General features: G+C 60.2%; 109 protein-coding genes, 1 tRNA gene and 1 pseudogene (2 of these 111 only partly in view). 71 read left to right on the top strand and 40 right to left on the bottom strand.

Going from position 1 to position 112,425, the window contains the following annotated elements; genetic code table 11:
* From D460_RS0112710 to D460_RS34520, 10 genes are all read left to right on the top strand, one after another.
* On the top strand, positions 1–416 hold the final stretch of the coding sequence (locus tag D460_RS0112710; protein WP_018898931.1) for an AAA family ATPase. Its footprint begins 880 nt before the window's first position; only the last 416 of its 1,296 coding nucleotides appear in the window; its start codon lies beyond the left edge, outside the window; its stop codon occupies positions 414–416.
* The gene (locus D460_RS32995; RefSeq protein ID WP_018898930.1) at positions 413–1,081 is read left to right on the top strand and encodes an HNH endonuclease; all 669 of its coding nucleotides are present in this window, start codon (positions 413–415) and stop codon (positions 1,079–1,081) included. The genes D460_RS0112710 and D460_RS32995 overlap by 4 nt, the downstream gene beginning before the upstream one ends.
* 157 nt (positions 1,082–1,238) lie before the next feature.
* Positions 1,239–1,847, top strand: a complete 609-nt coding sequence (locus D460_RS0112700; protein ID WP_018898929.1) for an NUMOD3 domain-containing DNA-binding protein — start codon at positions 1,239–1,241, stop codon at positions 1,845–1,847.
* A 20-nt stretch (positions 1,848–1,867) separates the two neighbouring features.
* Positions 1,868–2,323, top strand: coding sequence for a hypothetical protein (locus tag D460_RS0112695; RefSeq protein ID WP_018898928.1), 456 nt, complete (start codon positions 1,868–1,870; stop codon positions 2,321–2,323).
* 2 nt (positions 2,324–2,325) lie between these two features.
* Complete coding sequence (locus D460_RS35925) at positions 2,326–2,502, top strand: hypothetical protein (protein ID WP_018898927.1); 177 nt, start codon at positions 2,326–2,328, stop codon at positions 2,500–2,502.
* A complete protein-coding gene (locus D460_RS0112685; protein WP_018898926.1) occupies positions 2,499–2,894 on the top strand; it encodes a hypothetical protein in 396 nt (131 codons plus the stop codon). Before D460_RS35925 ends, D460_RS0112685 begins: the two co-directional genes overlap by 4 nt.
* On the top strand, positions 2,891–3,259 hold the full coding sequence (locus D460_RS0112680) for a hypothetical protein (protein ID WP_018898925.1): 369 nt from the start codon (positions 2,891–2,893) through the stop codon (positions 3,257–3,259). Before D460_RS0112685 ends, D460_RS0112680 begins: the two co-directional genes overlap by 4 nt.
* 147 nt (positions 3,260–3,406) lie before the next feature.
* Positions 3,407–3,622: a hypothetical protein gene (locus tag D460_RS0112675; RefSeq protein ID WP_018898924.1), complete on the top strand. Its 216-nt coding sequence runs from the start codon at positions 3,407–3,409 to the stop codon at positions 3,620–3,622.
* A 393-nt stretch (positions 3,623–4,015) separates the two neighbouring features.
* Positions 4,016–4,303 (top strand): hypothetical protein, encoded by a 288-nt coding sequence (locus tag D460_RS0112665; RefSeq protein WP_018898922.1) that lies wholly within the window; start codon positions 4,016–4,018, stop codon positions 4,301–4,303.
* A gap of 1 nt (position 4,304) precedes the next feature.
* A complete protein-coding gene (locus D460_RS34520) occupies positions 4,305–6,431 on the top strand; it encodes a GDSL-type esterase/lipase family protein (protein ID WP_245267737.1) in 2,127 nt (708 codons plus the stop codon).
* A gap of 143 nt (positions 6,432–6,574) precedes the next feature.
* On the opposite strand, the gene D460_RS0112655 is transcribed toward D460_RS34520, so the two are convergent.
* Together D460_RS0112655 and D460_RS0112650 are read right to left on the bottom strand one after the other, a co-directional pair.
* Positions 6,575–7,027, bottom strand: coding sequence for a hypothetical protein (locus D460_RS0112655; protein WP_245267744.1), 453 nt, complete (start codon positions 7,025–7,027; stop codon positions 6,575–6,577).
* A 371-nt stretch (positions 7,028–7,398) separates the two neighbouring features.
* The gene (locus D460_RS0112650; RefSeq protein WP_018898919.1) at positions 7,399–7,692 is read right to left on the bottom strand and encodes a hypothetical protein; all 294 of its coding nucleotides are present in this window, start codon (positions 7,690–7,692) and stop codon (positions 7,399–7,401) included.
* Positions 7,693–7,946: 254 nt separating this feature from the next.
* On the opposite strand from D460_RS0112650, the gene D460_RS0112645 reads away from it, so the two are divergent.
* Positions 7,947–8,570: a recombinase family protein gene (locus tag D460_RS0112645; RefSeq protein WP_018898918.1), complete on the top strand. Its 624-nt coding sequence runs from the start codon at positions 7,947–7,949 to the stop codon at positions 8,568–8,570.
* A gap of 83 nt (positions 8,571–8,653) precedes the next feature.
* On the opposite strand, the gene D460_RS0112640 is transcribed toward D460_RS0112645, so the two are convergent.
* On the bottom strand, positions 8,654–9,439 hold the full coding sequence (locus tag D460_RS0112640; protein WP_018898917.1) for a hypothetical protein: 786 nt from the start codon (positions 9,437–9,439) through the stop codon (positions 8,654–8,656).
* A gap of 254 nt (positions 9,440–9,693) precedes the next feature.
* Between D460_RS0112640 and D460_RS0112635 the strand changes: the two genes are divergently transcribed.
* Together D460_RS0112635 and D460_RS35920 are read left to right on the top strand one after the other, a co-directional pair.
* A complete protein-coding gene (locus D460_RS0112635) occupies positions 9,694–10,062 on the top strand; it encodes a hypothetical protein (protein ID WP_018898916.1) in 369 nt (122 codons plus the stop codon).
* A gap of 1,181 nt (positions 10,063–11,243) precedes the next feature.
* Positions 11,244–11,429 carry a hypothetical protein gene (locus D460_RS35920; RefSeq protein WP_155947733.1) on the top strand — a complete coding sequence of 62 codons (186 nt, stop codon included), beginning with the start codon at positions 11,244–11,246 and terminating at the stop codon, positions 11,427–11,429.
* A gap of 269 nt (positions 11,430–11,698) precedes the next feature.
* On the opposite strand, the gene D460_RS0112625 is transcribed toward D460_RS35920, so the two are convergent.
* From D460_RS0112625 to D460_RS34515, 3 genes are all read right to left on the bottom strand, one after another.
* On the bottom strand, positions 11,699–12,349 hold the full coding sequence (locus D460_RS0112625; protein ID WP_018898913.1) for a hypothetical protein: 651 nt from the start codon (positions 12,347–12,349) through the stop codon (positions 11,699–11,701).
* A gap of 58 nt (positions 12,350–12,407) precedes the next feature.
* Positions 12,408–13,253, bottom strand: a complete 846-nt coding sequence (locus D460_RS0112620) for a hypothetical protein (protein ID WP_018898912.1) — start codon at positions 13,251–13,253, stop codon at positions 12,408–12,410.
* A 213-nt stretch (positions 13,254–13,466) separates the two neighbouring features.
* Entirely contained in the window at positions 13,467–14,135 is a 669-nt protein-coding gene (locus tag D460_RS34515) for an HNH endonuclease (protein WP_196809335.1), read from the bottom strand.
* A 242-nt stretch (positions 14,136–14,377) separates the two neighbouring features.
* Here D460_RS34515 and D460_RS0112610 point away from each other — a divergent pair, with 242 nt between their 5' ends.
* Entirely contained in the window at positions 14,378–14,578 is a 201-nt protein-coding gene (locus tag D460_RS0112610) for a hypothetical protein (protein ID WP_018898910.1), read from the top strand.
* A gap of 112 nt (positions 14,579–14,690) precedes the next feature.
* On the opposite strand, the gene D460_RS34510 is transcribed toward D460_RS0112610, so the two are convergent.
* On the bottom strand, positions 14,691–15,080 hold the full coding sequence (locus D460_RS34510) for a hypothetical protein (RefSeq protein ID WP_018898909.1): 390 nt from the start codon (positions 15,078–15,080) through the stop codon (positions 14,691–14,693).
* Complete coding sequence (locus D460_RS0112600; protein ID WP_155947732.1) at positions 15,070–15,468, bottom strand: hypothetical protein; 399 nt, start codon at positions 15,466–15,468, stop codon at positions 15,070–15,072. Before D460_RS0112600 ends, D460_RS34510 begins: the two co-directional genes overlap by 11 nt.
* Before the next feature lie 111 nt (positions 15,469–15,579).
* Between D460_RS0112600 and D460_RS0112595 the strand changes: the two genes are divergently transcribed.
* On the top strand, positions 15,580–16,017 hold the full coding sequence (locus D460_RS0112595) for a hypothetical protein (RefSeq protein ID WP_018898907.1): 438 nt from the start codon (positions 15,580–15,582) through the stop codon (positions 16,015–16,017).
* A gap of 51 nt (positions 16,018–16,068) precedes the next feature.
* On the opposite strand, the gene D460_RS0112590 is transcribed toward D460_RS0112595, so the two are convergent.
* Positions 16,069–16,380 (bottom strand): hypothetical protein, encoded by a 312-nt coding sequence (locus tag D460_RS0112590; protein WP_018898906.1) that lies wholly within the window; start codon positions 16,378–16,380, stop codon positions 16,069–16,071.
* Between the two features lie 132 nt (positions 16,381–16,512).
* Here D460_RS0112590 and D460_RS0112585 point away from each other — a divergent pair, with 132 nt between their 5' ends.
* From D460_RS0112585 to D460_RS34485, 16 genes are all read left to right on the top strand, one after another.
* Positions 16,513–17,919: a hypothetical protein gene (locus D460_RS0112585; RefSeq protein WP_018898905.1), complete on the top strand. Its 1,407-nt coding sequence runs from the start codon at positions 16,513–16,515 to the stop codon at positions 17,917–17,919.
* A 73-nt stretch (positions 17,920–17,992) separates the two neighbouring features.
* Positions 17,993–18,142 carry a hypothetical protein gene (locus D460_RS36405; RefSeq protein ID WP_196809334.1) on the top strand — a complete coding sequence of 50 codons (150 nt, stop codon included), beginning with the start codon at positions 17,993–17,995 and terminating at the stop codon, positions 18,140–18,142.
* Entirely contained in the window at positions 18,102–20,327 is a 2,226-nt protein-coding gene (locus tag D460_RS32970; protein ID WP_018898904.1) for a hypothetical protein, read from the top strand. The genes D460_RS36405 and D460_RS32970 overlap by 41 nt, the downstream gene beginning before the upstream one ends.
* 9 nt (positions 20,328–20,336) lie before the next feature.
* The gene (locus D460_RS0112575) at positions 20,337–20,579 is read left to right on the top strand and encodes a hypothetical protein (protein ID WP_018898903.1); all 243 of its coding nucleotides are present in this window, start codon (positions 20,337–20,339) and stop codon (positions 20,577–20,579) included.
* A 55-nt stretch (positions 20,580–20,634) separates the two neighbouring features.
* Positions 20,635–21,630, top strand: a complete 996-nt coding sequence (locus tag D460_RS0112570) for a hypothetical protein (RefSeq protein WP_018898902.1) — start codon at positions 20,635–20,637, stop codon at positions 21,628–21,630.
* Between the two features lie 16 nt (positions 21,631–21,646).
* On the top strand, positions 21,647–22,579 hold the full coding sequence (locus D460_RS0112565) for a DUF5309 domain-containing protein (protein WP_018898901.1): 933 nt from the start codon (positions 21,647–21,649) through the stop codon (positions 22,577–22,579).
* Positions 22,580–22,653: 74 nt separating this feature from the next.
* Positions 22,654–23,016 (top strand): hypothetical protein, encoded by a 363-nt coding sequence (locus tag D460_RS34505; RefSeq protein WP_018898900.1) that lies wholly within the window; start codon positions 22,654–22,656, stop codon positions 23,014–23,016.
* Positions 23,016–23,594: a hypothetical protein gene (locus D460_RS34500; RefSeq protein ID WP_018898899.1), complete on the top strand. Its 579-nt coding sequence runs from the start codon at positions 23,016–23,018 to the stop codon at positions 23,592–23,594. The genes D460_RS34505 and D460_RS34500 overlap by 1 nt, the downstream gene beginning before the upstream one ends.
* Positions 23,588–25,111 (top strand): hypothetical protein, encoded by a 1,524-nt coding sequence (locus tag D460_RS0112550; protein ID WP_018898898.1) that lies wholly within the window; start codon positions 23,588–23,590, stop codon positions 25,109–25,111. The genes D460_RS34500 and D460_RS0112550 overlap by 7 nt, the downstream gene beginning before the upstream one ends.
* Before the next feature lie 24 nt (positions 25,112–25,135).
* Positions 25,136–26,464 (top strand): hypothetical protein, encoded by a 1,329-nt coding sequence (locus D460_RS32955; RefSeq protein ID WP_018898897.1) that lies wholly within the window; start codon positions 25,136–25,138, stop codon positions 26,462–26,464.
* On the top strand, positions 26,464–26,856 hold the full coding sequence (locus D460_RS0112540) for a hypothetical protein (RefSeq protein WP_037111247.1): 393 nt from the start codon (positions 26,464–26,466) through the stop codon (positions 26,854–26,856). The genes D460_RS32955 and D460_RS0112540 overlap by 1 nt, the downstream gene beginning before the upstream one ends.
* Before the next feature lie 2 nt (positions 26,857–26,858).
* On the top strand, positions 26,859–28,172 hold the full coding sequence (locus D460_RS0112535) for a tail fiber domain-containing protein (protein WP_018898895.1): 1,314 nt from the start codon (positions 26,859–26,861) through the stop codon (positions 28,170–28,172).
* Positions 28,172–29,851: a hypothetical protein gene (locus D460_RS34495; RefSeq protein ID WP_018898894.1), complete on the top strand. Its 1,680-nt coding sequence runs from the start codon at positions 28,172–28,174 to the stop codon at positions 29,849–29,851. Before D460_RS0112535 ends, D460_RS34495 begins: the two co-directional genes overlap by 1 nt.
* A gap of 63 nt (positions 29,852–29,914) precedes the next feature.
* The gene (locus D460_RS34490; protein WP_018898893.1) at positions 29,915–30,757 is read left to right on the top strand and encodes a hypothetical protein; all 843 of its coding nucleotides are present in this window, start codon (positions 29,915–29,917) and stop codon (positions 30,755–30,757) included.
* The gene (locus tag D460_RS32940) at positions 30,757–32,913 is read left to right on the top strand and encodes a hypothetical protein (protein WP_018898892.1); all 2,157 of its coding nucleotides are present in this window, start codon (positions 30,757–30,759) and stop codon (positions 32,911–32,913) included. Before D460_RS34490 ends, D460_RS32940 begins: the two co-directional genes overlap by 1 nt.
* 62 nt (positions 32,914–32,975) lie before the next feature.
* Positions 32,976–34,112: a phage tail protein gene (locus D460_RS34485; RefSeq protein ID WP_245267736.1), complete on the top strand. Its 1,137-nt coding sequence runs from the start codon at positions 32,976–32,978 to the stop codon at positions 34,110–34,112.
* Between the two features lie 4 nt (positions 34,113–34,116).
* Here the strand turns inward: D460_RS34485 and D460_RS34480 are convergent, their stop codons facing one another.
* Complete coding sequence (locus D460_RS34480) at positions 34,117–35,814, bottom strand: recombinase family protein (protein ID WP_018898890.1); 1,698 nt, start codon at positions 35,812–35,814, stop codon at positions 34,117–34,119.
* Positions 35,815–36,213: 399 nt separating this feature from the next.
* Here D460_RS34480 and D460_RS0112505 point away from each other — a divergent pair, with 399 nt between their 5' ends.
* Genes D460_RS0112505 through D460_RS0112495 form a run of 3 tightly spaced genes read left to right on the top strand, consistent with a single transcriptional unit; the run spans position 36,214 to position 37,525 of the window.
* Complete coding sequence (locus D460_RS0112505) at positions 36,214–36,783, top strand: head-tail connector protein (protein WP_018898889.1); 570 nt, start codon at positions 36,214–36,216, stop codon at positions 36,781–36,783.
* On the top strand, positions 36,783–37,118 hold the full coding sequence (locus D460_RS0112500; RefSeq protein ID WP_018898888.1) for a phage head closure protein: 336 nt from the start codon (positions 36,783–36,785) through the stop codon (positions 37,116–37,118). Before D460_RS0112505 ends, D460_RS0112500 begins: the two co-directional genes overlap by 1 nt.
* Positions 37,115–37,525: a DUF3168 domain-containing protein gene (locus tag D460_RS0112495; protein ID WP_018898887.1), complete on the top strand. Its 411-nt coding sequence runs from the start codon at positions 37,115–37,117 to the stop codon at positions 37,523–37,525. The genes D460_RS0112500 and D460_RS0112495 overlap by 4 nt, the downstream gene beginning before the upstream one ends.
* Positions 37,526–37,545: 20 nt before the next feature.
* Here the strand turns inward: D460_RS0112495 and D460_RS0112490 are convergent, their stop codons facing one another.
* On the bottom strand, positions 37,546–38,760 hold the full coding sequence (locus D460_RS0112490; protein ID WP_018898886.1) for an MFS transporter: 1,215 nt from the start codon (positions 38,758–38,760) through the stop codon (positions 37,546–37,548).
* A gap of 128 nt (positions 38,761–38,888) precedes the next feature.
* On the opposite strand from D460_RS0112490, the gene D460_RS0112485 reads away from it, so the two are divergent.
* The 21 genes from D460_RS0112485 to D460_RS0112385 all read left to right on the top strand — a co-directional run bounded on the left by D460_RS0112485 (position 38,889) and on the right by D460_RS0112385 (position 60,773).
* Positions 38,889–39,296, top strand: a complete 408-nt coding sequence (locus D460_RS0112485; protein ID WP_018898885.1) for a phage major tail protein, TP901-1 family — start codon at positions 38,889–38,891, stop codon at positions 39,294–39,296.
* On the top strand, positions 39,296–39,649 hold the full coding sequence (locus D460_RS0112480; RefSeq protein ID WP_018898884.1) for a gene transfer agent family protein: 354 nt from the start codon (positions 39,296–39,298) through the stop codon (positions 39,647–39,649). The genes D460_RS0112485 and D460_RS0112480 overlap by 1 nt, the downstream gene beginning before the upstream one ends.
* 11 nt (positions 39,650–39,660) lie before the next feature.
* Positions 39,661–39,906, top strand: a complete 246-nt coding sequence (locus D460_RS35045; protein WP_081619900.1) for a rcc01693 family protein — start codon at positions 39,661–39,663, stop codon at positions 39,904–39,906.
* A gap of 19 nt (positions 39,907–39,925) precedes the next feature.
* On the top strand, positions 39,926–40,441 hold the full coding sequence (locus D460_RS0112470) for a phage tail tape measure protein (RefSeq protein ID WP_196809337.1): 516 nt from the start codon (positions 39,926–39,928) through the stop codon (positions 40,439–40,441).
* Between the two features lie 7 nt (positions 40,442–40,448).
* The gene (locus D460_RS0112465; protein ID WP_018898881.1) at positions 40,449–41,087 is read left to right on the top strand and encodes a DUF2460 domain-containing protein; all 639 of its coding nucleotides are present in this window, start codon (positions 40,449–40,451) and stop codon (positions 41,085–41,087) included.
* Positions 41,084–41,974, top strand: coding sequence for a DUF2163 domain-containing protein (locus D460_RS0112460; RefSeq protein ID WP_018898880.1), 891 nt, complete (start codon positions 41,084–41,086; stop codon positions 41,972–41,974). The genes D460_RS0112465 and D460_RS0112460 overlap by 4 nt, the downstream gene beginning before the upstream one ends.
* The gene (locus D460_RS0112455) at positions 41,971–42,405 is read left to right on the top strand and encodes an NlpC/P60 family protein (RefSeq protein ID WP_018898879.1); all 435 of its coding nucleotides are present in this window, start codon (positions 41,971–41,973) and stop codon (positions 42,403–42,405) included. Before D460_RS0112460 ends, D460_RS0112455 begins: the two co-directional genes overlap by 4 nt.
* Positions 42,406–46,251, top strand: a complete 3,846-nt coding sequence (locus D460_RS0112450) for a glycoside hydrolase/phage tail family protein (protein WP_018898878.1) — start codon at positions 42,406–42,408, stop codon at positions 46,249–46,251.
* 24 nt (positions 46,252–46,275) lie between these two features.
* Positions 46,276–46,485, top strand: coding sequence for a hypothetical protein (locus D460_RS0112445; RefSeq protein ID WP_018898877.1), 210 nt, complete (start codon positions 46,276–46,278; stop codon positions 46,483–46,485).
* Positions 46,486–46,681: 196 nt separating this feature from the next.
* Positions 46,682–46,930: a hypothetical protein gene (locus D460_RS0112440; RefSeq protein WP_018898876.1), complete on the top strand. Its 249-nt coding sequence runs from the start codon at positions 46,682–46,684 to the stop codon at positions 46,928–46,930.
* A gap of 53 nt (positions 46,931–46,983) precedes the next feature.
* Positions 46,984–47,655, top strand: coding sequence for a response regulator transcription factor (locus D460_RS0112435; RefSeq protein ID WP_018898875.1), 672 nt, complete (start codon positions 46,984–46,986; stop codon positions 47,653–47,655).
* A complete protein-coding gene (locus tag D460_RS0112430; RefSeq protein ID WP_018898874.1) occupies positions 47,645–49,048 on the top strand; it encodes a HAMP domain-containing sensor histidine kinase in 1,404 nt (467 codons plus the stop codon). Before D460_RS0112435 ends, D460_RS0112430 begins: the two co-directional genes overlap by 11 nt.
* A gap of 110 nt (positions 49,049–49,158) precedes the next feature.
* Positions 49,159–49,587, top strand: a complete 429-nt coding sequence (locus D460_RS0112425) for a membrane protein (RefSeq protein ID WP_026283072.1) — start codon at positions 49,159–49,161, stop codon at positions 49,585–49,587.
* Between the two features lie 112 nt (positions 49,588–49,699).
* A complete protein-coding gene (gene ccmI / locus D460_RS0112420) occupies positions 49,700–50,866 on the top strand; it encodes a c-type cytochrome biogenesis protein CcmI (RefSeq protein ID WP_018898872.1) in 1,167 nt (388 codons plus the stop codon).
* Positions 50,863–51,315 (top strand): cytochrome c maturation protein CcmE, encoded by a 453-nt coding sequence (gene ccmE, locus D460_RS0112415; RefSeq protein ID WP_018898871.1) that lies wholly within the window; start codon positions 50,863–50,865, stop codon positions 51,313–51,315. The genes ccmI and ccmE overlap by 4 nt, the downstream gene beginning before the upstream one ends.
* Complete coding sequence (locus D460_RS0112410; RefSeq protein ID WP_018898870.1) at positions 51,312–53,300, top strand: heme lyase CcmF/NrfE family subunit; 1,989 nt, start codon at positions 51,312–51,314, stop codon at positions 53,298–53,300. The genes ccmE and D460_RS0112410 overlap by 4 nt, the downstream gene beginning before the upstream one ends.
* The gene (locus tag D460_RS0112405; RefSeq protein ID WP_018898869.1) at positions 53,297–53,752 is read left to right on the top strand and encodes a cytochrome c-type biogenesis protein; all 456 of its coding nucleotides are present in this window, start codon (positions 53,297–53,299) and stop codon (positions 53,750–53,752) included. Before D460_RS0112410 ends, D460_RS0112405 begins: the two co-directional genes overlap by 4 nt.
* A gap of 148 nt (positions 53,753–53,900) precedes the next feature.
* Positions 53,901–55,466: a Do family serine endopeptidase gene (locus D460_RS0112400; protein ID WP_018898868.1), complete on the top strand. Its 1,566-nt coding sequence runs from the start codon at positions 53,901–53,903 to the stop codon at positions 55,464–55,466.
* A gap of 149 nt (positions 55,467–55,615) precedes the next feature.
* On the top strand, positions 55,616–56,293 hold the full coding sequence (locus D460_RS0112395) for a response regulator transcription factor (protein ID WP_156144896.1): 678 nt from the start codon (positions 55,616–55,618) through the stop codon (positions 56,291–56,293).
* Positions 56,290–57,693, top strand: a complete 1,404-nt coding sequence (locus D460_RS0112390) for an ATP-binding protein (RefSeq protein ID WP_018898866.1) — start codon at positions 56,290–56,292, stop codon at positions 57,691–57,693. The genes D460_RS0112395 and D460_RS0112390 overlap by 4 nt, the downstream gene beginning before the upstream one ends.
* A 122-nt stretch (positions 57,694–57,815) precedes the next feature.
* Entirely contained in the window at positions 57,816–60,773 is a 2,958-nt protein-coding gene (locus D460_RS0112385) for a bifunctional [glutamine synthetase] adenylyltransferase/[glutamine synthetase]-adenylyl-L-tyrosine phosphorylase (RefSeq protein ID WP_018898865.1), read from the top strand.
* Here D460_RS0112385 and D460_RS0112380 read toward each other — a convergent pair.
* The 3 genes from D460_RS0112380 to D460_RS37065 all read right to left on the bottom strand — a co-directional run bounded on the left by D460_RS0112380 (position 60,770) and on the right by D460_RS37065 (position 67,188).
* Positions 60,770–63,091: a PAS domain-containing sensor histidine kinase gene (locus D460_RS0112380; protein ID WP_018898864.1), complete on the bottom strand. Its 2,322-nt coding sequence runs from the start codon at positions 63,089–63,091 to the stop codon at positions 60,770–60,772. The genes D460_RS0112385 and D460_RS0112380 overlap by 4 nt on opposite strands.
* Before the next feature lie 180 nt (positions 63,092–63,271).
* Entirely contained in the window at positions 63,272–65,920 is a 2,649-nt protein-coding gene (pepN, locus tag D460_RS0112375; protein WP_018898863.1) for an aminopeptidase N, read from the bottom strand.
* A 164-nt stretch (positions 65,921–66,084) separates the two neighbouring features.
* Positions 66,085–67,188: a methyl-accepting chemotaxis protein gene (locus tag D460_RS37065; protein ID WP_018898862.1), complete on the bottom strand. Its 1,104-nt coding sequence runs from the start codon at positions 67,186–67,188 to the stop codon at positions 66,085–66,087.
* Positions 67,189–67,497: 309 nt separating this feature from the next.
* Between D460_RS37065 and D460_RS0112365 the strand changes: the two genes are divergently transcribed.
* Both D460_RS0112365 and D460_RS0112360 read left to right on the top strand, forming a co-directional pair.
* Entirely contained in the window at positions 67,498–68,430 is a 933-nt protein-coding gene (locus D460_RS0112365) for a DMT family transporter (protein ID WP_018898861.1), read from the top strand.
* A gap of 292 nt (positions 68,431–68,722) precedes the next feature.
* Positions 68,723–69,517 (top strand): hypothetical protein, encoded by a 795-nt coding sequence (locus tag D460_RS0112360; RefSeq protein ID WP_018898860.1) that lies wholly within the window; start codon positions 68,723–68,725, stop codon positions 69,515–69,517.
* Positions 69,518–69,704: 187 nt separating this feature from the next.
* Here the strand turns inward: D460_RS0112360 and D460_RS0112350 are convergent, their stop codons facing one another.
* From D460_RS0112350 to D460_RS0112325, 6 genes are all read right to left on the bottom strand, one after another.
* Complete coding sequence (locus D460_RS0112350; RefSeq protein WP_026283070.1) at positions 69,705–69,896, bottom strand: hypothetical protein; 192 nt, start codon at positions 69,894–69,896, stop codon at positions 69,705–69,707.
* A 138-nt stretch (positions 69,897–70,034) separates the two neighbouring features.
* A complete protein-coding gene (locus D460_RS0112345) occupies positions 70,035–70,916 on the bottom strand; it encodes a uracil-DNA glycosylase (RefSeq protein WP_018898857.1) in 882 nt (293 codons plus the stop codon).
* 59 nt (positions 70,917–70,975) lie between these two features.
* Positions 70,976–72,268 carry an Hsp70 family protein gene (locus D460_RS0112340; RefSeq protein WP_026283069.1) on the bottom strand — a complete coding sequence of 431 codons (1,293 nt, stop codon included), beginning with the start codon at positions 72,266–72,268 and terminating at the stop codon, positions 70,976–70,978.
* 165 nt (positions 72,269–72,433) lie between these two features.
* Positions 72,434–75,550, bottom strand: a complete 3,117-nt coding sequence (locus D460_RS0112335) for an efflux RND transporter permease subunit (protein ID WP_018898855.1) — start codon at positions 75,548–75,550, stop codon at positions 72,434–72,436.
* Positions 75,547–76,815: an efflux RND transporter periplasmic adaptor subunit gene (locus D460_RS0112330; RefSeq protein WP_018898854.1), complete on the bottom strand. Its 1,269-nt coding sequence runs from the start codon at positions 76,813–76,815 to the stop codon at positions 75,547–75,549. Before D460_RS0112330 ends, D460_RS0112335 begins: the two co-directional genes overlap by 4 nt.
* 210 nt (positions 76,816–77,025) lie before the next feature.
* Positions 77,026–77,814 (bottom strand): SDR family oxidoreductase, encoded by a 789-nt coding sequence (locus D460_RS0112325; protein WP_018898853.1) that lies wholly within the window; start codon positions 77,812–77,814, stop codon positions 77,026–77,028.
* A 255-nt stretch (positions 77,815–78,069) separates the two neighbouring features.
* Here D460_RS0112325 and D460_RS0112320 point away from each other — a divergent pair, with 255 nt between their 5' ends.
* From D460_RS0112320 to D460_RS0112310, 3 genes are all read left to right on the top strand, one after another.
* The gene (locus D460_RS0112320) at positions 78,070–79,734 is read left to right on the top strand and encodes an electron transfer flavoprotein-ubiquinone oxidoreductase (protein ID WP_018898852.1); all 1,665 of its coding nucleotides are present in this window, start codon (positions 78,070–78,072) and stop codon (positions 79,732–79,734) included.
* 10 nt (positions 79,735–79,744) lie between these two features.
* On the top strand, positions 79,745–80,290 hold the full coding sequence (locus tag D460_RS0112315) for a GNAT family N-acetyltransferase (protein WP_155947731.1): 546 nt from the start codon (positions 79,745–79,747) through the stop codon (positions 80,288–80,290).
* A 93-nt stretch (positions 80,291–80,383) separates the two neighbouring features.
* Complete coding sequence (locus D460_RS0112310) at positions 80,384–81,004, top strand: L,D-transpeptidase (protein WP_018898850.1); 621 nt, start codon at positions 80,384–80,386, stop codon at positions 81,002–81,004.
* Between the two features lie 41 nt (positions 81,005–81,045).
* On the opposite strand, the gene mgtE is transcribed toward D460_RS0112310, so the two are convergent.
* Both mgtE and D460_RS0112300 read right to left on the bottom strand, forming a co-directional pair.
* Positions 81,046–82,422, bottom strand: coding sequence for a magnesium transporter (gene mgtE / locus D460_RS0112305; protein ID WP_018898849.1), 1,377 nt, complete (start codon positions 82,420–82,422; stop codon positions 81,046–81,048).
* Between the two features lie 320 nt (positions 82,423–82,742).
* Entirely contained in the window at positions 82,743–83,756 is a 1,014-nt protein-coding gene (locus D460_RS0112300) for a zinc-binding alcohol dehydrogenase family protein (protein ID WP_018898848.1), read from the bottom strand.
* 103 nt (positions 83,757–83,859) lie between these two features.
* Between D460_RS0112300 and D460_RS0112295 the strand changes: the two genes are divergently transcribed.
* Positions 83,860–84,267 carry a helix-turn-helix domain-containing protein gene (locus tag D460_RS0112295; protein ID WP_018898847.1) on the top strand — a complete coding sequence of 136 codons (408 nt, stop codon included), beginning with the start codon at positions 83,860–83,862 and terminating at the stop codon, positions 84,265–84,267.
* Here D460_RS0112295 and D460_RS0112290 read toward each other — a convergent pair.
* Positions 84,238–85,455, bottom strand: coding sequence for an MFS transporter (locus D460_RS0112290; RefSeq protein WP_018898846.1), 1,218 nt, complete (start codon positions 85,453–85,455; stop codon positions 84,238–84,240). The two genes, D460_RS0112295 and D460_RS0112290, sit on opposite strands and share 30 nt — an antisense overlap.
* 298 nt (positions 85,456–85,753) lie before the next feature.
* On the opposite strand from D460_RS0112290, the gene D460_RS0112285 reads away from it, so the two are divergent.
* On the top strand, positions 85,754–86,698 hold the full coding sequence (locus tag D460_RS0112285; protein ID WP_026283068.1) for a diacylglycerol kinase family protein: 945 nt from the start codon (positions 85,754–85,756) through the stop codon (positions 86,696–86,698).
* Here the strand turns inward: D460_RS0112285 and D460_RS0112280 are convergent.
* Complete coding sequence (locus D460_RS0112280) at positions 86,695–88,047, bottom strand: glutamine synthetase family protein (protein ID WP_037111277.1); 1,353 nt, start codon at positions 88,045–88,047, stop codon at positions 86,695–86,697. The two genes, D460_RS0112285 and D460_RS0112280, sit on opposite strands and share 4 nt — an antisense overlap.
* Positions 88,048–88,130: 83 nt before the next feature.
* Here D460_RS0112280 and D460_RS0112275 point away from each other — a divergent pair, with 83 nt between their 5' ends.
* Entirely contained in the window at positions 88,131–89,498 is a 1,368-nt protein-coding gene (locus D460_RS0112275; RefSeq protein WP_018898843.1) for an aspartate aminotransferase family protein, read from the top strand.
* Positions 89,499–89,505: 7 nt separating this feature from the next.
* Here the strand turns inward: D460_RS0112275 and D460_RS0112270 are convergent, their stop codons facing one another.
* The gene (locus tag D460_RS0112270; RefSeq protein WP_018898842.1) at positions 89,506–91,002 is read right to left on the bottom strand and encodes a glycosyltransferase family 39 protein; all 1,497 of its coding nucleotides are present in this window, start codon (positions 91,000–91,002) and stop codon (positions 89,506–89,508) included.
* Positions 90,995–92,011 (bottom strand): glycosyltransferase family 2 protein, encoded by a 1,017-nt coding sequence (locus tag D460_RS0112265; protein WP_018898841.1) that lies wholly within the window; start codon positions 92,009–92,011, stop codon positions 90,995–90,997. Before D460_RS0112265 ends, D460_RS0112270 begins: the two co-directional genes overlap by 8 nt.
* Before the next feature lie 69 nt (positions 92,012–92,080).
* Here D460_RS0112265 and D460_RS0112260 point away from each other — a divergent pair, with 69 nt between their 5' ends.
* Positions 92,081–93,043, top strand: a complete 963-nt coding sequence (locus D460_RS0112260) for a lysylphosphatidylglycerol synthase domain-containing protein (protein ID WP_018898840.1) — start codon at positions 92,081–92,083, stop codon at positions 93,041–93,043.
* 15 nt (positions 93,044–93,058) lie between these two features.
* On the opposite strand, the gene amn is transcribed toward D460_RS0112260, so the two are convergent.
* From amn to D460_RS0112245, 3 genes are all read right to left on the bottom strand, one after another.
* On the bottom strand, positions 93,059–94,561 hold the full coding sequence (gene amn, locus D460_RS0112255) for an AMP nucleosidase (RefSeq protein ID WP_018898839.1): 1,503 nt from the start codon (positions 94,559–94,561) through the stop codon (positions 93,059–93,061).
* Between the two features lie 119 nt (positions 94,562–94,680).
* Positions 94,681–94,890, bottom strand: a complete 210-nt coding sequence (locus D460_RS0112250) for a hypothetical protein (RefSeq protein WP_245267735.1) — start codon at positions 94,888–94,890, stop codon at positions 94,681–94,683.
* A gap of 170 nt (positions 94,891–95,060) precedes the next feature.
* Complete coding sequence (locus D460_RS0112245; RefSeq protein WP_018898837.1) at positions 95,061–95,399, bottom strand: DUF2147 domain-containing protein; 339 nt, start codon at positions 95,397–95,399, stop codon at positions 95,061–95,063.
* Positions 95,400–95,835: 436 nt separating this feature from the next.
* Here D460_RS0112245 and D460_RS0112240 point away from each other — a divergent pair, with 436 nt between their 5' ends.
* Positions 95,836–96,102 carry a sel1 repeat family protein gene (locus D460_RS0112240; RefSeq protein WP_018898836.1) on the top strand — a complete coding sequence of 89 codons (267 nt, stop codon included), beginning with the start codon at positions 95,836–95,838 and terminating at the stop codon, positions 96,100–96,102.
* A 131-nt stretch (positions 96,103–96,233) separates the two neighbouring features.
* On the opposite strand, the gene D460_RS0112235 is transcribed toward D460_RS0112240, so the two are convergent.
* From D460_RS0112235 to D460_RS0112225, 3 genes are all read right to left on the bottom strand, one after another.
* On the bottom strand, positions 96,234–97,346 hold the full coding sequence (locus tag D460_RS0112235) for a pyridoxal phosphate-dependent aminotransferase (protein WP_018898835.1): 1,113 nt from the start codon (positions 97,344–97,346) through the stop codon (positions 96,234–96,236).
* Between the two features lie 90 nt (positions 97,347–97,436).
* Positions 97,437–97,832 (bottom strand): hypothetical protein, encoded by a 396-nt coding sequence (locus tag D460_RS0112230; protein ID WP_018898834.1) that lies wholly within the window; start codon positions 97,830–97,832, stop codon positions 97,437–97,439.
* Positions 97,833–97,941: 109 nt separating this feature from the next.
* Positions 97,942–98,343 (bottom strand): DUF2177 family protein, encoded by a 402-nt coding sequence (locus D460_RS0112225; RefSeq protein WP_018898833.1) that lies wholly within the window; start codon positions 98,341–98,343, stop codon positions 97,942–97,944.
* Positions 98,344–98,524: 181 nt separating this feature from the next.
* On the opposite strand from D460_RS0112225, the gene D460_RS0112220 reads away from it, so the two are divergent.
* Entirely contained in the window at positions 98,525–98,968 is a 444-nt protein-coding gene (locus D460_RS0112220) for a host attachment family protein (protein ID WP_018898832.1), read from the top strand.
* 59 nt (positions 98,969–99,027) lie between these two features.
* Here the strand turns inward: D460_RS0112220 and D460_RS0112215 are convergent, their stop codons facing one another.
* Positions 99,028–99,360 (bottom strand): hypothetical protein, encoded by a 333-nt coding sequence (locus tag D460_RS0112215; RefSeq protein ID WP_026283067.1) that lies wholly within the window; start codon positions 99,358–99,360, stop codon positions 99,028–99,030.
* A 347-nt stretch (positions 99,361–99,707) separates the two neighbouring features.
* Here D460_RS0112215 and D460_RS0112210 point away from each other — a divergent pair, with 347 nt between their 5' ends.
* A complete protein-coding gene (locus D460_RS0112210; RefSeq protein ID WP_018898830.1) occupies positions 99,708–100,139 on the top strand; it encodes a glyoxalase superfamily protein in 432 nt (143 codons plus the stop codon).
* A gap of 66 nt (positions 100,140–100,205) precedes the next feature.
* Here D460_RS0112210 and iolB read toward each other — a convergent pair whose 3' ends face one another.
* The 5 genes from iolB to D460_RS0112185 all read right to left on the bottom strand — a co-directional run bounded on the left by iolB (position 100,206) and on the right by D460_RS0112185 (position 107,137).
* Positions 100,206–101,003 carry a 5-deoxy-glucuronate isomerase gene (iolB, locus tag D460_RS0112205; protein ID WP_018898829.1) on the bottom strand — a complete coding sequence of 266 codons (798 nt, stop codon included), beginning with the start codon at positions 101,001–101,003 and terminating at the stop codon, positions 100,206–100,208.
* A 192-nt stretch (positions 101,004–101,195) separates the two neighbouring features.
* Positions 101,196–102,116 carry a myo-inosose-2 dehydratase gene (iolE, locus tag D460_RS0112200; RefSeq protein WP_018898828.1) on the bottom strand — a complete coding sequence of 307 codons (921 nt, stop codon included), beginning with the start codon at positions 102,114–102,116 and terminating at the stop codon, positions 101,196–101,198.
* Positions 102,117–102,291: 175 nt separating this feature from the next.
* A complete protein-coding gene (gene iolD / locus D460_RS0112195) occupies positions 102,292–104,142 on the bottom strand; it encodes a 3D-(3,5/4)-trihydroxycyclohexane-1,2-dione acylhydrolase (decyclizing) (protein WP_026283066.1) in 1,851 nt (616 codons plus the stop codon).
* Positions 104,143–104,228: 86 nt separating this feature from the next.
* A complete protein-coding gene (gene iolC, locus D460_RS0112190; RefSeq protein WP_026283065.1) occupies positions 104,229–106,166 on the bottom strand; it encodes a 5-dehydro-2-deoxygluconokinase in 1,938 nt (645 codons plus the stop codon).
* 95 nt (positions 106,167–106,261) lie between these two features.
* A complete protein-coding gene (locus D460_RS0112185; RefSeq protein WP_018898825.1) occupies positions 106,262–107,137 on the bottom strand; it encodes a MurR/RpiR family transcriptional regulator in 876 nt (291 codons plus the stop codon).
* A gap of 219 nt (positions 107,138–107,356) precedes the next feature.
* On the opposite strand from D460_RS0112185, the pseudogene D460_RS0112180 reads away from it, so the two are divergent.
* From D460_RS0112180 to D460_RS0112165, 4 genes and pseudogenes are all read left to right on the top strand, one after another.
* Positions 107,357–107,548, top strand: a pseudogene (locus tag D460_RS0112180) (gfo/Idh/MocA family oxidoreductase); the annotation flags it as partial.
* A gap of 78 nt (positions 107,549–107,626) precedes the next feature.
* Complete coding sequence (locus D460_RS0112175) at positions 107,627–108,844, top strand: FAD-dependent oxidoreductase (protein WP_026283064.1); 1,218 nt, start codon at positions 107,627–107,629, stop codon at positions 108,842–108,844.
* A gap of 81 nt (positions 108,845–108,925) precedes the next feature.
* Positions 108,926–109,015, top strand: a tRNA-Ser gene (locus D460_RS0112170).
* Between the two features lie 628 nt (positions 109,016–109,643).
* The gene (locus tag D460_RS0112165; protein WP_026283063.1) at positions 109,644–110,684 is read left to right on the top strand and encodes a porin; all 1,041 of its coding nucleotides are present in this window, start codon (positions 109,644–109,646) and stop codon (positions 110,682–110,684) included.
* Between the two features lie 106 nt (positions 110,685–110,790).
* On the opposite strand, the gene D460_RS0112160 is transcribed toward D460_RS0112165, so the two are convergent.
* Together D460_RS0112160 and D460_RS0112155 are read right to left on the bottom strand one after the other, a co-directional pair.
* Positions 110,791–111,684 (bottom strand): alpha/beta hydrolase, encoded by an 894-nt coding sequence (locus tag D460_RS0112160; protein ID WP_018898821.1) that lies wholly within the window; start codon positions 111,682–111,684, stop codon positions 110,791–110,793.
* A gap of 63 nt (positions 111,685–111,747) precedes the next feature.
* Positions 111,748–112,425 carry the 3' end of a lytic transglycosylase domain-containing protein gene (locus D460_RS0112155; protein ID WP_018898820.1) on the bottom strand. It continues 1,398 nt past the right edge of the window, so only the last 678 of its 2,076 coding nucleotides appear in the window; its start codon lies beyond the right edge, outside the window — the gene reads right to left on this strand; the stop codon is at positions 111,748–111,750.

Raw genomic sequence — 112,425 nt, 5'->3', positions numbered from 1 at the left:
GGCGTCTGTTGAAGGCATTTCCTGGCGGTCAGTTCATTGTTGCAACCCACAGCCCTTTCATGGTGTCCTCCGTAAAGGACTCACATGTGTTTGTCCTGCGCTATCAACAAACCGGTGGAGACGGTGCGCAGGTTCTGTCGCCCGACGTGGGGCTAGCAGCAGGACGTACAGTGGTGGGCGAGCACCTAGCCCGCACAAACAAAGCCGCAAGCGCATCTGATGTTTTTCGTGAGGTGTTGGGCGTTCCTGTCACCATGCCTGAATGGGTAGAGATTGAGCTGAAAGAGATTATCGAACGTTATCGGGGGGTGAAGATCACTTCGGAAACCTTGGACTCCGTTCGTAGTGACCTAGCCGCCCTCGGTTATGGCGAATACTTTACAGACGCTGTTAGAATGCTCGCGACGAAACCATGATAAAGATTCAGAAGGGCGATGAGCCACAGGTCATCACAGATAACATAGCCGAATGGGAGGGTATCCTTCGCGGCCACGAAGCGGCAGGAACAAATCCGTCCGATACACAACTGAACCGTTACCGCCATGACGATATCAAAGCGGCCTTGCTTGCTGAAACCCATAGAAAGTGTGCCTACTGTGAGAGTAGGTTCGGCCACGTCTACTATGGCGATATCGAACATGTAACTCCCAAGAAACTTGGCATCGAGCATCGGTTCCGATGGGAGAATCTCACGATCGCATGCAGGATTTGCAACACTAACAAGGGCATCAAAGAAAACCTCGTTGACCCGTATATACACGATCCTGAAGATCTTTTTTATATCCAGGGTCCGACAATCCTGCCGCTACCGGACAGCTCAATAGCTCGTTTCACCGAGATGACTATAGATTTGAACCGCTCGGAACTACTTGAACGGCGCAACGAGAAACTGCGTAAGCTGCATGACCTCCTAACCCTCGCCAATGAAGCCAGTGATCCAGATCTAAAGGAGGCATTGTACGAGCAGTTAAAATCGAGGGAGACGGCAGACGAAATGGAGTACGCGGCGATCGCACGAGCGTATGTCAGTAGCCTTGTCGCGCAAGGATTGATACCAGCTGCTAGCGCGCCAGCAGCATAAATAGAATGCCGAAAGGCAGACCATCAAACTCCGACCCGGATTAGCAGCCCAACTGTTGGTCCGGGTTTTTAGTCTTTGGACGCGTCGATTAGCGTCCGAGCATAAATAGAATTGTGAATGCAGCCGTTGGGATTTGGTGCTGCCACAGGAGTTTATGATGACAATGCATTTCAATCCGCGAGATGTCCTCGCTTCTATTCAATCCGATTTCCAAGGCACGAAGATCAGCAAACCGCTGATGACTATTCTTTGCCGCATGTACGAGAGTTCGCAACGCCGCCAAGTCGCTGCGGGCAATCGCTTCGAGCTGACGTTCGATGAGTACCTCGCACTGATCACTAAGGCTCGCCGCCAACGCATGGAAAGCGAGCTAAAGGCCGGAACATTCAAGCGCTTCATGGAGAGCACGACCGGATACGTTCTGACCTGGAAAGATCGCCCGTCGAAGGCCGGCGGGGTCCTCAATGGTGAGACAGCGGTGTTTGTGAACCGCGAACAGAGCCGCCGTAATCAACACTTCAAAAAGGGTGACCGCCACACGCAAGCGTCAAAGGACGCGATTGCCCTAGCCCGCACCGGCACCAAACATTCCGAAGAAACGAAAGAGCGTATCAAGCAGGCCAACACTGGCCAGACACGATCTGATGAGACCAAAGCCAAAATAAGCGCTGCTCGAAAGGGCAGGGTGATGAGCGCCGAGACCAAAGCAAAAATGGCCGAGAAGCGAGCCGCATATTGGGCGGCTAAGCGCGCCGCAACAATCTAATCAAGAAGGAGAAAACTCCTATGCAAGACCTAGACACAAACCTATTCGAGACAACGCCCGCAGCGACGATCCGCGCAACCAGCGATGCAGTTGCCACTTCAACCCTGATCGATCGTCCATCAAAGACGACCCGCGCCAACGTCCAGTACGTCAGGCTTTCCGATGCCGAGCATAGCTATCTGCGCAGCGCCATCGACATTCTCGACAAGGCCCGCACGAATAAGGACGATCCGACCATCTATGTCGGCCTGAACCTGATCCTGGATAGGAACAGCGGCGTTTGGGGTTCGCAGCTGCGCAAGTTCTCCACGCTGCGTGAAGTGCTTGAGGGCGTTATCGGCAAACTTGCCAAGCCCCACAAATATGTCCGTGGCCGTGCTGGTGAAGACCTCAGCGTGAAGCAACTGACGGCAATCAATCAGATCCTCGCGGCTGTCGGTTGCGACGAGATCGCTATTCCGGCGAAGGAGGCTTGATAATGTCGGTGACCAACTCTCTTTTCATCTTCGCGATGACTGCCGGTATCGCAGGCTTGTTCCGTTTGTTCGGTTTCTCCGATCTTTTCGTGACTGCCTTCATGATCTTTGGCGTCGGCGCTCACCTCTGCGATTACATTCGCTCGTTCTCGAAGAAGCGCGATGGAGGTGAGGCATGATCAACATACTCACCGTGATCCAGTCCGATTTGCCTTTGGGCATGAAACTTCAATTCGTTGCGAAAAGTCTGACCGTCTGGCCTTACTGGACTTTGAAAGTAAGGCTTGGCAGCGTGATCACTGAAATCCGCTGGACCTTGAAGCAGCGTTGTTTCCAGGTGCAACGTCTTTGGAAACTCACCCGCGACAACATGACCTCGGAAGAGATGGCCGCCGACGATGCAATATGGGCCGATTGGTTTCAGGACCGCAGCTGGGAGGCAATGAAGGCTTCCCAGGAAGAACGACCGGCCATGAAAGCGCGCATCGACTTCATGGCAAAGCAGCGGATCATCGGCATGAGTTTCCCGGTTGCCGAGAAGGCCTTTGCGAAAGCGGGAGGTGCGGCATGAGCGTCACCTTCGTTCACGACTTCGGTTCGACCACCTTTCACGGTGAGATGCAGGCTTTCGTAGAGGATGAGACGACGCGATGGCTCCCACAAGAGACCGGCAAGTTCTCCGCGTTCATCAACGCTTGGGCATTGGCCGATTGGGAGCATGGTTTCGAGGATGATGCGGCCCCGCAGAAAAGCCTCAACGATACGATCCTAGACCTTCTAATCGCGAAGCACGGCCCCCACTTTGCAGGGTATCGGATCGACACGAACGGTTCCGGTGTCGTCAAATTTGAAATCTTAATGAGCGACAACGACAAGGCCGCGATGCTCCTCAAACTCGCTTACGGAGGTGCCGCGCGAGCCAACCTTCAGTCGTAACGGACGGCGTCCTGGCAGCAAAAAGTGGGCGGGTTCGTTGGCGAGGCAAGTGTCCGATTAATGTTGCTTTACAAAACGACACACGTTTGGGCAAATGGCGCGGGGGGAGGTCTCCCGCGACCGCAACAACGACGGATGAGAGCCCATATGACCCTTCGACAGAAGCAAGCTGTTTTCAACGCCCTCAAACATCTTCGCGAGAACGGTCATACGAACGCTTGGATTGAAGCACGGTTCGCCGAATATTCAGCTGAACTTGCAGCGCATGAGCTGCTTGGGCGAGAACCGGATTTCATCCCTTACCACAACGACAACGGCGAGTTGGTCCTCAACGGACACGGCGACCTAGAAACCGACATTTAGTCTCGCACTGCGCATGTGCCACGCGTAGGCTTGCCAAAATACCATCAGAGGTTAATCTGCTTTAAGGATTCGATTCAGACGGTTGAGCGGGGAGCGCAATCATGGAGCATCAGAAGAGCGAATACTTTTTTGCGGACGAGCCAGTCGAGTTTTTGCTGCTAGCAACCGCATTGGCGGCCGTCACTATCCTCGGAAGCGCAGCGCTTTTAATAACTTCATTCCTTTAACAAGATCGTCCGATGACGGGTTTTGGGGTTCGGCATCGGACGATCTCGTTGTCAGTCACGAGCTGACAGTCGACCTATGAGCGCATATTTGAGCATTAGCAACAGCAAACCACTCGGTATGGGCGATATCCACTAAATACGGGACAATCCACAAAGGAGTGCCCGTATGGCCGTCACAAACACATTCTCCGCAACAGCTACAAATTCCGCATGGACGCAGATCGTTGATGGCACGACCATCGCAAGCTGCGGCATTCAACTCGATCCCAACAGCACCAGCGTATTCCTGGCCGTAGCGCAGGCGCTTCCCACAGCTGGATCAGACGATTTCTTGCATTTCGACCGCGCCCGCGATGTCTCGATCAGTTTTACCCTGAACGCGACGGACAAGATTTACGCACGTGCGCCGTCATCGACCTCGGTCAAGGTTCGCGGATATCAGGTGACACGATAATATGGGTTTCGGCTTTTCATTCTCGCTGAGCCCCCAAGGTACGACAACCCCAGCGGCTCCACCGACAGCGGCCCCCACTGTGACGACTGCGCCAGCTATCAGCGGCACACCACAGAGCGGCAGCACGCTCACAACGACATTCGGCGTTTGGACACAGAGCCCAAGCGGATATGTGTTCCAATGGAAGGCGGCGGGAACGAACATTTCCGGCGCAACTTCTCGCACTTACGATCTCACCGACGCAGAGGTCGGCAAGACCATCACTGTCACGGTCACGGCCTCCAACAGTTTCGGTTCTGCAAGTAGCACATCAGTTGCAACGGCAGCGGTCACGGCTAAGCCGGTCACGGAGAAGCCCGCGAACACGGCTGTCCCGACGATCAGCGGCAATACGCTTGTCGGTTCCACGTTGATGACCTCAACCGGCACATGGGCATATAGCCCGTCGAGCTACGCGTATCAGTGGTTTAAGAACGGCACGGCGCTATCCGGCGCAACAGCCAACGTCTTCGCTCTGCTTGCGGAGGACTACGGTTCGACCTTCTATGCAAGAGTGACCGCGACAAACGTTGTGGGATCGAGCGACGCCTTCACTCCGAGTGTAGGACCGGTTTCCCAGAATGTTCCAGCGAACACGGTAGCTCCATCGATCTCCGGTCTAGCACAGGTCACGAAGACGTTGACGGGCTCGGCTGGTACATGGACGAACAGCCCAAGCCTTACCTACCAATGGCTCCGTGATGGGGTTGTTATTAGCGGCGCAACAGACACGACTTACGTGCTGGACAACGCGGATAAGGGCAAACTGGTATCCTTCCGTGTCACCGCAACCAACCTCGGCGGTTCGACATTGGCGACCTCAAGCGAAGTCGGCCCAATCGCACAGCCCGCTCAGTTCATCAAAATCGTTTCAGAAGGTGATTCTCTCACAGCAGGTGCTTTGACATCTAATGAATCGAAAGCATATCCGCCCGTTGCAGTCGCGACACTGGCAGCTGGTCCAACCTACAGCTTGAGTAACATCGCTACGGGCGGTTACACTGGTCAGAACGTAGCTGATGAATTTGATGATCGCGGTGGTGCTGCATTCGATGAGACGAAGGACATGAATGTGTTCAGTGTCATGCTCGGCGCAAATGATCGCTCACAGGGATACAATGACCGTCAGGCTTATGTGAACCTGCGTCGTGTACTCGTCGCGGCAAAACGCCGTGGCTATCAACGCCGTATCGTTGGCTCGATGATCGCCAGCAATGAAGGCGATGCACCTTATCAGAGTTGGAATGTCGCTGATGTTCAGTTCAACACGTGGGTTCGCGCATACGCGCTTTCCGACTTGGATTGCGATGGCCTCTTCGACTTCGGCGCTGATCCTCGTTTCGACACTGCTGCCGATGCCAACAATACGACGTGGTATGCGAGTGACCGAAATCACCTGACCGACGCAGGCTACGCGGCACTAGCCGGAATTTACCGCCTAACTCTACAAGCGGCAATCAACGCTCCAGGTGTTCGACAGGCTCTACCGCCGACATGGTTCGCGCCGGATATGAGTAAAAGCATGGCGTTGAAGAACTCGGATCGCACCGTGTACTGGCCGGATAATGGTTTCACCAACGCTTGCGTTCGCGGTGCAATTGGCAAGTCCTCTGGCAAGTGGTATTTCGAGACAGTCCACAACAGCGTGGGCAACGACAAATTCACCGGCATCGGCTTGATGAACATCGACTACGCCACACACTTGGAAGCCGACTGGATCGATCCGGGTCAGGACGAGAACGCGATTGGCTACCAGAGCAATGAGGGAACTATCCGCTACATGGGTACGGATATCGCCTATATGGGGCAGATCGAGAACGGCGATATAGTTGGGATTGCTTTCGACGCGGATACTCGCCGCATGTGGGTACGCAGAAACAGCGGGCTATGGAATGGTGGAGCTGCTGAGGGTAGCGAGCCGTTCGATCCCGCAACTGGTGTCGGTGGCATTGATATCTCGATGCTCGGCACGGACATGCTTTATCCCGTTGGTTTTGCATTCCTCACTGGCTGCGAGATCACGTCACGATTTGCACCGGGACAAACAACGTTGCCAATCCCATCGGGCTTCACTGTCATCGGCGGATAAATATCGACACGATGGGTCGGCTTACAGCTGTCCAAAGTGGATACGTACAGGAGTGAGATGGTCCACGGAAGTCTTCCAAACTTTTAATCCGCGCACCAAACAGAAACAGGAGCCCGCTGTTAACCCCGGCGGGCTTTTCCGTGTCAGACGTAGAAGGCTTCCACTTGCGAGCCCTCTGGTAAGTCAGCGGGATCATGGGCAACAATCATCATGATCCCAAAGGACTCGCGGAAGACCGCGAAATGCATACTCACTGTCCCAACATCCTCCGCCCATCTGCTTGAGTAGCGGAACTGTTTGCTGACTTCCTTTTTGCCCTGCGTGAGTGTGACGCCATTGCCGAATGCGGGGAGAAGGCCATCGGGAATATCCCCGGTCAGCGCATCGATGTTGCTGTAGTGGTTCAACAGGACCGCGCCACCCTTCGGCACGATCCTCGTTGTAGCTTCGTAATGCAGTGAGAGCCCAAGTTTCACGCCGAACGTATCGAGCGCATTTGTGCAGATTGGACCCGACAAGTTGATAAAGTTCCACGTCGGTAACATATTGGCCTTATTGCCAAGCCGTTGTAGAGCAGCAACCTGATCCACGTGCATTTCATCAGCTAAGCCGGGATTATGCCTGAACGCTGCATCCGCTCGCTTCTTTATTTCACGCCGGTCAAACCGAACGTCTTCGGACTGATAAACCCGCGAAAGAAACCCGACGACATTCTCGGCGCTACGTGAGGCACCATTGCAGGACTTGCACGACGAGAACTCTAGCCCTCGTGGCCGGTCTCTCTGGTAAAACATCACTCGTGGAGGAAAATGCTCGCAAGTCTCGGCTAATGTCGCACCTCCACAATATATGCAGAAGGGTTGTGCCTTTAACATGCGCTGCGTTCTAGTAAGCGGATAAGCCGTTGCTGTGTTCAATAATGACTCCGTGAAGTTGAACTCGTCGGAATCAGATTTTACTACTATGTCTATCCGTGAACAACGCGAGAGGGTTTGCTCTCCACCAGTAATAAGCGAACCTGGTTATGCGGCATTAGCTCGATCTGCTTTTGCGATACGAGCCAGAACAAGGCGTTGACTATCTGCTCTTGAGAGAAGCCCATTTCGACAACCAGTGTCGGCCCAATCTCCAATAAGTTGATGGGCTGATCACCGGCTTTGTCCCGCAACAGCTCGCATATCGTGGTGTTCAAGTCAGGTGCTTTTACCATTCCGAGAGGATAGAACGAAAACAGAACATCGGCAAGGATTGAATCGATCACGGAAGGTCGTGAAGTTCTTATCAGTACGATATCAGCGACTGCGCACGGCTTAAACTCTCTACGGACAACACTATGATAGCTCAACACATCAACCGGCCAGCGCCCAGACGTGGCCCGATATTTCCGCACCTTTTCGGTCAGGAATCGTCACGCGCGTTACTGCCAAGCCATTGAAAGGGCAACCGAAAAGATCGCTCGCCCTTTGCTTTTTTCGGCAACAGACAAAGAACGCACATTCATTGTCAGAGGTTGTTATGCAGTACGTTGCTTACTACCGAGTTTCCACCCAGATGCAGGGTAAGTCCGGCCTGGGGCTTGAGGCACAGCGCCGCGCAGTTCTCGAATATACGCGTTGCGATCCGATTGCGGAGTTTACAGAGGTCGAGAGCGGCAAGAAGGATGATCGTCCGCAGCTGGCGGCAGCGTTGGACCTAGCCAAAGATAACAAGGCGGTGCTGGTCATCGCCAAGTTGGACCGGCTGTCTCGCGATGTCCACTTTATATCCGGTCTGCTCAAGGCGGGAGTTCCGATCAAAGCGGCTGATATCCCGAACGCTGATAACTTCCAGTTCCACATAATGGCAGCTGTGGCCGAGAAGGAGAGGGAGATGATCTCCGACCGAACGAAGGTAGCGATAGCTGCAAAGCGGGCGAGGGGACAGGAGTGGGGCAAGAACGCTGCAAGGGTAGCAGAGGCAGATGCCTTTGCTGGATCGCTTCAAAGAGTCCTTAGGACGCTCATGGACAGCGGCATCGACACACCAGCAGCAATTGCGCGTGAACTGAACGATCGCGGCGTACGGACGCCGAGAGGGTCCGCATGGGGTACAGGCCAGGTAGTCCGACTGCTTCATCGGCTACGGGAAAACGCCGGATAGGCCCCCCTCAGGTTTCTCACAAAAACCTCTATACTTGCTCATCCAATTGATATGGTTTTAGAGAATTTCAGTTCTCCACCACACTAGTCTAATGCGCTTGGGTAAGGTCGCCTTGCAGCCCACAACACCGCCAACGATCCGATGACTGTCGTTCCTAGAAAAAGAAAATTCACAAACAGTCTGACGTCTGGCAGTTTTAAGAAGTCGGGTTGGACATCGTAGCCAAGATAGCGAAGCGTCTCCAGAACCATGCCAATGGATCCCGCAACTACGATAAGCAGCAAAGGAGCACTCGCTTTGAGATAGACTGGAACTCGTTTGCCGGACATTTTCGAAGATAAAACAATATTTTTACGCTTTGGGCTTTTTGGCGAGCCCTTGATGGCGCCCGCAAATTCCAGTTGCCCTTTGGTACCAGTGTGTATGACTGATATCCGCGCGCCCTCGTTGGCATTCATGTATCCAAACTCAAGCTGAGCCAGTCGCCTGTTTTCCGTAACCAGTACCGAAAATGTGCTGTCGTCCCGCATGACTTTCTCGACAGTACAGTCCAATATCACGCAATCTGCCGGAACCTCAAAATGCAACGGATTGCCCTGTGAAATACTCGTCCGATCCAAGTGCTCCGAGCCACCGTTCCAAACAACGACCTCCGAAGAAGTAACTCTAGGCACCTCGCTTCCCTGATACAAAACCGTCAACGCGTCACCGAATGCGGCGGTTTGGGAGCCCACCAGTTCAACCTCTTGCAGGTTGTAGTTCAGCAGATATTTTGGCTTCTTAAAAAATAGCTGATATGAGCCGGTCACGAATGAAATAATTGTCAGTATAGCAAGGAATACTGGGTTTGTTATCAATTCGGAAAACATTTGCGCACCATCACCAATTTTAATTCATGACTACCTTAGGAAAGATGGCCGCTCCAGTAGATTTTGATGCGCTACTCGCAAAGTCACAACTTATCGGATGTTAGCTGAAGACCTACTGCTCTCAACCGGAGAATTGGCAGAAAGATCTTTGTGCGGCTTATCTCCGGTTGCCCTGAATAATCGATGGCTATTGATAGGGAAGCACGGCAGCAATGGAGCTGCTGGTGCGAAGGACTTATACAATGGCTAACCCGATGGAACTGCTCAAGGCTGCTGCAACGACTGGTGTTGTTGGTGGTCAGACCCCGCTGGAAATCTTCTACGGCAAACTTGCTGCGCAGATCGAAAACGCAAAGCAGGTCAAGGCGGGCAAGGAACTCAACACACGGTCGCTGTGGTTCCGCAAAGACGCGCAGGGTTATGTTGTCCGTATCGGTCGCAATGCTTTCGAGATCGCTGGTTCGAAACTCTTCCGTGCCCCTGACCTGGATGGCGTGATCAAGGTTCTCGACGCTGCAAAGGAAGTCATCGACGGCGACAAGGCGTTGCAGGAAAAAATTGCCAAGCACTCGGCTGAACGGTCGGCCCGGCTGAAGGCTGGCCGTGCGAAGAAGGCCAAATAACGCGACATCAGTTAGCGCTAGCTGATGGAAGCCCCGGTCGAAAGGCTGGGGCTTTGTCATGCTCTGCGTATGCGCTCGCTGGGTCCTCAGGAGGGTCATACGCTGCGTTGCTCGGCAATTATGTGCACTGATGCATGGCAGGTCTCTCGCGCAAGGACGATAGCTCTACTGGTCCAGTTGGCGTTCCCATCTAGCTGGGAAACACCTATTGAAATTCTAATATGTGTGTGAATAATCACCTCCGCTGACTGATCGCCAACGCTTTAGAGGTCGAACCTAAAGCGTCTTTCTGGAGGCCGATTGGTCAGCGCCTTCTCTACGGTTTGCACGCAACCGTACGCAGTATTATGTTGAAATTCTTGAGCGTGAGGCTGATAATCGTCTGGCTGGCTGGGCGGTGTGCCTTGGTTTGCACATCGATTGTGAGGCGCGTACAGCATCGTTCAGCCGGCATCATCGCGCTCAAGGGCTGTCTTCCTAAAATTCAATCCAGCGGGAGTAAGACGGCAGCGGGGCCGTAGTGTGCTCCCTGGCTCGACGTCGATTAAACCAGCGTCTCTCGCAATGATTACAGTCTTGAGGCCGACCAAACGTGGGAGCGGCTCGAAAGTCGCAGTATTGAGCGCCTTCAATAAAAGTCTCAGGCGAAGGATCAAAAATCTGCTCCTGTAAATTGCAGGATATCTCTAAACTTTGCGATCTTAATTATGTTCCGCTCATGCTGGGCCCCTTCGAGAGCCAAAAGGCAGCGGTGTTGGCCGGGGAGCAATACTGTCGCGACCTTGGGTGGATCGACTACGATGACCCGTTGCCTGCTGCGCAAAAATAATTAGTGCGCATGTCATTTTGAGTAGCGCGGGTTAAATTCGGGCGTAAGATAGCTGCTGTCGACCTCAGTACGAATGGTGGAGGCCGCTTGGGAGTTACTACTTGCTCTTGCCGAACCAAAGCAGGAGAATCGTCGATGTTGATGACCGCGACCTTATCCGACGAGCAGATTGATCAGGTGACCAGCGCAGTGCGCCAATGGTGCCGTCTCAATCATTGTACTCCCGACAGCCATGAAGGCCGTCGCGCGATCACAATCAGCGTTGATCTAATCCAGACCAAGCCACATGAACCGCTCCTTGACCAGCTGGTCAGGGCGCTAGGACCGTTTCAAAACAGCCCGGAGACATTTGGTGGGAACGAGACAATCAGTCACTCAGGAACAGCGTCGTCAGCTGCAGGCTGAAACCAATAATGTCGCTCGCGCCATCATCGATGAGCAGCGTGCAGCTCGTGAGGCCAAGACTGCTCGATTGCGTGAAGCGCGAGAACGAATGGAAGCCGAGAAGGGCATCCAGACCAAAAGTTCAAAACACTGAGCGTATCGCACATAGATGCATTGCAATTCTTATATGTGTGATGAATAATGCACGCGCTGGCTGAGTGATACGTCTTGGACCCAAACCCAAAGTGCGTGCACATCACGTCATTCAGCCAGCGCCATCGTCTGAGTAATCATCCCCAAAAATTCGCAATACGAATGGCTGCTAGTCGCCCACATATGAGCGCGTGGCTGACCTAGTTGAATTGCCCATTTCGGGAACCCCCAAGGATACCGGGTCAGCTAGTCATTTCAGCGGACCATTTGTTATGTCAGTCCCAATTTTCGTGCTCGATCTTTGAAAGCGTTGAATCGCTCAACTTGGTCTTCGGGTGTTGCCTGCGGGTCGTCGCGATGCAGCAGTTCGGTCAGATATTGCCGCTGTATCGCGTTGACAGTCGAAAACCTGTTGGGTTCATAATCTTCGGCTTTAACGAGACGATACACCGGGGTGCTCTCGAGCGCTCGATAGACATCGTAGTAGCTGTCGCCGGGATCACCATCCGAAGCGTTGACAAACATGTGCGCGTATTGTTCGCGGCCAGTTGGGGCGATGCCGTCGCCACCGATTTCTGCTTCCCACTGACTCGCCAGATACAATGCACGATCGATATACGCGCGTCGTATCTCGGTCTCTTTCTTGTTCTCGGTGCCCACTTTTATTCGTCCCGCGTTCAGAGCAAGCCGCACTTCACGAAGCAAGGTTTCGGTTTCATCAACCAGTCTATTCGAGAGCGCGTCCAGGACGGAGCGCGGTTCAATCCAATCTCGATCAGCTAAGGCCTTCTCATAGGCGTAGAAATCACGTCCGAGGTATTCTTGCATTTCGGAGGCTGTCAACTTGTGAGAATGGTCTTGCTCTAGCGCCTTGATGTCGGCCTCCGCAGACATGCGCATCCAGTCGGTTAACTCTTCCAATTCAACCCTCCAAAACGAAAAAGTGGGGGCTGTTAAACCCCCACTCTTGTTAAGTTCGTCAGATTCTCGCTGGAGCAGATTCAGTCCGAGAGAAGTTCGCCTTTGTCAGCGGCTTCGTGACAATCTGCGTGAACTGCAGGCTGTCCTCATGTTCTTTGAATCCGTCGTAGATGAGACCAGCGGTTTCAGCGTCTTCGGCAACTCCAAAGAAGATGCCAAACTTGCCGTTGCCGAGGCTACGGATCGTACCGAGGCCGTATCCGTTTTCATCAACAGGGAACAAGGCTTCATCAGCCGTGAACGTTGCAACCGGCTTCACCCGATCAGCTTCGCGAGGCACTTGAACCGCAAAGGTCTTCGTGGTCTTGCGAGGCTTACCATTGGCTACCCGATCCAAAGCCTTGGCTGCTTCAACACCTCTGACAATCTTGTCTTTGCCGACTTTCGTCGTTGCACTTTCAAGGACAGTCATGATGGCATCGAAGTCCGTCTCTTCCTTTGCCGCGTTGATCAGCCAGCGTAGAGCGTTCGGGAAGTTCTTGGCCGCGTATACACTAGGCATCCACTTTCCGTTCTCCTCTGTACCGACCAGCAGCCTTGACAGAAACAACGCCGGGTTTGCTTCACCATTCTTGACCTTTGTGGGGTCGAAGTTCTTCGGCATCGTGATGCGTCGAACTCCTGCAAGAATAGACAGCTCAGCCAGGCGCTTCTTGTCCTGCATAACTTGCTTGATGAACACTACGATCCCTACCAGCAACTGCTTGGTAGACATCTCGGTGCCAGCAATGTGGCTATGCAGCAGAGCCGTCTCGGTCGCCAGGATGCGAGCACCCATAGCCACGTCGTCGGCCTTGTCAGCCCATTCAGCGATTGTCAAAGAACCCTTGATCTTCTCTTCCATGCACTTCACTCCTTCTACTCAAGCCCCCTGGGGGGCTTTGGTTTGGCGCCGTTGTTGGCAGCGATCAGCCAGCTGACTTTCGTCAGCAAAAGTATTCAGAGAACAGTACGTGTCTCGAAGACGGACGACTTCTTACACGTGACGGTGGAACTGTCCAGTAATGAAACGTCTCAATCTCGGAAGGACTTCTTCTATAGTAATCAACGGGTTAAGCTAAGCAGCAATCTTTGAGCAATATTGCTTTCGAATGACGGGCTCATGCTCCACATTTTCGAGAAGCAGCCGAGAGCCCTCGATTTCCTCACGACGCTCATAGCAAGCAGCTAAGTGATCGGCGTCCGTGTTACCGTTGAACGCTGGATAAACGGTTGCCCAACTTGCTCGTAGGTGCCAGTGGTTCTTGAAGAACTTCTCGTAGGGAAGGAATTCCTGACAAAACAGTTCAATCCAAATCGCGCGTTCCTCGATGAACATGGCGACTTTCCACCTGAAATCGTAAGCCACTTTGTCGTGCCATTGGCCATCTACAACAGATCTGTCGTGGCCCGCTTCCATGACGAACGAGTTCTTTCGCACCAGCTGCCGAAATTCTTCTACCGGCATACTCATTCGACTGCTGTTGCAAAGCATACAGGCGGCGACGATGTTTTCGGGATCGTCCGAGCCGCCGTCGCTACGGGCTACAATATGTTCAGCCGTGCAAAGGAAACTCTGCAATAGTTTTGCCGGGTTATCGAAAGTGGTTTCGAGTCTATCGTCATCCAGTCGATCTAAAGCGTCTTCGCGCGGTTCGATTGCGGCTTCCCACATAGGGTTGCCGCAATAATAACATCTGCCGCGTTGCCGATTGTAGGCGTGAATTCTGCTTTGCTTGAGGTCCAAGGTTCTGTCCTTCATAATTATGAAGCAACATCGCAAGGCCTCATTAAAAACCGGCTAAGAAGGTCGGCTAGGGCTCGATTGAACAAAATCGCAGCGGGCCGTGACGGAGTATCTTGCATCGATACATATTGTTTGCTTAATATATGTCCAGGTTCAGTTGCAGAGCCCCACACACCAATATTCCGAATGCCTCACCGGCTATTGATCTGCTGGCGCTCTGTCGTTTGTAGGAGGTAGACGAGATGCTTCAATCACTGATGAGCCTATCGGACGAAGACGTGTCCGCTGTCATCGCTGCCGTTCACAAATACTGTGGCGAACATGGATATGATTTGCACAGCCCGCAGGGCAGGCGCACGATCACGACAGCGTTGGAGCTAGTGCAGACGAAACGCGGAACCGAAACGTTGATGATTGACCTGGATAAGCGGCTGCATTCTTAGCCGTTAGAGATGCGGGTCTGGGCCTGCATGAAGCCAGCTGGGCGCTATCGAGCGGTGGCGTTGCAACCAAACCGCTCTGCGGGCGCACTCAACCGAGCGTCCAGCTGGTCGTTCATTCTGTTTCAATGACTTCAATTGCAGTTGCTTCGATCACCTGGACCGTTTCCGCCTGGGTGAGTTGTTTGCCCGCGTTCCACTGGTCAAGCGCATCGAGCATCGCTGACCAATCCTGTTTGTGGTTCACATCGACATCGACAGTCTGCTTTGGCGCTCCCCACCCACGGTTTAGGATCGCGGTTGCCGCAGCTACGCGGCTTGCTCCGTTTTTCCCGTTCTTCATCTCATCGACCAGCGTTTCGATAGCCGTCATGGTATGAGCCTTGGCGGCTTCCTTCACGTCAGGTGGAATCGGCGTGCGGCCCGCCGGGTTGCCAGACTTGCCCTTTTGAAACTGCGCGGCCGTCTGTGTGCGCGTTCGTTCTGTCTGTCTGTTAGCTGGCATCGGTCGCCTCCGATGGGATGATCTTGCCGCCCACATGGCGCACGAAGAAATCCTCATCATTTGGATTTTCGAAATCGAGGTAGAACACGCAATCTTTGTCGCCGCGCTCATTTGCTATCTCGAAATCGACTGAGACAAGTTTCCACGGCGAAGCATCAACCATGTGCTTGGTGATCCAGCCCCCGTATCGGGTGATGACCCAATCGCGAATGTTCTCTAGCTGCGTCTTTTGCGGATTGTTCTCGATCAATTTGGTGATCTCGCCGCGCATGTGACCGCCAGCGATTGCAAATCTGATTTTGCTCATTTCTCTGCTCCCTAAAACCATATTTAGGGGAATCCGGCTGTCTCGCGCTGGTTTGCGGGTTGGCTCCTGTTTGACAGCCATTTGAGCGTCGACTTGGCCGTCGCCCGTTAAATACGGACACACTCATATAGATCGGGCAGGGCAGAATGTTCATCGACCACACATACAAGGGAACATTCCAGGCGGTGACCAGTGCTTGAAACAGTCTCCGCATTCCTCATAGCTATCGGCATCAATCCCACACACCTTGCAGCTGGCCTAGCCGGTAGCATCGTCCGCGCAATGCTCACGAAAGCCCGCAGCAAGTGGGAAATGTTCAGCGTAAGCATCGTTGGCATGTTGTGCGCGACATATCTCACGCCCATCATCGTGAAATGGATCGCGCTCGATGCGGACACCACAAACGGTGTCGCGTTTGGTATCGGGCTTATTGGCATGTCATTGGCCGAGGGCTTCGTCAGGATGGCACAGAAATGGTCGCTCAATCCGCGTCTCCCTGGTGAGGTCAGCATGAAGGGTCTAGCTGACGCTGTGAACCCGCCAGCGCCGCCGATCATCGATATTCCAGAGGAAGAAAAACCGGAGCCTGTTACAGCCCCGGTCCGTCGAAGACCCCGACGAAAGTTATGAGATCGAATAGTCAGAAGTTGCGAAATGTCTGAATTACGAATGCACTGCCAGTCATTTTGCCTTTGTGATCCCCTCCATCCGTTTGATTGAATCCTGAACTCGCTGGGGCGGTGGAGCGCTCTCCAACAACACGCTTCCAAAGCAGTAGAACACGTAGCCGATTACCAGCAGGCTCAATCCGAAATAGCCCACGCAAAGTATGTGCAAGAACGTCACTGGTGATTCAGTCGCGTCTAGCGTCATCAGCCCCGCAAACACAGTGGGCAGCAGCGCCAAGCACAAGCCGACCGGCACCGCCAGCACGTAATAGAGTTGCCTCCAAAAGACGATTGCAAGTATTGCGACGATAATCCAAATCGCCATTGCTAAGCCCCCAAGCAGTTGTTGTGTTGCTATTACTTAGCCACGCGCGGCTAAGGGCAAGAAAAAACACAGGAAAATCAGTAAATTCCTGTTTTTTACTAAATATCGGAGTTGGAACAACTTCGGTATTTTATGGCAAAGCAACTAACGTCCGAACAGAAGCGCGCTATCATTGCAGCGTGCCGCGAGGACATCGTATTTTTCGCAAAGCACATTGCTGGCAGCGACCTAACCCCCAAGCAGATTGAGTTCGCAACGAAGTGGATGGCTAACCGACGCATCTCGTTCAAGGGCGGTGTCGGCTTCGGCAAAACCCACGTTATGGCGGTCGTGATCCTGTGGGCGCTGTTCTGCTTGAACAACGTACAGGTGACCATCTTCGGCCCAGGCGAAGGCCAGATCAAAGACGGTATCTGGAAGGAGATCGGCAATATCTGGGGGGCGATGGATGCTGAGTGGAAAGACCTCTTCGATTATCAGGCCACCCGCATTTCACGCAGAGACAGCCCGACCGGCGCGTTCGCTGCTTTCCGTCTAGCTAGTAAAGACAACCTCGAAAGTGCGCGTGGTATCCACATGCGCAACAATTTCGTGTTCGTGGACGAGGCGTCAGGTGTTCCCGACGAGATTTTCCACGTTCTCGGCAACATCTTCTCCGACGTAAATCCGAAACTCTGTCTGATCTCCAACCCGGCACGCAAAAGCGGGTACTTCTTCGAGACATGGGAGAATCCCGAACTTTCGCAGATTTGGACCCATGTTCACGGCAAGATGGCGGACAACCCGCGTCTCACGCCGGAAGCGTTTCGAGAGATGGCCATCTCCTACGGTGGCAAGGGAACGCACGATTATCAGATCAACGTCGAGGGCGAATTTCCGCTTGAGGAAGAGGGCGGCGTTATTCCCGCGCCCCTCGTGCAAGCAGCTATCGACAACGAAGACGCGGTCGCACCCGCCGACGCGCCGATTGTTTGGGGTCTTGATCCGAACGGCGGCGGTCGAGATCGCAGCGTCATAGCCAAGCGCCAGGACAATGTAGTGCGTGAGGTGAAGGACTTCCCGAACCTCGACGCCGTACAGCTGGCACAAGCAGTGTTTGACGAATACCACGGCAGCACGCGCAAGCCGGTAGAGATTTGCGTTGACGCGAACGGCCCTGGCTACGGCGTCTATGTGATGCTGTCGAATATGGGCCTGCCTGTCAAAAAGGTCATGGTCCAGGCCAGCCCGACACGCGACCCGCAGATATACACGCGTCTCCGCGATCAGCTGTGGTGGGAATGCCGAAAGTGGTTTGAGGACGGCAATGTCCGCATTCCGAACCACCAGGATCTGATCAAGGAATTGACCTTTCCGACCTACGACCGAGACGCCGGTAAGATCAAGGTCGAGGACAAAAAGTCGATCCGCAAGCGTGGCCGCAAGTCACCGGACTTTGCCGACGCGCTCTGTTTGACCTTCGCCACCAACGCCAACCAGCACACCGGCAAGTGGGCTTGGTCCAAGCCCATAGAATACGACGTTCGCCACTACGAATGAGCGCCCGAATTGCTGCCTGCAATAAATATGACGAGGACCAGCATTATTCGTGCTGCCATTGGAGGAGCGACCAATGACCAAAGACAATTCCGCGCTGATCGCAGCGATCGACAACGCAATGGCCGCAATCGATAGAGCGATCCAAGAACTAGAGACGCGCAAAGCGTCCGTGAAAGGCATACATGGCAGACAAGAAGAAGGGCAAAAAAGCCCTCAGCGATGAAGATATTCTCAACCGCGTTGGTAGTGCTGTCCGTGAAGCCGTTGGCTTTTCCGACGACAATATCGCTTACAAACAGGAACGCGGACTAGAACTCTACAACCGCGAGCTATTCGACGCTGACAGAGCAAAAGACGGCAAGACCGATCCGCTGAAAGGCCGATCCAAGTATGTCAGCCCTGATGTCAATGAGCGCGTCGATTGGTTGCTAGCTCAGAAACTCAGCCTGCTTGATAGCCAGACGAAGGTTGTCGAATATACCGCTGTTGGAGATGAAGACGCAGCTATTGCAAAGCAAATGACGGATACCGTCAATGCTATCGTCCGCAATCTCAATTCCCACGCCACGATGTTGACGCCCTGGCTCAAGAACGGCCTGATCACTGGTCTTGGCGTCGTGAATGTCGATTTCTACCAGGAAAAAGGCTGGGCAGTTCCACAGACGTTGAAAGGCGTTCCAGAAGAGCAGCTGGTTGAACTGGTCGCACAGGAAGACGCTGACGAACTCAAAATTCTCGAAAGCGGCGAGCCATATGCGGCTCCGTTGCCACCGGAACTTGAGCAGCAGGCAGCAATGTTGCCGCCAGAAACCCTACAGCAGTTGACGGCGCAGCTGCCAATGCTCCGCGACATCAAACTCCGTAAGCGAAAGACAACCTGGAAGCTGCGCATCACCAATGTAAAGCCGGAAGACTTCTTCGTGTCGAAGGACGCGGATTGGGATCAGCAGACCGGCGGTATCAAGGCGCGTTTGCAGGGTCACAAGTGCCGCAAGGCTCGTGCTGCGCTGCTAGAAATGGGCTTTGACAAAGAGAAGGTCGAGCTAATCAGCAGTGCCAACGACAGCATGACAGGCATTGCGGAGGAACGTGCCAAGGAGACGGATTACGATCAAGGCGTTTCAGATGTTGAAGACGAGGTAGACGTTTATGAGGTCTATATGCGTTTGGACATCGACGGTGACGGCTGGCGTGAACACGTCCATCTGACGGTTGCCGGCGACTTGCAGAGCGCTCCGGTTTTGCTCGCTACAGAGGAAGTCAGCGAGATTTATCCTTACGCGGCGTATTGCCCGTATCCAATGCCGAACACGCTTTTCGGTCATGGCATTGCCGACAAAATCGGTGATCACCAGCAGCTAATTTCTAGCATCACCCGCGCGAATATCGACGGCTTGCACCGCAGTGCGAACCCGCAGGCGATTGCCAATCCCGAAGTCGTCAACCTTGATGACCTGTTGAACCCGCATCCTGGCAAGATCATTCGTTCATCCGATCCGACAAACGGCCTCGCATACATGAACGTGCCGTTCAATGGTGGTCCGTCGATGCAGTTCATCGAAAGCCTCAAGCAGACGATGGACAGCGTGACCGGCGTGGGCGCCTCAATGACTGGCATGAGCGCGACGGACATGCAAAGCACAAGCGCAAGCGCAATCTCGCAGCAGCGAAGCGCTATGCAGCTGATAATCGAATCCAGCACGCGCTTCTTCGCTGACACCGGCTATCGCTACTTGTTCCGCATCATTGTTGACCAGCTCGTCAGTAAGCCAGATGGCGCAGAAGCCCTCATTACCCGCCTGTTTGGTTCGTACACGCCAATCAAGATCGATGATTGGGATCCAGCTATGGACATGTCGACAACGGTTGCGTTCGGCATGATGAACAAGGACTTCAATCAAGCGATGCTCAAGCAGATCATCGAAATGCAGACGCAGGCCGTGCAGTCGCAGTCCGCGTTGGCATCCGAACAGAACATTTACAACGCCACTGTCGCATTCCTCGAGAACGCCGGTTTCAAGAACACGGCTGCTTTCGTCAACGATCCTTCGAAATCCCCGACTGCTGGACAGAAGAAGCCGGAGAAGCCGACCGAAGCCGAGGTCATGGCGGAAGCGCAGAAGGCAGACACAGCGGCTAAGGCCGCGGATGCCAAGCAAAAGCGCGAACTCGAGTTGCTGAAATTGCAGATGGAAGACGACCGCGAGCGCGACAAGATGGCGATGGATTTCGAACTGCGTAAGGCAGAAATCCAGGCAAAGTATGCGGCCCAGGTCGATGTAGCCAGCGTCAACGCACAGATGAACGCGCATCACGATTCATTGCAGCAGGGCTTTGCCGATATCGCGGTGATGCAGCCGCAAACTCCACCACAGCAGCAGGCACCTCAGATGCCGCCACAGGCATAAGGAGCCGACATGACAGAGAGCGAAATCATTCAGCGCGGCAGGGACGCAGATCGCATTTGTAGCGATCCGACATATCAGGCGGCATGGGACGCGATCATGCGCGACCTCTTCAAGCAATGGGCCGAAAGCCCCCTCGATGATGTCGCGGGGCGCGAACGTTTGCGTCTGGAACTCGATGTTCTGACGCGCCTCAAGGGCAAGTTCCTGAACTTTATGAACGAGGCGACGGTAGCTAAGGCAACGGCGCAATAAAAGTACGTGTCCAGCTAAATAAGGACAACAAAAACAACAAATTTGGAGCAACCAAATGACAGATGCCAGCAACTCCGACAACGGAATTGGCCTTTCGCAGAATGATGCTGCGAGCCACATTTCTAGCCTTCTCGACAGCAATCTCGATATTGCTGCAACCGATGAACCTAGTGATGTTGAGAACGAAGCCGATGAGGTTTCACAACCCTCCGACGACGTAGCCGAGATTTCTGACGAGCAAACCCTAGAGGACTCTGACGAACCAGTAGACGCGGGAGAGGATGTAGCGGCGACAGCCGAGACGGCCCCAATCAAGATTGCAGATGACCTCGTTTTCGAAATCGATGGCGAGACAATCACCGGCAAGCAGTGGAAAGAGGCCAATCTTCGCTACGCTGATTATACGCGAAAGACCCAAGAACTTGCCGACGCCCGAAAGGGTGTAGACGTTCAGGTCAATCAAATTCGCGACAACTCATTGCAGTGGTTCCAGAACATGGAACGCGACATTGCAATGTACCTCCCACAGGAGCCGAATTGGGCGCAACTCGCAACGGATGATCCTGCCGAGTACGTGGCTCAAAAGGAAAAGTGGGCAGGAATTCATGCTCAGATCGGAAAACTCCGACACGAGCGAGCGCTTGTTGAACAGCAGCAGGCTCAGATCCAGGAGAGAGAACACCAGCGCTTGATGTCGGAAGGCAAGCAGCGTCTGGAAGAAATGCATCCTGAACTAGCTAAGCCAGAAACAGGCAAGGCAAGGGCTCTTGGCGATTACCTATTGAAATCGGGTATCCCAGGTGAGGCCATTGACCGTGAGACGAACCCTGTACTCTTCAGTATTGCCTACAAGGCAATGCAGTTTGATCAGCTACAGGCCCAGAAGGCCAAGGCGGTCAAGGTGGTTGACGCAAAACCTCCATTGATCACGCCCGGTTCTTCCCCGGCACGTTCGAATAACTCGCAAAGCGTCGTTGAACGAAAGATGAGCGCTCTCAAGCGTACCGGTTCGCAGGCCGCTGCGGCCGACGTTCTCAAGCATCTACTATAATAAGGAGAAGGCAAAAATGCCCACACTAATCACTAATAACGCGACCAACATTCGCGAAGACCTCGGAGACGTAATCTCCCGCATCTCGCCAGAGAAGACACCGTTCAAGACTGAAATCGGTACAACAAAGGCATCAGCTACTAATCACCAGTTCCTCAAGGACGATCTAGCTGCGGCTAACAAGGACAACGCGGCGATTGAAGGCGCGGACGCTGTATTCGGTACTCTCGTTCCACCAACGAAGATTTCGAACACAACTCAGAACTTCGTCAAGTACGTGCAGGTCTCGGCTACCCTCCAGGCTGTAAACACAGCTGGCACGAAGGATGAGTACGCTCGTCAGGTTGCTAAGGTTGGCGCAGAACTGAACCGCGACATTGAATCCGCACTGGTTTCGTCAAACGCTGCAATCTTCGGTTCTGGCTCCACAGCTGGTAAACTCGGTGGCGCTGAAGCGTGGATCAAGACGAACATCTCTCACGGCACAGGCGGCTCGACAGCTGGTTACACAGCTGGTGCAGTTGGCGCGGTTGTGAACGGTACTGCTCGCGGGCTCACAGAAGCGATGTTCAACGACATGATCCAGAACGTCTGGACACAGGGTGGCGACCCAACTCTGGTTATCGCACCGGGCAAGTTGAAGCAGAAGATTTCGACCTTCACAGGCAATGGTACAAAGTACCAGGATGCCAATGCGAAGACGATCTATCAGGGCGTAGATTACTACGTTTCGGACTTCGGCAAGCACCAGATCATCCCACACCAGTTCATGTCCGCGACAACTGTTATCGCATTCGATCCTTCCCTTTGGGCTGTAGCTACGCTCCGTCCGCTCAAGAAGATCGACCTCGCGAAGACAGGCGATAGCGACAAGAAGATGCTCGTCACAGAACTCACACTTGAGTGCAAGAACGAGGCTGGTAACGGCAAGATTGCCGACGTGAACTAAGCAGACTGAGGGCCAGCACGAATAATGCTGGCCCTTTTCATATCGCCAATAAAAATAACAAGACAAGGCGAACTATGGATGCGTACAACGCCCTAAATCCCCTCGGACTCACCCGCGCAGATATCATTCCAGATGGCACCACCATTCCGGTTTACGAAGACGAGAACAAGACCGTCTTCTGGACCAAGGAAGGCGAGACATGCCTTGAACGCACTGTCTGGAAGGACTTCGGTTCGCTGCTCGACGCAAATGTTGCCGAGGCCAATGAATTCAGCAAGACCGGCAAACTCGGTGAAATGGTTCGCGTGGCGAGCATTCCGCTGGGCATCTATCAGGATTGGAAGGCCAAAGGCTACCTAGACGATCCCGTCAAAATGGCTCGTCTCCTGAATGATGGCGATCACAGCAAGTTCCGCACGAACGGGCTGGTGATCTGATGGCGATCCAATCCTATTCCGATCTCATCTCCGCAATCGACAGTTACACCGTTGGCGCTGGCGCGCCCGGCGACCTCTGCGTGATGCTGGCAGAAGAGGCATTGCGTCCGCTCCTCAAGCACTACCGCATGGAAAAGAAAATCACGCAGACAGTGCCAGGCGGCACGTCTCCATCGTTGCCTGATGATTTTCAGGAAGCCCGTGCCGTGGTCATAAACGGCAAAAAGCCGCGCCCGATCAGTTTCCAGAACTCCGACCCCTCGGCACTCGGTTATGTTCTGACCGGCTCCACTTTGGAAATCCGTCCGGTCCCGACCACCGATTATCAATTCGACCTCTATTATTACGCTCGCCTACCTTCGCTGTCTCCGACACAGACGACGAACTGGCTGCTCACGTATTTCCCGACCGTCTATCTCCGAGCATCGCTTGCGCAGGCGTATCACTGGCTGAAAGACGACAAGGCCGAGCAGATGGAGAAAGACCTGACGAATGACGCGTTGAGCGCAGTTGTCCGCGATCACACCCGCGCATCGGTCTACGGCAACACCATCATTGAGGAGTTGTCATCGTGGTAATTGACAGCATCCTCGGCCCTTGGCGTCCTGATCGCCCCGCACTCAACAATACCGGCGTAACTGTAGCTCGCAATGTTCTTCCGGCAATCGGAGCAACGAACGGTGCCATCGCCTACGAGCCGATGAAGCGCGTCAAACTCTATTCGGACAGCACTCTGCCGTCGCGACCACTCGGCGCGATCTCCGGTCAGGACACCGCTGGTAACGGCAAGGTCTATGCTGGTTGCGCAGAGGGCTTGTTCAAGGTCAGCCCATCGGACTTGTCATGGCAGGACGTTTCTCGTGCCAGCTCCCCATACACGGGCGGCACAGAGAAGTGGAATTTCACTCGATACGGAAGTTGGGCAGTCGGCACAAACTTCGTCAATCCACCTCAGTTTATCGATATGAACGAGGACGTGAATTTCGATGATCTGACTACGCTGGTCAAAGCCCGTTATATCACGAACTCCCGTGGCTTCGTCATCGTTGCCAATACCAATGATTCGTTCGACGGCGATGTGCCGTACCGGGTGCGTTGGTCCGGTCTCGATCAGCCTCAAAGTTGGGATTTCTCGCTCACCACTCAGGCCGATTTCCAGGACATCAACGGCGGTTCGGGTGTCATTCAGGGCATCGTCGGTGGCGAAGATGTGACCATTTTCATGAAGAACTCCATCGTGAAAATGACCTACGTCGGAACGCCTACGATCTGGCAGTTTGACGAAATCATTCCAGGCAAGGGTTGCTCTGTCCCTGAAAGCCTCATCACAGTTGAGGGTATCACGTACTTCCTCAGCGATGACGGCTTCTACGTGTATGACGGCTCTACGTCGCTCAAGCGTATCGGTGAGGGCAAAGTCGACAATTACTTCCTCCGCAGCGTAAACACCGCGCAATACAGCTACATGAGCGTTGCAGCGGACCCGGCGAAGAAACTCATCTACTGGTGTTATTCGAGCCAAGACGCCATTGATGGCACGCCTGACAAGATGCTCATCTACAACTACTCCCTTGGCGAATTCACCGAGGCGACAGCGGAAGTCGATTTCATCTACACGAGCGTTTCGTTGCCGTGGACCATCGAACAGCTGGATCAGTTCGTCACTGTCGAAAACATGCCTGCTCCATTCGATTCACCGACATGGGCCGGTGGCAATTCGCAGCTAGCGGGCATGTCGATCAGCGGGGCTCAATGGCTTTTCACTGGCGACAATCAAACCGGCACCATCGAATCTAATGAGCAGTTGCTTATCCAGTCTTTGCAACAGCTGAACCCCAACATCAAAGGCGACCGAACGGTTGTCACGCGACTGCGACCGTTTGTCGATGGCAACGGCAGTGTAGTTGCTCGTGTCGGCTCTCGCCTTCTTTCTCACGGCGATGTCACCTGGAGCCAGATGGCCGCACCGAATGAATCCGGTTGGTGCAACATTCGTCAGCAAGGTCGTTTCCATCGCGTTCGTCTCATTCTGACCGGGAATTTCACCCAGGCGCAGAGTTTCCAGTACGACGCTGTTCCAGCCGGTTTCCGCTAAATAATCCAAAGTGGAGGGCGGAAGATGCTGAAACTAAAGCAAAATCACACATCACGCGACGTGAAGGTGTTGACCGATCAGCTGGTCGACGCCGTTGCCTCTGCGGGTGGTGGCTCGGCTGCATCTCCTTACATGGCGACCGTCCTTACCTCAGCAAACGCGGGCGCAGCGCAAACAGCGCTTGGCTTGTCCGACTTCGCGAAAACGCTCTTAGACGATCCTGATAGCCCTGCGGCACTAACGACCCTCGGCTTCACCTCTACCGGCGTTGCGCTTGCTACAGCTGCCAGCGCTTCGACCGCTCTAACTGCCTTGGGTGTTTCCCCATTTGCGAAGACGCTCCTCGATGACACCGACGCAGCTACAGCGCGTTCCACAATCGGCGCCCTTGCGCAGACTACATGGGACAATCGCAAGCAGTATGTGCCGTTCAACTATATCTACAACGGCAACTTCTATTTCTGGCGCATCAACAGCGGTCAGACCAACGACGACTTCGGCAGTGCTGACCGCTGGTACAACGGCCATTTCGGTTCCACGAAGGTTGTCTCTCGACAGGTATTCACTTCCGGCCAGACTGCGGTCCCCGGTTTCGATGAAGCGTATCTGCGCACAGTCGTCACCAGTGTTGCCGGTGCTGGCAATCGCGTGTTCTCGCGTCAGCCAATGGAAAATGCCCGCACGCTTGCAGGCAAAACCGCAACTGTCACCTTCTATGCGAAGGCCGATGCAGCGCGTCCGATCGCAATCGAGTTCGTGCAGTTCTTCGGCAATGGCACTGCTAGCGCTGCTGTTACAGGCATCGGCGCACAGAAGTTCACGCTTTCGACAAGCTGGCAGAAGTGTCAGGCCGTCATCAACATTCCGAGTATCGCGGGCAAGACGCTCGACGCAAACTATCAGGATTCATTGGACTTCAATATCTGGTTCGAAGCCGGATCGAACTTCAATTCCCGCACGGTCAGCCTCGGTCAGCAAAGCGGCACGTTCGATATCGCGCACGTCAGTATCGTTGAAGGCGATGCGACCGACATAGCCGATCCATTCTTCCCGAAGGGTGTTGGTGTCGAGCTAGCTGAGTTGCTTCGTCACTACCAGTTTTTCCAGAACGTTTTGATTTCAGGCTACGGCGCAGCTAGCGCGAACGTCTTCCTGGACCTCACGTTCGTCGGCCACATGCGAGCGGTTCCGAACCAGTTCTTTTTCAACACGAGTTATTCGAACGCGTCTGCGGTCGCGAGCAATACAGCGCCGACGACAACTCACCATCGATTGCAATGCAGACTTACCGCTGCTGGCTCTGGCTGGTGTCAGACAGGCGTCGAGTATTACGCAGTTTTTTATGGGTACTGATGGCTATTAGACAGATCACATCGATTGAGGATTTCCGCGCCGAGTACCCGCGTGTCCGTAGCTGGTTGCTCGAAGCACTCAAGCATTCCACGAATGGTGACGAGCGCGGCGTTCTCGATGGGATTTCTGACGGTAGCTATCTGCTGTGGACGGGCGAGAACAGCGCAGCGATCACCCAGAATATGCAGTGGGACAATCGCCCGGTCTGCATCCTTTATCTCGTCGCGGGCGATATCTCCGAAATTTTAGGCGAGGGGCAGAAGGTCATTTCGACCTGGGCCAAGGCCAACGGCTGCGAAGCGTTCGTGCTTTTCGGTCGCAAGGGCTGGGAGCGCGTGCTTGTGCCCCACGGCTTCGAATTTTCATCCATCGTCATGTTTAAGGAATTTTAGAAATGGCCTCGACACCAAAACAGACCGAAACAAAAACGACGACGGAAGCACCGGCATATGCCCAGCCGTATATCAAAGACGCGCTTGCTTCTGCTCAGTCGGCAATCAACAACGGCAACCCAAACTATTACCCCGGCTCGACGGTCATCGACTTGTCGAACGAAACGAAGAACGCGCAGCAGAGCATTCTCGACACGGCAGCTAATGGCTCGCAGATCATCAAGAACGGCCAGAACGCCGTTAATGGCGTCACGACCGGCGCGGCATTCAATCCAGCTGGTGCGAATACGCTTGCTGCTGGGACAACTTTTACGAACGGTGCGGCAGGCAATGCGCAATCCTTGTCCGATATTCTCGCGGGCAAGGACAATCCCGCTACCGCGTTGTTGCAGGGTACGGCGAATGGCGATTACCTGAACGGAAGTCCGGGACTGGCCGATGCGATTAAGCGTGCGAATGATCCGCTCGTGAGACAGTTCACGCAAGAGATCGCTCCCGGCATCGATAGTCAGTTCGCCAAAGCCGGTCGTTCCGGCTCTGGAGCCTTTGCCAGCGTACGCAACAATGCGGAGACCACGCTTGCAGATGCGATGGCAAAGAACGCCGGCGACATCGCATACCAAGACTATGCCAACGAACGTCAGAACCAGATCGACGCCTCGAAGAGCATTGGCGACCTCTACAACACAAATGCTCAGACGCAAATCGGAGCTAACACCTCGCTCGCCAGCATTCTGCAAGGTCAGCAGGATTCCCGAAACGCAGCGGCTTCCGGTCTTATGGCCGGTCAACAGGGTCAGGCTCAGACGCAGCTGCAAGGCGCAGGTATGGCGGGCGATCAGCGTGCCAACGATTATTACGATGCAAATCAGGTCGCTGGTGTTGGTGCGCAGAAGGATGCGTACGCGGACATGCTCAAGCAGGCAGATATCAACAAGTGGGACTACAACCAAAACAAGGATATCAACAACGCCGCGACGATGCTCGGTCTCGCGACAACAGGGGGCTTCAACTCTCAGACGACAACGAAGCCAGTCTACTCAAATGGTCTCTCAAGCGGTCTGGGTGCTATCGGCTCGCTCGCATCCATCTTCGGTATGCTCTGCGACATACGCGCAAAAGAGAACATCGTGTTCGTTGGCTACATGCTCAACGGCACTCGCATCTACGAATTCACCTACAAAAACGATCCATCCGGCCAACGCTACGAGGGCCCGATGGCGCAGGAAGTCGAAATTACACGTCCGCAAGCGGTTCGCGAAATCGACGGCTTTAAACGCATCGACGCTCGCGCACTAATTGGAGAAGCAGCATAATGTTCAGTAATATCGATGAAATCCTCGCCGCTCTAAAGGGCTTGCCGGGACAGATGGGCGGCGCAATGCCGCAAGTCGGTCCTGACGGTCAGGTTCCTATGACACCTCCTGCACCTGTTGCGCCTCCACAGGCTGCACCAGCTGTTGACCCCGTTGCGACCGGCTCGATCTCGCCGACTGCTGGTCAGTACGCTAGTTTTGCAAACCCCAATGGTCCGACTGCCCCGGGTCTGACAGGCCAATTTCCAGATGCACCGGGCATGGGCGGAATGCTTGGCCCAGCTGGTCGCGCACTCGGCACTAACGACGGCACAGCTGGCCCAACTGCGTTCGGTGGTCTTCTCAAGTTCAAGGATGAGGACAGCAAGCAAGCTGCGATGCGTGGTCTGCTGGCCGGTTCGATGGGTTTGATGGCTGCGGGTGGTCCTTCTGACAAGCCGCACTCCGTGGGCCAGGACATCGCGCAGGGCGGTATGACTGGTATCGCTGGTTACGAAGGCTACAAGGATGCAAACTCGGATCGAGCATTCAAGGCCGCGCAGGCTAGTCGTCTGGGCGCTGATGCTGCGAAAGATAGTCTGGCAGTTGAGCAGGCGAGGAAAGCCGCAGCGGTTCGCGAACGTCTCTTCGGCAGTGGAGTAGGTTTTAACGGAGGTAGCAACACTGGCGCTACCGTTCCCCCGACTTCTGCCAGTGCTGCTCCTGCTGCTCCGACAAGCGATCTTGCTGGTCAGATAAACCGTCAGCGTGCAGACCTTGACCGGCAATACAATGCTCTGATGCTGATCAACGAAGACGAGACAGCTCGCGCGGTGTTTGCGCAAAAGAACTTTCTCGACAATCAAGCGGCGCAAAAGGGCTTGGTCTGGAATGGTGCGTCTTATACTGCCGCTCCCGGTTACAACGAGGGTGTTCAGCAGACTGCATTCGCAGAAGGCTCCGGTCGTCAGGCGGGCACGGAAAGCCAAATCCGCACCGACGATCAGCGCAATTTCGAATACGGCCTAACCCACCCTGAGTTCGTTACTCCGCAGCAGAAACAGGCAGCGACAGACGCTCGTGCAGCTAAGCAGGCGGCGTTCAAAGACGAACAGGATTTGCGCAAAGAGTACACGTCGAGCCCTGTTTACAAGCGTTGGGATGAGGTTCGCGCCTCCTTCGACCGTATTGCATCGAGCGCGAAGCAGGATAACGGCGCAGGCGATCTTGGTATCATCTACGGCTACATGAAGGTTCTTGATCCAGGCTCGGTTGTTCGTGAAGGCGAATTCGCGACAGCAGAACAAGCATCCGGTGTGCCCACTCAGATCTTGAATCTCTACAACAAAGCGGTCAACGGCGAACGCCTAACACCGGAGCAGCGCAAGATGTTCGTGTCAGCCGCGCAGGATTTGTACGCTGCGGAAGCAGGCAAGTTGGGCGAACTCAACACCCGTTACTCGGGTATCGCTGGCACGCACGGTTTCGATGCAGGCCGTATCGTCGTGCAGCCAAAGACTTACGATCCAATCGAAGTCGCTACGGGCGCTTCCACAGGCTCTTCGCAGCCAAAGCAAGAATGGAAGCCACGTAGCTCACGAGCACAATCGGCAATACCGCAAGTAGGCGAGGTGCGCAGAGGATACAAATTTAACGGTGGCGATCCCGCGTTGCCGTCGAACTGGACGAAGGCCAACTAACTACAAGAGAACCGACCCAGAAGAGGTCGCGACAAGAAGCCCCGAAAAAGGGGACGAGGTAAAATGTTCGACTACATCACTTATCGTAATCAGGGAGCGACCCGCAGTCAGCCCCTTGATGATGGACTAGCTAAACGCCTTGGCTACTTGAAGAACCTCGGCGTCAGCATGGAAGTCTTCTCAGGTGGTCAGCCCACGGCAGAGGAGGGTGGTCCTAGAACGGGCAGTGTCCGTCATGACCATGGCGGCGCGGCAGATGCGTTTTTCTACAAAGATGGCCGCAAACTCGATTGGGCCAACGAAGCCGACCGTCCGATTTTCGAGCAGATCGTCAGCCAAGGTAAAGCCAATTGCATCACCGGTTTCGGTGCTGGTCCCGGCTATATGCAGCAGGGTTCCATGCACATCGGCGGCGGCACACCCGGCGTTTGGGGTGCTGGCGGCAAAAGTGCCAATGCTCCTGAATGGCTGACCAACGCTTACAACGGCACGACTGGCGCAGTTAGCCCGCAGAACGCCATGGCACAGGTCCAGGCGAAACAGATCGACCCCGTTGCAGAGGTTCTTGCAGCTGGTGGCAATGCACCCGCAGGCTACAACGCACAAGCACTCGCAGGGTCCACAGGAGGCTCTACCGCTGCGGCCAGCGCACCGGCTGCACCAGCGGACACCTCTAAGGGACTGCTAGGCATTGATGTTCCTGGGCTTACTGGAAACAAGAACCTTGGCGGACTTCTCGCCTTGTCCCAGATGGCAATGCAGCAGCCGCAAGTCGCCGATGACACTCCGCGTGGCGGTCTCCTCCGTAGCCAACCGATCGATATCCAAACGGCTCAGCAGTTGCAGCCAAAGCAAACCTACAAGCCGTGGGAAATGATGTCGATGTTTAGCAGGGGGAGAGCGTAATGGGTCCGAACACAAATCCGAAAAAGACAGTCGTCGACCCAATGACCACCGGAGCGGTTGAACGCGGTCCATGGGAAGATTTCGCAAATCCGCAGCAGACAGACGCCGGGCCATGGGAGGATTTCGCGCCTGCTAAACAGGCCGAACCCGAATATTCGAACATCGATCCTGACATGGAAGCACCGGCTAGCGTCCGTGTGCAAGTTGGTGCTCTCGACAAGCCAGAGGATCGACTGACAGCTATTCGTAAGCACTATCCCGATGCTGAACCCTACAAGGGTGACAACTTCATAATGACCGATCCGCAAACTGGGAAGGTCATGATCTATAATCAGCCGGGTTGGATACCGAGTGGTGGTGATATCGCCAGCATACTGCCTGAGATTGGTGAGGGTATTGGTGCTGTTGGCGGTGCTATCGGCGGCGGTATTCTCGGCGGCACATCTGGTAGCGTGGTTCCTGTCGTTGGCACGACGACAGGAGCAATCGGCGGCGGTGCTGTGGGCGCGGGTCTCGGTGCTACGGCGGGCCGAGAAGCAACGCAGCGCGGCCTGAACTGGTATTACGGCAACGACGATACGCGTACAGCTGGCGAACAGATCGGTGATGCTGCAAAGACATTCGGTGTGAATGCAGTAGGCGAGGGCATTGGTGCTGTCGCTGCTCCACTTCTCGGACAGGGCATTCGTAAAGCAGCAACGGCAGTCTCCGACACAGTACGTGCAGGACCGAAGCGCTTGGTTGCTGGTCGGGCCGACGATGCTGCCCAGGCTGGTCAACGTGCTGCTGACTTCCGTGCGATCGGTGTGGAGCCGACCGCTGGCATGGTCAACGGCAACGCCAATACAGCTATTCGAGAGCAGGCCCTTGCTGCAACTCGCGCTGGAAAGCCCATTCAGGATCGCATCGGACAAGCGTTTGACGGCATCAATTCTGAAACAGACCGCATTATCGGTGGCCTCACTCCGCAGACGATGAGCCGCCAGGAACTCGGTCAGGCGTTGAAGGATCAGGCCTCCGCTTACAAGAGTGCTTCAAAAGCACGCGGCGATTACCTGTATGACGAGGCGGGCCGCTTGACCGCCGATGCACCGGCAGCAGGTACGAACACCCGTCAGTTTCTAGAAACATTGCAGGCCGAGCGCCAGGGCATGACGAAATCCGCTGCGCTCAACGACGGGAAGGCTCTTGATGAGGTGATCCGTCAGACGAAGGCAATCACCGACGATCTCGGCGCAGGCATCAATTTCAACCAGCTGAAGGAAGCCCGCACCCGTATTGGCCGTATCGCGAATGATCCGGCTGTTGCACAGGTCACTCGTGATCGTGCGCAAGGTCTGTATCAAGCAATGGCCGCCGACATGGGCGCGACCGCTGAGGCAGTTGGCGGCGACGCGTTGCAGGCTTGGAAGAAGGCGAACAATCGTTTCCGTCGCACTCGTGAGGCTGATGGCGTTCTCAACACGAAGAACACTCTCGATCCGATCTTGAAGGCGCAGACGCCGGAACAGGCTGCGGAGTGGGTACTAGGTCAAGTCAACAAGGGTGGCACGCGCATCAATGCGGTGCGTCGTCAGATTGAGCGCACAGAGGGCGGTCCTGAACTTTGGAACACGCTGACAGGTTCGACAGTCGAGCGCCTCGGCATTAATCGCAGTGGCGAGTTTAGCCCGACACGTCTTCTTTCCGGTTGGCGCAATCTCAGCGACGAAGCCAAGAACGCGATGTTCCACGGCACAGGTCGAGCGCAGTTCCGCCAGGATTTAGATCGTCTCGCTCGCGTATCCGAAAACCTCAAGGGCTATCGCGGTTTCGACAACCATTCCGGCACGGCGAAGGCTGGTGCTGCGCTTGGCGAGTTGAACCTAGCGGACGGCAAGTCGCTGCTGGCAGCTGCGTTCGGTGGTCCGAAGGCATGGGCCGGTATGGCCGTCGGCAAAGCAGCAAGTTTCGGCACGACCCGCTGGCAGGCCAAACTCCTGACCAGCCCCGAAACCGTCAATTGGCTGTCTCGTATCCCGCAAGCACAGATGCAGAAGGGCGGTCTGTCCGCACATTTGGGCCAGCTGGCGAAGGTTGCCGCTGACACGTCCGACAACGCGCTGGCAGTCGCGATCAACGACTATCTCAGGGAGGTTGGCTACTCCGACCAATAACGAAAGGCCCCGGCCAACGTGTCGGGAAGCACCCAACAACAAAAATAATAAAGTGGTGAAAAATGGTAGACTACACAGACCCTCGTTGGAACGAGAGCGATTCCCAAAATACATCCCCAAGCCCGAACGGCATCTCGACCGGCTCTGCTCCGAGCGCTGTCCCGGCAGTCATTCGCGCCGGTATGGGTGCACAGGTTCGATCATTCGACCGCATCAATCCGAGAGGCTTGCTCACAAACACTGGCAACGCGTACTCGCTCACATACGATGTCGGCCCACTGTCATATGAGAAGGAGTTCTTCTCCTTCTTCGTCAACGCGACAAACACCGGTCCAGCAACCCTCAACATCAATGGTCTCGGTTCTCGCGATCTGATCCAGAACGACGGCTCTGCACTGAAGGCTGGCGATCTCGTAGCGGGAATGGTGATCACCGCAACATACGACGGCAGCAAGTTCCGCATCGTCAACGCAACGGCGAATCCATCATTTGCTTCGGGCACGATTGCTGGCGGCAAGATTTGGGCCGCTAGCAACGATGGCGCAGGCTCAACACTCGACGCCGACTTGCTCGATGCAAAAGAGGGCGTTTGGTACCAAGATCGTGCCAATCATACTGGCACCCAAGACGTTGCGACTATCTCAGGGCTGCAAGCGGTTCTCGACGCAATTGTCCCAGCCGGTACTTACATCGACTTCGCTGGTGCTACAGCTCCCGCTGGTTACCTTGTCGCTGACGGTTCAGCCAAGTCTCGCACCACATATGCGCGGTTGTTCGGCGTAATCGGCACTGTCTACGGTGCGGGCGACGGTTCCACTACGTTCAATCTTCCGGACATGCGCGGCGAGTTCCGTCGTGGTCTCGATGGCGGTCGTGGCGTTGACACCGGCCGTACGTTGGGCTCGGCACAGGCTTCGCAGAACCTTGCTCACACTCATACGATCACTGATCCGGGCCACGCCCACAGCGTTTACGATCCGGGTCACGGCCACTCGATCAGCGGCTACGGTGATATCGAAATGGGTACTCAGGACGTGGGTAATCGTCGCCACGTTCGCGGTACCGGTGCCATGTACACGAACGCAGCTGCTACCGGTATCGGCATCTATGCAGCTGTGACCGGCATCACTATTGCGTCGAATGGCGGCACAGAGGCGCGTCCACGCAACGTGTCGGCTCTTGTCTGCATCAAGTTCTAAGGCTTCACTTTGAGTGAAGGCTTTTGACTTTGTTGTGGGCGTCCATGATGCCCTCAACGCGATCCTCGCCATAAACGAAACTGACCATCTCGCGCATTTCGTCGGTGCTCAGAGGCGAATGGAACACATTCGTCAGTTCGCCTTTCCGGTTGAATTCGTAGGACTTTGTCGCTCCCGCGACTTGAACTCGCACGGTCTGCAACTCGAAATTCACGCAAATATCGTGGACGAAATTTCGAATGCTCTGTGAGACTCGGCTTCGACTGACGAACACTTCATCATGCGAGCCCGTAGCCCACACAGCGCGTTCCTTGGCGATCACGTCCACCACGTCTGCCATTTCCGACTGCTTATCATCGATCTCCTGTAGCTCGGATTGTCGTTCACTCAACTCGGCTCGTACCTGATCGATTTGGGGGCGAAGTGAACGCAACGTTGCCTGTAGCTCGGCTCGGTCTTCGTCATGTTCAACGATGCCTGCCATGGCCAGCGTGTTTTTGCGTTCCTTCTCAAGATCGAATAGGCGAGCCTCGATAGCTGCTATCGCCGTGACCATTTCATCACGCGGCGTTGTCCCAGACTTCCGCGAGATATCGGCATCGAGATAGAAATCTTTGACGTGATCAAGAATGGCTGCTTCAAGCACATTATAGGGAAACAACGCGGATGGACCGGGGCAATTACCGTCCTCATACCGCTTCTTGCAGCGATAATATTGATAGTCGCCTTTCGTCGTTGACCGAACTAAGCCCAAACCGCCACCGCAATGCTCGCAACGGGTGGTCATCGGAAAGAGGTTGGTAAAACTCAGCCCCTTCCGGCCTTTCGTTGGCGCCTTTTTCTTGTTGCGTTGAACACGCCAAAACAGCTCTTCACTTACCGCAGCCGGATAGTAGTTCTTAATCGGATCGCCCATCGGAACGAGTTTGCCATCGACGGTATCGTTGACCTGGAGTGTGCCGATTGCCGTCTCGTTGTTGAGGATGCGAACGACCGTCGTTTCCCACCACTTGGTTCCGCTTGCCTTTAGCGGGGGCGTGTTCGCGTCGTTCAATATCCTTGCAATGCGTAGCGCACCAACACCTTGATCAGCTAGCTCAAATATTCGCTGCACTGTTTTGGCGTGGCCGTTGAGGGCAAACTTGCAGTCTTTGCTGCCGGGTGTGCGGATTTGATCGATCCAGCCGACGCAGCCGGATTGGAAGCGAGGCAGGCCAGCCAGCATGTCTTGCCGGTTTTTGTCGTGGTTGTTTTTGCTGTTGTAGGACTTGCGAGCGCTCTCTTCGTGACCACGCGACATTACCGTCAGCGAAATGATCATCTGCGTGAAATCTCTGCCGCGCTCGTAGACCTGTCCGTCCATCAGCGTGACGATTTTGATTCCAGCCTGCAGGATCGCGATGAATTGGGCCTGTGCGTCGATTGGCGCTTGTCGGGACAGTCGGTCTAGGTTCTCAACCAACAAATAAGAACCAACAGCTACTTTGCCGTTCGCCACCAGTTCCAGAAACCGACCTAACGCGCCCTTGCTGACATGATGGCCATGAAAGCCTGACTTGCCGGGGTCGATGTAAGATTCATCGAGGTCAAGTCCATGCTTGGCAGCGTAGGCACGCGCCGCGTCTAGCTGGCGTTCTTCACCCCGGCCTTTGCGTTGTTCAGGGGTCGAAATACGTACGTATGAGTATGCTTTTACCGGCATCAGTTTTCTCCGTCATTCCATCATAGCGCAGCACGGTTAAAGCGTTGTGTGCAATACACACAAAGCGCGTTGGCGGCGGGGTGCAGAACTTCGAGGCGATCAAGCTGGTGAAGTTTGCGGTGAGTTGAGTGGGCGAGGGGGTGCGGTGCGGTGCCGCTTCGAATGCGGTTGGCGCTGTGCCGAGCGGCCCCGAATGTAGCTTTCGCCGCGCCCGGAGCCCCCTCATCCGACCCTTCGGGCCACCTTCTCCCCGCGGGGGCGAAGGGGAGGTCGGCGCGAGCGGCCAACCCAGAGTCTCTTCTCCCCAGCGGGGAGAAGGTGCCGGCAGGCGGATGAGGGGGCCACACGGAACAACGTCTCACCTATCGCAACCACACCCACACCACCAGGAACCCACCCATGACCTACGCCCTCATCACCCCACCCGCATCCGAACCCATCACCCTCGCCGAGACCAAATCCCACCTCCGCCTAGACGACACCAACGAAGACACGCTGCTCACCGCGCTCATCCGCACCGCCCGCGAACATCTCGAGCGCGCAACCGGCCTCAGCCTCATCACCCAGACCTGGCGCCTCTATCTTGATTCAATTCCTGAAGACGGCGTGATTCAGATCGCGAGAGGCCCCGTCCAAACCATTGAAAGCCTGACGCTTTACGACGCATCCGGCGAAGAGCTAAGCCTGCCGCTGACCGGCCACATCCTCGACGGCCACGCCCGCCCGGCGCGCCTCATGCTCGGCCGCGCCATCAGTGCCGGCCGGCCCATCAACGGCATCGAGATCGACTTCACTGCCGGCTTCGGAGAGAGCGGCGCCGAGGTGCCGGATACGCTGAAGCGGGCGATGCTGATGCATGTGGCGCAGATGTTCACGTTCCGGGGCACGGTCGCGGTCGACGACCAGCCGGCCGATATTCCCTCGGGCTACGACCGCCTGATCGCGCCCTTCATGGTGAGGAGGCTCTGATGCGCTCGGTCTTCTTCGACCCCGGCCAGATGACGGCGCGGCTGGCGCTGGAAGCGCCGGTGGAGACGCCGGACGGACAGGGCGGCGCCACTGTCTCGTTTACCGAGATCGCCTCGTTCTGGGCCCGCATCGAACCGGTCAGCGAACTGCCCGAGGAGCAGGCGGGCGCCGACGTTTTCACGCTGACGCACCGCATCTGGCTGCGCTTTCGCCACGATATCAAAGCCGGCATGCGGCTGCGCAAGGGAGCGCGCACCTTCGCGATCCGCGCCTGGCGCGACCCGGACGAGCGCGGTAACTATCTCGTCTGCCTGTGCGAGGAGGAAGGCCAATGAGCGCCGCCAACGAACTGCTGACGGCGATCCAGACGCGCCTCGCCGACGATGCGGAACTGTCAGCCATGATCGGCCCCGAAGGCTTGCGCGACCGCCTGGTTTCGGGCCGAAAACTCCCGGCGGTGATCGTCGCCGATCTCGCAAGCAACGACTATTCCACGGCGACCGAAACCGGCGCCGAGCACCTGCTGACGATCGAAATCTGGACCGACAATGGCGGTCGAAAAGAGGCTGCGACCATCGCCGAGCGCCTTAGCGCGCTGCTGCATGACGCGCCGCTCTCGCTGGAGACCCACCACTTAGTGGGCTTGCTGCATCTTTCGACCCGCACCCGGCGCGAACAGAAGACCAGGCTGCATGTCGCCGAGATCCGATTCAGGGCGGTGACGGAGGCTGTCACTAGCTGAGTTTGCGACGTACCCCTCGCTCAGGCGACCTGAGCAACCGGCTTGGCCCGGCGGATGAGGGTTGCCAGCCTCAGCACGAGGCCGAAGGCGAGTGCTGCGAGCGTGCAGCACAGGGCCATCACCATGCCGGCGCCGGCGCGGTCGAGGATGGCGGTGAAGATGATGGGGGCGGCGGCGTTGGCGATGTTTTGCGGTAGCGACAGGCGGGCGGCCTGCAGGCCGTATTCGCGCGGCGAAAACAGCGCCAGCGGCAGCAGCGCGCGGGCAACCGCCATGACCCCGGCGCCGAAGCTGTAGATCACGATGAAGCCGACGAGCAGCGATGTCGAGGGCGGGACGATGAGGATCAATCCGAAGCTCCCCACCATCAGGCCGATCCCGGCAATGGCGCTGACGATCGGGCTGCCGCGCTTGCCGAGCAACATGTCCATGCCCCGCGCCGTTATGCCGATCACCCCACGCGCCGAGCCGAGCTGTAGCGCGAGCACCGGCGAGGCGCCGTATTGGCGCAGGACCTCCAGCAGCGATGGCGCCAGGCCGAAGGTCACGAAGCTCGATAGCGTCGTTGCCGCGGCAAGCAGCAGGAAGGCCTTGCGCCGATCATCAGGCGAAAGATCGACCGGTGCTGCATGCATCTCGGCGGAGCCGCTTTGCGTGGCGGCCGGGCGCGGCAGGCCGAAGAGATAGAGCGGCAGGCAGACGCACAATTGTAGCGCCGCGCAAATGACGAAGGTGATCCGCCAGCCGACCCGGGCATCGAGCATGCTGAGGATCGGCCAGAACAGCGCGCTGGATAGCCCGGTGAACAGCATCAGGATGGCGATGACGCGTTTGCTGTTGAGGCCCTCGCGCTCGACGACGGCGGTATAGGTCGGCGTCGTCAGGCCGAGAGCTCCGCCGATGCCGATCACGATCCAGGAGATCGTATAGAGCACGATGCCCTCTGTCGCGGCCAGCATGAGAAGGCCGGCGGCGAAGGTGACGGATGAGGCGGCAAGCACGGGCACGGCGCCGTGGCGCTGCAAAAGCCGGCCAATCGTCGGGCCGAGAAGCGCAAGCACGACCATCATCACGGTCAGGCCGCCGAAGACGATTTCATTCGCCAGCCCGAGATCGGGCGCGATCACCCGGCCCATGACGCCGAGCATGTCGAAGGTCGTGCCCCAGCCGATGAGCTGCGTCACGGTGAGCACGGCAATCATCTGTGTCGAACGCAGGGGGAAAGGCCCGGGCATGGTGTGATTTCGGCGAATTGAGGGGATCGAAGCGGTCGTAGCATCTTCGCCATCAGGTTCAAAGTGACAAGTCGATGACATCGCGGGCGTCCCATCGGGGCGCCTTTTTTCGTGGAAGGGATCAGGCCATGGTGGCGCAGAAGGGCAAGGATCTGCTGTTGAGGGTTTTCAACGGCACGGATTATGAGACGGTGGCAGGGCTGCGCTCGAAGCGGCTGGCCTTCAATGCCGAGACGGTGGATGTGACCGATGCCGAAAGCGCCGGGCGCTGGCGCGAACTCTTGGGCGGCGCAGGCGTGCAGCGGGCTTCGGTCTCTGGCGCCGGCATCTTCAAAGACGCGGCCTCCGACCAGCTGGTGCGCAATACCTTCTTCAACGGCTCGATCCTGAGCTGGCAGATCGTCGTGCCGGATTTCGGCAGCATCACCGGGCCGTTCCAGGCGAGCGCGCTCGAATATTCCGGCCAGTACAATGGCGAGGTGATGTTCGAGCTGGCGCTGGAATCGGCCGGCGCGATCACATTCGAGGCGCTGTGATGGCGGGCGGGCGAAGAGCCAATCGCCGGCGTGGCGAGATCGAGGCTGAGATCGATGGCGAGCGGCGGGTGTTGTGTCTGACGCTGGGCGCGCTTGCCGAGCTCGAGACGGCGTTTTCGGTCGATAGCCTGAATGGGCTGGCCGAGCGTTTTGCCGGGGGTCGGCTGAAGGCGGCGGATATGATCCGCATCATCGGCGCCGGCCTGCGCGGCGGCGGCAATCTCTATTCCGACGAGGATGTGGCGGAGGCCGATATCGAGGGCGGCATCGGCGGCTATGCCGCGATCGTCGGCGATTTGCTGACGGCGACGTTTTCGGGGGATGGCGCTGACGCCTCCGCGCGCCCCCTCTAGCCGCAGCGGGCGTGAAGACGACGGACAGTGCGGGGCCTGCGCCTTTCCCCTGGGCGCGGGTTCTCCATGTCGGTCTCTGCCTGCTGCGGCTTCCCCCGCAATCCTTCTGGGCGATGACGCCGGTCGAGTTTCACGCAGCCGCCGGCGGGCTTTCGCCACCGCGCGCCACCGTCTCGCGCGCCGATCTCGACGGGCTGATGGCCCGCTTTCCGGACAGCCGGGCAACATCCGAAACGAGGAACGACCATGACCGATGACCAGACCGACCTGTCGGCCATGACCGACGAGGCCGCGACGCTGCGGCGCGCACTCGACGATCTGGAGGGCAGCTCGCGCTCCTTCGGCTCGGCACTATCAGGGGCGTTGCGCAGCGCGGTCTCGGGCGGCAAGGGGCTGGATGATGTGCTGCGCGGGCTGGCGAACCGCATGACGGATATCGCGCTGCAGGCTGGATTGAAGCCGCTGGAGACGATGCTCTCGGGCGCCGCCTCCAGCCTCCTCGGCGGCGCCGGTAAGCTGCTGCCTTTCGCCGATGGCGGTGTCGTCTCGCAGCCCACCTATTTTCCGCTTGGCGGCGACATGGGGCTGATGGGCGAGGCGGGCAGCGAGGCGATCCTGCCCTTGCGGCGCGGTGCCGATGGTTCGCTCGGCGTCGCCGCATCGGGGAGTGCGGCCGCACCGCAGATCGTCTTCAACGTCACCGCGACGGATGCCGAGAGCTTCCGAAAGAGCGAGGCGCAGATTTCCTCGATGCTGGCGCGCACCGCGATGCGCGGCCAGCGCAACCTGTGAGGTGATGATGTCAGGTTTCCACGAGGTGCGCTTTCCGCTGCGCCTGTCGCTGTCGACGAGCGGCGGGCCGGTCCGGCGCACTGATATCGTCAATCTCTCCAACGGCCGCGAAAGCCGCAACAGCCGCTGGCGCGATGCGCGCCGCAGCTATGATGCGGGCTCCGGCCTGCGCTCGGTGGCGGATCTCTACGAGGTGCTGGAGTTCTTCGAGGCCCGTGGCGGCGAGCTTTATGGCTTCCGCTTCCGCGATCCCATCGACTGGACATCCACACGCCCGGGTGCAGAGATCGGACCGGGCGATCAGCCGATCGGGACTGGCGATGGCGTGACCGTCGCGTTCCCGCTCACCAAGACCTATGGCGATGCCGGGGCCAGCAGCACGCGTCGGATCGCCAAGCCGGTCGAAGGCTCGGTCGTCGTCGCGGTGGATGGCGTGCCGCAGCCGTCGTCCGCGTTCGTGTGTGACCCCACGACCGGCATCGTCACCTTCGCGGCCGATGCCGTTCCGCCGGAGGGGGCGTCGGTGACGGCGGGGTTCCTGTTCGACGTGCCGGTGCGCTTTGCGACCGGGCGCATCGACGTCAACCTCTCGGCCTTCAATGCAGGGCGCATTCCCACCATTCCGCTGATGGAGATCATGCCATGAGGCATATTCCGGACGCGCTCGCCGCGCATCTTGCAAGCGACGCCACGACGCTCTGCCACGCCTGGCGGGTGACGCGCCGCGATGGCGTCGTGCTCGGCTTTACCGAACACGATCACGATCTGACATTCGCGGGCACCACCTTCCTGGCGGCGAGCGGCTTTTCCGCCAGTGCGGCGGAAGAGGAGGCGGGCTTGCCGGCCGCCACCAGCGATGTTGCCGGCGGCTTTTCCAGCGCGGCGATCACCGAGGAGGATCTGACGCGCGGCCGCTATGACGGCGCCCGCGTCGAGGTGCATCTCGTCAACTGGGCGGACCCCGAGCAGAATATGCTTCTGAAGGTGCAGGAGATCGGCGACGTCACGCGCGATGCCGGCCAGTTTCAGGCGGAACTCCGCAGCTTCGCCAGCCGCCTCGGCGAGCCGCAGGGCCGCGTCTATGGCCGGCGCTGCGACGCGACGCTTGGCGATCAAAGATGCGGCGTCGATCTCTCGGCGCCCGCGATGCGCGCCGAGGGCGTGGTGGCCTCGGTGCCGGATGCCAGCCGGATTTTGCTTTCGGGTGTCCGCGCCGTGGCAGACGGCTTCTTCCGTTTCGGCGTGCTGAGCTTTCTCGATGGCGACAATCAGGGCCAGCGGCTGGAGATCGAGACGCATGCGGTGAAGGACGGTCTGCTGGAGGTGGCGCTCTGGCTGCCGCTTGAGGCCACCCCAAGTGTGGGCGACCGCGTAGTGCTGACTGCGGGCTGCGACAAGGCTTTCTCCACCTGTCGAACGAAATTCGCCAACCGCCTGAATTTCCGCGGTTTCCCGCACATCCCCGGCACCGATTTCGCCTACACCTACGCCGATGGCGAGACCCATCATGACGGGAGCGCGCTGTTCAAATGACAGACATTTCAACGCAAGTGCTGCGGCTGGCCGAAGGCTGGATCGGCACGCCCTACAGGCATCAGGCCTCGCTGAAGGGCGTCGGCTGCGATTGTCTCGGGCTGATCCGGGGCATCTGGCGCGAGCTTTACGGACAGGAACCGGAGCGCCCGCCACCCTATGCGCCGGATTGGGCCGAGCGCGGCGGCGGGGATCGACTGATGGAGGCGGCATTCCGGCATTTCGGCCCGCCGCTGCCGCTTGTCGAGGCCCGGCCGGGCGACGTGCTCCTGTTTCGCTGGCGCCCGCAACTCGCCGCCAAGCATGCCGGTATCCTGTCGGGCGAGCGGCAGTTCATCCATGCCTACGAGCAGGCGGCGGTTGTCACATCGCCGCTGGTGCCGAGTTGGCGCCGGCGCATTTCGGGCGTCTTTCGTTTTCCGGAGAGATAGATGGCAACACTCCTCTTCCAGGCCGCCGGCGCGGCACTCGGCGGCGTCTTCGGACCTGTCGGCGCGATCATCGGCCGCGCCGCGGGCGCGCTTGCCGGAAGCGTCGTCGACCATGCGCTGATCAACGGCCGTTCCACCGTGCGCGGCGCGCATCTGTCGAGCGCCCGCATTCCCGGCGCCGACGAGGGCACGGCGATCAACCGCGTCTATGGCAGCGTGCGTGTCGGCGGCACGCTGATCTGGGCGACGCGCTTCGAGGAGGAGGTGACCAGCGAGCGGCAGGGCGGCAAGGCCACCGGCGGCACCCGCGTCGAGAGCTTCCGCTACTTCGCCAATCTCGCGGTCGGGCTGGCGGAAGGGCCGATCGGGCATGTCAGGCGCGTCTGGGCCGATGGCAAGGAACTGGATCTCACCAGGATCGAGATGCGCGTCTATCGCGGCGACGACGCGCAGCTGCCCGATCCGCTGATCGAGGCCAAGCAGGGGGCGGGCAACGCGCCTGCCTATCGTGGCCTTGCTTACGCCGTCTTCGAGCGGCTGCCGCTCGATGCCTATGGAAACCGCATTCCGCTGCTGCAGTTCGAGGTCGTCAGATCGGTCGGTGAGCTCGAGAGTGAGATCAAGGCCGTCTGCATCATCCCCGGCGCCACCGAGCATGGCTATCAGCTCGCGCAGGTCTCGGAGAGCATCGGCGCCGGCAGCGCCCGCATTCTCAACCGTAACAGCCTGCGCGGCACGAGCGATTGGGATATCTCGATCGACGAGCTCATGGCGCTCTGCCCCAATCTCGAGCGCGTGGCGCTTGTGGTCTCGTGGTTCGGCACCGATCTGCGCGCCGGCCAATGCCGCGTGGTGCCCGGTGTCGAGGTGGCGAGCCGCGCGGAGGAAAGTACGCCGTGGTCTGTCTCCGGCATCACGCGCGGCGCTGCCCACCTCGTCAGCCGCAACAATGGCGGCCCGGCCTATGGCGGCACGCCCGATGATGCCAGCGTGCTGTCGGCGATCGCCGATCTCAGGAGCCGAGGCCTTAAGGTCTATCTCTATCCCTTTGTGATGATGGACATTCCCGCCGACAACGCGCTTGCCGATCCCTATGGCGGCGCGCGGCAGGCGTCCTATCCCTGGCGCGGCCGCATTACCTGCGATCCGGCGCCGGGTCGGCCAGGCAGTGCTGACCGGACGGCGGCCGCGCGCGGGCAGGTTCAGACCTTTGCCGGCAATGCGCAGGCGGGCGATTTCACGATCGCGGGCGGCCATGTGGCCTATCTCGGCGGGGAGGAGAGCTACCGGCGCTTCATCCTGCATCATGCGCAACTGGCGCGTTTTGCAGGCGGGGTCGATGGCTTCCTGATCGGCTCCGAACTGCGCGGACTGACGCACCTGCGCGATGGCGGCGATGCCTTTCCTTTCGTCGAGGCGCTGGTGCGGCTGGCGGGCGATGTCAAAGCCCTGCTGCCGGCTGCCAAGATCACCTATGGCGCCGATTGGAGCGAGTATTTCGGCTATCACCCGGCTGATGGCAGCGGCGACGTCTATTTCCATCTCGACCCGCTCTGGGCCTCGCCCGATATCGATGCCGTCGGGATCGACAACTACATGCCGCTCGCCGACTGGCGCGACGACGATCTGGCCAGCGCCAATCCCGATGGCTTCCGCCTTGCCGATGATCGAAATGCGCTGACGGCGGCGATCAGCGCGGGCGAGGGCTTCGACTGGTACTACGCGGATGGCGATGCCCGCAAAGCCCGGCAGCGCAGCCCGATCACCGATGGTCTCGCCGGCAAGCCCTGGGTCTTCCGCTACAAGGATATCGCCGCCTGGTGGGCCAATCCGCATTACGAGCGCATTGGCGGCGCCGAGCGCGCGGCGCCCACGGCATGGGTGCCGTCGGGCAAGCCAATCTGGTTCACCGAGCTTGGCTGCGGCGCCGTCGACAAGGGCGCCAACCAGCCCAATGTCTTCGCCGACCCGAAGTCGGTGGAGAGCGGGGCGCCGTATTTCTCCACCGGCATGCGCTCGGACAGCATGCAGCGCCGCTTTCTCGAGGCCCACCATCTGTGGTGGGAAGGCGGTGACGCGCCCCAAGGCATGGTCGATCCCTCGCATCTCTTCGTCTGGTGCTGGGACGCGCGGCCGTTTCCGGCTTTTCCGCTGGCAACGGATGTCTGGTCCGATGGCGGCAATTGGCGCACCGGCCACTGGCTGAACGGAAGGCTCGGCGCCGGCACCCTGGCCGATATCGTGGCGGCGGTGCTGCGCGACCATGGCTTTTCGGATTTCGACGTCACCGAAGTGAGCGGCGACCTGATCGGTTACGTCAAGGGCGAGCTCGGTTCGGCCCGCGACCTGATCGAGCCGCTGCTGCAGGCGTTCCAGATCGATGCCTTCGAGGATGCCGGCCTCCTGCGGTTCCGCTCGCGCACACGCGCCAGCCTGCCGGCGATGCGGATCGAGACGTTCGTTGACAGCGAGAACGAACCGCTTTGGCAGGAGACACGCGGCCACGACAGCGATTTCGCCGCCGAGGCGGTGATGACCTTCTACAATCCCGATCTCGACTACGAGCAGGCAAGCGCCCGCTCGCACCGCGCTGGGCAGGCGACGAGCCGGCTGATCAAGCAGGATCTTCCCGCAGTGCTTGCCGAGGAGACGGCGCTTGATGCGGCCGAGGCGCTGTTGCGCGACAATCGCATCGCCCGCCGCTCGCTGCGTTTCTCGCTGGCGCCGGGGCGGCTGGATGTGCAGCCGGGTGATGTCGTCTCGCTCAATGATGGTCCCGATGGCCGCTTCCTGGTCTCGCGCATCGAGGATGGCGATGCACGCCGCATCGAGGCGCGAGCCTTCGCACCGTCCTCGGGCGGCGCTCCGCCTGCGGTGACCGACGGCCGCAATGGCGGCGGCACCGCGTCGAACCTGTTCAGGCCGCTGGTCCATCTCATGGATTTGCCACGCTTCGACGGCGAGGCGGCGACGAGCTTCGCGCGCGGTGCCGTCTTCGCCAAGCCCTGGCGCACCGTCGGTCTGTCGTCATCGGCGACGACGGAGGGCTATCGGGGCAGGGCGGTGCTCGACCGTCCGGCAACGATGGGAACGCTTGTGTCGGCACTTGCATCGGGTGTTACCGGCCGCTTCGATTGGTCCCAGGCGCTGATCGTCGATCTCGCTTACGGCGAACTGTCCTCGGCGGCCGAGATAGCGGTGCTGAACGGCGCCAATCGGCTGGCTGTGCGCTCGGTGGGTGGCGTCTGGGAGATCCTATCTTTCCTGCAGGCCGAGGAAATCGCGGCCGGGCGATGGCGGCTCGGCGGCTTGCTGCGCGGGCTTGCGGGCACCGAGGACGCGATGGTCTCGGGCATTATCGAGGGCGCTGCCTTTGTGCTGCTCGACGAGGCGGTCAAGCCGCTCGGCCTGCGTAGCGACGAGGCCGGCCTGTCGCTCAACTGGATCGCCGAGGCGGCCGGTTCGCTTGCGATGGCGGGGCCGTTCGTGTTCGCGGGCGGTCTGCGCGCCGAAACGCCGCTCGCCCCGGTTCACCTGCGCTGCCGGCGCACGGATGCCGGCGATGCCGTGATCTCCTGGACAAGGCGCGGACGCGACAATGCCGACAGCTGGACCGGCGCCGATATTCCGCTCGACGAGCCTTTCGAACGCTACCGGGTCGAGGTGCTTGATGGCGCCGACGTCGTGGTCCGGGCGGTCGAGGTCGCGACGCCGGAATGGACCTATCCGCTCGCCGAAGAGGTGCTCGATTTCGGCGGGCGGCAGGCGAGCCTTGCGGTGACGATCCGCCAGCTCGGCGAGCGCGTGCCGCTGGGATTGCCCGCGCGGGCGATCTTTCAGATGTGACATTTCAACCGAAGGAGAAGGACGATGCCTGATTTGAAAAACTGGTACAGCTCGAAGACCATCTGGGGCGCGGTCGTTGCGATCCTCGCTTCGGCTTTGCACTTTACGGGTGTGGACATCGCATCCGGCGACCGCTCTCAGATCGTCGATGCGATCGTCAATATCGCCGGAGCGCTGGGCGGGTTGCTCGCGGTCTATGGCCGGGTGACGGCGAAGTCGGCGATCAAGCCTTGAGTCCAGGGGCGATAGCGGCACGGCGGCGCGAATGCCGCCGCCAACCGTGCCTTTCCGGCCACAGCAGCGGCGTCGGGTGCCTTGCGGCATGCTCCTAGACACCCCCAAGCACCCGACATTACCTTGCATTCATTTGCCATTCAGGTCTCCTGAGTACATAGTCAGGTCAAGTTGGTATCCATCGAAAGCATAGCACATGGCCTCTCCTCTGAGCGTCGCAGCGTTGGCCGTTTGGCTGGCGGTACCGTCGCCCTCACCGGATAATACGCACAACCTTTTGGTGCGCGTAGCAGGCGATTGCAGTGAAGCCGCCCAGCAGGTTGTCGAGAAGACCGGGGGGCAGCTGCTCTCCGTTCAGCCCTCCGGCGACAGCTGCATCATCACTGTGCTCGTCCAGGGCAACGGCCAGCGACCGCGTAAAGTAACCGTCAAGGTTCCGATGTAGGCAGAATCGCCCTATTTAGACATCGAAGACATAAAGCGGAGTAGAGCGGACCGATGCGCATCCTGGTAGTCGAAGACGACGTCAATCTGAATCGTCAGCTGAGCGAAACCCTGAAAGAGGCCGGCTACGTCGTCGATCAGGCGTTCGACGGCGAGGAGGGACACTTCCTCGGCGACACCGAACCCTATGACGCGATCATCCTCGATATAGGCCTGCCCGAACTCGACGGCGTCAGCGTTCTGGAAAAGTGGCGCGGCGCCGGTCGCGGCATGCCGGTGCTGATCCTGACCGCCCGCGATCGCTGGAGCGACAAGGTCGCCGGCATCGATGCGGGCGCCGACGATTACGTGACCAAGCCCTTCCACGTCGAAGAAGTGCTCGCCCGCATCCGCGCGCTCATCCGCCGCGCCGCCGGTCATTCTTCGTCGGAGATCGTCTGCGGCCCCGTTCGCCTCGACACCAAGACCTCGAAGGCCGTGGTCAACGGCGTGGCGCTGAAGCTGACCTCGCACGAATACCGTCTCTTGGCCTACCTCATGCATCACATGGGCGAGGTGGTGTCGCGCACCGAGCTGGTCGAGCACATGTACGACCAGGATTTCGACCGCGACAGCAACACGATCGAAGTCTTCGTCGGTCGCCTGCGCAAGAAGATGGGCGTCGATCTGATCGAAACGGTGCGCGGTCTCGGCTACCGCATCCAAGCGCCGACCAATGCGAATTAAGTCTCTTACCGCACGCGTCCTGCTTCTGACCACGATCTGGTCGACCGTGGCGCTTGTCGTAATCGGCCTGTTGATCTCGACGCTCTATCGCAAGAGCGCCGAGCGCGGCTTTCAGGATCTCCTGCGCGCGCAGCTCTATAACGTCATCAACTCGGTGGCGATCGGCGATCAGGGCGCGCTGTCGGGCAGCCCGCAGCTCGGCGACCTGCGCTTCGCCCAGCCGAAGACCGGCTGGTACTGGATGGTCGAGCCGCTTGGGACCTACACGGCCCCGCCGCTGGTCTCGCCCTCGCTCGGCGCCACGACCATCCCCGTTCCCTCCGTGCTGGAAGCGCCGTTCGACAAGAACTACGAGCGCTATTATCAGGTCACCGACACCTCGCAGAACCGTATCCAGGTCGCCGAAACCGAAGTGGTGCTCGACACCGATGGCCGCGCCGCGCGCTTTCGCGTCACCGGCAATGTCGATGTCGTCGAGGACGACGTCCGCAACTTCTCCCACAGCCTCTATCTCGCGCTCGCCGGCTTCGGTGTCGGCAGCTTGATCGTCAACGCGCTCGCTATTCTCTATGGCCTGAAGCCGCTCGACAAGGCGCGCGCCGCACTGGAGCGTATCCGCGCCGGCGAGAGCGAGCAGCTGAAGGGCGAGTTCCCGCGCGAGATCCTGCCGCTTGCCAACGAGGTCAACGCGCTGATCGACAGCAACCGCCGCATCGTCGAGCGCGCCCGCATGCAGGTCGGCAATCTCGCCCATTCGCTGAAGACGCCGATCGCCGTGCTGCTCAACGAGGCCCGCGTCTTGGAGCGCTCGCATGGTGAGCTGGTCAAGAGCCAGGCGGAATCGATGCAGGGGCAGGTGCAATCCTATCTCAACCGCGCCCGCATTGCCGCCCAGCGCGAATCCGTGCTCGCCCGTACCGACGCCGAGCCGGCGCTGGAACGGCTGGTGCGCGTCATGCGCCGCCTGAACGTCGACAAGGAGTTCGACCTCCTCGTCAACCCGCCGCATCTGGCCGTGGCGCTGGAGCAGCAGGACCTGGAGGAAGTGGTCGGCAACCTGCTTGAAAACGCCTCGCGCTTCGCCGTCCACAAGGTCAGGCTTTCGGTCGCCGAAGCCCCCGATGACGTCAAGGGCGGGGAGGGCAGCGCCCGCCGCCATTGGGTCGAGGTGATTGTCGAGGATGATGGCCCCGGTCTTGAGCCCGATCAGATCCGCGAGGCGCTGAAGCGCGGCCGCCGTCTCGACGAGAGCAAGCCCGGCACCGGCCTTGGTCTTTCGATCGTGACCGAGATCGCCAACGAGTATCAGGGCCGGCTGGAACTGTCGCGCGGCGAGTGGGGCGGGCTGAAGGCGCGCCTTATTCTTCCCGGTGTCACAAAGGATGTTGCGTGATCGGCGGCTTGATGCCAGAAAGACATTTGCATAGCATGCTTTACCTCGGCCTAAGGCGGGGTGCGGCTTGCACCTGTGGCGCGTTTGACACCTGGTTCGGGTTCGACTGAATGATACCTAGCTCAAAAGGCATAATTGGTCTTTCTCTTGTGGCATGCATGGCTCTGACCGGCTGCCAGACGACGAAGAGCGGCGCCTCATCCGGCCTTTTCGGCGGCCGCAAGCCATCGGCCTCCGCCACCATCATCGAAGCCCTGCAGGGCGGCATCGTCGGCCGCACCGGCGTGACCTTGAGCGACAGCGACCGGCAGCGGGCTCTCGAAGCCGAGTACCGCGCGCTGGAAGGGGCCGCTGTCGGCCAGCCGGTCGTCTGGAGCGGCCGCAATGTGAGCGGCAAGGTCGTGGCCGCGGCTCCCTATCAGGTCGGCTCGCAGAATTGCCGCCAGTACACCCACACGCTCACCGTCGACGGCAAGGACACGCTGGCGCGCGGATCGGCCTGCCGCAATGGTGACGGCAGCTGGTCGCCTCTCGGCTGAGCCAAAGTCCTGACGTTGCCTCCATTTGGTAACGTGCGGCAAATTACTTCAAATCATCGTCATCGTGGCTTTGCATATTGGAATGATCGCGCGCTTCGAGTAATTGGCGGTCATGACTTTCTGGATTCTCCTGGCCGTGATGACGGCATCCGTTGCCGCTCTTCTGCTTTATCCGCTTTTGCGGGGCTCGAAGGCGACCGGCGATAGCCGTGCCGGCGAAACCGCCGTCTACCGCGACCAGCTTGCAGAACTCGACCGCGACCGTGCCGGTGGTTTGATCTCCGCCGAGGAAGCCGAGTATGCCCGCGCCGAAATCGGCCGACGTCTGCTTGCCGTATCGAGCGCCGAGGCGTCGGCCGCTCCCAAGGCTGGACGCGGATACCGTCGCGCCGCCGAAGTCTTCGTCCTCATGCTGCTGCCGCTCACGGGGCTCTGTCTTTACATCATAATGGGCAGACCCGATCTGCCCTCGCAGCCTCTCGAGGCGCGCCTGGAGAATCCCGGCAACGACATGGCGATCCTTGTCGCCAAGGCCGAGCGGCATCTCGCCGAGAACCCGGATGACGGCAAGGGCTGGGATATCCTGGCGCCGATTTACTTCAACACCATGCGCATCGCCGATGCCGAAACCGCCTACCGCAACGCCATCCGGCTGCTCGGCGAAACGGCGGCCCGGCTCGATGGGCTGGCCGAAACGCTGATTGCCGCCTCGAGCGGCGTGATCACCGACGATGCACGCGACGTGCTGACCCGATCGCTGAAGCTGGAGCCGGAAAACCCGCGCGCCCGCTTCTACATCGCGCTTGGTCTCGAACAGGCAGGCAAGGCCGACGAGGCCCGCGCCGGCTTCGAGGCCATTGCCAAGCAGTCTCCGCCCGATGCGCCATGGATGCCGCTGGTGAGCGAGCATATCGCAAAGAACGGCGGCACGCCGGCTGCGGGCAACGCGCCAACGGCAGCCGCACCGCTCGGCGGGCCGACGCAGGCTGATGTCGCGGCGGCCGATCAGATGAACAGCGGCGATCGTCAGCAGATGATCCGCGGCATGGTCGACAGTCTCGACGCGAAGCTGACAGAGAACCCCGACAATCTCGACGGATGGCTGCGGCTGGTCCGCTCCTATATGGTATTGAACGACAAGGACCGCGCGGCGGCGGCGCTGAAGCGCGGGCTGACGGCTTTCCCCGCTGATGGCGAGAAGGGCAAGCAGCTTGTGGCACTCGCCCATGAACTCGGTCTTCCCGCGGACGCAGCGGCGACACAAGGAACGATGCAATGACGCGCAAGCAGAAACGCCTTGCGGTAATCGGCGGCGGAATGAGCTTCATTGTCGCGGCCGTTCTGCTGGTGATGTTCGCCTTCAGCAATTCGGTCGCCTATTTCTACATGCCGGCTGATCTCGCCAGCAATCCGGTCCCTCCAGGAACCCGTATCCGCCTCGGTGGTCTGGTCGGCGAGGGCAGCGTGGTCAGGGGCGCAGGCTCGACGGTGCGTTTTGCCGTGACCGATGCCTCGGGCGATCTGGTCCACGTCCGCTTCACCGGCATCCTTCCCGATCTCTTCCGCGAGGGGCAGGGCGTGGTGACCGAGGGCACATTCGAAAGCGGCAGCGACGTCTTCACCGCCGATACCGTGCTTGCCAAGCATGACGAGAAATACATGCCCAAGGATGTCGCCGACAGGCTGAAGCAGCAGGGGCTCTGGAAAGACGAACAGGCGGCGAAATGATCATCGAAATCGGCCACTACGCTCTCATTCTGGCGCTCGCCACCGCGATCATCGTGTCGCTGGTGCCGCTGATCGGCGCCCGGCGCGTGGATCAGGCGATGATGGATGTCGGGCCGATCGGCTCTGTCGTCCTTTTCGCGCTGGTCGCCTTCTCCTTCGGCGTCTTGACCTATGCGCATGTCGTGTCCGACTTCTCGGTGAAGAACGTCTGGGAAAACTCGCATTCGCTGATGCCGCTGATCTACAAATACTCCGGCGTCTGGGGCAATCACGAGGGATCGATGATGCTCTGGCTGTTGATCCTGGCTCTTTTCAGCGCGCTGGTCGCCATCTTCGGCCGCAATCTTCCCGAGACGCTGAAGGCCAATGTGCTTTCGGTGCAGGCCTGGATCTCGGTGGCCTTCCTGCTCTTCATCCTGCTTACCTCCAACCCCTTCGCGCGCCTCGATCCGGCGCCGGCGGAGGGCAAGGATCTGAACCCGATCCTGCAGGATATCGGCCTCGCCATCCATCCGCCGCTGCTCTATCTCGGCTATGTCGGCTTCTCCGTCTGCTTCTCCTTTGCTGTCGCCGCCCTGATCGAAGGCCGCATCGACGCCGCCTGGGCGCGCTGGGTCCGTCCCTGGGCGCTGGCCGCATGGACCTTCCTCACGCTCGGCATCGCCATGGGCTCCTACTGGGCCTATTACGAACTCGGCTGGGGCGGCTGGTGGTTCTGGGATCCGGTCGAAAACGCCTCCTTCATGCCCTGGCTTGCCGGTACGGCGCTGCTGCACTCGGCTCTCGTCATGGAAAAGCGCGAGGCGCTGAAAATCTGGACGGTGCTGCTCGCCATCCTGACGTTCTCGCTGTCGCTGATGGGTACCTTCCTGGTGCGCTCGGGCGTGCTGACCTCGGTTCATGCCTTCGCCAGCGACCCATCGCGCGGCGTCTTCATCCTCTGCATCCTGCTGCTCTTCATCGGCGGTGCGCTGTCGCTCTTTGCCTTCCGGGCGCCGCGACTGACGGCCGGCGGCCTGTTCGCGCCGATCTCGCGGGAAGGCGCGCTCGTCGTCAACAACCTGATCCTCACGGTTGCCTGCGGAACGGTGCTGACGGGTACGCTCTACCCGCTGGTTCTGGAAACGCTGACCAACGACAAGATATCGGTCGGCCCGCCCTTCTTCAACATGACCTTCGGCCTGTTGATGGCGCCGCTGCTCGTCATCGTGCCCTTCGGCCCGCTGCTGGCCTGGAAACGCGGTGACCTGCTGGGCGCGCTGCAGCGGCTCTATGCGGTTGCGGCACTCGCCTTCGTCGCCGCCGTCCTATTCTTCTATCTCCAGCATGGCGGCCCGGTCATGTCGGTTTTGGGTCTCGCGGCCGGTCTCTTCCTGGTCCTCGGCGCCATCGCCGATCTCTGGTATCGCGCCGGCGTCGGCAAGCAGCCTCTTGGCATCGCCTGGCGCCGCCTCAAGGGCTTGCCACGTTCCGCCTTCGGCACGGCGCTCGCCCATGCGGGCCTCGGCATTTCCGTGCTGGGCATCGTTGCCGTTTCCACCTTCCAGACCGAGCACGTACTGCAGATGAAGCAGGGCGAGGTGACCGATGCCGGCGGCTACACGCTGCGCTTCGACGGCATGAAGAAGGCGACCGGTCCGAACTACACCGAGGATCGCGGTCATTTCACCATCGCCAGAGGTGGGGTCGAGGTGGCTGACGTCTGGTCTGCCAAGCGCATCTACACCGCCGGCCAGATGCCGACGACGGAAGCCGGTATCCTGACCTTCGGTGCGAGCCAGCTCTACGTCTCGCTCGGTGATCCCACAGATGACGGCGGTATCGTCGTGCGTATCTGGTGGAAGCCCTATATTCTCTGCATCTGGGGCGGCGCCCTCGTCATGGCGCTTGGCGGCTTCGTCTCGCTCAGCGACCGGCGCCTGCGCGTCGGCGCGCCACGCCGCAAGGCAAAGGCGCTGCAGCCTGTCATGGAGCCGGCCGAATGATGCGTCGCCTCCTTCTGGCTCTCCTCCTGATCACGTCCGCCGTGCCGGCCTTCGCCGTCAACCCGGACGAGATGCTGAAAGATCCCGCTCTCGAAAGCCGAGCGCGGGCTATCTCGGCGGAATTGCGCTGCATGGTCTGCCAGAACCAGTCGATCGACGATTCCAACGCCGAACTGGCCAAGGATCTGCGTCTGCTGGTGCGAAAGCGCATTACCGATGGCGACAGCGACCAGCAGGTGATGAGCTACATCGTCTCCCGCTACGGCGAGTTCGTGCTGCTGAAGCCGCGCTTCGAGACAAAGACGCTGCTCTTGTGGGGCGCTCCGATCCTGCTCGCGGTGCTGGGCGGCCTGTCGCTCGTCGTTTTCGCCCGCCGCTATGCCGGCCAGCCGACCGGATCGGCGCTGACGAGCGACGAGCAGGCGCGTTTGAGCGAGCTGCTGAAGAAGTAAATACGCGCTCCAGGCGGAAGAATTCGGACATTACGAATTTTTCATGCCTCGGACAGTTCGCAGTAAGGTGTGCCGTCCTATATCTTTATCCATCGACCGATCCGGTAACCGCCGGTCCCGTGGATTTAAATATAAGAAGGTGCGTCTTATGCTGAAGACTATCAAAGCTCCGTCACTGTCGACCGTGCTCAAGGCCTCGACCGTTGCCGGTCTTGCCACCGCCGTCCTGGCGACTGGCGTCCCCCTCGAAATTACGCGTTCCTACGCCGAAGCGGTCAAGGTCGAGGCACCGTCCGTGCCGAGCTTCGCCAATGTCGTCGACGCCGTTTCGCCTGCCGTCGTTTCCGTTCGCGTCGAAAGCCGCGTCAAGCCGGTCTCCGATGAGGATGGCAACAATGGCTTCTCCTTCGATTTCAACGGCCGTGGTTTCGATGATCTCCCCGATGCCCTGAAGCCCTTCTTCCGCCAGTTCGGCGAACAGCAGGGTCGTCGTGGCCCTCCCGGCGCGCATCCTCCCGGCCTTGGCCAGCATGAGGGTCGTCTGCGTCCCGTCGCCCAGGGCTCCGGCTTCTTCATCTCCGAAGACGGCTATATCGTCACCAACAATCACGTCGTTTCCGATGGCGCGGCCTTCGTCGCTGTCATGAAGGACGGCACCGAGCTCGACGCCAAGCTGATCGGCAAGGACCCGCGCACCGACCTCGCAGTGCTGAAGGTCGACGGCAAGGGCAAGAAGTTCACCTACGTCAACTGGGCCGACGACAACAACGTCCGCGTCGGCGACTGGGTCGTTGCCGTTGGTAACCCGTTCGGCCTCGGCGGCACGGTGACGGCAGGTATCGTTTCGGCCCGTGGCCGCGATATCGGCTCCGGCCCCTATGACGATTATCTCCAGGTCGACGCAGCCGTGAACCGCGGCAACTCCGGTGGCCCGACCTTCAACCTCAGCGGCCAGGTGGTCGGCATCAATACCGCCATCTTCTCGCCGTCGGGCGGCAGCGTCGGCATCGCCTTCGCGATCCCGGCATCGACCGCCAAGGACGTCGTCGCCGACCTGATGAAGGACGGCCAGGTCTCGCGCGGCTATCTCGGCGTGCAGATCCAGCCGGTCACCAAGGACATCGCCGACTCGCTTGGCCTCTCTGAAGCCAGCGGCGCGCTCGTCGTCAACGCTCAGGCTGGAACGCCAGGTGAAAAGGCCGGCATGAAGGCTGGCGACGTCGTCACCGCCGTCAACGGCGAGACCGTCAAGGACGCCCGTGATCTGAGCCGCCGCATCGGCGCGATGACACCGGGCAAGAAGGTCGAACTCTCCGTCTGGCGCTCCGGCAAGTCCATGCCTGTCACGGTTGAGCTCGGCACACTGCCGGCAGAACAGCAGCAGGCTTCGACCGATGATGGCGATCAGGCACCGGAAGCACAGACCCCGGCATCCGAAAAGGCTCTCGCCGATCTCGGCCTGACGGTCGGTCCTGCCGATGACGGCAAGGGCCTGCAGATCACCGGCATCGACCCGAACTCCGATGCTGCCGACAAGGGCATCAAGGAAGGCGAGAAGATCACCTCGGTCAACAACCAGGAAGTCTCCTCAGCCGATGATGTGGTCAAGGTGCTGAACCAGGCGAAGAAGGATGGCCGCACCCGCGCGCTGTTCCAGATCCAGTCTAAGGAAGGCAGCCGCTTCGTGGCCCTTCCGGTCGAAAACCAGGGCTAAGCGCCCCGGTTCTCCGGATCGAATTCGAAGGGTCGCGCGCTCGCGCGGCTCTTCCTGTCAACCCATCGCAGGTGACGACAATGACCTTCCAGCAAGACGATCACGCTTTGAGCCTTGCCGAAACACAGCCGGCGGGTAATGTCGGCCGCATGAAGATTCTCATCATCGAAGACGATCTGGAAGCGGCGGCCTATCTCACGAAAGCCTTTCGTGAGGCGGGTATTGTCGCCGACCATGCAAGCGACGGCGAAAGCGGCCTCTTCATGGGGACCGAAAATACCTACGACGTGCTTGTGATCGACCGCATGCTGCCGCGTCGCGATGGTCTTTCCGTCATCGCCGAGCTGCGCCGCAAGGGCATCCACACCCCCGTTCTCATTCTCTCCGCACTTGGCCAGGTCGACGACCGCGTGACCGGCCTGCGCGCCGGCGGCGACGACTATCTCCCCAAGCCCTATGCCTTCAGCGAGCTTCTGGCGCGCGTCGAGGTGCTCGGCCGCCGCAAGGGCACGCCCGATCAGGACGTCGTCTACCGCGTCGGCGATCTGGAGCTCGATCGTCTGGCCCACGAAGTCCGCCGTGGCGGCAAGGAAATCCCGCTGCAGCCACGCGAGTTCCGTCTGCTGGAATATCTGATGAAGAATGCCGGTCAGGTGGTCACCCGCACCATGCTGCTCGAAAACGTCTGGGATTATCACTTCGATCCGCAGACAAACGTCATCGACGTGCATGTGTCGCGGCTGCGCTCCAAGATCGAGAAGGATTTCAGCCTGCCGCTCTTGAAGACCATTCGCGGCGCCGGCTACATGATCAAGGATGACGGATGAACCGCTTCTGGGTTCTCTTCAAGTCCACGGCAGTCCGCCTTTCGGCCCTCTACATCCTGCTCTTCGCCATCTGCGCCGCAACGCTCGTCTTCTATGTGACGGCGATGTCGGAACGGCTGCTCACCAGCCAGATCCGCGAGGCCGTGCAGCAGGAGGTCGACCAGGTTCAGCGCGCCTATGACAATGGCGGCATGAATCTATTGTTGCGCACCATGGAGCGCCGGGCCCGCCAGCCGGGCGCCAATCTCTACATTATCGCAGGCCCCTCGGGCGATATCCTTGCCGGCAACGTCGCGTCCGTCCAGCCGGGCGTGCTCGACGAGCAGGGCTGGACCAGCCTGCCGTTTCGCTATCAGCGCTATTCAGAGGGCGGGCAGAGCAAGCCGCACATGGCCGTCGCCAACATCAACGTGCTCGACAATGGCCTGCGCATCCTGATCGGCCGCGACCTTGGCGAGCCGGAAGCGTTCCGCGTGCTCGTCAGGCAGGCGCTGATGGTCGCACTCGCGATCATGGGTCTCGGCGCCGTCATCATCTGGTTCGGCATTGGCCGCAACGCGCTGAAGCGCATCGACCGCATGTCGGCGGCGAGCAAGAAGATCATGGCCGGCGATCTCTCGCAGCGTCTGCCGGTCGGCGGTTCCGGCGACGAGTTCGACCGCCTCTCCGTGTCGCTGAACACCATGCTCGGCCGTATCGAGAAGCTGAACGAGGGGCTGCGCCAGGTCTCCGACAACATCGCCCACGACCTGAAGACGCCGCTGACACGCCTGCGCAACAAGGCTGCGGACGCGATCGATACGCCGGATGCCGATACGCGCCGCGTGGCGCTGGAGGGGATCATTTCGGAATCCGACCAGCTGATCCGCACCTTCAACGCGCTGTTGATGATCTCCCGCGTCGAGGCGGGTTCGGTCGCCGCCGAGATGACGACGATCGATCTCTCCGCCATCGTCGCCGACAGCGCCGAACTCTACGAGCCGGTGGCCGACGAGGCGGGCCTTGCCATGACCACCGATATCGAGCCCGGCATCGAGGTGCAGGGCAACCGCGAACTGATCGGCCAGGCGATCTTCAACCTGATCGACAATGCCGTGAAGTATTCGGCGGGTGCGGAGGCGGGCGGCGAAGTCTCTTTGCGGCTGACGCGCCGTCCCGATGCCATCTGCCTGCAGGTCGCCGATCATGGTCCCGGCATCCCTGCCGACAAGCGCGAAGATGTGCTGAAACGCTTCGTGCGGCTGGACGAGAGCCGTTCGAAGCCCGGCACCGGGCTGGGCCTCTCGCTTGTCGAAGCGGTGATGGAATTGCACAGCGGCAAGCTGGAGCTCAGCGATACCGATCCGGATGCGGCAACCAATCGCGGTCTCGCCGTCACCCTCGTCTTTCCCTTGAAGTAGGCGTTTCCCCGCTACCCCGAATTGTCTGTTGGCCATTTGCGTCTCAGACCCTAACTTAGCCTCAGGCGGCAAGCGGCTTTGATTCTGCTTCGACTTTTGCTGCCTGTTGCCAGGGAGGGCGCATGCTGACGAATTCGACGCACAGCCTGAGCGAGGTGGTCGACGGCCTGTTGAAGCCGTTGAGCAAGACCGAATTGAAGCTCGTGCTTGATGATCTGCAGAAGATCGGCGCCGACGAACCCGTGGTGGCCGATATACTGAAGACCGAAGGCGCGCTTCGCGATTTCATCTCCGCTGCGCTGACGCTCTCGCCCTATCTGCGCGATATCGCCAACATCGATCCCGGCATCCTCACCATCGCCATCAGCGAGCCGCTCGAGCCGCGCCTGGAGGCGCTGATCGCGGAAGCGCGTGAGGCCTGGATGCCGCGCGACGGGGCATCACCGAGCGAGAGTGAGATCATGGGCCGCCTGCGCACGGTCAAGCGCCGTGTGGCGTTTCTGTTAGCGCTCGCCGATCTCGCCCGGATCTTCGATGGCCGCACCACCACGGCATGGCTGAGCCGGCTTGCCGAGGCTACCGTCTCGGCCGCGATCGATCATCTGCTGCTCTCCTCGCACGAAGCCCGCAAGCTGCAGCTGAAGAACGTCGCGCGGCCAAGCGAAGGGTCGGGTCTCGTCGTGCTCGGCATGGGCAAGCTCGGCGCCTGCGAGCTCAACTATTCCTCCGACATCGATCTGGTCGTCTTCTTCGACGAGCAGGCGGGCATCCTGTCGGATCCCGACGACGCAATCGATATCTTCCCGCGCCTGATGCGGCGGCTCGTGCGCATCATGCAGGAGCGCACCGGCGACGGCTATGTCTTCCGCACCGATCTTAGACTGCGCCCGGACCCCGGCGCCACGCCGCTTGCCGTGTCGATCGACGCCGCCATGGTCTATTACGAGGGCAGGGGGCAGAACTGGGAGCGCGCGGCCTTCATCAAGGCGCGTCCAGTTGCAGGCGATATCGCCGCCGGCGACCGTTTCCTGCGCGATCTCACCCCTTTCGTCTTCCGCAAGTATCTCGACTATGCGGCGATCTCCGACATCCACTCCATCAAGCGGCAGATCCATGCCCACAAGGGGCACGGCGCGATCGCGGTGAAGGGGCATAACGTCAAGCTCGGCCGTGGCGGCATCCGCGAGATCGAATTCTTTGCCCAGACGCAGCAACTGATCGCCGGCGGACGCATGCCGGCGCTGCGCTCGCGCGCCACCGAGGAAACGCTCAACGAGCTCACCAAGGCCAAGTGGATCGACGAGGAGACCTGCGAGGAGCTGACGGACGCTTACTGGTTCCTGCGCGACGTGGAGCACCGCATCCAGATGGTGCGCGACGAGCAGACCCACCTGCTGCCGGAGACCGAAGGCGAGTTGAAGCGCATCGCATACATGATGGGCTTCAGCGACACACCGAGCTTTTCCGAGCGTCTTGTCGAGGTGTTCAGGACTGTTGAGCGTCGCTACGCCCGGCTGTTCGAGCAGGAGACCAAGCTCTCGACAGAGACGGGCAACCTCGTCTTCACCGGCCAGAACGACGATCCCGATACGCTGGTCACCCTGCGCAAACTCGGCTTCGAACGCCCCTCCGACATTTCGCGCGTCATCCGCACCTGGCACTATGGGCGCTACAAGGCAACGCAATCCGTCGAGGCGCGCGAACGGCTGACCGAGCTGACGCCGGAGCTGTTGCGGGTGTTCGGCGAAAGCAAGCGTGCCGACGAGGCGATCCTCAGGTTCGACAGTTTCCTCTCGGGCCTGCCCGCAGGTATCCAGCTATTTTCGCTGCTCGGCAGCAATCCGGCGCTGCTCTCGCTGATCGTCTATATCATGTCGGCCGCGCCAAAGCTCGCCGAGGTCATCGCCGCCAGGCCACACGTCTTCGACGGCATGCTCGATCCGGGCCTGATGGCCGAGCTTCCGACGCGCGATTATCTGGCGGGACGTCTCAAGGGCTCGCTGCAGCAGGCGCGCTATTATGAAGAGGTGCTGGACCGGCTGCGCATCTTCGCCGCCGAACAGCGCTTTCTGATCGGCATTCGCCTGCTGACCGGCTCTATCAATGGCGCGATGGCCGGACGCGCGTTTACGCACCTGGCCGATCTGATCGTCGAGGCGGCGTTGAATGCCGTGCTCTCGGAGATCGAGGCGGCGCACGGCAAGTTCCCCGGCGGCCGCGTCGCCGTCGCCGGAATGGGCAAGCTCGGAAGCTTCGAGCTGACCGCGGGCTCCGACATCGATCTCATCCTGCTCTACGATTACGACGATGCGGCCGAGGAATCCGACGGTGCCAAGCCGCTGGACGCCGTTCGATACTTCACCCGCATCACCCAGCGGCTGATCGCCGCCTTGTCGGCGCCGACGGCCGAGGGCGTGCTCTACGAGGTCGACATGCGCCTGCGCCCTTCGGGCAACAAAGGGCCGGTCGCCACCCGCGTCAGCTCGTTCGCGAAATACCAGCGCGAGGAAGCCTGGACTTGGGAGCATATGGCGCTCAGCCGCGCGCGGCTGATCTGCGGCGATGCCAGCCTGATCGGTGACGTCGAGCGCGTGATCGAGGAGGTGCTGTCGACGCGGCGCGATGTGCGCAAGGTGGCCAAGGATGTGGCCGAGATGCGCGCGCTGATCGAACAGGAGAAGCCGCCGGCCAACATGTGGGACCTGAAGCTTATCCCCGGCGGTGTCGTCGATATCGAGTTCATCGCGCAATATCTGGCGCTGATCGCCCCCGCGAAGGATGTCGTCGTCAAGGTCAATGGCATCAGCACCGGCGAAGCGCTGAAGCAGCTAGGCGCGCCGCTGATGGCATCGGCCGATGTCGATAGCTGCAGCGAGGCGTTCGGGCTCTACACCGAGCTGTCGCAGCTTATCCGGCTCTGCATCGATGGTCCCTTCGATCCCAAGGATGCACCGGCGGGTCTCATCGATCTAGTCTGCCGGGCCGGCGATTGCCCCGACATCAAGACGCTCGAGGGAGAGATGAAGCAGCTGTCGAAGACGGTGCGGAAGGTCTTTCAGGCGGTGGTCAAGGCCGGCTAAGCAGCGCTATCCGGGATCAGCAGCGAAATCACCGTGCCGATCGCCTCGCGTGAGCGGATCTTCATGCGGCCGCCGTGCAGGGTCGTCAGCGAGCGCGAGATGGCGAGGCCGAGGCCGGAGCCGCCCTTGCTCTTGGCATACTGGTTCTGGACCTGTTCGAAGGGCTGGCCGATCTTGCTGAGCGCGGTTGTCGGAATGCCGATGCCGGTGTCGGCGATGGTGAGCATCACGCCGCCCGAGGTGCGACGGGTGCGCACCGCGATCCGGCCGCCTTCGTCGGTAAACTTCACGGCGTTGGACAGCAGGTTGAGCAGGATCTGTTTCATCGCCCGGCGATCGGCGTTGAGCGTCATGCCATCGCAGATGCGCTGCTGGATCTCGATGCGCTTTTCGCTGGCCGGGATCGCGGTGAAGCGCAGGCTTTCCTCGATCAGCGGCGCGAGGTCGATCGTCTCGCATTGAAGCTTCATGTGGCCGGCTTCGATCTTCGACATGTCGAGAATGTCGTTGATGACGTTGAGCAGGTGACGGCCGCTGTGATGGATGTCGCGGGCATATTCGTCGTACTTGGCCGAGCCGAGCGGACCGAACATCTCGTCCTGCAGGATCTCGGAGAAGCCGAGGATGGCGTTGAGCGGCGTACGCAGTTCGTGAGACATGTTGGCCAGGAATTCCGACTTCGCCTTGTTGGCGGCTTCGGCGCGTTCCTTTTCCGAGAGATAATTGGCGTTCGCCAGCGATAGCGCCGATTTTTGCCGTTCCAGCGTCTGCCGGGAGGAGGAGAGGTCGCCGATCGTCGCCATCAGGCGGCGTTCTGAATCGCGCAGGCGCTCCTGGTTGCGTTTCAGCAGCGTAATGTCTGTGCCGACGGAAACCATGCCGCCGTCGCGGGTGCGCCGCTCGTTGATCTGCAGCCAGCGCTCGTCGGCGAGCTGCACTTCGCTGGTGCGCGAATAGCCATTGCCATGGGCGTCGGCGATCCGGCGCTCGATGACGGGGCGGGCGGCGGCGGCGTTGACCGCGGCGCGCTCGGTGCCCGGCACCAGCACGCTGTCGGGAAGGCCGTAGGCCTGCTGGAAGTGCGTGTTGCACATCACGAGACGGTCGTTCTTGTCCCACAGCACGAAGGCTTCCGACGTGCTCTCGATCGCGTCCGCCAACCGCTGGTCGGCTTCGGCGTAGCGTTGCGCAAGGCGGTGCTGCTCGGTCACGTCCATGGCGATGCCGATCATGTGGACCTGGCCGGCATTGGTGCGGATGACCTGTGCGCGGGCGCGCATCCAGACGTAATGGCCGGCGGCGTGGCGCATGCGGAAGATCTGGTCGATCTGCTCGGCGTCGCCGCGCGCAACCGAGCGGGCGATCTCGTAGATGCCGCTGTCGTCGGGGTGCATCAGTCGGGCGGCGTCGCCGAAGCACATGTTGCCGTCTCCACCAGGAAGACCGAGCATCTGGTACATCGAGCGCGACCAGAAGAATTCGCGGCGGTCGAAATCGAAATCCCAAAGGCCGCAGCGGCCGCGCGAAAGGGCCGTCTCGACCCGCTGGTTCGATTCAACAAAGATCTCGTCGGCATGGCGGGCGCGGCGCACCTGCATGTAATAGGCGTAGAGGATCACCAGCAGGATAGAGGAGATGCCTGCAAACAGCGTGACGTTGAGCGTCAGCTCCTCGCGCCACAGCTGGCTGATCCGATCGAGTGAGGTTGCCGCAACCACATAGCCACCGCTGTCGCCGATGAGGGTGATCTGCGCGTAGTGCGGCCGGCCGGCGATGGTGGTCTCAATCACGCCCGCCCGGTCGCCGAAGCGGCGGATCGCGGACACCTCGGAGAAGAAATCGCCGATACCGGCGCCGACATAGGCCGCACCGGCGGCGGACGCTGCGAAGACCTTGCCGCTCGACTGCACGAGGAGAACGAAGGCGTTGTCGTCGAGCCGATCCTGCGGCAGGAAGCGGGCGAGGCGGGCCTGGCCTTCGGTGGCGTTACCGCTGTCGAAGATCGCGGCGGAATCGGCGAAGGCGGCTGCTGCGGTGGCGGCGGCCAGCGCCGTTGAGTGGCGGGCGGCGGCCTGCATGCGGTCGTGCTCGGAGAGCATTCCGAAGAAATGCGAGGCTGCGACGACGGTCAAAAATGCAACGATAAGGATAGGAATGGCGCGCTTCAACACGGCCTCGGCATGCGTGTAATTTCGGGAAGATGATGGTCGCGAGGCTGCGGTAGCCTTGCCGGTGAAGCTTTCACGCCAGGCGCGGAAGCTCTCGAAATCGACACGCAGCCGTCCTTCGGCCACGGTTGCCCGCCGCACGTTCATCATTTTCTGAGCCTTGTCCCTCGTGATTCGCTGCGCCGCTCGCCCGAACCTGACTCAATGAATCATTGGTGATTCGCCTTGTCCAGAGGAAAAGGTAAAAATCTGTTAACCGATTCTAAGTGCTGATTTTTCCAGCATGCGTGGGAGGCGGCCTCAATAGGCTCGGCCGCCTCGTGTCGCAAATCACCCCTTGAGGGTGCGCTCGACGATATCGCGAACGTCGGTGGAGAGAGCCGGTGCTTCGGCGATCTCGGTCAGTGCCTTGCGTGCATGCTCGGCTCTTGCCGGCTCCAGCGAGCGCCAGGAGCGCATCGAGGTGAGGATGCGCGCCGCCAACTGTGGGTTGCGTGCGTCGATGTCGAGGATCTCGCGGGCGAGGAAGCGGTAGCCCTCTCCATCCGCGCGTCCGAAGCCGGTCGGGTTGCCGAAGGCAAACGTGCCGACCAGCGCGCGCACGCGGTTGGGGTTGGTGCGCTTGAACTGCGGATTGTCCATCAGCTTCAGCACCCGATCGAGCGCCTTTGCGCCCGGAATGGTCGCCTGAACGGAGAACCACTTGTCGATAACAAGCGCGTTTCCGGCAAAGCGGTCATGGAACGTGGACAGCGCTGCGGCCGCCTCGCTGCTATCGGGGAAGCGGTGCGCGAGGATCGTCAGCGCCTGCATCAGATCCGTCATGTTGTTGGCGGCGTCAAAGGCGGCCTTTGCGCGGTCAGGCGTATTCTCGGCGTAGGACAGATAGGTGAGCGCGCTGTTGCGGAGCGCACGGCGACCGGCGCTCTTGGCGTCGGGGCTGAAATCGCCTGGCGTGGTCATGCTGTTATAGAGCGCGGCGAAGACGCTCTTTCCTGCGTCGGCAACCTGCTGCAGCACAGTGGAGAGGCCGGCGTGGATGGCGTCAGGGTCGTTGTTGCCGCCAAGTTCGCGGGCGATGTCGGATTCGCTCGGGAGCGCCAGCGCCTGGGCGCGGAAGGCGGGCTCCAGCGTTTCGTCGGCGGCTGCCGCAAGCAGCGCCTCGACGAAGTCCTTCGAGGCGACGACCGGCTTGCCGTCACGTGCATCGCGGGCTGCTGCAAGCAGTGTCGGCAATGCAAGGTCCGTCAGCGCCTGCCAGCGCGAGAAGTGATCGGTCTCAAAGCGGGCGAGAAGCGCCAGATCCGTGGGCGACTGATCGAAGTGCAGGTTGATCGGCGCCGAGAAGCTGCGGTTGATCGATACGATCGGACGCGAGCCGATGCCCTTGAAGATGGCCTTCTGGCTGCGCTCCGTCAGATGCAGCACGTTGTCGCCATACTCGGCGCCATCGACCGAAGAGGGCTCGAGCGGTGTGCCGTCTTCGGCAAAGAGCGCGATGCTGAGCGGAATGTGCATCGGCTTCTTGTCGCTTTGGCCCGGCGTTGCAGGAACCATCTGCTCGAGCGACAGCGTGAAGCTCTTGGCGCCAGCATCATAGCTGCCGGATGCAGTGACGAGCGGCGTGCCGGCCTGGTGATACCAGAGCGAGAACTGCGTCAGGTCGCGTCCGCTGGCATCCTCGAAGCACTTGACGAAATCCTCGATCGTGACGGCTTGGCCGTCATGGCGATCGAAATAGAGATCCATGCCCTTCTTGAACAGGTCCTTGCCGAGCAGCGTCGCGATCATGCGCGTGACTTCGCTGCCCTTCTCATAGACCGTCGTCGTGTAGAAGTTGTTGATTTCGCGATAGGTGGTCGGGCGCACCGGATGCGCCAGCGGGCCGCCATCCTCGGGGAACTGCTCGGACTTCAGATGGCGCACTTCGGCGATGCGCTTGACCGGGCGCGAGCGCATGTCGGCCGAGAATTCGTGGTCGCGATAAACAGTCAGGCCTTCCTTGAGGCAGAGCTGGAACCAGTCGCGGCAGGTGATCCGGTTGCCGGTCCAGTTGTGGAAGTATTCGTGGGCGATGATCGCTTCGATGTTGGCGTAGTCCTGGTCGGTCGCGGTTTCCGGATCGGCCAGAACGTACTTGTCGTTGAAGACGTTGAGGCCCTTGTTCTCCATGGCGCCCATGTTGAAGTCGGACACGGCGACGATCATGAAGATGTCGAGATCGTATTCGCGGCCGAACCGCTCCTCGTCCCACTTCATCGAGCGCTTCAGCGCATCCATGGCGTAGGCAGCGCGGGCTTCCTTGCCATGCTCGACGTAAATCTTCAGCGTGACCTCGCGTTCAGACATGGTCACGAACTTGTCTTCGACCACGCCGAGATTGCCGGCGACCAGCGCGAAGAGGTAGCTCGGCTTCGGATGCGGATCGAACCAGGCGGCGAAGGCGCGGCCCTCGTCATAGCCGGCGCCGCCGAGGAAGTTGCCGTTGGAGAGCATGACCGGGTTGGCGGCCTTGTCGCCGATGATGGTGATCGTGTAGGGCGCCAGAACATCCGGGCGATCGGGGAAGTAAGTGATCCGGCGGAAGCCCTCGGCCTCGCACTGGGTGCAATAGACGCCGTTGGTGCGGTAGAGGCCCATCAGCTTGGTGTTGGCCTCGGGATTGATGATCGTGGTGATCGTCAGCTCGAAGGGCTTGGATTTCGGCAGGTTGCGGATCGTCAGGCTGTCTGGTGTCGCCGTATACTGGCTGGGCTTCATTTCCGCCTGGTCGAAGAGCAGACCGGAAAGGGCGAGTTCGTCACCGTCGAGGATGAGCGGTGCTTTTGGGTCGGCGCCCTTGCGGCGGTGGAAGATCAGGCGGGCATCTACCTTGGTCGCGGTCGGGTCCAGTTCAAACGTCAGATCCACGCGCTCGAGTACGAAATCGGTGGGGCGGTAATCTGCCAGATTTATGACCTGGCCGGTATCTGTGCGCATGATATTCCCTGAGACCTTTTAGACAATGCTTCGCAAACAGAGTGGGCGCTCTGCCATAAAATTTGATTGGTACAATTACACTAAAGTCTGAATTAAAGCTAAAGCCGAAGGTGGCATGGCACATCGGCTATTTCTGGGGGGAGATACTATAGTCTCTTGCCTGGCTATCTCAGATTGAGGATCGATTTTATCGCTGTTTCATCTTCGGTCTTTTGCACAACGACCCCATACCAGCCCAACCCATCATAGTCCTCGTAGCCGAGCGTCTTCGCATAGGCGACGATGGATCCGTTGTTGTCGTAGTAGCTGCCGCGCTCCTGCCCATGCTGGACTTGCAGCGCAAAGCGGCTGAACATCAGGGACGCATTGCTGCAGGCGATGATCCTGCCGTCGCCGTCGAGGATCATGACGGTCGTACGGTCCGCGACCTGGGGAGGCAGGTTGGCTTCCTTGTCGACGATCGCCTGTCCCTGGTTCTGCCAGTCGAAGTAGACGCCGAGCGTGCCGATCAGCTTTCCATCGAGCTTCCCGCCTTCGCGCACGCCCGTTGCATAGACAAGCGCTGTGCGCCCGCCATGCAGCTGGCTTTTGCAGACTTCGTCCACCACATAGTCGTTGCCGGATCGGCATTGGACCGCGGCCTTGTGCCATGCTTCGTGGGCGAGCGACGTATTGAGCAGCCGCCGCTGAAACTCGGGATTTGCCGAGGCGACGATCCGCCCGGTGAGGTCGGTCAGCACAAGGTCGAGATAGACGGTATAGAAGCGGTTGATCACGCCGAGACGCTCGGTCGCGAAGCTGGCGCTATCCGTGCTCGGCTGCTGCAGGGTCTGCCAAAGTGCTGTGTCTGTTGCCCACCAGCGCACATCCGCCGTCCGCTCGAAAAGATTGCGCACGATCAGCTGCACGAGCGTCTGCGCCAGATCGGTCAGCCGCACGCCTTCGAGCTCGTTGACCAGCCCATCCGCCATCCTGCGCGAAAGGCCGATGCGGCCGAGCACGTTGCTTTCGAATGTGTCGGCGATCTCGCTGGCGATCTGGGCCAGACGCTGCACCTCGTTGGCCACCACGGCAAAGCCCTTGCCGGTTTCGCCGGCGCGCGCGGCCTCGATGAGCGCGTTGATCGCAAGCAGCCTGATCTGCTTGACGACGTGCGTATTGTCGGCGCTGAAGCGCTCGAGATCGGAGCCGATCCCTTCTGTTACGACCCGCATGGAGCGCGGCGTTGCCGCTGGCTGCTGGCGTTCGGGTATCATCGACGGCATCATGATGCATGCCTCCTGAAACAGGTTTAGGTTGTGAATGTATGAAAAGGTATGTCTGCAATAGGAGAATCAATGCGAGTTTATGGTTCTCAAACTGTTAACGGCGGAGACTGGCAGCGAATATTATTGGGCGGTTTTACCGATTTTCGCGGTTTCCGAGGGCCGAGCTGCGTGTTTCAGGCGAAACAGTCGTTGAGACGCGCTTTTCCGCCGTTTTAGCCTGTTCTTTCAGACGAACCGCTGGCACATTGATTCCGCATCGACTCCGATGCGATCCCCCGACGTTCAAATGGCGAGTTTACGAGTTCTGACATGCGGCCGGTATTCGAAAATCCGATGCGAGGTATCGCGTGCAAGCTCGCCTCGGTCGTCTTCTTTCTGGCGATGCAGACCTTCATCAAACTTGCGGACGCCGGCATCCAGCCCGGCCAGGTCACCTTCTACAGATCGTTTTTTGCCCTGTTCCCAATCATGGCGTTTCTGGCCTATCGCGGGCAGCTGAAGGCGTCGTTCTATACCGCCAATCCCGTCGGTCATCTCAAGCGCGGCACGCTCGGCATCATCTCGATGGGCCTGGGCTTTTATGGGCTGCTGCATCTGCCGTTGCCCGAGGCGATCGCGCTTGGCTATGCAATGCCGCTGATCGCGGTTGTCTTCGCGGCGCTGCTTCTGGGCGAGACGGTCCGCATCTACCGCTGGAGTGCGGTCTTCGTCGGCCTGATCGGTGTGGCGATCGTGTCATGGCCGAAGCTCACGCTGTTTCGCGATGGTGGCGTGGAGACGGCTCAAGCGATCGGCGCGGTCACGGTGCTCTTGGCGTCCGTTCTCGGCGGTCTCGCAATGATCCAGGTGCGGAAGCTGGTCGAGGAAGAGAAGACCTCCACGATCGTACTTTACTTCTCGATCACGGCCTCGGTCTTTTCGTTGTTCACCGTGCCCTTCGGCTGGGATCTGCTCGATCTCGCGCCGCAGCTCTACTTGATCGCTGCCGGTTTCTGCGGCGGCGTCGCGCAGATTTTCCTGACGGAAAGCTACCGTCATGCCGATGTCTCGACGATCGCGCCGTTCGAATACACGTCGATCGTACTGGGTAGCATTCTCGCCTATTTCGTGTTCGATGATATCCCGACCACGACCATGTTGGTCGGAACGGCTGTCATCGTCGCAGCTGGCATATTTATCATCTACCGCGAGCATCAGCTGGAACTCGAGCGGGCGGCCGCGCGAAAGGCCAGCACGCCGTAGCTCCGACCCAAGGATTGATGCGGCTAAGTGTCGCAAAATTCATGCATTTTCGATGCCGATCGACCATCCCAACAAATTTGAGGGTGGCGCCCGGCGATTGCGCATGCTTTCTGAACGTGAACAATTTTCATTTATTTATACATCATGATGTTGAAGATAAGTGGCGGTTTCACGTTGTTAAGCTTGTGCAAGGGCAAGTCGAACGCCGTCCGGGAGACAAATGCCGTTTAGTGCCAAAGACTTGATAGCCGACCCCAAGTTCATCTTGGGTATTCGATTTCACGCAAGCCGCATGCGCAACATGTTCGATGCCGGCCCAAGGCTTGCGCGTTTGCTCGCATCGCACCAGCGGTGGCTACTCACGCAGATCGCCTATGCGCTCAGCATGGAACGCGTGGATGGCGATGCAACGTCGGGGCTGACGGCCACCGCACTGACGACGGAGATCACCGCTTTCAAGGCCGCGAGCCGCAACACCATCCGCAGCTATATCGATGAACTCGCGACCTACAGGTTCATCACCTGCGTCTCCGGCGAGGAACGCAAGCGGCCGCGCCGCTACGACGTGGCTGACATCGCGCAGCAGGCGATGTTCAGCTGGGTCTGGTCCAATCTGCTGGCGCTCGACGTTCTCGACGACGGCGACAGGGCGGAGCGGTTTCAGGCAAACCCTGAGTGGATACGGCTGATGCAGCCACGCATCGCGCGCGATTGCCTGCGTGACGCGGCCTGGCGCGAGCCACCGGAACGGGTGGGCGTGTTCATGTGGAACGATGCCGGTGGGCTGATCGTCGATTATCTGATGTCGCGGATCGATCCGGAAGAAGAGCATCCCGACCGCTTCTTCGTCGGGCCGATCGACAGCAGGGCGCTGGCTGCGGACTTCATGATATCGCGCACACACATGCAACGCCTATTCGCCAAGGCGGCGCAAGATGGCTGCATGGGATGGGACGTCGATATGAAGAAGCCGTCGCTATGGATATCGCGCGCCTTCGTCGAGGAATATTGCCAGTGGCAGGCGATCAAGTTCGCCTATGTCGATCAGGCGTTTCACGCGGCAAGTCAGATGTTGGGAGAGAGGTAGGCCGCTGCGGCGGCTCTGGCGTGCGCCGATGGCGACGGGTCAGGATTCGCGATCGTAGGCTTCCGCCGCGCATACGGCTGCGCGGATATGCTCGATGGCGTCGATCTTGCAAAGAAGTGAGATGAGACGGGTCGTCATGAGAATAAGCCGATAAGCGGCAGGGACGGCGAGTGGCCGTGCCCTGCGATCAATACTGCTGGAAATCCGCGAAGATGGCAGCGGGGCGCACGATACGACCGCTCGCGCCAGTGCCACGAGCGATCATCTGCTCGTTGGTGGCGAAGCCGGTGCGGCAGTAGCTCTGCGTGGTGCGGCCGTTGCTGTTTGCGTTTCTCAAGGTTTCAAATCTGCAGTGTGTAGGACGACGAGTGTTGCTCATTGCCTTGGTTCCTTATGATTCCTCCCAAGACACAATGCTAATATTGCAGCGCACAATAGATTTCACAAGGCATAGGAATACGCGGCAGGCATGCGTCTTGTGCATGGGTCTCGTCGCAAATCTGTCAATGTTGGTTATTTAGGAGGCAGAATTGATTTCTGTCAGTTTTGCCTGAAAAGCCAATAAATCGTTCCAGGCCAAGCGCTTATTGACCGGAGCCGTCAACAGGTCCTGCGGATGCAGTGTGGCGATAGCCGGGACGACGCGGTCGCCTGCGGCAATTTCACGCCACTGGCCGCGCAAGCCGTGAATGGTGTCGCCTTCGCCAAAGAACACCCGAGCTGCGAAATTCCCGAGCAGGAGAATCACTTTCGGCTCGGCAAGCGCGATCTGCCGCTCGATGAAGGGGCGGCAGATATCCATCTCCGCGGGGGAGGCGACGCGGTTGCCCGGCGGGCGCCAAGGAATGACCTGGGTCAACAGGATGCCCGCGCGGTCGAGCCCGATGGCGGCAAGCATCTTGTCCAGCAGCTGGCCGGGGCGTCCGGCAAACGGCTGCCCCTCGCGATCGTCCTCCGCGCCGGGCGCCGAGCCGATCAGCATGATGCCGCTCGCAGCATCTCCACTGGCGAAGATCGTCGAGCGCGCGCTGTGCTTGAGATTGCAGCCATTGAAGGCCTCGAGCGCGGTCTTCAGCTCCGCGAGCGACCGCGCGCTTTCGGCGGCAAAGCGCGCCTGCTGGATCGCTTCTCCATCAGGGATCGCCGGCTGAGGCCGCTGCGCCGAGCGCTCCGGCTGGGGCGCGCCGCGCTGTGCGGAAGCCGCTGGTGCGCGGGATGCCGTCTCCCGTGCCTCCGCCTGCGGGGCAGGGGCGGCGCTGCGGCGCGCCGCCTTCATCGCCTCGAACTCGGCGAAGCGATCAACGGCCTCTTCTTCCAGCAACCACTCGACGCCGGCATCCGCATGGAAATGCAGAAGGGCTGCGAGTTCGCCTGGAGAGAGGTCGTTGACGGAGATCATGGGCGGAACATTACCGAAGCTCAAGCCTCAATGAAAGTGCGCAGCCGCCACATCCCGGCCTATTGCACCGTCCATTGCGCGATATCGTCGCGTTCGCCGATCAGTGCCAGACCGTGCGCGATCGAGAGCATCTCGCCGCCGGTCTCGATGCGGTCAGCGTCGAAGCGCTCGGTGAAGATGCGACGCACAGCCGGAACGAAGGAGGTGCCGCCGGTGAGGAACACCTTGTCGATCGCGCCCGCTTCCGTATTGGTCTTTTCCAGAACATCGTCGAGCGCGCCTTCGATGCGGGCGAGATCGTCCGAAATCCAGCTCTCGAAATCGGCGCGAGCCACCATCCGCTTTCCGGCGCGGCCGAGCGGCGAGAAGTTAAACTCGGCCTCTTCAGTGGCAGACAGCGCCATTTTCGTCGCCGAGACCGCCTGGTAGAGCGGATAGCCTTCGTCGTGGTCGACGAGATCGATGAAGAGCTCCAGCTTTTCCGGCTCAAGCGCCGTGCGGACCAGCTTCTTCAGGTCCTCGTATTCGCGCGAGGTCTTGAAGATCGACAATTGGTTCCAGCGGCTGAAGCTGGAGTAGTAGTTGGTCGGCACTTCAAGGATCTTGTCGAAGCTCTTGAAATGACTCCCCTTGCCAATCTCAGGTGCAACGACGTTTTCGATGATGCGGGCGTCGAAATGATCGCCGGCGATGCCGACACCGGAATGGCCGATCGGCGTCGCCTTCAGCTGACCGGCGACGGTCTCGAAGCGGATCAGCGAATAGTCGGTCGTGCCGCCGCCGAAGTCGGCGACCAGCACCGTTGCGTCGCTTTTCAGGTTCTGCGCGAAGTAGAAGGCGGCCGCCACCGGCTCATAGACATAGTGCACTTCGGGGAAGCCGAAGCGCGACAGCGCCTCGTTGTAGCGCTGCGTCGCCAGCACCGGATCGGGGCTCGCGCCGGCGAAGTGCACCGGCCGGCCGGTGACGATGCGCGCCACGTCCGACGGCCAGTTGCTGCCCGCATAGTTGCCGAGGCGGCGGATGAACACCTCCATCAGGTCTTCGAAGCTGTGGCGCTTGGCGTAGATCAGCGTGCCCTGGAAAAGGGCGCTGGCGGCGAATGTCTTGATCGACTGCAGGAAGCGGCAGTCGCCGGGATTGTCGATGAACTGGCGGATCGCCGCATGGCCTGCCTCGACCTTCAGCGCCGAAGCGCCGAGCTTCCCATCCTTCATGAAGGACAGCGCGGTGCGCATGCTGTCGCTTTCGCCCGCCGAGCTGGTGAAGCCCATGGAATGCGTGGTCTTGCCGTCTGCGGTGGCCAGTACGGTGTTGGTCGTGCCAAAGTCCAAACCTAGCGCTTGAGCCATGCTCGCACCTCTCAATGTCGATCGTTGCTGGAGACTGGAGCAACTGCTCCGCCGGGGCGCCAAGGGACGCCCGAATTCAAGAGGGCGCGTGATGCCACAGCGGTCTGTCTTATTCAAGACGCGGAAGCGCAAAATGAAACGGGCGCCGATGGGCGCCCGTCTCGATCATTCCGCTGCGATGGCCCGGGCGGGCTCCTCGTGTTGCTCTTCTGTCTTCTTTCGCCCAAGGCTGAGCAGCCAGTCGCTGAGCCGCCCCATCTCGACGAAGATGACGGGGGTGATGAACAGCGTCAGCGCCTGGCTGACGATGAGGCCGCCGACGACGGCGATGCCGAGCGGCTGGCGAAGCTCCGAGCTCGCGCCCGAGCCGAGCGCGATGGGGAGCGCGCCAAGCAGCGCGCAGAAGGTCGTCATCATGATCGGGCGGAAACGCCGCACGCAGGCTTCGTGGATGGCCTCGGACGAGGTCATGCCGGTGCCCGATCGCAGGTTCTCCAGCGCCACGTCGATCATCATGATCGCATTCTTCTTGACGATGCCGATCAGCATCAGAAGGCCGATCAGCGCGATGATCGACAGATCGAAGTTCATCACCCTCAGTGCCAGAAGAGCGCCGAGAGCTGCCGCCGGCAGACCGGAGAGGATCGTCAGCGGGTGGATGAAGCTCTCGTAGAGGACGCCGAGAACGACATAGATCGTCAGCACCGCCGCCAGGATCAGGAGAGGCGTATTGCCCTGCGATTGCTCGAAAATCTGCGCCGTGCCGCCATAGGACGTGAAGACGTCCGAGGGCATGTCGATGTCCTTCTTGATCTGGTCGATCGCAGCCGTCGCATCGCCGAGCGCTTCGCCGGCGGGCAGGTTGAACGACACCGTGGTCGAGACCAGCTGGCCGGTCTGGTTGATCGTCACCGGCCCGGTGGTGCGCTCCACCGTCGCAAAGTTCGACAGCGGAACGAGCGCACCGCTTGCCGATGCGACGCGGATGTCCTGCAGCTTCTGGTCATCCCAGGGCGCATTGGTGTCGTACTCGACGAGCACGTCGTAGCTGTCGCCGGTCGACTGGATCTGCGCCGCAGCATAACCGCCGAAGGATTCCTGCAGCGACGTGCGCAGCTGGTCGTCGGTGATGCCAAAGGCGGCGGCCTTTTCCGTATCGACCTTGATCTCTGCCTGCAGCGCGTTGTTCTGCGCGTCCGATGTCACGTCGGTAAAGCGCGGATCGCCGTGCATTGCCTGCTGTATCTTGTTGGCCCAGAGGTTTGTCTGGTCGGCGCTCAGCGCCTGAACCACCAGCTGATACTGGCTGGCCGTCTGCCGCCCGCCGAAGCGCAAGCTCTGCTGCGGCGTGATGAAGGCCTGCAGGCCGGGGATCTTGCTGATGCTGGCGCGCAGTTCGCGCAGCGTCTGATCGAGCGGCGGCCGGTCCTTCTTGTCCTTCAATTCGACGAACATCGTGCCGTTGTTGAGCGGGCTGCGGGCATTGCCGCCGACGATCGACATGACGTGATTGACCGCCGGGTTCTGCTTGACGAGCGCCGCAGCCTGGTTCTGCAGATCCTTCATCGCCGGGTAGGAGATATCCTGGCGGGCGCGGGTCGAGATGTTGAGGCGGCCGATATCTTCCGTCGGGAAGAAGCTCGTCGGCAGCGTCATGAACAGGTAGATGGTCAGTCCGACCGAGGCGAGGAACAGCTCGAGAATGGCCGGACGGTGCGCCAGGCACCAGGCGACGGAACGGTCGTAGCCACGCAGCGTCCGCTCGAAGCCGGCATCGAACCAGCGGATGAAGAAGGGCGGCTGGCTGTGACCGCTGCCAAGCCGCGAGGCAAGCATCGGCGTCACCGTCAGCGACACGATTGCCGAAGCGACGATCGCGATCGCCACCACCATGCCGAACTCGTTGAAGATACGCCCGACCACGCCGCCCATCAGAAGGATCGGAATGAAGACCGCGATCAGCGAGACGGACATGGAGATGATCGTATAGCTGACTTCGCCCGAGCCCTTGATGGCCGCCTCGAGAACCGGCATGCCATCCTCGACGTGCCTCAAGATGTTTTCGAGCATGACGATGGCGTCGTCGACCACGAGGCCGACGGCAAGCGTCAGCCCCAGCAGCGAGATGTTGTCGACGCTGTAGCCCAGCACATACATCATCCCGAAGGTGGTGATCAGCGACAGCGGCACGGCAAGGCCCGGTATGATCGTTGCCGTCAGATGGCCGGTGAAGAGGTAGATGACGAGAACGACGAGGCCGATCGTCAGGAAAAGCGTGAACTTCACGTCCGAGATCGCGTCGCGGATCGGCTTGGCCGAATCGTTCATCACCTGCGTCGTCACCGATCCCGGTATTTCGGCATGCAGTGCCGGCAGCTTCGCATTGATGGCATCGACCACGGCGACCGTATTCGCATCCGGCTGGCGCTGGATTGCCAGGATGATGCTCTGTTTGCCGTCGTACCAGCTGCCGGTGTTCTGGTTCTCGACGCTATCCTCAACGTCGGCGACATCGCCGAGATGGATCGGCGCGCCGCCGGGGTTGGCAATGACGAGGGTGCGGAACTGCTCGGCATTGGTCCGCTGCGTGTCGGCGGTGATCGTCATGCTCTGGCTGTCGTTCTGCAGCGTGCCGACGGGCACCTGGCTATTGGCAGCCTGGATCGCCTTGTTGACCGTATCGATCCCCAGGCCACGGTTGAGCAGCTTGTTCGGATCGACCTCGACGCGCACGGCATAGGTCTGCGCGCCGAAGACCGAGACCTCGGCCACGCCAGGCAGGGTGGAGAGCGAGGGCGAGATGATGTTTTCCGCGACATCGTCAAGCTTGCTGCGCGGCATCGTATCGCTCTGCACCGCAAGCAGCATGACGGGAGCGTCTGCCGGGTTGGTCTTGCGGTAGCTCGGCGGCGTCGTCATGTTGTCGGGCAGTTGCCGCGTCGCATGCGAGATCGCTGCCTGAACGTCGGCGGCGGCCGCATCGATGCTGCGGTTGAGATCGAACTGCAGCACGATGCTGGTATTGCCGAGCGAGTTGGTGGCGCTGATCTCGCTGATCCCGGGGATCGTCTCGAACTGCTTGATCAGTGGTGTGGCGACCGATGTCGCCATGGTCTTCGGCGAGGCGCCGGTCAGCGCTGCCGAGACGTTGATCGTCGGAAAGTCGACCTGCGGCAGGGCTGCCACCGGCACGAGCTGATAGCCTGCGATACCGGCAAGCACGGCGCCGATGGCGAGAAGCGTGGTGGCGACGGGGCGCCGGATACAGAAATTTGGTATCATTCTTCCGTGCCCGCCACGATGGTTTCCGTTGACTTCGGCTGATCCGCCGAGGCGACGTTGATCGCCTTGCTATCGAATTCTTCCTTCACGGCCTGCTTGTCGACGAGCTGCGCCTGTCCCTCGATGACCACATGGTCGCCTTCCGAAAGACCGGCCGCGATCGCCGTGTAGCCGCCGTTGGCGCGGGCGACAGTGACGGGCGCCAGCCGCACCTTTCCGTCGTTAACGACGAAGGAGTAGAAGCCGTCTGCGCCGGGGCTGACTGCCACCGTCGGCACAACGATCTGCTGTTCGTTGTTGTTGAAATGGACCACGATGTTGACCGACTGGCCGGGCCAAAGCGCGCCCGATGCATTCTCGAATTTCGCCTTGGCGAGGATGGTGCCGGATGCTGTATCGACGGTGTTGTCGTAGAAGCTGATATGCCCGGTGCGCGGCTTGCCCTTGCCTGATGGCGGCACGGTGGTCACGTCGACGGGGCCGGCGGCGAGCGCCAGCTTCAGCTGCCGAAGATCGCGCTCCTGCAAGTGGAACTTCACATAGATCGGGTCATATTTCGCGATCGTCACGATCGTCGCGCCTGCCGTCACGAAGGCGCCGGGGCTGACGGCGATGTCGCCAAGGCGCCCGTCGAAGGGCGCCCGGATGTCGGTATGCTCCAGCAGCACCTGATCGGAAGCGAGCGTCGCCTTGTCCGCCTGCACGGTGGCGACGGCAGTGTCGCGCGCGGCCTTCGCCTGATCGTAGGTCTGCTGCGTGCCGGCTTTCGATGTCAAAAGGTCCGAGGCGCGCGTGAGCGCCGTTTCGGACTCGGCGACCGTCGCGGTATCGCGCGCGATCATCGCATTGTCCTTGTCGACCGCGGCCTGTGCCGTGCGGTTGTCGAGTTTGGCGATGAGGTCGCCTTGCTTGACGGAGGAGCCATCGCTGGCGATGATCTCGGTGACCAGCCCCTGTTCCTGCGCGGCGATCGTCGTGTTGTCGTCGGCGTCGGCCCAACCGGATGCGGTGACATCGCGCGGCAGCACGGTCTTCACGGCAGCCACGGTCTTCACCAGCGTCGGCCCGCCGCCTTTGCGCCCCTTGCCCTTCTGGTCGCCGCCCTGCTGTGCTCCATCGCCCGCCGCCTGCTTGCCGCCGGAGGCGTCGGCCTGCGCGGTCGGTTTCGGTCCGAATTGCGAGAGATAGGGAATGCGATCCTTATAGTGCCACGCGCCGAAGCCGGCTGCGACAACAAGGCAGGTGGTGATCCAGAGTTTCTTCATGTTGATACCGGTCGGGGGCTGTTGAGTATGACTTATTCAACCACTTTTATTGCGGCACGAAAAAGACACAATCCCGACAGGGGCATCACTAAGTGGTTAGAATGGCTTAAATTTTCGTAATGTTCGCATATTCTAAACAACAGGCGATTGCGTGAATGTGACGCAACGGCGGTCGGGCGCCACCGGCTGACGCCCGATTGTCGTTTGCGATCAGAGGGATCGCGCCGCGCCGCCATCGCAGCGCACCAGGCTGCCGGTGATATAGCTCGCCTGCTGGCTGCACAGGAAGGCGGCGGTCGCCGCGAACTCCTCCACCTTGCCATACCGCCCGACGGGGATGGCCGCTTCCTTGACGACGCGAATCTCGTCGACGCTTTTGCCCGTGCGCTTGGCGGCGGCGCCGTCGAGATCGTCGAGGCGGCTCGTCAGGATCGAGCCGGGGAGCAGCAGGTTGGTGGTGACGCCGAAGCGGCCGATTTCGGTGGCCAATGTCTTGCTCCAGCCGGCAAGCGCTGGGCGCAGCGTGTTGGAAAGCGCGAGATTGCCGATCGGCTCGATTACGCCCGAGGACGCCACCGTCAGGATGCGACCCCATTCCTGTTCCTTCATGCCGGGCAGCAGTGCATTGGTGAGCGTGATGACCCGGAGCACCATCGAGAAGAAATAGGTCTCCAGCCGTTCGGCCGTCATGTCCTCGGTGGTGCCGGGCGTCGGGCCGCCGGTGTTGTTGATCAGGATGTCCACGCCGCCGAGCTTGCTCTTGACGGCTGTCGTGACCGTCTCGACGAAGTTCTCTTCCGAAAGATCGGCCCAGATCCAGTCGGCCTTGCCCTTGCCCTCGGCATTGATCGCCTTGCAGTTCGCCTCCAGCGTTTCGCCGCTGCGTCCGCACAAAAGCACATTGGCGCCTTCGCGCGCCAGGGCGACCGCGATGCCGTGGCCAAGTCCGCGCGACGATGCCAGCACGAGCGCGCGCTTGCCCTTGATGCCCAGATCCATTTTGAAGTCTCCTGTTGTTCGGTGCATTTATAGGGCGCGCAACGATCAAAAGGAAAGGCCGACCATGGCCTGATCAGCTTCATTTATTGACGTTGACGTAAACGTCATGTAGTTCTTTTGTGAAGAGGAATATCATTGCGCGAAATGGGGTATTGGCTGTCGTTTCCCGGCTCGACAATCCAGCCATGTTTTGCCAAGAGATACCCCATACACGGGGATTTGTGGCCGCAAAGCCGGCCGAGCGGAGAATGACGGATGACCGAAGCGACTGAACTGCCCGAACGCGAGAGCATGGAATTCGACGTCGTGATTGTCGGCGGCGGTCCTGCCGGCCTTTCGGCTGCGATCAGGCTGAAGCAGGTCAATCCCGAACTCTCGGTCGTCGTGCTGGAGAAGGGCGCTGAAGTCGGCGCGCATATCCTGTCTGGCGCAGTCGTTGATCCCATCGGTATCGACCGCCTGCTGCCGGAGTGGCGCGAAGAGGCCGATCATCCGTTCAAGACCGAGGTCAAGGACGACCACTTCCTGCTGCTCGGCCCGGCCGGCTCCATCCGCCTGCCGAACTTCGCGATGCCGCCGCTGATGAGCAATCACGGCAACTACATCGTCTCGCTCGGCAACGTCTGTCGCTGGCTGGCGGGCCACGCGGAAGCCTTGGGCGTCGAGATCTATCCGGGCTTCGCCGCCACCGAAGTGCTCTACAACGACGAGGGCGCTGTCATCGGTGTCGCCACTGGCGACATGGGCGTCGAGAAGAACGGCGAACCCGGCCCGAACTTCACGCGCGGCATGGAATTGCTGGGCAAATATACGCTGATCGGCGAGGGCGTGCGCGGCTCGCTCGCCAAGCAGCTCATCGCCAAGTTCGACCTGCAAAAGGATCGCGAACCCCAAAAATTCGGCATCGGCATCAAGGAGCTCTGGCAGGTCAAGCCGGAGAACCACAAGCAGGGCCTCGTGCAGCACTCCTTCGGCTGGCCGCTCGGCATGAAGACCGGTGGCGGCTCCTTCCTCTATCATCTGGAAGACAACCTCGTTGCCGTCGGCTTCGTCGTGCACCTGAACTACAAGAACCCCTATCTCTACCCCTTCGAGGAATTCCAGCGCTTCAAGACGCACCCGGCGATCCGCACTACCTTCGAGGGCGGCAAGCGGCTTTCCTATGGCGCGCGCGCCATCACCGAGGGCGGTTACCAGTCGGTGCCGAAGCTGACCTTTCCGGGCGGCGCCCTGATCGGCTGCTCCGCCGGCTTCGTCAACGTTCCCCGTATCAAGGGCAGCCACAATGCCGTGCTCTCGGGCATGCTGGCGGCCGACAGGATAGCCGACGCCATCGCAGCAGGCCGCGCCAATGATGAGGTCATCGAGATCGAGAACGAATGGCGCGCAAGCGACATCGGCAAGGACCTGAAGAAGGTCCGCAACGTCAAGCCGCTTTGGTCGAAGTTCGGAACCGCCATCGGCGTCGCACTCGGCGGTCTCGACATGTGGACCAACCAGCTCCTCGGCTTCTCCTTCTTCGGCACGCTCGGTCACGGCAAGACCGACGCCCAGTCGCTGGAACCGGCCTCAAAGCACAAGCCGATCGACTACCCCAAGCCCGACGGCGTGCTGACCTTCGACCGCCTCTCCTCGGTGTTCCTGTCGAACACCAATCACGAGGAAAACGAGCCGGTGCATCTGAAGGTCAAGGACATGGCGCTGCAGAAGTCGTCGGAGCACGACATCTTCGCTGGTCCCTCGACGCGCTACTGTCCTGCAGGCGTCTACGAGTGGGTCGAGAAGGACGGGCAAGAGACCTACGTCATCAACGCCCAGAACTGCGTCCACTGCAAGACCTGCGATATCAAGGACCCCAACCAGAACATCAACTGGGTGCCGCCGCAGGGCGGTGAGGGGCCGGTTTATCCGAATATGTAAGGGATGAGCCGTGAGCGCTACCCTTGCGATCAGGCAGGCGCGCTTGGAAGAATTGCCGCGCCTGACCGAGATCGAACTCGACGCCTTCGCGACATTGGCGGAGGCGTTGGGCATCTCCGACGCAGCGCAAGCCTTGCCGCACGACGTCCTGCGAAAAGCGCTTGAAGCCGGCCTGCTGATCGTGGCCGCAGACAGCGATGACCGCCCGGTCGGCTTCCTCGCGGCGGAAGAGATCCACGACACCCTCTATGTGATCGAGCTCGATGTCAGCAGGGACTGGCAACGAAAGGGCGTCGGCCGGCGCCTGATGTCCCACGCTGTCGAAATGGCAAAGACACGCCGGCTTTCCGCTCTGACGTTGACGACGGATCGCCATGTCCCGTTCAACGCACCTTTCTACCAATCCATCGGCTTCCAAACGGTAGGCGGCCAGGACATGCCGCCATTTCTGTGGGCCAAGATCGATGACGAGGTCAGCAACGGCATGGATCCGGAACGGCGCGTGGCCATGGTGTTAACGCTTGGAGGTGCGAGCAGCCACCTCACAACCTCTTAACGAGTGCGTTACCGGCGACACACGCTTAGCAGTTCATTAACCATAATCTCCGTAACCTCGGTCTCATCAACCGAACGTTAAGGAACTGCTTCGATGTCGCTTTCCCGCCGTGGTTTCGTTCTGGGCGTCTCCGCGCTTCTCGCCGGCTGCGCTTCGAGCGGTCCTGATCATCGCGCCAACTACGCGGCCATTCCGGCCGAGAAGTTTCCGTTGCCGGCCATGCCGATCGACAAGATCGATCCGGAGCTTCGTCGCCAGCAGGTCAGCTACGCCTCGAGCTATAGCCCCGGCACCATCGTCGTCGATACGCCCGCCCGTCGCCTCTATTACATCCTCGGCGACAATCAGGCGATGCGCTATGGCGTCGGTGTCGGCCGGGAAGGGCTGGCCTTTGCAGGTGGCGCCTATGTCGGGCGCAAGGCCGAATGGCCGAGCTGGACGCCGACCGAAAACATGCAGCGCCGCGAAGAGCGCTACCGCAAGCTCGCCGGCGGCATGCCGGGTGGGCCGAACAATCCGCTCGGCGCCCGCGCCATCTATCTCTATCGCAGCGGCAACGACACGCATTTCCGCATACACGGCACCAACCAGCCGCAGTCGATCGGTCTTGCCATGTCGAGCGGTTGCATTCGCATGCTCAACCACGACGTCATCGATCTCTACGAGCGGGTAGAGCCGGGCGCGCAGGTCGTCGTCATCCAGGCAACGGCCTAAACGACAATGAGAAACGGGGCCGACTGGCCCCGTTTTCCTGTTTAAAGCAATGTGCCGCTGAGGATCAGCAGCGCCACTGAGAAGTAGATTACCAGCCCGGTCACGTCGACCAGCGTGGCGACGAAGGGTGCAGACGCGCTCGCCGGATCGAGCCGCAGTTTCTGCAGCACGAAGGGCAGCATCGAGCCCGCCACCGAGCCGAACGTCACGATCCCGATCAGCGCCGCAAAGATCGTGAAGCCGACGAGAATCCAGTGCTCGCCGTAATCATAGAGCCCGATATTCTGCCACAGGATGATGCGGGCAAAACCGACGGCGCCGAGGATCGAGCCGAGCACGATGCCGGTCGGCAATTCACGCAGCAGAACCCGCCACCAGTCCGACAGCTTCAGCTCGCCCAGCGCCAGCGCCCGGATGATGAGCGACGTCGCCTGCGAACCGGAATTGCCGCCGGAGCTCATGATCAGCGGCACGAACAGCGTCAGCACGATCGCCTTTTCCAGTTCGCCCTCGAAATGCTGCATGGCGCTTGCCGTCAGCATTTCGCCGAGGAAGAGGGCGCAGAGCCAGCCGGCGCGCTTCTTCAGCATGCCGGCGAAGCTGATCGTCATATAGGGCTTTCCGAGCGCCTCCATGCCGCCGAACTTCTGCGCGTCTTCCGTCTGGTCGGCGATCATCGTATCGATCACGTCGTCGACGGTGACAATCCCCAGCATATGGCCGTTCTCGCCGATAACAGGCAGCGCCAGCAGATTGTGCTTGCGGATCAGCCGCGCCACGTCTTCCTGCGTCATCAGCGGATCGGCGCGGACGATGCCGCCCTGCTGGGCGACGCTCAGCACCGAGGCCTGCGGCTCTCCGTTGATGAGGCGGCGCAGCGTGACGACGCTCGTGAGCGCCTGTGTCTCCACGTCGAGAACATAGATCGCATAGACGGTCTCGCGCGAACGCTCGACCTTGCGAACATGCTCCAATGTCTTCTCGACCGTCCAGGTCGCCGGCACGCTGACGAACTCCGTCGTCATGATGCTACCGGCCGTACGCGGCGGATAGCCCATGAGGTGCTGCACGGCGAGACAGGTCGCGCGGTCGAGCTTGGAAAACAGATGTGCCCGAGCGGCCTCGTCCATTTCCTGAAACAGGTCGGCGACGCGGTCGTTGGCGGTGGCGTTCAAAAGCCGTGCGGCCTGCTCGACCGGCATTTCGGTCAGCATCGCGGCGGCATGGTGCAGCTCTGGGCGTCCGAGTATGCGGATGGCCTTCTGCTGCGGCAGCGTGGCGAGGATAGCCGCTGCTTCGGGAATTTCGAGCGCGTTCAGACGCTCGACGCGTTCAGCCGTGGTGATGGCACCGAGGCTGTCGCTGGCAAAGAAACGGGCGGCATGGCCTGCCCGCAGAGGGAAGCGATTGATGTTCATATAGCTCGCCTTTCCGTCGATCCGCCGCAGCGTCCGACGGGCGAGCCCGATGGATATCGGTCAGCGCACGAAGGCCGCGTACGGCAAAGGCAATCGACTACTACTGTCGCTTGGCATCGTGAGATGGCTCCGTTGATATCCGCGCGGAACGGGCGTTCCGTGCGTGATGCTGTAGGTGGTCCCAAACGCTGAAAAAGTCAAGCGGGGTAGGTGGTTGCGGCGAAAAAGCCGCGCAGGCCGCGCGGCTTCATGGCTGGGCGTGATGGATAAGCCGCTGCTTTATGCCGGAATGCTTATCCATCGGGACAAGCTGGCAGCGATCAGAAGCCTGCGAGCACCAGCTTGCCCTTGGTCTTCCCGCTCTCGATCATCGCATGCGCCCTCTTCAGGTTCGCCGCATTGATCACGCCGAGCGTTTCGTTCAGCGTCGTGCGGATGGTGCCGGCATCGACCAGGTCGGCGATCTTGTTCAGGAGCTTGTGCTGCTCGATCATGTCGGCGGTGTTAAAGAGCGGGCGCGTGAACATCAGTTCCCAGTGGATCGAAATCGCCTTGCGCTTGAAGGGCACAATGTCGAGCGTCTTGGGGTCGTCGATGAGCGCAAAGCGGCCCTGCGGCGCGATGGCCTCGACGATGTCCTGCAGATGATCACTGGTGTTGGTGGTCGAGAAGACGAAACCCGGCGCACCGATGCCAAGCGCGGCCATCTGCGCCGCGATCGGCTTCGAATGGTCGATGACATGGTGGGCGCCGAGCTCCTTTACCCAGGCCTGCGTTTCCGGCCGCGAGGCGGTCGCGATCACGGTGAGATCGGTCAAGGCGCGGGCGATCTGGATGGCGATCGAGCCGACACCACCGGCGCCGCCGATGATGAGGATGGCGTTGGCGGCGCCCGGCACGGCGTCCTGCACCTTCAGCCGGTCGAACAGCGCTTCATAAGCCGTGATCGAGGTCAGCGGCAGGGCGGCGGCGGCCGCGAAATCGAGGCTTGATGGCTTGCGGCCGACAATGCGCTCATCGACGAGATGGAATTCGGCGTTGGAACCGGGGCAGTTGATCGCGCCCGCATAAGCGACTTCGTCACCGACCTTGAACAGCGTAACCTCGGGACCGACCGCCTTGACGATGCCGGCCGCGTCCCAACCAAGAACCTTGAACTCGCCGTCCGCTGGCGCCACACCGGCGCGGATCTTGGTATCGACGGGATTGACCGAGACGGCTTTGATCTGGACCAGGAGATCGTGGCCGGTAGCCTCGGGCATTGGCAGGTCGACGTCGATCAGCGATGTCTCGGCGGAAATGGGCTGCGGGGTGGTGTAGGCGACGGCGCGCATGAAAGACTCCAGTGTTTGTTGCACGGATGCTAGATGCGTCTTACGTTGAGATCGCGCAAGAATGCACAAATTCTGTACGTAGTACCCAAAAGGATACCGTCAAATGTCGTTGCCGAGAGACAAGCTGACCGAGAACTTCCCCGGATGCCCCGTCGAGGCGACATTGAGTTTTCTGGATGGCAAGTGGAAGGGCGTGATCCTCTTCCACTTGATGGAAGGCACGCTGCGCTTCAACGAACTGCGCCGCAAGCTGCCATCGGTGACGCAGCGGATGCTGACCAAGCAGCTTCGGGAACTGGAGGAATGCGGTCTGGTGTCGCGCACCGTGTTTGCCGTCGTGCCGCCACGCGTGGACTACGCGCTGACGCCGCTCGGCAGGACATTGAAGCCCGTCATCGCAGCCTTGGCCGCGTGGGGCGAGGAAAACATATCCTGCCGCCCCAGTGGCCGCCACCTCAGGGGTGTGGCGGCCTGTGAAGGGTCAGCCGCGGCTGCGGCGGTCGAGCCGTAGCGAAGCCGCGAAGACGACGATGCCGAGGGCAGACAGGATAGCGCCGACATAGCCCGTCGAAGCCGAGCCATAGCCCCAGGCGATGACGAGGCCGCCGAGCCACGCGCCGAGCGCGTTGGCGATGTTGAAGGCGGAGTGGTTGGAGGCGGCCGCCAGCGTCTGCGCGTCGGCGGCGACATCCATCAGGCGGGTCTGCAGCGCCGGGCCGGCGGCAAAGCCGCAGCCGATCAGGAAGACGCAGAGGCCGAGCATGAAGGGGCTGGAGGCGGTCAGCGAAAACAGCGTCAGCACGATGATGTTGAAGACCAGCGAGCCGCCGATCGTGCCCATGATCGACTTGTCGGCGAGCCAGGAGCCGACGACATTGCCTGCATTCATACCCACGCCGAACAGCACCATCATCACGGCCACCATGCCGGGCTGCAGCATGGCGACGCCGGTCGTCGTGTCGGCGATATAGCTGAACATGGCAAACATGCCGCCGTAGCCGACAGCCGCAATCGCAAGCGTCAGCAGGACCTGCGGACGCTTGAAGGCGCCGAGTTCGCGCATGAAGCTCGCACCCTCGGAGACTTCATCGCGCGGCACGTAGTACCAGATCAGCGCCATGGTCACGAGGCCGATCACGCCGACGGCGGTGAACGCGACGCGCCAGTCGAGCGACTGGCCGAAGAAGGTGGCAACAGGCGTGCCGAGCAGCGTCGCAATCGTCAGGCCCAGCATGACGCGGCCGACGGCGCGGGCGCGCTTATGCACAGGCACCATCGACGCGGCGACGATCGCCGCGACGCCGAAATAGGCGCCATGCGGCAGGCCGGTGATGAAGCGCAGGATGGTGAAGCTCTCGAATGTGGGAGCCATGGCGCTCGTGATATTGCCGATGGCGAAGATCCCCATAAGCAGCAAGAGTAACGAACGGCGGGCCATCTTGGCGGCGAGCACGGCAATGACGGGAGCGCCGATGACAACGCCGAGTGCGTAGGCGCTGATGACATAGCCGGCCTGCGGGATGGTGACGGAAAACGTGCCGGCGACATTGGGAAGCAGGCCCATGATCGCGAATTCGCCGGTGCCGATCCCGAAGCCGCCACAGGCCAGCGCCAGCTGCACGAGCGCGACCGCCATGGGCGAGGGCGCCTCGGAGACGGGGATGTCGGCGATGGAATCGTTTACGGCGACCTGGCTCAAGCGCGAGCTCCTTCGGCATGCAATGGCTTGGAACAGTCGCGCAATGAATGTCACTGCCGGACGGACAAGCGGAAAATGAGGGAGATGGAGCGCCTGCTCCAACGAGGTATTAATTTACGATTTGTTGGGATGCGTCATGTGCGTTTTATGCAGCGCAGCATCCCGCCAGGCGCATACGTGGGCGAGGTGGCGATCCAGCCTTTTCGTCTCGGCGCCATTTGGCACGCCATCTGCTTGAAATCGCACGCGAAGGAACCATTTCTAACCTGCGCGTCAGCCGATGGACAACGGGAACCCGATGAAGCTTATAGGTTTTTTCAACCGCGATGGCGGCACGTTTCGCACGACCGACATGGAGGCGTACGAGAAGCATGCGGAACGGGTGTTCCGTGAGGCCGGCCATGATTTCGAGGCGGTGGTCTTTCCGGGCAAGGAGATCGTCCCGGCCATGGAGCGCGCCGCACGCCGTGACGATATCGACGGCATCGTCGCCGGCGGCGGCGACGGCACCATCTCGGCCGCATCCTCCATCGCCTGGAAGAACGGCGTGGCACTCGGCGTCATCCCAGCCGGGACGATGAACCTGTTTGCGCGATCGCTGCGCATTCCGCTCGATATCTGGCAGGCGCTCGATGTTCTCGCATCGGGCGAGGTCGATCATGTCGATATCGCCAGCGCCAACGACCGCCCCTTCATTCACCAGTTTTCCGCCGGCCTGCATGCACGCATGGTGCGCTATCGCAATTCCTACAGCTATCGGTCCAGGCTCGGAAAAATGCGCGCCAGCACCCGCGCGGCCTTCGGCGTCGTGCTCAATCCGCCGGAATTCGAGGTCGAGTTCGAGGCGATCGGCATCAAGGAGCGACGAAAGGTCTCGGCCGTGTCCGTATCGAACAACCCGTTCGGCGAGAACGCGCTGCTTTACGCCGATACGCTGACATCGGGCGAACTCGGGTTCTACACCGCCAAGCCCTTGAAGCCATGGGGCGTGGCGCGGCTCGCCATCGATCTCCTGCGCGGAAAGGTGCGTGAGAATGCCGACGTGATGATCATGCATCCGGCCGAAGTGCATCTGCACTTCCCGAAAGTGCACTCCAAGGCCAATTGCGTCATGGACGGCGAGCTCCTACCGCTTGCCCGCGACGTCGCGTTGAAACTTCATCCCGGCGAACTCAAGGTTCTCGTCAGGCAGGGGCTAGCCGCCCAGGTCGATGAGGCCGAACGCCGCGAACCGACGTCCTAAAGCCGCGGCAGATAGGTGCGGTAATCGAAGTCGGAAACGGTTCGGAGGTGGGTGACCGCCTCCTTCCGCTTCGTGTCGCCATATAGCTTCTGGTAGGCCTCGCCGAAGACATCCGCGATGAAGGGTGACGCCCTGAACGTTTCGACCGCCGTCAGGAAGTCATGCGTCAGCTTGGTGGTATTGTCGGGCATGTGCGACGGAGTCGTTTCCTCGCCGGGGTCAAGCTCATCGTCGAGCCCTAGCAGCATGCCGCCCAGAATGGCCGCGAGCAGCAGATAGGGATTGGCATCGGCACCGGCAACGCGGTGTTCGATGCGGGCCGCCGGGCCATTCTTGTCGGGAATGCGGATGGCAGTGCCGCGATGCCCGTAGCCCCAGGTGAGATCGACGGGCGCGAAGGAGCCCGGCTGGAAGCGGCGATAGGAATTGGCGAAGGGCGCGAACACCAGCTGCGCATCGCGCATGCTCTGCAGCATCCCGGCGCAGACCGATTTCAGCTTCGTCGCCTCGCCACCCCCAGCGTCGAGGATGTTGCGGCCCTCGCTGTCGATTATGCTCGCATGCACATGCAGGCCGGAGCCGGCGTGGTCCGAATAGGGCTTGGCCATGCAGGTGGATTTCAGCCCGTGCTTTCGCGCCGCCTGCTCCACGATCCGCTTCAGGTAGATGCAGTCGTCGGCGGCAGCCAGCGCGTCGGCGCGGTGCAAAAGGTTGATCTCGAACTGGCCGGGGCCGAATTCCGCCGTCGTCGCATCCGCCGGCAACCCCTGCGCCCTGGCATAGGCGCGCACGGTTTGTAGATAGTCGTCGAGCGCATCGACGGCATTCATGTCGTAGAGCTGGAAGCCGTTCGGATCGCCCTGGTAGGTCAGGCTTGCCGGCGGCATCGGCCGGCCGGTCTCGCGCCAGTCCGGCGCCACCACATAGAACTCGAGTTCCGTGGCGACAACTGGCGTCAGCCCCCGCTCGGCATAGCGGTTGAGCACCGATTGCAGGATGGCGCGCGGGTCCATGAAGCTCGGCGTGCCGTCGAACTCATGCATGGTGGCGAGCACCTGGACAGAGCCCTCGGGCGCCCATGGCATCGGCGTCAGGCTGCGCTTGTCGGGAATGCATTGTCCGTCGGGATCGCCAACGGAAAGCGACAGGCCCGTGATATCGTCATTGTCGTCGCCCCAGATATCGAGCGACTGCGTGGAGGAGGGAAGGCGGACTTCGCCGGCCCATACCTTCTTCTGCGCTCCGAGCGGGATCTGCTTGCCGCGCAGGTCGCCATTCATGCCGACCAGCAGGATTTCGATGCGCGGATCGCCACCCGCAGCTTTGCCGTGCATGTTGTCGCTCGCCATGATCTTGAAAATCCCCTCGGACAAGGCCAAGGTCGTAACTCATTGGGAAGAGGCTTTCAATATCCGAGGGTGTTTAGCAAATCATGTCTGATACTTACGCGCGCTCCAATCTCGCCGCCATCGATGCCGCTCATCATCTGCATCCGTTCTCCGATATGAAGAAGCTGAATGCGGACGGCACCCGCATCATTCAGCGCGGCGAAGGCGTGCACGTATGGGATAATCACGGCCGCAAATATCTCGACGGTTTTGCCGGCCTCTGGTGCGTCAATGTCGGCTATGGCCGGAACGAGATCACCGAGGCCGTGGCGCGGCAGATGAACGAACTGCCCTATTACAACACCTTCTTCGGCACCACGACGACGCCGACGACTTTGCTTGCCGAAAAGGTCACGGCCCATGCCGGTCCGCGATTCAACCACGTCTTCTTCACCGGTTCCGGTTCCGAGGCCAACGACACATGGTTTCGCATGGCCCGCGTCTATTGGAGCGCCATCGGACAGCCGTCGAAGAAGATCGTGATCTCTCGCAAGAATGGCTATCACGGTTCGACCGTCGCCGGCGCCAGCCTCGGCGGCATGAAATACATGCACGAGCAGGGCCACCTGCCGATCGAGGGCATCGTCCATATTGGCCAGCCCTATTGGTATGGCGAGGGCGGCGATCTCTCTCCGGCCGAATTCGGCCTCAAGGTCGCGCGCGAGCTCGAAGCGAAGATCGATGAACTCGGCGAGGATAACGTTGCCGCCTTCGTGGCCGAGCCGGTGCAGGGCGCGGGCGGCGTGATCATCCCGCCGGAAACCTACTGGCCCGAGATCGCCCGCATCTGCACGGCGCGCAACATCCTGCTGGTTGCCGACGAGGTGATTTGCGGCTTCGGCCGTCTCGGCGAATGGTTCGGTCACCAGTATTTCGGCGTCGAGCCGGACTTGGCGCCGATCGCCAAGGGCCTGTCGTCAGGTTATCTCCCGATCGGCGGCGTGCTGGTCAGCGACCGCGTCGCTGACGTCCTCATCAACGAGGTCGGCGATTTCAACCACGGCTTCACTTACTCCGGCCACCCCGTCTGCGCCGCAGCTGCGCTGGAGAACCTCAGGATCATCGAAGAAGAGAAGTTGGTAGAGCGCATTCGCGACGATATCGGCCCTTACTTCGCCAAGGTCTGGGGCGCGCTCGGCGATCACGACCTCGTCGGTCAGGTCCAGAGCATAGGGCTGATGGCAGCGCTGCAGCTTACCGCCGACAAGAAAACCCGCACCCGCTACGAAAAGCCCGATGCCGTCGGCACGCTCGTGCGCAATCACGCACTCGCCCACGGCCTCATCCTGCGCGCTACCGGTGACCGAATGCTTGCATCCCCGCCGCTCATCATCAGCCACGAGGAGGTGGACGAGATGGGACGAATCGCCAAGCTTGCGCTGGACGCGGCGTGGAAGGAGCTGAAGGCTTGAGGCTTGCTTACTTCGGGTAGATCCAGACGTAGCTGAACCCGACCTGGTCCTCCGGCCGTCCACGGTGATAGGGGACGGAGGTGCTCTTCACATCGACGGCGCTATATTGTTCGCCGAGGTTCTGCGTGATCCATTCGGCCAGCAGGGGCGGCAAAGCCGCTCCGCTGTCCTTGGTGATCCACACCATCAGGATCGGCCGGTCGGCCGTCCACTCGTAGCCGATCTTCATATTGTCGAAGAACCGCGACATCAGCGGCACATCCGGCCATTGCAGGTGAAGATTGCCAGCCGGCAGCCAGCTGTCGGTCACGATGAGACCAGGCGTCTTGGTCTCTTCGGCGGCAATGTGTTTGGCAAAGCCGCTATAGGGGACGTTGTAGGCCTCGTAGCGATTGAAAAGTGTCGGCAGGTTCGGCCTGACGAGCAACGCGGCCGGGATGACGATCATCAGAACCAGCGGTACGGCGATAAAGCGGCGGAAGTGACCATCCGCGCGATGCCCGGCGGCCTGCATCTTCAGGCAGAAGAAGATCGGCATGAGGAACAGGAACGGCAGCAGCCAGCGGTCCCGCAGCGAGGTCATGCCGATCGTAACGACCAAGATCGTCACCAGAAGCGCGATCGTCACGAACAGTGCAGTGAAAAACCGGGTCCATTCGGATGACGCGCGAAGGCTTTGCCAGAAGGAGCGACCGAAGACGAGCGTGTAGACGACAACGGTCGGCGCCATGATGACGACGATGAGACGCAGGAACTTGAACGGCCCTTGCGCCAGCTTTGCCCACACCGTTTCCGGCGCATCCTGCTTCATGATGCCGAGCGTGCGCCCGGAGGCGATGTCGAGATTGTGGAGCAGCCAGAGCCCGTGCGGCAGAAAAATCAGCACGGCGAGCGCGATCGACAGCAGGAAACGGCGATCCATGATCCGCGCGCGTCCTTCAGGATGCAGCCAGACGGCTGGCATCGCGGCCACGACGACGAGCGTGAAATTGTACTTCGACAGCATCCCCAGCCCGAGCGCCAGCCCCATGAAGGCATAGGAGCCGAGCGACGGCGTCTTCAGCGTCTTGATCACGCCGTAGAGAAAGAGGTTGATCGTCAGAAGCTGAATAACGGTGTGCGTGAGGTCGCGCTGCGCTTCCCAGAAGAGCTGAGGGATGGTTAGCAGCGAAAGCGTCGCGATAACCGCATATAGCTTGTCCTCGAGCACCTCGCGGGCAAGCTTGTAGTAGGTCAGGTAGACGAGAAAAAGCACCAAGTTCTTGGTCGCGGAGACGGTCGCCAGCGACAGGCCGAAGAACCAGACGACGATCGATTGCAGCCAATTATAGAGCGGCGGCTGTGAATCGTAGCCGAGCGTCAGCCATTGCGAGACGAAGGCTTGCTGCGACTCGTCGAACCTGAGGCCGTGCGGCTGCAGGAGGCGAACCATGAACTGCAGGCAAAAATACCCGGCGATCAGCCAGATAACGGCATCCGGCTTGCGCGCCAGAAGCTTATGCATTCTCGTTTCCGTCGAAGATCTTCTGCACGATATAGTTCGGCGAGACGTCGTCGCGGTAGTAGGTCCGCGCGATCATTTCGGCCAGGATACCCGTGGTGATCAGCTGCACCGACGACAAGAGAAGCACGATGCCGACCATCAGCATCGGTCGGGTGCCGATGTCATTGCCCATGATGAACTTGTCGAAGAACAGATAGATCAGGATCAGCGCCGACAAGCCGCCGATGCCGAGACCGAGCGAGCCAAAGAAATGGCCCGGCCGCGCCTTGTAGCGCATGAAGAACATGACTGAGAGCAAGTCGAGGATCACGCGGAACGTGCGCGAGATGCCATATTTCGACTGGCCGTGCGCGCGGGCATGGTGGGTGACCACCATCTCGCCGATGCGAGAGCTCGGAACGACGCCCGCGACCCAGGCTGGAATGAAGCGGTGCATCTCACCCATCAGCTTCACCTGCTTGATGATAGAGGCGCGGTAGATCTTCAGGCTGCAGCCATAATCGTGCAGCTTCACGCCGGTGATGCGGCCGATCAGGTAGTTCGCGCACCATGAAGGCACTTTGCGCAGCAAAAGTCCGTCCTGGCGGTTCTTGCGCCATCCGACCAGCAGGTCGAGTTCGCGCCGCTCGAGTTCGGCGACCATCTGCGGAATGTCGTTCGGATCGTTCTGGAGGTCGCCGTCCATGGTGGCGATGAGGCGACCGGTGGCCGTGTCGATGCCGGCCTGCATGGCGGCGGTCTGGCCGAAATTGCGCTGCAGCGCCACAATGCGAAGCGAAAGGCCGTCGCGGCCGATATGCTTGCGGGCATTCACGAGCGTGGCGTCGGTGCTGCCATCATCGACCAGGATGAGTTCCCAGCGGTCGGGGTAACGCGTCATCGCCGAGCAGATGCGATCGACCAGCGGGCCAACGCTTTCTTCTTCGTTGAAGACGGGGACGACCAGCGATAGTTCGACGGGAGCAGCGGCGTCGATCGCGCCTGAAAGTGTTTCTGCCGTTGTCTGCAACACGTATTTCTCCTAAAACGCCGCCCAGTGGTGCCGCTCTTCTGTCGGCCGAAGGCAGGAAGCTAGTACATGAAGTCTCCGGTGGTTGCCAGCCGACAATCCTGGTTCGCACGCAATCGAATGCTGCTGCTCACGGTTTTCATCATCGCGGCCTATGCCGGCTTTATCGAGTGGTTCTGGGGCTGGTCGACCATTCTTACGCAATGGGCCGAGGTCGGCGCGCTGACGATCGTTGCCGCTCTGGCGCTTTTGACCAGCACCTATTTTCTGCGCACCTGGCGCATATACGATTACTTCCCGCGCGAAACCAGCGGCCGTTTCCCGGCGCTCTTTCGTGTCACGCAGGTTCATAATCTCTTGAACATCATGCTGCCGTTTCGAACCGGCGAAACCAGCTTTCCATTGTTGATGCGCACCGAGTTCGGCATCCCGCTGGCGCGCGGAACGGCGGCGCTGCTCGTCATGCGTCTGCTCGATCTTCATGCGTTGTTCGCGGCTGCCGGCATCGGCTTCGCCATCGCGTCGTCGCACAGGCTGGTGGCATGGCTTCTCTGGACCGCGTTCCTGCTGCTGCCGGTCGCAGCGTTCGCGGCGCGCAAACCGCTGGTGCGCCTTGCTGCGAAGCTCCTGCCTGCGAAGCTGCAACACTTCGTCGCCGAGGTCGAAAATGGTCTGCCCGCCAATGCTTCAGCCTTCGCGCGGGCTTGGGCGATGACCGTCATCAATTGGCTGGTGAAGGTGCTGGTGCTTGCCTGGGCGCTGCGGCTGATGGGCGTGGTGCCGGCGGCTGCGAGCTTCGGCGGCGCGCTCGGCGGCGAGCTGTCGTCGGTGCTGCCGATGCATGCCCCTGGCGGTGTCGGCACCTATCCGGCGGGCATCACGGCTGGCGCCGTTGCCTTCGGCGCATCGAGCGATGCCGCCGATATTGCGGCACTCGCCCGTGCAAGCATCAATGCCCATCTGCTGATCATCGTTTCCGCGCTCACGGGAACGGCAATCTCCTTGCCGTTCGGTCGCCGTCGCCCCGCGTGAGGCAAGCGAGGCGGCCTATTGGAAGGCCGTCTCGAAGAAGCTTCTGAGCTTGCGTGAATGCAGCGTCTCGGGCGGCATGGCGGCAAGCTTCTGCACGGCGCGGATGCCGATCTGCAGATGCTGGTTGACCTGCGTGCGATAGAAGGCCGTCGCCATGCCAGGCAGCTTGAGTTCGCCATGCAGCGGCTTGTCGGACACGCAAAGAAGCGTTCCGTAAGGCACCCTGAAGCGGAAGCCATTGGCGGCGATGGTCGCCGATTCCATGTCGAGCGCGATGGCGCGGGCTTGAGACAGCCGCTTCACCGGTCCGCGCTGGTCGCGCAGTTCCCAGTTGCGGTTGTCGATCGTACCGACGGTACCAGTGCGCATGATGCGCTTGAGCTCGAAGCCCTCATAGCCGGTAATCTCGGCCACGGCCGCTTCCAGCGCCACCTGCACTTCGGCAAGCGCCGGGATCGGCACCCAGACCGGCAGGTCGTCGTCGAGAACGTGGTCTTCGCGCATATAGGCATGCGCCAGCACGTAGTCGCCCAATCGCTGGCTGTTGCGCAGGCCGGCGCAATGGCCGAGCATCAGCCAGGCATGCGGGCGCAACACCGCCACGTGGTCGGTGATCGTCTTGGCGTTGGATGGGCCGACGCCGATATTGATCATGGTGATCCCGGCATGGCCCTTCTTCTTCAGGTGATAGGCCGGCATCTGCGGCAGCCGAGACAGCGTCGCATCCGTCTCCGGCGTGCTGGAGCCGGCATGGGTGACGATGTTGCCGGGTTCGACGAAGCAGGTATAGCCGTCGCCGCCATCAGCCATCAACTTGCGCGCCCAGGCGCAGAACTCGTCGATATAAAACTGGTAGTTCGTGAACAGCACGAAGTTCTGGAAGTGCTGCGCGCCCGTGGCCGTATAGTGCGACAAGCGGGCCAGCGAATAGTCGATGCGCTGCGCCGTGAAAGGCGCAAGCGGCGAGGGCTCGCCCGGCGGTGGTATATATTCGCCGTTGGCGATCTCGTCGTCGGTGGTGTTGAGGTCGGGCGTATCGAACAGATCGCGCATCGGCACGTCGACGAAGGCCGATGCGGATGCTTCTACATGCGCGCCTTCGCCGAAAGCGAAATGCAGCGGGATCGGCGTGGTCGATTCGGACACGACGACCGGCACATTATGATTGCGCATCAGGTGCCCGAGCTGTTCCTTCAGATAGTGCCGGAAGAGCGAGGGACGGGTGATCGTCGTCGTGTAGATGCCGGGCGCCGTGACGTGGCCATAGGAGAGACGCGTGTCGATGTGGCCGAAGCTGGTCGTCTCGATGCTCACCTGCGGATAAAACGCCCGGTAGCGCGAGGTGATCGGCGCGCCCTGCGCCAGTTCCTTGAAGTGCTCGATCAGGAAGGTCGTGTTGCGCTCGTAAAGCTCTGTCAGCGCTTCGACGGCCTTGATGGGATCGTCGAAACTTTGCGGCTTGAAGGGGCTCGGAGACGAGACGTCGAGGGGGGCAGAAGGAGAGATTCGGTTGCTCATGAGGCATTATAGTACGTCGTTCTTAACAAGCAAACGACGCGTGCATGACCAGCATGACAAGACCTGACTGATTAGGATTGACCGGCAGCCGGGGTCGGCGGTTGCCGGTCGCGGCGGCGTCAGTTGACGCTGTTGCAGATCGGGTTGGTTCTGTCGACGCAGGTATAGTTCGCGCCGAAATGCGACTGAGCGCCGCCGCCGGCATTGCGGTTGACGGCCGCCGAGAACGAGACGGCGAAGATCGCCGCGAACAGCGTGATGATGGTGAAGCGTCTTGCCATGATAAGCACTTCCGTATCCTTGCCCATGTGCCATGTTCCGAATGTCATGTGTGCGCCGGGTGCTGCTTGCGACGCAGTGCACTTTAGAATGACACCGTTTTGCCATGGTCAGGCTGAACCGATGCTGAGATCGGAATTCATCCGCCGTTCATGAAACAAGCATGGGCGGGAAGGACGGAGACGATGCGCCCGATGGGCCGGGCGCACCGGATATTCGGTTACAGGCGCGTCCAGGTCTGCGACTTGCAGAGAACGGCCAGCACGCAGCCCTTCATCTTCAGCGAATTGCCGGAAACCGTGCCCGAGCCGCTATAGGTCTTGTCGTTGCTGGGGTCGGTGATCTCGCCATCATAGGTGCCGTCCTTGCCAGTCAGCGTGCCGATCTTGCGCCCGGCATATTTGCCGGTCTTCAGCGTGATGCAGTAGCTGCCGCCGCAGGATGCGATCACGGCGGTATCGCCGGCCACCGTCTTCCAATTGCCTGCGATCGGCTCGTCGGCATGTGCAAGCGTCGCGGAAAGCGCCAGTGCGCTCGCCAGAATGAGGCTGCGGATCATCTTATTCCTCCCTGATGTCCTGAGGTTGCGGACGATAGCTTACGCGAACGTAAAGGTAAATATTCGTGGTTCCGGCATGCCTGAAAGTGCCCGTTCGCGAAGACGAATTTCCGTGTGTTTTCATTTGGACGCTGATTTCGTGGTGAACGAAGGGTTGATTTTCAAATCTGAATTTTTCCTTAAACAAATGCCGGAATCCTTAATGAGCAGGCGATCCGATGTTTAACAAAAACCCAATTTTACCAAGCGTTTGCACTTTGTTTGTCTCAAATTAATCATGCATTTTAGGCGTTTTTTGAAGGGCTTGCTGCATATTGAACCCATCAAACGAGCGGGGCAAACCCGCCGAACCGAAGAGACCAAACGCTGCGTTAGACGGCAAGGCTCCGAGGTAAAACAGGGTAAGTCGATAACAGGCTAAACAGGGATAAAACCGATGGCACGCTTTGAAATGCACAATGCTGAAACGGCCACCATGGGTGGCGAAAACAACGCCGATGTCTTCTGCGAAATGGGTCTGATGTACGCGACAGGTCGCGGATGCTCCGTTGACCTCGTTGCGGCCCACAAATGGCTGAACATCGCGGCCATCAAGGGCCACGATCGCGCCGCCGAACTGCGCGCCGATCTCGCGGCCACGATGGACAAGATGCAGCTTGTCGAGGCGCTGCGCGCGGCTCGCGAATGGATGACGGTGCACTAAGATACCGGCACCGAAAACAATTCAATAAAAACAATAACCTCGAAGAGGGGATGGCGAGGCGCCTTGCGCCTGCGCCGACATATCGAACCGCGACCGGCAGGAACAAGGCCGGCGCGGTTCTTGTCGTTTGTTCAGCCGATCGACTTCAGAACCTGAGGCAATGCCGCCTCGAACAGGTCCATATCGGCGACAGGGCCGACGCTGACGCGAATGCAGCGGTTGAGCGGCGCCACACCAGGCATGCGGATGAACACGCCATGCTGCATCAGACCGTCGACGATCGCCCGCGCATAGGTGCCGTCGCGGCCTGCGTCGACTGCGACGAAGTTGGTGGCCGAAGGCAGCGCCTGCAGGCCGTTGGCATCGGCGATACCGGCAATCCGCTCGCGCGCGGCGTGGATCTTGGCAATCACGTCCGAGAGATAAGCCTGATCCTTCAGCGCGGCGATTGCGCCGGCGACAGCCATCCGGTTCATGCCGAAATGGTTGCGGATTTTGTCGAAGGCGAGTGCGGTACCCGGCGTCGAGATCGCATAGCCCACGCGCGCGCCGGCAAGGCCGTATGCCTTCGAGAAGGTGCGCGTCCTGATCACGTTGGGCAGGTCGATCAGCGATGCGATCGACGGCAGCCCGCTGGCCGGACCCGTTTCGCTATAGGCCTCGTCGAGGATCAGCAGCGTTGTCTCAGGGATGGCGCGGGCGAAAGCCACCACGCGGTCGGCATCCCACCAGCTGCCCATTGGATTATCAGGGTTGGCGAAGTAGATGAGCGGCGGATTTTCGCGCTTCACCGCATCCAGCAATCCGTCGAGATCTTCGCGATCGTTGACATAGGGAACAGTGACCAGCCGGCCGCCGAATCCTGCCACATGGAAATTGAAGGTCGGATAGCCGCCGAGCGACGTGACGACGGGTGCGCCGGGTTCGATCACCATGCGCACGATCTGCCCGAGCAGCTCATCGATACCGCCGCCGATGGCGATATTGGCAGCGCTCGTGCCGAGATGGGCGGCAAGTGCTTCCTTCAGATCGTAGTTCTCGGGATCGCTGTATTTCCAGATATCAGCGCCCGCGTTGCGCATCGCCGTCAGCACCGATGGGGCGGGGCCGAAGCCGTTTTCGTTGGCGCCGATGCGCGCTTTGACGATCAGACCGCGCTGGCGCTCGATGGCTTCTGGGCCGACAAAGGGAACGGTGGAGGGCAGGGCACTGACAAGCGGTGTGAAGCGCGAGAAGGCAGACATTGAAGGGCATTTCCCAAGGCTATGAAAATCGCGCCAACAATAGGCGCTGATGGTGCCATGGCAAGGACGATTATTCCCCGGGTAAGCCTATTACATGCTGATCGTGCGGCTCGCGCTGATCGCTTCCATATTGCCGATCATGAAGTCGGCACGCACGACGCGGCGCAATACCTCGGGCTCGATCGTGTTGATGAAGCGCACATGCAGGCGCTCATTACGCCGCGAAACCTCGGCGCAGCCGATGCGATAGGCAAGCCCGAGGATGTTGAGATAGTAGTGCTTGGGAAGACCGGTCGCCGAAGCGACGAGAAGCGTGGCGCCGCCGCGGGAGATGTCGATGATCTCGGCGCTACGCATCGAGACACCTGTCAGGCAGGGCCGCACGGCAACGATGCGGGCCGGACGCCGTACGTTGAACTGCTCCCACCGGGTCTCGTAAATCTCCGATTTCACCGTCGTGAGGTGCGTGTTGTTGAGCATCGACATCGCAGGCACACTCCTAAAATCAGAAAAATCCTAGTCTTTCCAATGGAGCGTCACATGAATGCTTTGCGCAATCATCAACGAAGTCACTACAATTTTAGTGAATGAGAATTTAACTGAAGGCTCGGACCGCAAAAAATCCGCCGGCGGCCGTCATCGCGGTGATAAAGCCGCCCCAGGCGAGATCGACAATGCTCATCAGCGGCGGCCAGTTCTTCAGCGTGGCGAGGTTCGTCACGTCATAGGTCCCGTACGCCGCAAGTCCCAGGATCAGCCCGTAAATGACGGCAGTCCATAGGGACCCAGACGCGATCGCCGGAAGCACGGCGAGCACCACCACGGCGACGGCAAAGAAGAGATAGAAGATCGCGGCGATGCCGAAATTCGGCGACGGCAGCATTAGATCGCCCAGTTGATCGCGATAGAATGTCCGGGCGACGAGGCCGAGCCATATGGCATCCAACACGAGCAGGGTACCAAATGAACCGGCATAGGCGACGAGAGCTGTTTTCATGATCCTGTCCTGACGTTTGCCTCTCTGTACGTGCTCTACACGGATTGGATTGCCTATCGCGCGAATTCCACAAATCGTTGAACTCTTTACGACCCCGGGCGTTTGCTTCTTGTTCACGAGCACAAGTCTGTGCTCACGAGTGCGAATTTCGCGCTCAAGAAAGAAGATCAAGGAGACTGATATGGCTGACATCAGAGTGCCGCGAAATTCCTGGGTTGTGGTATGCGACGGAGGCAAGGCTCTGATTATGCAGAATGACGGCGACGTTAGCGGCGTCGATCTCAAGGTCAGGGAAACCCTGGCGCAACCAAACGAGCCCGATCGCGAAATCGGCACCGACAAGCCCGGCCGGGCCCATAGCGCGGATGGTCGGGGCAGCGCGGTCGAGGAACTCGATTGGCACGATCAGGCCGAGGCGGAATTCCTGAAGCAGATCGCGTTCAAGCTGGATGATCTGATCATCGAGAAAGACGCGACCAACATCGTGCTGGTAGCGCCGCCGCGCGCGCTCGGAACGCTTCGTTCCAACCTCAGCGTCGAGGCGCAGGCCATTATCTCGGCCGAAATTCCCAAGGATTATACGAACCTGCCGATCGATCAGATCGAACGGCGTTTGGCGGCCTGAGGACAGCAGGCGACGCCGGAGCGGGCGCAAGCCCGCTCTTTTTCTAGGGGTGACTGGTCCTAGTTTTCGAAGCTCAGGCGCAGCACGTGGTGCAGGAACTCCGGATTGATCAGCATGTTGAAGCTGATTGTCGCGAGGTCGCCCTCCCGTTTCACCAGCGTCGCACCGATTTCATCCTGAATGCCGAGGATTTCCAGGAAGAAGTGGTTCGGCATTTCGATCGACGCGTTCACTTCGAGCGTCGCGCCGGCGAGCGTGATGCTGCGGATCAGGCAGCGGAGTTGGGTAGCGGTGCTGAGGTGATGGCCGACGAAAATGATCTTGCCGGGGCGATCAAGCGCGAATTCCCGGTAAGCCTGCTCCGGTTCGGGATGTGCAGTATCGAGGTGCATCTGAAAGGCCATGGTCGCCTCCGCTGGTTGTCTGGTTTCAATCTAGGGCAAGTGTGCTGAATAGTTCTGAAAAAGATCTTTAAAACTAGATGCTTATGTAGATTGCGGCGCTCAAAAGTCCCATTTTTAGGCAGTATTCGTCAGTTTTGCCGGAAATTTGCGCAGGTTGACAGATGTGCGTCCCTGCCTCATACCGAAAACCGGTTCGAGATGCCTGCCGCTCGCGGATGAAAATCCATGGTGAAGATCTCCTGTAATGAACGGTCACAGCCCTTTGTGCATGCTGACTGGTGGCAATGCGAGCTCCCAACTGCTTCGAACAGCATGCCTTTTTGAAAGGCTGAACCATGAACTATCCTTCGATCGACGATCTGAAGGCCCAGGCAAAGCGATTACGTGGCGCCATGGAATCCAGTGGCACACCGATCTCGCATAGCGCAGCTCTGGAGCTTATCGCCAGCCAACACGGTGTCCGCGACTGGAACACGCTCTCGGCGCTGGCAAGCAGGCCCAATACGACGCCGCTTGCCGCACTCACAGTCGGCGCGCGGGTGAGCGGTCGATACCTCAACCAGCCGTTCACCGGCAAGATCCTGGCACTTGGCGAACAATCCGGCGGCCTGCACAAGCTGACGCTTCATTTCGACGAACCCGTCGATGTCGTCACCTTCGAGAGCTTCTCGGCCTTTCGCCAGAGGGTCAACGCGCAGGTCGACGAAAACGGCGTATCCCCGCGCAAAACCTCGAACGGCCTGCCGCAGCTGGTGCTCGATATCTGATGCCGGGCACCTGAAACGAAAAAGCCGCGCTGCCGAGGCGCGGCTTTTGTCGTCATGCTTCCGGTCTCAGGCCTTGAGCAGCCATTCATGCTCCGGCGCGTTGTAGAACTTCCAGACGCGCTTCGGGCCAGCCATCACGTTGAGATAGTAGAGATCGTAGCCGTGGGTGGCAGCGCAGGGGTGATACCCCTTCGGCACCAGCGTCACGTCGCCATCTTCGAGCACCATCGCCTCGTCGAGCGACCGGTCGTCGGTATAGACGCGCTGGAAGCCGAAACCCTGTGGTGGGTTCAGGCGGTGATAATAGGTCTCCTCAAGGAAGCTCTCGTTCGGCAGATTGTCCTGGTCGTGCTTGTGCGGCGGGTAGGAAGAGGTATGCCCGCCCGGCGTGATCACCTCGACGACGAGCAGCGAATAGGCCGATGCGTCATCCTCGGGCATGATGTTGTTGACGTAGCGCACATTGGTGCCCTTGCCGCGCGTCAGCGCCGGATGCGTGCCCGGCGGGATCGCCTTCGCCTCGTAGGCGCCACCGCCCGGCGCCGAGCAGACCGCCAGCTCCAGATCGGTCTCGGCCGTCACCGACCATGCCGATTCCATTGGGATGTAAAGCGCATGCGGCGCCCCATCGAACGGGCTCATCCGCTCGCCGAGCGTGCCGAAGTCACGCGTGCCGGCGCTGGCCTTGCCCTTGCCGCTCACCCAGACCAAGCACACCTCGCGCTCGCCGGTTTCGCCGGACACGGTCTCGCCTGGTTTCAGCCGGTGCATGTCGAAGCCGACATAGGTCCAGCCGGCGCTCTCGGGCGTGACATGGGTGACGCGGCCGTGTGTGCCTGTTGGTTTGACTTTGAGGTTTGGCATTTGTTTCTCCTCGATATCGTTGTGGGTGCGGCCCCCTCATCCGCCTGCCGGCACCTTCTCCCCGTGGGGGAGAAGGGGAGGTTGGCGCGAGCGGCCTGCTCCGAGTCTCTTCTCCCCAGCGGGGAGAAGGTGGCGGCAGCCGGATGAGGGGCCACTTGCTCCAGCGTTCTCAAGCGTTTCGCCCTGAGGCCTTCAAGCCCCCTTCGGAAACCCTTCCGTCTCCACCGTATATCCGGCAGCCGTCATCACCCGCATCAGTTCGGCGTGACCGATCTCCGCCATCTTCTGCGGCGGCGCCTTGCGTGGGTCCTGCTCGGCCTCGACGACGAACCAGCCCTCGTAGCCGTAATCGGCAAAACGCTTCACAATCGCCCCGAAATCGAGCGACCCGTCACCCGGCACCGTGAAGGCGCCGAGCGCCACGGCGTCGAGGAAGGACTGCCGGCTGCGATCGAGACCGTCGACCACCGACTTGCGGATGTCCTTGACGTGGACGTGGTTGATGCGGGCGTGGTGATTGTCGATGGCGCGCAGCACGTCGCCGCCGGCAAAGGCGAGGTGGCCGGCGTCGAGCAGCAGCGGAATGCCGGCGCCAGAATTGCGCATGAAGGCGTCGAGTTCCGGCTCTGTCTCGACCACGGCCGCCATGTGATGGTGGTAGGAAAGCGGCATGCCCTGTTCCGCGCACCATTCGCCGAATTGCGTGACCTTGCGCGCATATGCCTTCATCTCGTCGTCCGCGAGCTTCGGCTTGGTGGCAAGCGGTTTGGAACGATCGCCCTGGATCGAGCGGCCGACCTCGCCATAGACGATGCAGGGCGCATCGACGGCCTTGAACAGCTCGATCATCGGCTGGATGCGATCCTTGTTGGCCGAAAGCTCCTCATCGACGAGCGTGCCAGAAAACCAGCCCCCGCACAGCGTCACGTCGGCGGCCTTCAGGATTGGCAGCATCTCGCGAGGATTATTGGGGAACCGGCGCCCCTGTTCCATGCCGGTAAAGCCGGCGCCGCGCGATTGGCGCAGGCATTCCTCGAGCGATACGTCGTCGCTGAGCTCCGGAAGATCGTCGTTCCACCACGCGATGGGCGACATGCCAAGTTTGGCTTTCATTGTTGTTTCTCCTCAAATGTTTGTGCCCGGAGCCCCCTCATCCGGCTGCCGCCACCTTCTCCCCGAGGGGAGAAGGGGAGATCGGAGCGAGCGCCTCACCACGGGTCTCTTCTCCCCAGCGGGGAGAAGGTGCCCGAAGGGCGGATGAGGGGGCCACTTGCTCTAACGCTTCAACTCACCCAATCCGCTGCGCTTCGCGCGCCTTCACGTAGTTGGCGCGCGCCTTGTTGACCTCCTCGCGCGAACTCACCTCCGGCACAGCCACATCCCACCAATGTCCGCCGGCCTCCGTCGTGATCAGCGGATCGGTATCGATCACGAATACCGATGTCCGGTCGTTCTTCTTCGAATCGATAATCGCCTGTTCAAGTTCGGCGATCGAAGACACCTTGACCGCAATCGCCCCCATGCTTTCGGCATGTGCACGGAAGTCGATGTCGGGCATCACCTCGTGATAGGAGTCCTTCAGCAGATTGTTGAAGTTGGCGCCACCTGTGCCCATCTGCAGCCGGTTGATGCAGCCATAGCCGCGGTTATCCAAGAGCACGATGTTGAGCTTCAGGCCCAGCATCACCGAGGTCGCGAGCTCGGAGTTCAGCATCATGTAGGATCCGTCGCCGACCATGACGACGACGTCCTTGTCGGGATGCGCCATCTTGGCGCCGAGGCCGCCGGCGATCTCGTAGCCCATGCAGGAGAAGCCGTATTCCATGTGGTAGCTGCCCGGCGCCGTGGCCGGCCAGAGCTTGTGGAGTTCGCCCGGCAAGCCGCCCGCCGCGCAGAGCGCGATCGCGTTCTCTCCGCCGATCGTGCGTGTGACGGCGCCGATCACCTGGGCGTCGGAGGGGAGCGCCGCATTGGTTGATGCCATCGCCTTGGCGGCGGCTTCCATCCAGATTTTCTTTTCCTTCTCGGCCTTAGCCGAAAGTGCCGCCGGAGCCTTCCAGCCGGAAAGACCCTCGGAGATCGCCTTCAGCCCCTCGCGCGCATCTGCCACCAGGGGAAGCCCATCATGCTTGACGGCGTCGTAGGCGGCGATGTTGAGGCCGAGGATGGAGAGCTTCTCATTCTTGAAAAGCGCCCACGAACCGGTGGTGAAATCCTGGCAGCGTGTGCCCACGGCAATCAGCAGGTCCGTCTCCTCGGCGATCGCGTTGGCCGCCGACGTGCCGGTGACACCGACCGAGCCGAGCGCCAGCGGATGCCGCTCGTCGATCGCCGACTTACCGGCCTGGGTTACGACGACAGGAATGCCATGCGCATCCGCGAAATCCGTGAGTTCCTTCGTCGCCTGCGAATAGAGCACACCGCCGCCGGCAATGATGACAGGCTTTTCCGACTTCTTGATCAGCGCGATGGCGTTCGCCAGCTCGTTCGCATCGGGGCGAGGGCGCCGCGTGGTCCAGATGCGCTCCTCGAAGAAGCTCTCCGGATAGTCGAACGCTTCCGCCTGAACATCCTGGCAAAGCGACAGTGTCACCGGACCGCAATCATAAGGATCGGTCAGCACTTGCATGGCGCGCTTCAGCGCCGAAATGATCTGTTCCGGCCGGGTAATGCGGTCGAAATAGCGCGAGACGGGACGGAAGGCGTCGTTGGCCGAAACCGTGCCGTCGCCAAAATCCTCGATCTGCTGCAGCACCGGATCCGGCGCGCGGTTGGCGAAGACGTCGCCTGGGAGGAAGAGCACGGGAATGCGGTTGACATGCGCCACGCCCGCCGCCGTCACCATATTGAGCGCGCCGGGGCCGATCGATGTCGTGCAGGCCATGAAGCGCTGGCGGAAACTCGCCTTGGCAAAGGCGATCGCGGCATGCGCCATGCCCTGCTCGTTATGCGCGCGATAGGTCGTCAGCTCGCCGCGCACCTGATAGAGCGCTTCACCGATGCCCGCGACATTGCCATGGCCGAAGATCGCCCAGACGCCGCCGAAGATCGGCACCGTCTTGCCGTCGATGACAGTCATCTGCTTCTTCAGAAAGTGGGTGACGGCCTGAGCCATCGTCAATCGTACAGTCTTGCCCATAAGGCTCCTCCCGCAATTCTCGTATCCGTTTTCCCCTCCCCAACGCCTCGCCTAATGCACCGGGCTGGGGAGGGGGCTATTCGCAATTAAGAAGCTAGCCCGCGTGTTTTCAACCACGCCTCGGTCAGTTCACGGAAGCGTCCGGCCATGTCGGCCACCGCCTGCTCGTCATCGATCTTGCCCGACAGCCAGGCCCGCGCCGCATCCGAAAAGATCGTCCGTCCCACGGCAAAGCCCTTGACCGAAGGTGCTGCCAACGTCGCCTCGAAGCCCTTCACCAGCTCATCCGCCGGCGCCTCCAGCCCGAGCAGCACGATGCCGCGGCACCAGGGGTCGTTCTTTGCGATGACGGCGTCGATTTTCTTCCACGCCGCGCTCGATGCCTGCGGTTCCAGCTTCCACCAGTCCGGCTTGATACCGAGCGCATAGAGCTCTTCCATCGCCGTCGAGATGGTGTCGTCGGTGAGCGGCCCGTTCTTGCTGGCGATGATCTCGACCAAAAGCTCGCGGCCAACCTTGCGCGCTGCCTCGAACAGCGTCCGCAGCTTCTCCTGCTGCTCGCTCTTCAGCTCTGCGGGATCGTCGGGATGATAGAAGCACAGGCACTTGATGCAATGATCGAGCGGCCATTCGACCAGCTGCGAGCCGATATCCTGGCTGAACTCGAAACGCAGCGGCTTCGAGCCGGGCAGTTCGACGGGCCGCCCGATCCAGGCGAAATTCTTGGTCGCCGCGTCGAAAAAGGCGTCGCGCCCGAAGCGCTCGTCGATCAGCATCCCATAGCCGCTGCGGCCATCGGCGACGCGGGCGGCAGCTTCCACCGCCAGCCGCTTGAAGGCGACGATCTGCTTGTAGTCGACGCCGAGTTCGTCGCAGACGCTTGTCAGCTGCGAACGATGATCGATGGCGAGCGCCATGAGGAGCGGGATGTCGCCCTTGCGGTTCGAGGCCCAGTGAATGTGGTTGATCGCCTCGTCCTTGCGCAGCGCCCGATGCTTGCTGCCGTTCTTCAGGAAGAAATCGAGTTCCGCCCAGGTCGGATATTCAGGAGAGCAGAGCAGGCGGGAGACCGCGAAGGCGCCGCAGGCATTCGCCCAGGTGGCGCAGGTCTTCAGCGGCTCGTCCTTCAGCCATCCCCGTAGGAAGCCGGACATGAAGGCATCGCCGGCGCCCAGCACGTTGAACACCTCGATCGGAAAACCTTCGCCGACAATGCCGGCTTCGAGATCGTCCGAGATCGGCCCGTCATAGACGATGCAGCCCATGGCGCCGCGCTTCAAGACGATTGTCGCGGGCGACAGGCGGCGGATCTCCTTCAGCGCGCCGAGCACGTCGTCGGCGCCGGACGCGATCAGGATTTCCTCTTCCGTACCGACGATCAGGTCGCAATCCGGCAGGGTCTCCTTCATCTTCGAAGACACGCGGTCCGACTTCACATAGCGCTCGAAGCCTTCCGCGTGGCCGGCAAGACCCCAGAGGTTCGGACGATAATCGATGTCGAAGATCACCTTGCGGCCGTTGGCCTTGGCGATACGGATCGCCTTCCGCTGCGCCGCTTCCGTGTTCGGCCGCGAGAAATGCGTTCCCGACACCAGCACCGCGCGTGACGACTTTATATAGGCTTCGTCGATATCGCCTTCTTCGAGCGCCATGTCGGCGCAATCGGAACGATAGAAGATCATCGGCGAGACGCCTTCGGCCTCGACCGCCAGAAGCACCAGCGCAGTCAGCCGCTCCTTGTCGGTCACGATGCCGTCGGTTGCGACCCCCTCGCGTGCCGATTGCTCGCGAATGAAGCGGCCCATCTGCTCATCGCCGACGCGGGTTATCAGGCCCGACTTCAGGCCGAGGCGCGCCGTGCCGATCGCGATGTTCGCCGGGCAGCCGCCGACAGACTTGGCGAAGGACGCGATGTTTTCGAGTTTGGAACCGATCTGCTGGCCATAGAGATCGACCGAAGAGCGGCCGATGGTGATCACATCAAGCGGCAGCCCCGGATTCGCGCCCGGTTGAGTTAGTGCCATCATGTCCTCCCGATCATTTTCAGTCCGGCGTGGATGTCCGTCGGTGATATTGATCAATGAAACATCGGTTCCGTTTGAATGTCAATTCAGAATGTTTATTCCATTTTTGCTTTTTTGGATTTTGGCTGCCCCAGCTTTCGCCGCCGCTCGGCGATCGCCACCGGCAGCGCCATGGTCAGCGCCATCGAGGCCGAAAGCGAACGGAAGCCGGCAAAGTCCGCCTCCGCCACTTCGAACCAGCAGGCAGCGCTGGTGGCGAGTGGCGAAAAGGCCGAATCGGTGATGACGACAACAGGCACGCCGCGCTCCTTCAGCATCTCCGCCTGGCCGAGGCTCTCTGCGGCATAGGGCGAAAAACTCGCCGCGATCGCCGCGTCCTTCGGCGTGGCGAACTGGACGGTCTCGGCATCGACTCCGTTCGGAGAAGCGACAATCTGGTGGCGGATATTGAGCTTGGAGAAGGCGTAACTCATATGCGCCGTCAGCGGATAGGAGCGGCGCTTGGCGATCAGATAGATGGTGTCGGCCGCCGCCAGAATATCGACCGCCTTGCTGAACGTGTCCGACTGAACGGTCGCCGCCAGCCGGTTGATCGATTGGCCGGCGGCCGAAATGAAGCCGGAAAGCAGATTGGCGTCCTCGTCCTCGCCGCCCGATTGCTCCAGCGTCACCAACCGCTCTTCATAGGTCAGCGTCCGGTCGCGCAGGCGCTCGCGAAAAATGCTTTGCAGGTCGGAAAAGCCCTCATATCCCAGGTGATGCGCAAGCCGCACCAGCGTCGAGGGCTGAACCTCGGAAGCGGACGCGATGCTTGCCGTCGTGCCGAATGCGATCTCGTCGGGATTGGCAAGCGCGAAGGCCGCCACCTGCGCCAGCCGCTTCGGCATGGTCGCCTTGCGCTCGATGATCGTGCTGCGCAGGCTCTCGAAATCCCTGGGAACGCGAGAGGGGGCCTTGGGGTCGTTGTCCATGTGCTGATCCGAAAATGAAACGTATATTCCAGTTTCCCGACCATAGATGATTTCCATTCCCCGGCATATTTGTTTTTTATGCGGGGAATATCGAGCCATTTCCGGTGTTTGATGGCTTTCATCTGTTTCTGGGCTGCGCGCCATTTTTGTCAAAATGGTCCAAGCATTCCAAAATCATGATAGGAGTGGGAGGATATCATGAAGTCATTGGGCATCGGCCGCTTCATTCCCGCGCCGGGTCACGGCCTCGGCTTCAACGATCTGAAGATCATCGAATGCCGCGAGCTCATACGTGCGATTTCCGGTGAGCCGTCGGTGATGGTCACATTCGAAGACGGTCTTAGGATAGAAAAGTCTGTTCACGCCATGGCAGAGTCCTATCACCAGCGCCGCTGGATCGAGATCGCCTGACGGCGCTCCGCTCCGGTTGACGACGCAAGGGGCAGGGGATAGGCCTTTGCTCAATACAGTGAATGCGGGAGTGATATCGTGACGGACAGATTGGTGATTATCGGCGCAGGTCAGGCAGGCTTTGCAATGGCGGCCAAGCTGCGCGCGCTCAAGGATATCAGGCCCATCACCATTCTTGGCGCCGAGGACGTGCTGCCCTACCAGCGCCCGCCGCTTACCAAGAAGTATCTGCTCGGCGAAATGAGCTTCGACCGCCTGCTGTTTCGCCCCGAGCAATGGTTCACCGACAACGAAGTCGAGATTCGCCTCTCCACATGGGTCGAGCAGATCAAGCGCGACAAGAAGCAGGTCGTCCTCCAGGATGGCTCTACCATCGACTACGGCACGCTGGCGCTGACGACGGGCTCCACCCCGCGTGGTCTGCCGGCCGCGATCGGTGGCGATCTCAAAGGCGTCTATGTCGCCCGCGACAAGCGCGATGCCGATCTTCTGGCCGCCGAAATGCGCCCCGGCCGCCGCGTCCTTATTATAGGCGGCGGTTATATCGGCCTCGAGGCGGCTGCCGTCGCGCGCCATCTGGGCCTTGAAGTCACCGTCATCGAAATGGCCGACCGCATTCTCCAGCGCGTCGCTGCCAAGGAGACCGCGGATATCATGCGCGTCATCCATGAAGAGCACGACGTGCAGATTCGCGAAAAGACCGGCCTGAAGCATCTGATCGGCCGCGACGGCAAGCTCGTCGGCGCCGAACTCTCTGATGGCTCGATCATCGATATCGATTTCGCCATCGTCGGCATCGGCGTGACGCCGAACGACCAGCTCGCCAAGGAATCGGGCCTCGAAGTCGCGAACGGCATCGTCGTCGATGAATTCGCGCGCACCTCCGATCCGTCGATCTTCGCGGCCGGCGATTGCGCGGCACTGCCCTGGCAGGGCGGGCGCATCCGTCTCGAATCGGTGCAGAACGCCGTCGATCAGGCCGACGCGGCCGCCGCCATCATCGCAGGCGGCAACGCGCCTTACGAGCCGAAGCCCTGGTTCTGGTCTGATCAATATGACGTGAAGCTGCAGATCGCCGGCTTCAATCTCGGCTACGACGAGACGCTCCTGCGCCCCGGCGCCCGCGAAGGCGCGCATTCGATCTGGTACTTCAAATCAGGCAAGTTCATCGCCGTCGATGCGATCAACGATGCCAAGGCCTATGTCAGCGGCAAGAAGATGCTGGAACTCGGCATAAACCCCGACAAGTCCATCCTCGCCGATGGGTCTTCCGATCTGAAGCAATTGCTGGCTTAGAAATAAGCCGGCTTTTTCTTCAGGGACAAAGCCGAAAAGCGCTTGCGTCCCCCAGCGAATGACTCTATCAGGCTCTCGACCGGAGAGGTGGCCGAGTGGTCGAAGGCGCTCCCCTGCTAAGGGAGTATACCCGGAAGGGTATCGTGGGTTCGAATCCCATCTTCTCCGCCATCATCCCAGTTGTCCGACCCGGACACCCGGTTGCCGCTCCCTAGATCAGCGGATTTTCCTAACAGACATTTCAGTGAATTTTGCATCGAACATATGTGTTCATGCGAGCGTGTCTTTGCGCGCGGCGGACCTTGTCATCATCGACATGACACGACGATGACAGCGCCGCGTAGAATCGCTTTGAGAATCATCCGATGCTTCACAAGCGATTCCACCAGCCGTATTCGTCGATCTGTCACGCGGCTTATTTGTTCGCCTGCTAAAATCCCTGGCTATCCCGCCGAATCTGGCCGGAAAACGGTACCAATGTGGCACATCGCCGGGTTCCGCCGTGCTGTCGCTTGGCACTAACCCCCCGCAAAACCAGGGCTTTCTTAACGAAGTATAAAGAAACGGAATGGCCGCATGTCGTATTTGTGACCTTTCAGCAACAGCGCATACGGAAGGCTGTCGCAAATCCCCCAATCGCACAAGTTGGTGATTGCGCGACAGGCCGGGTCTTGTATTTTCAACTTCGGAAGCGAGGGCGGTTGATCGTCCGACTTCTTGAAACACGGTGACGGGGCAGGGAACGCTGCCAAAACGGCGAAAACCCGGATCCGATTGAAACTTTGAATTGGAGGTCAATATGAACATCAAGAGCCTACTTCTCGGCTCCGCAGCTGCCCTGGCAGTTGTATCCGGCGCTCAGGCTGCTGACGCGATTGTTGCAGCTGAACCGGAAGCAGTAGAATACGTTCGCGTTTGCGACGCATACGGCACCGGCTACTTCTACATCCCGGGCACGGAAACCTGCCTGAAGATCGAAGGTTACATCCGTTTCCAGGTTAACGCTGGCCGCGATGCGTCGGGCACGTCTGACTGGGACTCGTTCACTCGTGGTAACGTTCAGTTCACGGCTAAGAGCGACACCGAATACGGCCCGCTCACCGGCGTAATCGTTCTCCAGACGGACGCTGACAACGCTTCGAGCCAGTCTTCGTACCTCGACTCGGCTTACATCGACATCGCCGGCTTCCGCGCTGGTCTGTTCTACAGCTGGTGGGACGACGGCCTCTCTGGCGAAACCGACTCGCTCGCTTCGAACTCCACGCTGCATAACTCGATCCGTTATCAGTACGAGTCCGGCGACTTCTACGCTGGTATCTCGGTTGACGAACTGGAAGACTCGATCCACACGGGTCTCGGCGAATCGGCTAACAACGTCGGTATCGCTGCTGGCATCGGTGGCAAGGCTGGCGCATTCAGCTACCAGCTGATCGGCGGCTACGACACGGACACGTCTGAAGGCGCGATCCGCGGTATGGGCACCGTTGCAATCGGTCCGGGTACCCTCGGCCTCGCAGCTGCTTGGGCTTCTGGCCCGAACGCCTACTTCGAAGAGTCTGAATGGACTGTTGCTGCTGAATACGCAATTCAGGCAACCGACAAGTTCAAGATCACCCCTGCTGTTCAGTACTTCGCTAACGCGAAGAACGGCGGCCAGGTTGGCACGATCTCCACGGTTACCGACTTCACCGACGTTGACATCTGGAAGGCTGGCGTAACGCTTGACTACCAGATCGTAGAAAACTTCTACGCCAAGGCTTCGGTACAGTGGCAGGACCGTACGGTTGCTGTTGACGACAACACCTGGTCTGGCTACTTCCGCCTGCAGCGTGCATTCTAATCTGATCTGACTTCGGTCTAATCAGGCAAGCCCGGTTCGAAAGAACCGGGCTTTTTTCATTCTAGAGGAGTGAAAATTGTACTGGAAAGCTCGTGATCTGAGCACGCTAAGCTACCGTGAGAAAAGCCCGGATATTCCGGAGCGAAGGCTGCAGATGCAGCAGCGGCGGGTGGCCTTGGTGGGGAACTCGCACGATCTTGAGACCGGAGTGTCTATCGGCCATCGCAGTTAGCGTGTTCTCTGTGAGCAACGCCGAATTCTCCCCGCGAACAACCATCAAAGGTATCGGCGTGAAACTCTCATATTGCTCCCACAGATCTTTCAGCGGTTTGGTGAAGTCGACTGACAACAGCTGCTGGGCAATCGCTGGATCGACATCAGGCACCAGCTTACCGTCGATGTCGCGATAGATCGCTGTCGCCATCTCCGCCCAGTCGTCATCCGAAAGAGTAGGGAAGTCAGCGCCCTGCCGCTGCTTCAGCAACGCCGCTGCTTCTTCCATATCGCGTGGCAGCCGCGCGCCGTTGAGGTCATCGCGAATCTTCATCAAGCCCTCGGCCTCGATGACCGGGCCGATATCGTTGAGAACGGCCGCCGCAATCAGCTCAGACTTCATCCCGGCAAGCAGGTGCAGGATCAGCCCGCCACGCGAGGTGCCGATGAAGGCGGCGCGGTCGATGTCGAGATATGTGCAGGCTTCGATGACGTCACGAGCTTCAACGGCAAGATTGTAGTTGGCCTTGTTCTCATCCCACTCGGAGAGGCCGCGCCCTCGGTAATCAAGCGCGATGACGCGGCTTGAAGCAACCGAATCCCGCGAAAGGATCAGAGCCAGCTGATGAAAGTCGCGGGAATTTCGCGTCAGCCCAGGGAGACAGATCACCGGCAGCCTGTCTTCGGCTGCCTCAGGGCCCAGATCATAGTCCCGCAGATGCAGCGTCAGGCCATCACTGGAAACATAAGTTCGATCCTGAAAGGCTTGGCTGTTCGTATCGTCCATCGTCTCTCCCCGCCTTGGCGAGAAGAGATTAACCTCCGATGTCCCGCCCGGCAAACTCCGCTTTTAGGACCCGTTACGTCCACCGATCAGGTCCTGCTGAATGCTGGCGGGCTGGCCGAGGCGGGCCTTGTAGACCTCGTAATTCTCCATCACCCGCTGCACATAGTTGCGTGTCTCGGGGAAGGGGATGCGCTCGATCCAGTCGACGACGGCGTCGATCGATTTGCCGCGCGGATCGCCATAGCGGCCGATCCATTCCGGAACACGCTTAGGTCCGGCATTGTAGGCGATGAATGTCATGATGTAGGAGCCGCCGAACGCGTCGATCTGTTCGCCGAGATAATGCGCGCCGAGCGTCGCGTTATAGCCGGCGTCTGCGGTCAGCTTGTCCTTGGAATAGGCGATGTTGTGGCGCTTGGCGACGGCCATCGCCGTTCCGGGCAGGATCTGCAGCAGGCCGCGCGCGTCGGCGACGGAGACCGCCGTCGGATTGAAGGCGCTTTCCTGCCGGGCGATCGCATAAGCGAGCGCCTTGCCGGAGCCCGAGATGTTGGCGGTGCCGGGAATGACGCCGATCGGGAAGGCCAGCGCCGCGACATCGACGCCGCGCGCATATGCGCTCTTGCCGATCTGCAGCGACAGATGGTGATCGCCGGAGCGCTCGGCCTGCGCGGAGAGGATGGCGAGTTCGCCCGGGCTCTGCATCTGTTCGCCGAGAGCCAGATAGAGCGCGTTGGCCCG

The sequence above is a fragment of the Rhizobium sp. 2MFCol3.1 genome (assembly GCF_000377565.1).
Lineage (GTDB): Bacteria > Pseudomonadota > Alphaproteobacteria > Rhizobiales > Rhizobiaceae > Rhizobium.
The sequence above is the reverse complement of the archived record's forward strand: the minus strand, read 5'-3'. Positions and strand labels throughout refer to the sequence as shown.

What these genes read in the sequence shown, in the direction of transcription:
- D460_RS0112165 (WP_026283063.1), top strand. Translation starts at nt 109,644, where the DNA reads ATGAACATCAAGAGCCTACTTCTCGGCTCCGCAGCTGCCCTGGCAGTT.
- D460_RS0112585 (WP_018898905.1), top strand. Translation starts at nt 16,513, where the DNA reads ATGGCAAAGCAACTAACGTCCGAACAGAAGCGCGCTATCATTGCAGCG.
- D460_RS0112215 (WP_026283067.1), bottom strand. Translation starts at nt 99,360, where the DNA reads ATGCACCTCGATACTGCACATCCCGAACCGGAGCAGGCTTACCGGGAA.
- D460_RS0112590 (WP_018898906.1), bottom strand. Translation starts at nt 16,380, where the DNA reads ATGGCGATTTGGATTATCGTCGCAATACTTGCAATCGTCTTTTGGAGG.
- D460_RS0112285 (WP_026283068.1), top strand. Translation starts at nt 85,754, where the DNA reads ATGAAGCTTATAGGTTTTTTCAACCGCGATGGCGGCACGTTTCGCACG.
- D460_RS0112300 (WP_018898848.1), bottom strand. Translation starts at nt 83,756, where the DNA reads ATGCGCGCCGTCGCCTACACCACCCCGCAGCCCATTTCCGCCGAGACA.
- D460_RS0112240 (WP_018898836.1), top strand. Translation starts at nt 95,836, where the DNA reads ATGGCACGCTTTGAAATGCACAATGCTGAAACGGCCACCATGGGTGGC.
- amn (WP_018898839.1), bottom strand. Translation starts at nt 94,561, where the DNA reads ATGAGCAACCGAATCTCTCCTTCTGCCCCCCTCGACGTCTCGTCTCCG.
- D460_RS0112235 (WP_018898835.1), bottom strand. Translation starts at nt 97,346, where the DNA reads ATGTCTGCCTTCTCGCGCTTCACACCGCTTGTCAGTGCCCTGCCCTCC.
- D460_RS0112570 (WP_018898902.1), top strand. Translation starts at nt 20,635, where the DNA reads ATGACAGATGCCAGCAACTCCGACAACGGAATTGGCCTTTCGCAGAAT.
- D460_RS0112335 (WP_018898855.1), bottom strand. Translation starts at nt 75,550, where the DNA reads ATGATACCAAATTTCTGTATCCGGCGCCCCGTCGCCACCACGCTTCTC.
- D460_RS0112665 (WP_018898922.1), top strand. Translation starts at nt 4,016, where the DNA reads ATGGCCGTCACAAACACATTCTCCGCAACAGCTACAAATTCCGCATGG.
- D460_RS0112295 (WP_018898847.1), top strand. Translation starts at nt 83,860, where the DNA reads ATGTCGTTGCCGAGAGACAAGCTGACCGAGAACTTCCCCGGATGCCCC.
- D460_RS0112405 (WP_018898869.1), top strand. Translation starts at nt 53,297, where the DNA reads ATGATGCGTCGCCTCCTTCTGGCTCTCCTCCTGATCACGTCCGCCGTG.
- D460_RS0112600 (WP_155947732.1), bottom strand. Translation starts at nt 15,468, where the DNA reads ATGGCTGTCAAACAGGAGCCAACCCGCAAACCAGCGCGAGACAGCCGG.
- pepN (WP_018898863.1), bottom strand. Translation starts at nt 65,920, where the DNA reads ATGCGCACAGATACCGGCCAGGTCATAAATCTGGCAGATTACCGCCCC.
- D460_RS0112505 (WP_018898889.1), top strand. Translation starts at nt 36,214, where the DNA reads ATGACCTACGCCCTCATCACCCCACCCGCATCCGAACCCATCACCCTC.
- D460_RS0112275 (WP_018898843.1), top strand. Translation starts at nt 88,131, where the DNA reads ATGTCTGATACTTACGCGCGCTCCAATCTCGCCGCCATCGATGCCGCT.
- D460_RS0112395 (WP_156144896.1), top strand. Translation starts at nt 55,616, where the DNA reads ATGAAGATTCTCATCATCGAAGACGATCTGGAAGCGGCGGCCTATCTC.
- iolE (WP_018898828.1), bottom strand. Translation starts at nt 102,116, where the DNA reads ATGAAAGCCAAACTTGGCATGTCGCCCATCGCGTGGTGGAACGACGAT.
- D460_RS34480 (WP_018898890.1), bottom strand. Translation starts at nt 35,814, where the DNA reads ATGCCGGTAAAAGCATACTCATACGTACGTATTTCGACCCCTGAACAA.
- D460_RS0112365 (WP_018898861.1), top strand. Translation starts at nt 67,498, where the DNA reads ATGCGGCCGGTATTCGAAAATCCGATGCGAGGTATCGCGTGCAAGCTC.
- D460_RS0112410 (WP_018898870.1), top strand. Translation starts at nt 51,312, where the DNA reads ATGATCATCGAAATCGGCCACTACGCTCTCATTCTGGCGCTCGCCACC.
- D460_RS0112535 (WP_018898895.1), top strand. Translation starts at nt 26,859, where the DNA reads ATGGCCTCGACACCAAAACAGACCGAAACAAAAACGACGACGGAAGCA.
- D460_RS0112455 (WP_018898879.1), top strand. Translation starts at nt 41,971, where the DNA reads ATGACAGACATTTCAACGCAAGTGCTGCGGCTGGCCGAAGGCTGGATC.
- D460_RS0112225 (WP_018898833.1), bottom strand. Translation starts at nt 98,343, where the DNA reads ATGAAAACAGCTCTCGTCGCCTATGCCGGTTCATTTGGTACCCTGCTC.
- D460_RS0112325 (WP_018898853.1), bottom strand. Translation starts at nt 77,814, where the DNA reads ATGGATCTGGGCATCAAGGGCAAGCGCGCGCTCGTGCTGGCATCGTCG.
- D460_RS0112675 (WP_018898924.1), top strand. Translation starts at nt 3,407, where the DNA reads ATGACCCTTCGACAGAAGCAAGCTGTTTTCAACGCCCTCAAACATCTT.
- D460_RS36405 (WP_196809334.1), top strand. Translation starts at nt 17,993, where the DNA reads ATGACCAAAGACAATTCCGCGCTGATCGCAGCGATCGACAACGCAATG.
- D460_RS0112445 (WP_018898877.1), top strand. Translation starts at nt 46,276, where the DNA reads ATGCCTGATTTGAAAAACTGGTACAGCTCGAAGACCATCTGGGGCGCG.
- D460_RS0112400 (WP_018898868.1), top strand. Translation starts at nt 53,901, where the DNA reads ATGCTGAAGACTATCAAAGCTCCGTCACTGTCGACCGTGCTCAAGGCC.
- D460_RS0112680 (WP_018898925.1), top strand. Translation starts at nt 2,891, where the DNA reads ATGAGCGTCACCTTCGTTCACGACTTCGGTTCGACCACCTTTCACGGT.
- D460_RS0112380 (WP_018898864.1), bottom strand. Translation starts at nt 63,091, where the DNA reads ATGATGAACGTGCGGCGGGCAACCGTGGCCGAAGGACGGCTGCGTGTC.
- D460_RS0112250 (WP_245267735.1), bottom strand. Translation starts at nt 94,890, where the DNA reads ATGACATTCGGAACATGGCACATGGGCAAGGATACGGAAGTGCTTATC.
- D460_RS34490 (WP_018898893.1), top strand. Translation starts at nt 29,915, where the DNA reads ATGTTCGACTACATCACTTATCGTAATCAGGGAGCGACCCGCAGTCAG.
- ccmE (WP_018898871.1), top strand. Translation starts at nt 50,863, where the DNA reads ATGACGCGCAAGCAGAAACGCCTTGCGGTAATCGGCGGCGGAATGAGC.
- D460_RS0112490 (WP_018898886.1), bottom strand. Translation starts at nt 38,760, where the DNA reads ATGCCCGGGCCTTTCCCCCTGCGTTCGACACAGATGATTGCCGTGCTC.
- D460_RS0112695 (WP_018898928.1), top strand. Translation starts at nt 1,868, where the DNA reads ATGCAAGACCTAGACACAAACCTATTCGAGACAACGCCCGCAGCGACG.
- D460_RS34500 (WP_018898899.1), top strand. Translation starts at nt 23,016, where the DNA reads ATGGCGATCCAATCCTATTCCGATCTCATCTCCGCAATCGACAGTTAC.
- D460_RS0112220 (WP_018898832.1), top strand. Translation starts at nt 98,525, where the DNA reads ATGGCTGACATCAGAGTGCCGCGAAATTCCTGGGTTGTGGTATGCGAC.
- D460_RS0112460 (WP_018898880.1), top strand. Translation starts at nt 41,084, where the DNA reads ATGAGGCATATTCCGGACGCGCTCGCCGCGCATCTTGCAAGCGACGCC.
- iolD (WP_026283066.1), bottom strand. Translation starts at nt 104,142, where the DNA reads ATGGGCAAGACTGTACGATTGACGATGGCTCAGGCCGTCACCCACTTT.
- D460_RS34510 (WP_018898909.1), bottom strand. Translation starts at nt 15,080, where the DNA reads ATGCCAGCTAACAGACAGACAGAACGAACGCGCACACAGACGGCCGCG.
- D460_RS0112360 (WP_018898860.1), top strand. Translation starts at nt 68,723, where the DNA reads ATGCGCAACATGTTCGATGCCGGCCCAAGGCTTGCGCGTTTGCTCGCA.
- D460_RS0112645 (WP_018898918.1), top strand. Translation starts at nt 7,947, where the DNA reads ATGCAGTACGTTGCTTACTACCGAGTTTCCACCCAGATGCAGGGTAAG.
- D460_RS0112345 (WP_018898857.1), bottom strand. Translation starts at nt 70,916, where the DNA reads ATGATCTCCGTCAACGACCTCTCTCCAGGCGAACTCGCAGCCCTTCTG.
- iolB (WP_018898829.1), bottom strand. Translation starts at nt 101,003, where the DNA reads ATGCCAAACCTCAAAGTCAAACCAACAGGCACACACGGCCGCGTCACC.
- D460_RS0112495 (WP_018898887.1), top strand. Translation starts at nt 37,115, where the DNA reads ATGAGCGCCGCCAACGAACTGCTGACGGCGATCCAGACGCGCCTCGCC.
- D460_RS0112390 (WP_018898866.1), top strand. Translation starts at nt 56,290, where the DNA reads ATGAACCGCTTCTGGGTTCTCTTCAAGTCCACGGCAGTCCGCCTTTCG.
- iolC (WP_026283065.1), bottom strand. Translation starts at nt 106,166, where the DNA reads ATGGCACTAACTCAACCGGGCGCGAATCCGGGGCTGCCGCTTGATGTG.
- D460_RS34520 (WP_245267737.1), top strand. Translation starts at nt 4,305, where the DNA reads ATGGGTTTCGGCTTTTCATTCTCGCTGAGCCCCCAAGGTACGACAACC.
- D460_RS0112500 (WP_018898888.1), top strand. Translation starts at nt 36,783, where the DNA reads ATGCGCTCGGTCTTCTTCGACCCCGGCCAGATGACGGCGCGGCTGGCG.
- D460_RS0112465 (WP_018898881.1), top strand. Translation starts at nt 40,449, where the DNA reads ATGTCAGGTTTCCACGAGGTGCGCTTTCCGCTGCGCCTGTCGCTGTCG.
- D460_RS0112270 (WP_018898842.1), bottom strand. Translation starts at nt 91,002, where the DNA reads ATGCATAAGCTTCTGGCGCGCAAGCCGGATGCCGTTATCTGGCTGATC.
- mgtE (WP_018898849.1), bottom strand. Translation starts at nt 82,422, where the DNA reads ATGAACATCAATCGCTTCCCTCTGCGGGCAGGCCATGCCGCCCGTTTC.
- D460_RS0112430 (WP_018898874.1), top strand. Translation starts at nt 47,645, where the DNA reads ATGCGAATTAAGTCTCTTACCGCACGCGTCCTGCTTCTGACCACGATC.
- D460_RS0112640 (WP_018898917.1), bottom strand. Translation starts at nt 9,439, where the DNA reads ATGTTTTCCGAATTGATAACAAACCCAGTATTCCTTGCTATACTGACA.
- D460_RS0112350 (WP_026283070.1), bottom strand. Translation starts at nt 69,896, where the DNA reads ATGAGCAACACTCGTCGTCCTACACACTGCAGATTTGAAACCTTGAGA.
- D460_RS0112435 (WP_018898875.1), top strand. Translation starts at nt 46,984, where the DNA reads ATGCGCATCCTGGTAGTCGAAGACGACGTCAATCTGAATCGTCAGCTG.
- D460_RS0112185 (WP_018898825.1), bottom strand. Translation starts at nt 107,137, where the DNA reads ATGGACAACGACCCCAAGGCCCCCTCTCGCGTTCCCAGGGATTTCGAG.
- D460_RS0112700 (WP_018898929.1), top strand. Translation starts at nt 1,239, where the DNA reads ATGACAATGCATTTCAATCCGCGAGATGTCCTCGCTTCTATTCAATCC.
- D460_RS0112310 (WP_018898850.1), top strand. Translation starts at nt 80,384, where the DNA reads ATGTCGCTTTCCCGCCGTGGTTTCGTTCTGGGCGTCTCCGCGCTTCTC.
- D460_RS0112470 (WP_196809337.1), top strand. Translation starts at nt 39,926, where the DNA reads ATGACCGACGAGGCCGCGACGCTGCGGCGCGCACTCGACGATCTGGAG.
- D460_RS0112320 (WP_018898852.1), top strand. Translation starts at nt 78,070, where the DNA reads ATGACCGAAGCGACTGAACTGCCCGAACGCGAGAGCATGGAATTCGAC.
- D460_RS0112440 (WP_018898876.1), top strand. Translation starts at nt 46,682, where the DNA reads ATGGCCTCTCCTCTGAGCGTCGCAGCGTTGGCCGTTTGGCTGGCGGTA.
- D460_RS0112480 (WP_018898884.1), top strand. Translation starts at nt 39,296, where the DNA reads ATGGCGGGCGGGCGAAGAGCCAATCGCCGGCGTGGCGAGATCGAGGCT.
- D460_RS35925 (WP_018898927.1), top strand. Translation starts at nt 2,326, where the DNA reads ATGTCGGTGACCAACTCTCTTTTCATCTTCGCGATGACTGCCGGTATC.
- D460_RS0112450 (WP_018898878.1), top strand. Translation starts at nt 42,406, where the DNA reads ATGGCAACACTCCTCTTCCAGGCCGCCGGCGCGGCACTCGGCGGCGTC.
- D460_RS37065 (WP_018898862.1), bottom strand. Translation starts at nt 67,188, where the DNA reads ATGATGCCGTCGATGATACCCGAACGCCAGCAGCCAGCGGCAACGCCG.
- D460_RS34495 (WP_018898894.1), top strand. Translation starts at nt 28,172, where the DNA reads ATGTTCAGTAATATCGATGAAATCCTCGCCGCTCTAAAGGGCTTGCCG.
- D460_RS34485 (WP_245267736.1), top strand. Translation starts at nt 32,976, where the DNA reads ATGGTAGACTACACAGACCCTCGTTGGAACGAGAGCGATTCCCAAAAT.
- D460_RS0112620 (WP_018898912.1), bottom strand. Translation starts at nt 13,253, where the DNA reads ATGGAAGAGAAGATCAAGGGTTCTTTGACAATCGCTGAATGGGCTGAC.
- D460_RS0112540 (WP_037111247.1), top strand. Translation starts at nt 26,464, where the DNA reads ATGGCTATTAGACAGATCACATCGATTGAGGATTTCCGCGCCGAGTAC.
- D460_RS0112280 (WP_037111277.1), bottom strand. Translation starts at nt 88,047, where the DNA reads ATGGCGAGCGACAACATGCACGGCAAAGCTGCGGGTGGCGATCCGCGC.
- D460_RS0112340 (WP_026283069.1), bottom strand. Translation starts at nt 72,268, where the DNA reads ATGGCTCAAGCGCTAGGTTTGGACTTTGGCACGACCAACACCGTACTG.
- D460_RS0112565 (WP_018898901.1), top strand. Translation starts at nt 21,647, where the DNA reads ATGCCCACACTAATCACTAATAACGCGACCAACATTCGCGAAGACCTC.
- D460_RS0112210 (WP_018898830.1), top strand. Translation starts at nt 99,708, where the DNA reads ATGAACTATCCTTCGATCGACGATCTGAAGGCCCAGGCAAAGCGATTA.
- ccmI (WP_018898872.1), top strand. Translation starts at nt 49,700, where the DNA reads ATGACTTTCTGGATTCTCCTGGCCGTGATGACGGCATCCGTTGCCGCT.
- D460_RS0112260 (WP_018898840.1), top strand. Translation starts at nt 92,081, where the DNA reads ATGAAGTCTCCGGTGGTTGCCAGCCGACAATCCTGGTTCGCACGCAAT.
- D460_RS0112575 (WP_018898903.1), top strand. Translation starts at nt 20,337, where the DNA reads ATGACAGAGAGCGAAATCATTCAGCGCGGCAGGGACGCAGATCGCATT.
- D460_RS0112425 (WP_026283072.1), top strand. Translation starts at nt 49,159, where the DNA reads ATGATACCTAGCTCAAAAGGCATAATTGGTCTTTCTCTTGTGGCATGC.
- D460_RS32940 (WP_018898892.1), top strand. Translation starts at nt 30,757, where the DNA reads ATGGGTCCGAACACAAATCCGAAAAAGACAGTCGTCGACCCAATGACC.
- D460_RS0112330 (WP_018898854.1), bottom strand. Translation starts at nt 76,815, where the DNA reads ATGAAGAAACTCTGGATCACCACCTGCCTTGTTGTCGCAGCCGGCTTC.
- D460_RS32970 (WP_018898904.1), top strand. Translation starts at nt 18,102, where the DNA reads ATGGCAGACAAGAAGAAGGGCAAAAAAGCCCTCAGCGATGAAGATATT.
- D460_RS0112655 (WP_245267744.1), bottom strand. Translation starts at nt 7,027, where the DNA reads ATGCACGTGGATCAGGTTGCTGCTCTACAACGGCTTGGCAATAAGGCC.
- D460_RS0112160 (WP_018898821.1), bottom strand. Translation starts at nt 111,684, where the DNA reads ATGGACGATACGAACAGCCAAGCCTTTCAGGATCGAACTTATGTTTCC.
- D460_RS32955 (WP_018898897.1), top strand. Translation starts at nt 25,136, where the DNA reads ATGCTGAAACTAAAGCAAAATCACACATCACGCGACGTGAAGGTGTTG.
- D460_RS0112635 (WP_018898916.1), top strand. Translation starts at nt 9,694, where the DNA reads ATGGAACTGCTCAAGGCTGCTGCAACGACTGGTGTTGTTGGTGGTCAG.
- D460_RS0112485 (WP_018898885.1), top strand. Translation starts at nt 38,889, where the DNA reads ATGGTGGCGCAGAAGGGCAAGGATCTGCTGTTGAGGGTTTTCAACGGC.
- D460_RS34505 (WP_018898900.1), top strand. Translation starts at nt 22,654, where the DNA reads ATGGATGCGTACAACGCCCTAAATCCCCTCGGACTCACCCGCGCAGAT.
- D460_RS0112245 (WP_018898837.1), bottom strand. Translation starts at nt 95,399, where the DNA reads ATGATCCGCAGCCTCATTCTGGCGAGCGCACTGGCGCTTTCCGCGACG.
- D460_RS0112685 (WP_018898926.1), top strand. Translation starts at nt 2,499, where the DNA reads ATGATCAACATACTCACCGTGATCCAGTCCGATTTGCCTTTGGGCATG.
- D460_RS32995 (WP_018898930.1), top strand. Translation starts at nt 413, where the DNA reads ATGATAAAGATTCAGAAGGGCGATGAGCCACAGGTCATCACAGATAAC.
- D460_RS0112610 (WP_018898910.1), top strand. Translation starts at nt 14,378, where the DNA reads ATGCTTCAATCACTGATGAGCCTATCGGACGAAGACGTGTCCGCTGTC.
- D460_RS0112230 (WP_018898834.1), bottom strand. Translation starts at nt 97,832, where the DNA reads ATGTCGATGCTCAACAACACGCACCTCACGACGGTGAAATCGGAGATT.
- D460_RS0112385 (WP_018898865.1), top strand. Translation starts at nt 57,816, where the DNA reads ATGCTGACGAATTCGACGCACAGCCTGAGCGAGGTGGTCGACGGCCTG.